This is a genomic window from Nonomuraea sp. NPDC049625, assembly GCF_040675285.1.
GTDB lineage: Bacteria > Actinomycetota > Actinomycetes > Streptosporangiales > Streptosporangiaceae > Nonomuraea > Nonomuraea angiospora_A.
This window is the reverse complement of the sequence record NZ_JBFAOQ010000015.1, coordinates 111,507-224,637: the sequence shown is the minus strand read 5'-3', so window position 1 is coordinate 224,637 and position 113,131 is coordinate 111,507. Positions and strand designations below refer to the sequence as shown.

Here is a 113,131-nt window from a genome sequence, read left to right as displayed (position 1 = left end):
CAACGGCCGCTCCGACGTCTCCGCCCACACCCGCCGGCTCGTCGCCGAGGTGCTGGAGCGGCGCGGATACCCCAGGCAGCGAGTCAGGCCCGCCCGGGGGAGCATGGTGGACGTCATGCTGCAGGCCCTCGACTCGCCGTACGCGCTGGCGATCCTGGGCGGGGTGGAGGACGCGGCCTGGCGGGCGGGCGTGGACCTGGTGGTCTCGGCCGTGTGCGACCGCACCAAGCACGGCCAGCCCCCGCCCGCGTGGCTGGACCGGATCGGCGCCCGCGACAGCGCCGGCGTCCTGCTCGTGCGCACGTCTCCGACCGCCGCGCAGCGGGCCTGGCTGGCCGACCGGGGGATCCCCGCGGTGATCGTCGACCCGCGCCGCAAGCCGCCGTCCGGCCTGCCCGCCGTCGCCTCGGCCAACCTGGACGGCGCGCGGGCGGCCACCGAGCACCTGATCGCCCTCGGTCACTCGCGGATCGCCGTCGTCACGGGCCGCCCCGGGGTCCCGTGCGCGGCCGAACGGCTGGCCGGCCACCGCCAGGCCATGGCCGCCGCCGGGCTCCGGGCCGACCCCCGGTGGGAGGCGTGCGGCTACTTCCAGCAGGGCGACGCCTTACGAGCCACCCGCCGCCTGCTCGCCTCCCTCCCCCATCCGCCGACCGCCGTCTTCGCCTGCTCGGACTCCATGGCCGTCGGGGTGTACCAGGCGCTGGGCGAGCACGGGCTGCGCGTGCCCGACGACGTGAGCGTGATCGGCTTCGACGACTCCTTGGCCGCCGCCCACGTCACGCCGGCCCTCACCACGGTCCGCCAGCCCTGGCCCGAGCTGGGCGCGGCGGCGCTGACGGCACTGCTCACCGACGGCGCTGCGGGCCGGATCGAGCTGCCGACCGAGCTCGTCACCCGATCGAGCACCGCTCCGCCCCGGCCGTCCTGACCACTTTGTTCAAATTCACCTACTCGTACATGAGCCTTGGTGATCGAGTCACTGCCGGAGTCCTCCGCTTCGTGGGTGGATCGGATGGCGGCGGACAGGGACCGGCGCGGTTACAGTTGATGCGTGACTGCCCTGCACGACGCTACCGAGTTGAGCGTCACCGAGGCGACCCAGCGAGGGGTTGCCCGCCTGGTGGCCGAGGCGGAGCAGGGGATCGATCTGGTGGTCACCCGCCGGCACCAGCCGGTGGCGGCCGTGGTGAGCATCCGGCGGCTCAACGAGTTGGAGAAGGCAGCGGCCGATCTGCGGGATCTGGCGCTGGTGCTCGCTCGGTCGGTCACTGACACGGGGGAGCGGGTCTCGCTCGATGAGGCGCTGGCCGCTTTCGGGCACACTCGCGAATCGCTGGCCGCCATCCCGCACGACGAGTAAACGTATCCGACGTCGTCTTCACGGCGCCGGCGGTCGACGGCCCTCGACGCATCGGCCCAGACACGGCGCCCAAGATACTCAAGAAGAACCTGCTGCCGCGCCGCTACCAGAGCTTCGGGACTGGAGGCCCTGAGTTGTGGGCAGGGTCGTCATCGAATCACTGATCTACCGCAGGTGAATGCGAATTCTGGAGCCTGCACTCGGCTTGAAGGTTCTTGGCCAGTTCCTCCAAAGTCGCTCCGCAGCGGACGTTGGCGAGCCCGCTATCACTACGTACCAAGTGGGTGCGGATCGCGACCCAGCCGCCGGCCATGTCTGTGATCTGCCACCCGGGGAACCTGCTGAGCAGGTGCTGCAGGGTCGCGTTCATGGTTGCACCCCTGCGACCAACGGCGAATGCGGATGCGCCCTGCGCAGCTCCGCGTAACGCACAGCGATACGCCGTGCGGCTCTGCCTGGCTCCGGGAGCGGGTGCCAGGCATAGACGGCACGCTTTCGGCCCGGCTCCCAGCCCGTATGCCACCAGAAGGCGTCATGGCGGCACCAGACGAGGAGTCCGACCCAGACGGAGACGAGTGCGATGCCGTAGCCGTCGTGCACGTCGCTGGAGATGTTCAGGTGGATCAACTTCCGCTGCAACTGCTGGGCCGCGTCCAGTGACGTGACGACCTGTGGGCCGAGCAGCGCTTGCTGCAGGTACATCCACCTACCTCCGGTGACTTCGGTGCCAGTACGGCCAATTGAAGCCAGGTGGGCGGGACCTTTGAACTTCGCCGCAGCCCGGTGTCGGGACGTGTTGAGTCACCGAGAAACGTCCCGAGACGGCCTTGCAACGTCCCGGACGTTAACGTCCACTGGAACGCGTGAACGAGCGCCTACGCACAGCGATGCTCCGCCATGGTGTGGCCCTGGAAGACCTGGCCGAGACGTGTGGCGTCGAGCCCAAGACAGTCGAGCGCTGGATCAACACAGGTCGGGTCCCGCACCGGCGGCACAGGTGGGCAGCGGCGAAGCTGCTGACCGCTGACGAGACGTACCTGTGGCCTGACGTGCTGGAGAGCAGTCAAGCGCGCCGAGGCCGGGCGAACAGGTCGGAACTCGTGGAGGTCTTTCCCGACCGAGCCAGCGTGCCTCGTGAGCTGTGGCTACGGTTCCTGACCGACGCTCAGGAGCGGGTGGACGTCTTGGTCTTCTCAGGGACGTTCTACGCCCAGACGCAGCCGAAGATCGCTCGATCACTGGCCGAGGCTGCGCAACGCGGTGTCGCAATCAGGCTGTGCTTCGGAGATCCCACCGCCCAGTCTGTCGAGACCCGCGATCGCGAAGAAGGGTTGGGCGGGACGTTGGCCGCCAAGATCCGCTCTTCCCTGACCTATTAAGGGCGCTGCCCGAGTTGGATGGCTGCGAGGTTCGTCTGCACTCCACCACGCTGTACGCCTCGCTGTTCCGCTATGACGATGACGTCCTGGTCAATCCACACGTATACGGAGAACCGGCCTCGGCCAACCCGACCTTCCACTTCCGCCGCCTCGATGGCGGGACGATGGCCGAGCACTACATGTCGTCGTTCGAGCGCGTCTGGGCCGGAGCCGTTCCGTGGTCCGGCGCGGAGATCTGAGAGGCACCTCATGGGACGAGTTGAGTACTGGAACGACCCGAGCGCACCCAAGGCGAACAGTCTCGTACCGGCCTGTGGGACGGTCACCGTGGACGACGCGGGGCGCATCCTCATGCAGTGCCGTCGCGACACGGGCCAGTGGGCGTTGCCGATGGGCAAGATGGAGATCGGTGAGACGCCCTCGCAGTGCGCCGTGCGGGAAACCGAGGAGGAGACCGGTGTCTTGGTCGAGCCGGTGGGCATCCTTGGGATCTACTCCGACCCCGGTCACATCGTCGCCTACACGGACGGCGAGATCCGACAGGAGTACGAGGTCATGCTGATCGCCCGCCCGGTCGGCGGTCAGCCGGAGGTCAACGACGAGGCGAGCGATGTGCGGTGGGTTGAGCCGGGTGAACTGCACTTGCTGGACATTCACCCCACGCAGTGGCGGCAGCTCAACGACTACCTAGAGCAGAGGCATCCCCACGTTGATTGAACCCAGGCCATCCGTAGCCGCCATGTGTCGTAGAACGCTCTGGCAAAAACGCGAATGAGGGGAAGATCGAGAAGTGGACCGGGCACGGCGGGCGTTGTCTCGCTGCAAAGGCGAGGCGCACTCGGTGGACGAGGAGTGGTGATGACCGAGCGGACCGACTGGGCTGATCTTCGTGACCGACGACTGTCCGAGCCCGGGGCGGCCGAGGCATACGATGCGGCTCGTCTCGCCTTCGAACTCGGTCGGGCAGTACGACAGATGCGGGAATCTCGTGGGTGGAGCCAGAGTGAGCTGGCTCGTGCGGCTGACATGACCCAGTCAGCAGTGGCCCGTTTCGAAGGAGGAGGCACCGTGCCGACGCTGCCGGTCCTCGAGCGACTGGCCAGGGCTCTGGACGCCCAACTGGAGGTGCGAATCAGTCCACGTGCTCCCGCAGCCTGAGCCTGATTATCGCGCGAGACGTGCTACCACGAGCAGCATCAGACGGGTCCACCACCCGGCAGGCCGATCGCCATCTCGTGAATTCTTACGCTGCTCGGGCCAAAGCTGGTCGCCCCATGCTCCCCGGCCCACGAATTCTCCGAAGGCGAGCCGGTCCCGGGCGGGCAGCAGACGGCCCACTATCCAACCGGTCAACGGGCGCGACCGATGGCGCGGGAGGCGCGGGGGGTGCGCCGGAGGCGCCTGAATAGGGGCGTCTGAGCCCCTGCGCGAAGCGCCTCCGGCGAAGCCCTTTGTCCCGGGGCGGGTGTCAGCGGGCCCACCATCCAGACGGGCAACGGGTGGGTGGCCCCTGGCCCACCTGCTACTTGCCGTCGTGGTCGTGGTGGCGCTGCGGGCGGGGGGCCACCACGTCGAAGGAGGCCGTGGCGGTCTTGTTGCCGACCTTGACGGTCACGGTCTTGCTGCCGGGCTTGGTCTTGGACGGCACGGTCAGGGTCTTGGTGGCCTCGCCGTCGGAGAGCGTCACGCGGTAGCTCTTGCCCTCGGGGCTGGTCACGACGGCCGTGCCGGAGCGCAGGCCCTTGGCGGCGATCGTCACGTCGTACGAATCGCCGGCGCGCACCCGGTCGGGGTCGACGGAGACCTTGAGCGCGAACCTGCGAGCGTCGTCGCGGCCCTTGACCCACTGCTCCTGGGTAACAGTGGGCGTGACGGGGTTCGAGTGCGTCGGCTGCGGGGCCTTGACGGTGGCCGCCGGCTGCGGCCTGGCGTCGGCGAACGCGGCGCCCGACAGGGGCAGCGTCAGCAGAGCGGCGCTGGCGAGGGTCACGGCGAAAGGCTTGGAGAAGCGCACTGGATACGAATCCAATCCGGGACGGACCTGGCCGAACATCTGAATTCAGCCCCGAAGGTCTTCCCTCGCCAATCACCCTGCCGAGCCAACCTGAGAAACGCCTGTGCTCACCTTATGTATTGGATAAGCGCAGGTAGTGGCCTCGACCTGGGGTCGGTGATCTGCAACACATAATTTCTCTTATGCGATTCTCAGATTCTTCCCGGGTTCGTTCTCAGGATCGGCGGCCGCCTTGGGGAATCGGCGCGGCGACGCGATCTTCGCGAGATCACGGAACGATCACGGCAAGCTGTGTGCCAGCTAAATTCGGACATAGGAGGACATAAAGGCTGGGCTGAGAGGGATACCTTCCTGCCTCACAGACGCACCGAACGCTCATGGCGTTCCCGCGACGAGCAAGGAGTATCCCCTTGAAGATCAAGCACACCCTCGCCCCCGTCGGCGGCGGGCTGGCCGCCACGGCGCTGCTCGGCGCCTCGCTGGCGGGCGGCGCGCAGGCCGCCCCGCACGTGAAGCCGACCGAGAGCGTCAGCATCACCACCGCCAAGGGCATCGCCGCCTACTGGCTGGAGAACAACGGCGCCGCGCTGAAGGCCGCCACCTACGTCGAGGAGGACACCACCGACGTCGACAAGCTCACCTCCACGGGCACCCCGTCCACCGACACCAAGGCGGGCTCGGTCGCCCCGACCGGCACCACCACGACCACCACCAAGTCGAAGAACGTCAACCTGCCGAAGACCGTCGGCAAGGTCTTCTTCGTCGACTCGGCGGGCAAGAAGCGCTGGTGCTCGGCCTCCTCCATCCAGGGCAAGTACGCCAACGTGGTCGCCACGGCCGGCCACTGCGTGTACGACACCGCCAATGACGAGCAGCTCATGGACAACTGGGTCTTCGTGCCCGGCTACTACCAGGGCAAGGCCCCGTGGGGCGTCTACGTCGGCAAGCAGGCGTTCGTGCACTACGACTACAGCGTGTACGAGGACTACGACCGCGACTACGCGTTCGTCTCGGTCTACAACGGCGTGACCGTCAAGGACTCGACCGTCACCAGGTCCGAGTACGAGGCCGACCGGGCCAAGCCGGGCACCGACACCACGAAGGCCGACCACGGCTACTACGACCGGTCGTCGAACACGTACCACGTGATCGACGCCACGGACGCGGGGCGGCTGGGCGACAACGTCGGCGGCCAGGGCATCTCCTGGAACCAGCCGCTGAAGAAGGCGCACTACGTGTTCGGCTACCCGCAGGCCGCGCAGCCCGACGGCAACAAGCCGTTCACCGGCGTCACGCCCAAGTGGTGCTACGGCACGACCACGGCCAAGACCGTGGGCTCGGCCGCCAAGAAGATCGAGGAGCACGTCGGGCTGAAGTGCTCCATGACCGCCGGCGCCGACGGCGGGCCGTGGCTGCTGAAGTACAGCAGTGCCAAGCGGCTCGGCTATCTCAACGGCGTGACCAGCGCGTTCTACGACCAGGACGAGAACGACCGGGTCGACTACATCAGCTCGCCGTACTTCGACGCCGAGACCTACAGCGTTTACGCCTCCGCGGCCAACGTCTGGTCCGGGAAGCTCTTCTGACCGAATAAGGGGTGACGGCTGCGCGTAGGAAGGGCCCGGCACGCCGCCGGGCCCTTCCGCGCATCGCCCGGGAGCAGCTCACAGGCGATTCACAAGCAGGCATCATCAAACCTTCATAGAGGGAGGTCATCGTCACCAATATGCACACGACCAGCCCGAACTCCCGGTCCGAGCCCGTGCGCCGATCGGACGGCAGCTCGATCAACATCCTCGTCGTGGACGACGAGCCTCCGCTGACCGAGCTCCTTTCCATGGTCATGCGCCAGGAGTCCTGGGACGTCCGCAGTGCGCACAACGGCAGCGAGGCCATCCGCGCGGCGCGCGGGTTCCGCCCGGACGCGATCGTCCTGGACGTCATGCTGCCCGACATGGACGGGATCCAGCTCCTTCCCCGGCTGCGCGCGGTGCTGCCGGGCGTGCCGATCCTGTTCCTGACCGCGCTGGACTCGCTCCAGGACCGGCTCGTCGGCCTGCGGGCCGGCGCCGACGACTACGTCACGAAGCCGTTCAGCCTGGAGGAGGTCGTCATCAGGCTGCGGGGCCTGCTGCGCCGCTCGGGCGCGGCCCAGGCGCGGGCCGACGCCGGGCTCGTGGTCGGCGATCTCACGCTGGACCAGGAGACCCACCAGGTACGGCGGGACGGCAAGGAGATCAGGCTCACGCCGACGGAGTTCGAGCTGCTGCGCTTCCTCATGCACAACCCGGGCCGGGTGCTCAGCAAGTCGCAGATCCTCGACCGGGTGTGGGCCTACGACTTCGGCGGCCAGAGCAACGTCGTCGAGCTGTACATCTCCTACCTCCGGCGCAAGATCGACGCGCAGCGGCAGCCGATGATCCACACCGTGCGCGGGGTGGGTTACACGCTCCGACCCGCCGGATGACGATGTCGCTGGAGACCAAGCTGGTGGTCTCCTCGATCGCGCTGCTGGTCACCGTCTGCGCCGTCATCGCCACCGCGACGACGCTGCTGTTCCACGACTTCCTCACCGACCGGCTCGACAGCCAGGTCACCTCGGCCGCCCGGCGCTCGACCAGCGCGGCGGCGCAGCGGGACGACCCGCCGCCGCAGGCCCGGGAGGTGTCGTTCCTGCTGTCGCCCGGTCAGGCCGAGGGCACGTTCGGCGCGCGGATCCGCCAGGGGGTGGTGCGGCGGGCCGCCGTGCTGACCGGCATCTCCACCGTGCGGGAGCTGCCCGCGCCACCGTCGCTCGCCGCCGTCACCCGCGAGCCCGTGACGGTCGACCTCGGTCCGCTGGGCGCCTACCGGATGGCCTCCGCCCGTACGCCCGACGGCGACGTGCTGGTCACCGGGCTGCCCATGACGGCTGTGGACTCCATGCTGACCAGGCTCGTCGTGGTGGAGGCCGCCGTCACGCTGGCGGGCGTCGCGCTGACGGCGGCCGCCGGCACCCTGCTCGTACGCCGTGCCGTACGCCCGCTCGGGCGGCTCGCGGCCACTGCTTCCAGGGTGTCGGAGCTGCCGCTGGCCACCGGGGACGTCGTGCGCCTGTCCCGCGTGCCCGAGGTGGACACCGACCCGCACACCGAGGTCGGGCAGGTGGGCGGCGCGCTCAACCGCATGCTCGGGCACGTCGAGACCGCCCTCGCGGTGCGGCACGAGAGCGAGACGAGGCTGCGGCGCTTCATCGCCGACGCCAGCCACGAGCTGCGCACGCCGCTGGCCTCCATCGTCGGTTACGCGGAGCTGACCAGGCGAAGCGGCGAGTGGCACGGGCCGCAGACGGAGCACGCGCTCGGCCGCATCCGCTCGGAGGCGGGCCGGATGGCCACGCTGGTGGAGGACCTGCTGCTGCTGGCCAGGCTGGACGCGGGCCGCCCGCTGGAGCGGGTGGAGCTGGACCTGTCGCCGATCGTGGTCAACGCGGTCGGCGACGCCTACGCGGCCGCGCCCCGCCACCGCTGGCTGATCAGCCTGCCCGACCAGCCCGCCCTGGTCCTGGGGGACGCCGACCGCCTGCACCAGGTGGTGACCAACCTCCTCGCGAACGCCCGTACCCACACCCCGCCCGGCACCACGGTCACCGCGACGGTCCGGCTCGGGGAGCGGGTGAGCGTCGAGGTCGCGGACGACGGGCCGGGCATTCCCGGACACGTGCTCCCCCACGTGTTCGGCAGGTTCGCGCGGGGCGACGGGTCGCGCTCCCGGCTGGCCGGCGGCAGCGGGCTGGGCCTGGCCATCGTGTCGGCGGTCACGGCGGCCCACGACGGGCGGGTCGAGGTACGCAGCGAGCCGGGGAACACGGTGTTCACGCTCAGCCTGCCGCCGGGCCGGACCCGGAAGTAGTTTTTGCGCCGAGTTATCGCGACCCTTTGGAGGGCTTTCCGTGATGAGCCGTCCCCCGGTGCTACGTTTCAGTGGATCATGTCGTGAGAAATGGCGGGCAGCGCATTGAGGGCATTCGTACGGATTGTTGCGGGCCTCGCGTTCGGGTGCGGTGTGCTGCTGGCCCCGGCCGCCGCGTCGGCCGCGCCGCCGCCCGACGGAAGCTCCCTGCTCACCGAGCTGGTCGGCGCGGATCTCGGTACGGTACTCAGAGCGCTTCCCGGCGTTTTCTGCGGAAATCGACTGATCGCCTACAACTCGCCGTCGCCCAATTCTCCGACCAAGTGCGTGAACGGCGCGGAGAACAGCGGGAACTCCACCAACAGCGGGAACTACCACAATGAGGGAAATCCCATCAACAGCGGCAACTTCGATAATGCGAACGGCGCCGTGAACAGCAGCAACACCATCAACGGCGGCAACAACGCCAACGGCTCCCAGTCCATTTCCCGGTGATCTTCGATGACGACCTTCAGACGGCGAACCGGGGTGGTCGCGGCGCAGCTCGCGCTGATGTTGCCGCTGGCGCCCGCCTTTCCCGCTCTCGGGCACGGGATCCCCAAGGACAGCGGCAACTCCTGGAAGAGCGGCAACTACCGGAGCGTGGGCCGGCAGGTGAACAGCGGCAACTTCGAGAACGCGAACGGCTCCGTGAACACCGGCAACACCATCAACGGAAGCAGCAACAACAACGCCAACGGGCCCCAATGCATCCTCGTACGCAGAGCCGTCCTCAAGGGCGGCTGCTGACGGAAGGGCCGTGACCGAGCGCCCGCCTCATGGCGTCGTCGGGGTGCTCGCCGCGCCAGGCCACGTGCTGATCGGGGCGGACCAGCGTCAGGGGCACGCCCGGCAGATCCACGGCCCGCAGCGGCACCCCCAGCTCCCGCGCCTGCTCGGCCAGCGCCACGGCCCCCGGCAGGCGCTGGTCCCCGACCACGCTGAAGCCCCGGCCCAGCCGGTCGTACAGGGACACGCCGGGTGCCAGCCACCGGTGCGGCAGCCGCTCCCCGGTGCCCTCGGCGACGACGGGCGAGCCCTCGTACGTGTAGCCGAGCACCAGGTCCAGGCTGTGGAACTCGCTGTCCTTCGTCCTGCGCACCGCCTCCGCCACGGCGGGCCGCACCTTCTCGAACTCGGCCTCCTCCCCCATCAGCGCCGGGTCGGCCAGCTCGGGGGCGAGGGTGGCCATGTTCGCGGCGGCGGCCTCGATGGTGTCGGCGGCCACCGGGCGGCGCTCGGTCTCGTAGGTGGCCAGTAACGTGGCGGGCGCCCATCCGTGCAGTACGGCGGCCAGCTTCCAGCCGAGGTTGACCGCGTCCCCGATCCCGGTGTTGAACCCGTGTCCGCCGTACGGCGGATTCTGGTGCGCCGCGTCGCCCGCCAGGAACACGCGCTCGCTCGCGTACCGGTCGGCCAGCAGCATCCGCGCGGTCCACGGGTCGGTGGCCAGGATCTCCGCCTTGACGTCGGCACCCGCCAGGTTGCGGACCAGCCGCATCGGATCAGCGCCGGCGGCGGGGACGCCCTGGGCGATGCACCACCAGGTGTCCTCCAGGTCGAGGCGGCCGACGATGCCGGGCTGGGCGGGGTTCAGCACCCAGTAGTGCACGGCGGGGCCGTGCGGCATCCGCTCGGCCAGGCCGGGGGCGCGGAAGACGATGTTGAAGTTGGGCCTGGCGTCCTGGCGGCCCTCGTAGCGGGCGCCGATGGCCGCCCTGGTCACGCTGCGCGGGCCGTCGCAGCCGACCACGTACCGGGCGCGTACCTCACGCTCCTCGCCCGTGGCGGACGCGATGCGCACCGACACCCCGTCGGCGTCCTCCCGCAGCCCGGCCACCTGCCATCCGGTCAGCAGCGCGTCGCCGACGGCCTCCCGCAGCACCTCCTCCACCAGCGGCTGCGGCACCTGCTGGCCCGGCTCGGCCGCCAGCTCGGAGCCCACCAGGTCCAGCCCGAAGCACCCGCCGATCCTGGTGACCTCCCGTCCGAGCAGGCTGCTGACGAACACCGCCTGGTCCGACCACGCGACCGCCAGCGGGGCGCGCTCCCGCACCCGCTCCGCCAGGCCCCATCTCCGCAGCAGCTCCATCGACCGCGCCGACGTCGTCTTCGCGCGGGGCCGCAGCCACGACACCTCCTCGCGCGGCTCGACCACCAGGCACCTCACGCCCTGGTACGCCAGCTCCACCGCGACCGCCAGCCCCACGGGCCCGCCTCCGGCGACCAACACGGGCACATCCACAGGGGCATGCTGTCCCTTCCCCCGCACCACCGCAACCCCCGCGCGGGCGCACTGGAGACCGGCTTGGGGGGTTGTTACGGTTTACGCCTCAACCGACGATCATCAAGGGGTTTGCATGACCGAGTCCTCGACGATGCCGCTGCACATGCGGCGGGTGGGGTTCGACCCGGCTCCCGAGCTGGCGGCGCTCAGGGAGGAGGAGGGGATCAGGCGCATCACGACCCCGTTCGGCCTGGACGTCTGGCTCGTCACCAGGTACGCGGAGGTCCGCGAGGTCCTCGGCGACGCCGAACGGTTCAGGATCGCCCAGCAGACGGTGGCGCGCCTCCCCGGAGCGCCCGAGATGACCCCCGAGCAGTTAGCCAAGATCCAGGCGGGCAACCTCCTCGGCGTGGACGCGCCCGAGCACACGCGGCTGCGCAGGATGCTGACCCCCGAGTTCACGAACCGGCGGATGCAGCGGCTGGAGCCCCGGATCAGGCGCATCGTGGACGACCACCTGGACGCCATGGAGGCCGCCGGTTCGCCGGCCGACCTGGTCACGTCGTTCTCGCTGCCGATCCCGTCGCTGGTCATCTGCGAGCTGCTCGGAGTCCCGTACGAGGAGCGGGACGGCTTCCAGCGCCGCACCAGCAGGATGCTCGACCTGTCGGTGCCCGGCGAGGAGCGGCTGGGGCTGCAGTTCGAGGCGCGCGCGTACATGGAGGCCCTGGTCCAGCGGATCCAGCAGGACCCGGGCGAGGAGCTGCTCGGCATGCTGGTACGCGAGCACGGCGACGACCTGACCACGGACGAGCTCGTCGGCATCGGCAGCCTGCTGCTGTTCGCGGGCCACGAGACCACCTCCAACATGCTGGCCCTGGGCACCCTGGCCCTGCTGCGCCACCCCGAGCAGCTCGAACTGCTCAGGAAGGAGCCCGAGCGCATCGACGCCACGGTGGAGGAGCTGCTGCGCTGGCTGAGCATCGTCAACTCGGGCACGACCAAGGTCGCGACGGCGGAGGTCGAGCTGAGCGGCCGTACCATCCAGCCCGGCGAGCTGGTCCTCTGCGCCCTGCCCGCCGCGAACCGCGACCCCGCCCTCATGTCCGACGCGAGCACGTTCGACATCTCCCGCGGCGCCCCCGGCCACGTCGCCTTCGGCCACGGCATCCACCACTGCCTGGGCGCCCCGCTGGCGCGCATGGAGCTGCGGATCGCCTTCCCGGCGCTGCTCCAGCGCTTCCCGGGCCTGCGCGAGGCGGGCGCCGCGGACTTCCGCTCCTCCCACATCGTGTACGGCATGAGCTCCCTGGAGGTGGCCTGGTAGACCTGCGGAAAACCGCAGGTCGATCCGGGCACGCGCATCATTCCGCCGCCATGGCCCGCGTACCTAGCGTTCCTGGCCATGACGGGAAAGTTGTTCGATGTCCCCCGCCGGGCGCTGGCGGGGCTGTGCGCCCTGCTCGCGCTGGCCGGCGTGATCATGCTGACCGCCATGGCGGACAGCACCATGCAGCCCCTGCCCGCCTCGGCGCCGGACGGGGAGTTCAGCGCGGAGCGGGCGCTGCGCCACCTGGAGAGGTTCGCCACCGAGCCGCGCCCGATCGGCAGCCGGGCCGGTGAGCGGGCCAGGGACTACCTCGCCGGGCAACTGCGCGCGGCGGGGCTCGACGTGCGGGTGCAGCGGGCCATCGGCGCGAACACGTCGGCCGGGCTGGCGTCGTTCGGGCAGGTGGACAACATCGTGGCCACGGCGAAGGGCAGCGACCCGACCGGGACGGTGGTGATCGCCGCGCACTACGACTCCGCGGCCATGGGCCCGGGCGCCTCGGACGACGCCGCCGCGGTCGCGGCCATGCTGGAGACGGTACGGGCGCTCAAGGGCACCGCGCTCCGCAACGACCTCGTGCTGCTGATGTCGGACGGCGAGGAGGACGGCGTGCTGGGCGCCGAGGCGTTCGTCAGGGAGCACCCGCTGGGCCGCAAGGGCGGGGTGCTGCTCAACTGGGAGGCCCGGGGCGTGAGCGGGCCGTCGCTGATGTTCCAGACGTCCAGGAACAACGCCGGGCTGGTCGAGACGTTCGCCGACGCCGTGCCGCACCCGCGCGGCGACTCCACGCTGGGCGAGCTGTACCGGCTGCTCCCGAACAACACCGACTTCACCCCGATGGCCGAGAGCGGCTTCACCGGCATGAACTTCGCCTACATCGAGGGCTCCTCCCGCTACCACACCGCCGACGACTCCCTCGCCCACCTCGACCGGGGCAGCCTGCAGCACCACGGCTCGAACATGCTGGCGCTGACCCGCGCGCTCGGCGGCGCCGACCTCGAAACGCTGGACGCCGACCACGACCTCACCTATTTCCGGATCTTCGGGACCATGGTCACGTACCCGAACGCGCTCGTCTGGCCCCTGGCCGGGCTCGCGGCGGCGGCGGTCGCGGGGCTGGCGGTGCTGGCCCGGAGAAGGCGGCTGCTCAGCCTGCCCCGGCTCGCCGTCGCCGCCGTGTCGGGGGTCGTGCCGCTGCTGCTCGCGGCGGCCCTGGCCCAGGGGTTGTGGGAGGTGCTGGTGGCCTGGCGGCCCGCGTACGACGGGATGGGCGGGCTGCTGCACCGACCGCAGGCGTTCCAGGCGGCCGTCGTGGTCCTGGCCGCACTGGCGCTGCTCTGCTGGTACCTGCCGCTGCGCCGCCGCCTCGGCCCCGCGGCGCTGGCCGTCGGCGCGCTGGCCTGGCCGGCCGCGCTCGGCCTGCTGTGCGCCCAGGTCGCGCCGGGCATGTCGTACGTGCTGACGCTGCCCGCGCTGTTCTGCGCGCTCGGCGGGACGGCCGCGATCCTGCTGCGCGGAGCGGCCCGCCAGGTGGCGGTGCTCCAGGTGACGGCGGTGACCCTGGGCGCGGTCGTGGCGGCGGCGCTGCTGCCCGCCCTGGCCAGGACCGCGTTCGACGGGATGGGCCTCGCGCTCGGCGGGGTGCCCGCGCTGGTGCTGGCGGTCTTCGGGCTGACGGTGCTGCCGATCGCCGAGCTGTGCCTGCCGGAGCGCAGGCAGTCCCTGGTCCCGCTCGCCGCCGCCGGGCTCGCGGTGCTGCTGGTGCCGATCGGCCTGGCCCGGGACGGTTTCGACCCGGCCAACCCCTTGCGCACGCACCTCGCGTACGTGATGGACGCCGGCACCAGGACCGCCAACTGGGTCAGCGCCGACGCGGAGCCGCCCGCCTGGACCAGGAGGTACGTGTCCGGCCACGACACCACGCCGCTGCCCCCCGGCTACGCCCGCGGCACCTCCCTCTGGACGGGACGGGCACCGGCGGCGGCCGGCGCCGCCGAACCCCGGGTGACCGTGCTCGGCCGCGACGGCGACACGGTCCGGCTCCGCGTGACCGCCGGCAGGGCGGCGCGCTCGGTCACGCTGCGGGTCGAGCGCCCGATCGCCGCGGCGACGGCCGCCGCCGACGGCCTGACCCCGGTGAGCGTCGACGTCACCGGGGTCCGCTCCAACACGTGGCCGGGCGAGATCCGCTTCCGCGGCCTGCCTGACACGGGAGCGGAGATCTCGCTGCGGGTCCCGGGGGCGGACCGGTTCCGGCTGACCGCCGTCGCGGAGACCGACGGGCTCCAGCGGGTGCCCGGATTCGTCCCGAGGCCGAAGGGCGTGGTGGCGGCGACCCGGGAGGACGGCGACCTCGTGGCGGTCACCCGTACGTACGAGATCAGCGCGAGGTGAGGCCCCGGACCGGCCTCAGCGGGTGATGGTGCCCGCCCGGACCAGCCAGTCGACCGCCTCGGAGATGGCCTCGAGCGGCGCGTAACGGGGCCGGTGCCCCAGCAGCCGCTCGGCCTTCTCCATGCTGCAGTGGGGGCTGTAGGAGATGTGGTCGAGCGTGATCTGCGCGTCCCGCTCCGGCACCGTCTCCCGCCACCGCTCCCACGGCAGGAACGTCAGGCGCGCCTCCTGCCCGAACCAGCCGGCCACCGCCTCGGCGTAACCGCGTAGCGTCAGAGCGCTGGTGGCCACGGAGTGGAAGCTCTCGCCGACGGAGACCGACGGGTTGACCATGGCGTCCACGAACAGCCGCGCCACGTCGTCGGCGTGCACGTGCTGGACGGTCTCCAGGCCGAAGTTCGGCAGCGCCAGCTCGCCGCCGTCGGCCAGCGTCTGGAACACGGCCGGATCGACATTGCCCGCCGGGTTGACCGGCACCCAGCCGGGGCCGGTGATGTGGCCCGGGTGGATGATCGTGGCGGGGAAGCCGTCGCGGTGTGCGCGTTCGAGGAGGTGGGCCTCGATGGCGGCCTTCTGCTTGCCGTACTCGCCGAGCGGCCGCTTGGGCATGTCCTCGGTCGTCGGCACCCGGCTGCTCGGCCCGTGCGTCCAGATCGTCCCGCAGTGCAGGAACTGCCGGACCTTCCCGGTCAGCGCCGCCGCCAGGTCGCGGGCGCTGGTCTCCGTGAAGCAGATGAGGTCGATGACGACGTCGGCCTCCAGCTCCACGATCCGCCGCCCGAACGTGCCGTCGGCGTCCTCCGCGTCGCGGTCGGCGGTGATCTGGGTGACCCGCTGCCAGGCCCCGTGCGGGCTGTAGGGCTCTCGCTTGCCCCGGCTCACGGCCACGACGTCGTGTCCGCCTTCGACCAACCGGGGGATGAGGTACGTGCCGATATGACCGCTGGCGCCAATCACCGCTACTCGCATGCGCCCCAGCGTAGACCCGCCGCTTCGCCGGTCAAGCATCCCGATACGCTGCTCAACGTCCCATTTCGGAGGTTGGTCAGTGTCGGGGGTTGTCGCGGCGTTCGCCGCCCTGGTGTCCGTTGCCGTGATCGGCTATCTGATCGGGATGGGGGGCCTGCTGCGGGCCAGCGACGAGCTGGTGCTGTCGCGTCTGGCCTTCTTCGTGGCCACCCCGGCGCTGATGTTCGCCACCGTGTCCAAGGCGGACCTCCACATCCTCTTCTCGCCGGTGCTGCTGACCGAGGTGGTGGCGGTGGCGTGCGTCCAGCTCGTCTACGTACTGGTGGCGCGGCTGGCCTGGGGCCGCGACCGCCGCGAGGCCACGATCGGCGCGCTGGCCTCGTCGTACGTGAACGCCGGCAATCTGGGCGTGCCCATCGCGATCTACGTGCTGGGCGACGGCGCGCTGGTCGCCCCGATCCTGCTCTTCCAGCTGATCGTCCTCACCCCGGTCTCCTTCCTCATCCTCGACAAGGGGGCCCGCTCGGTGCGCGCGGCCCTGCTCCTCCCGTTCCGCAACCCCCTCACGGTCGCCTCCCTCCTCGGACTCGTGCTGGCGATCACCGGGATCTCCCTGCCCGTCCTGGTCATGCGCCCGGTCGAGCTGCTCGGCGGCGCGGCCGTGCCCGTCGCCCTCGTCGCGTACGGCCTCAGCCTGTACGGCTCCCAGCGCACCCCCGCGGCCCCCGAGGCGAACGGCGTCGGCAAGGACATCTTCCTCGCGGTCACGCTCAAGGCCTTCGTCCAACCGGCCGTCGCCTACCTGACCGCGCGCCTGGTCCTCGGCCTCGACGGCAGCGCGCTCCTGGCCGCCACCCTCTTCGCCGCCCTGCCGACGGCGCAGAACATCTACGTGTACGCGGTGAACTACGACACCGCCCGGCGTCTGGCCCGCAGCGCGGTCCTGCTGACCACGGGCCTGTCCATCCCGATCATGACCGCCATCGGCGCGGTCCTCGGGTGATTACCATGTAGGCGTGTTTCGCTCCTTGTGGAACGAGCCCCGTCCCCCCGATCCTCCGTTACGCGTCTGGCGGGACTGGGCGCTCGTAGGGGTGCTCGTGCCGCTCGCGGTGCTCGAAGGGGTCGTCCGCCCCGACCTGCCGTGGCGGGCCGTCTCCGTGACCGTCACGGTCGGGCTGGTGTTCACGCTGCTCTGGCGGCGCACCAGGCCGCTGCTGATGCTCGCGATCCCTTTCGTCACCACGATGCTGGCCCCGCTGGCGACGGGCGGTCACCGTGCCGAGACGTACACGATGGCGTTCCTGCTGATCATCGTGTACGCGCTCTACCGGTGGGGGTCGGGGCACGAGATCGTGCTCGGCTTCGGGATCATGCTCCTGTCCGTCGGCGTCTCGGCGTCCTTCTACGACCTCGCCCCGTCCGACGCGGTCGGCGCGTTCGCCGTCATCTTCTCGGCCGTCGCGCTGGGGGCGGCGTTCCGGTTCCGGGCCAGGGCGCGGATGCGCGAGCTCGACCAGGTCAAGCTGCTCGAACGCGAGCAGCTGGCCCGCGACCTGCACGACATCGTCGCCCACCACGTCTCCGCCATGGCGATCCGGGCGCAGGCGGGCCTGGCCACGGCGCCCTCGAAGCCGGAGGCCGCCATCGACGCGCTCCGCGTGATCGAGGCGGAGGCGTCGCGTACCCTTGCCGAGATGCGTGCCATGGTCCGCGTCCTGCGCCGCAACGAGCCGGCGGACCTGGCGCCCGGCCGGCGGATCACCGATCTCGAAGAGCTCGCCGGGCGCGTCCGCCTCGGCCCGTCCGTGGAGGTGGAGATGCTGGGCAACCTCGACGACCTGCCTCCGGCGGTCGACGCCGCGATCTACCGCATCGCGCAGGAGTCGGTCACCAATGCCCGGCGGCATGCCCGGCACGCCACCCGCATCCGGATCCACGTCGCCGCCGACGACACGTCGGTGCGCCTGCTCGTCAGCGACGACGGCGAGACGAGCTCCGCGAACCCGATGCCCGGCTACGGGCTCATCGGGATGAGCGAGCGCGCCGGCCTGCTCGGCGGCACCTGCGAGGCCGGCCCCGACCCCGGCCGCGGCTGGACCGTGACCGCCGTGCTCCCCCGCGCCGGGGCGGCGACGTGACCGCCCAGGACCGCGACATCCAGGTGATCGTCGCGGACGACCAGGAGATCGCCCGCACCGGGCTCAGGATGATCCTCGACGCGCAGCCCGGCATCGAGGTCGTCGGCGAGGCCGGCGACGGGCGGCGGGCCGTCGAGCTGGCGCAGCGGCTGCGTCCCGACGTGTGCCTGTTCGACATCCGGATGCCCCGCCTCGACGGCATCGAGGCCACCCGCCGCCTGGCCGGGCCGGGCGTCGCGGATCCGCTCGCCGTCGTCGTCATCACCACCTTCGACCTCGACGAGTACGTCTACGCCGCCCTCAGGGCCGGCGCCCGCGGCTTCCTGCTCAAGGACGCCGGCCCGGACCTGCTCGCCCAGGCCGTCCGCGCGGCGGCCGACGGCGACGCGCTCATCGCCCCCAACATCACGGCCCGGCTGCTGCAGAACTTCGCCTACTCCGGGCGCGCCACGCCGCCGGCGCAGCCCCGCGAGGCGCTGACCACCCGGGAGGAGGAGATCCTGGCCACCGTGGCCCGCGGGCGGACCAACAACGAGATCGCCGACGAGCTGCACATCTCTCTCAGCACGGTCAAGAGCCACATCGCGAGCCTCATGCTCAAGCTCGGCGTCCGCAACCGCGTCGAGATCGCCATGTGGGCGTACGAGACCAAGCGCGTCAGGCTCTGATCGGGCCGATCGGCCAGGGAAGAGGTCGTACTTTCGGCCGTAGAGCGGGCGTGGCGGGTCTGGCGACACTGGTCGCGAGTCCCCCACAAGGAGAAAGCCATGAAAGCGTTCGTCCTTCCCGCGTACGGCTCACCCCTCGTCCTGACCGACATCGACCAGCCCGTTCCCGGCGACGATGAGGTACTGGTCCGGGTGCGCGCCACCTCCGTCCAGCCCTACGACTGGCACTTCCTGCGCGGCGAGCCGTACGTCGCCCGCGTGATGGGCGGCGGCGGCCCGGGGCTGCGCGCCCCGCGGTTCAGCGTCCTGGGCGCCGACGTGGCCGGGGAGGTGGAGGCGGTCGGCAAGGACGTGACCGGGTTCCGGCCCGGCGACGAGGTGTACGCGATGCCCAAGCGGGGCGGCTTCGCCGAGTACGTGTGCGTGCCGGAGAGCGAGCTGGCGCTCAAGCCGAGGAACGTCTCGTTCGAGGAGGCGGCGGCGGTGCCGATGGCGGCCGGCACCGCCCTGCTGGCCCTGCGCGACGACGGCCGCGTCCAGCCCGGGGAGCGCGTCCTCGTCAACGGGGCCTCCGGCGGCGTGGGCACGTTCGCCGTCCAGCTCGCCAAGGTGTTCGGCGCGCACGTCACCGGCGTGTGCAGCTCCAGGAACGTGGGCCTGGTCAGGTCGCTCGGCGCCGACGAGGTCGTCGACTACACCAAGGAGGACTTCACCCGGAGCGGGCGGCGCTACGACCTGCTGCTGGACATCGCGGGCAGCCGCTCCGGCTCCGCCTGCCGGCGGGTGATGACCCGCAAGGCGACCCACGTCCTCGTCGGCGGCCCGGCCGGCCGCTGGTTCCAGCCCGCGAGCCACGTGTTCGCGACGGTCATCGCGGGGCTGTTCGTGTCCCAGCGGGTGGTCGTGACGCAGGTCGTGCCCTGCACGGAGACCAGGCAGAACCTCATGACGCTGGCCGAGCTGATCGAGGGCGGCGAGATCCACCCGGTGATCGACCGGACCTACCCGTTCGCGGAGATCCCGGCGGCCGTCAGCTACCAGGAGGAGGGCCACGCGTCCGGCAAGGTCGTGATCTCCATCTGATCCCACATCCTGGACTGATTTGTCTTAGTAAGAGAGATGTGTCCTAGAGTTCCGAGCATGACACCACTGGAGATGGTCGCGGTGCTGGCGGCCGGGGTGGCGGGCGGGGCCATCAACACCGTCGTCGGCTCCGGGTCGCTGATCACGTTCCCCACGCTGCTGGCCGTCGGCCTGCCGCCGATCACGGCGAACGTCTCCAACAACATCGGCCTGGTCCCCGGCGGCCTCTCCGGCGTCATGGGCTACCGGCCCGAGCTGAAGGGCCAGCGGGAGCGGCTGCTCAGGCTGGCCCCGGCCTCTGTCATCGGCTCGCTGGCCGGCGGGCTGCTGCTGCTCACCCTGCCCGAGAGCAGCTTCAACATGATCGTCAGCGTGCTGATCGCCCTGTCCTGCGCGCTGGTCCTCATCCAGCCCAGGCTGAGCCGCCTGCTGTCCACCCGGCCCGGACGCGCGCACGGCGGGCCCTGGCTGTGGCTGGGCACGCTCGCCGCCGGCGCCTACGGCGGCTACTTCGGCGCCGGCCAGGGCATCCTGCTCATCGGCCTGATGGGCATCATGCTGGACGAGGAGCTGCAGCGCATCAACGCGGCCAAGAACGTGCTCGCCCTGCTGGTCAACTTCACCGCCGCCGTCCTGTACATCCTGGTCGCGGACGTCGACTGGCTGGCCGTGCTGCTGGTGGCGGCGGGCTCGGCGATCGGCGGCTTCCTCGGCGCGCGGCTGGGCCGCAAGCTGCCCGCCCCGATCCTGCGCGGCGTGATCGTCTGCATCGGCGTCGTCGCGATCGTCAAGCTTCTCGCCCAGCCGTAATGCCGATATTCGGACGGAGAGTACGACAGGATCATCCGGTGAGTTATCGGATTATCCCCCCATTCGTCGCTTTGCTCATGGCGTCGGCCTGCGCGCAGCAGACCCCTGCCCCCACCCCCAGTACTCCCCCTTCGACCACCGCCGCCGCGAGCCCGAACGGGACGCCCCAGGACACCCGCCCGGCGCTGGCGGAGACGCGCAGCACCATGACCCCCGACCTCAAGGTCGAGGTCGTCGGGCTGAACCGGGTCAAGGCCAAGCACCTGGTGGCTCAGCTCAGGCTCACCAACACGGGAGCGGACAAGAAGCTGCCGTGGACGGGCGAGATGGGCGACAACACCCGCCCGCTGGGGGAGATCCGCTGGGCTTCGGGCATCGGCGTGCTCGACGCGCCGGCCCGGGCCTGGATCCTGCCGTACAAACCGGCCGACTTCCCCTGCCTGTGCACCGACCAGGACCGCGACGGCCTCGCCTACTTCATCGACCCCGGCGAGTCGATCAACGTGTACGCCGTCATGCCCGCCCCCTCGGGAAACCCCGCCGCCGCCACGGTCGTCACCCCGGTGGGCCCACCGATGCCGGACGTGCCGATCAGCGACGAGCCGCCGGTCACGCCGCCCGGCACGACGATCCCCGATCCGGACGCCGAGCCCGTCACCACCGTCGTCCGCCCGCTCGTGACGCCGTCGGAGTCGCTGGACGGATCGGAGGAGACGGCCGACGACGGCAGGGACCTCCAGGTCAGCCTCTCCGCGGATGTGCTCTTCGCGCTGAACAAGGCGACGCTCACCGCCAAGGCCAGGGCCGTGCTCGCGCGTACCGCCAAGCTGGTCGACGCTTCGTCCGGTTCGTCCGTACGGGTGGAGGGGCACGCGGACTCCTCCGGCGACAACGCCATCAACGACCCGCTCTCGACGCGTCGCGCCGAGGCCGTGCGCAAGGCGCTGTCCGCGCTCGTCACCAGGCAGGGCGTCGGCTTCCAGGCCAAGGGGTACGGCTCCCGTCGCCCGCTCTACGGCAACGACACCGACGAGGGCAGGCGGCGCAACCGGCGGGTCACGGTGACGTTCGCCAGGCCGCAGGTCGCCGCAGCCGAGCAGCCGGCCGCGACCGACGCTCCGGGCGCGACCGGGCTGACCGGCACGGGGAAGGCGAACGGCCAGCCGATCTCCATGAAGGTGACGGGGCTGCGCCGGCTCACCGGCGGCCTCGGGCTGCTGACCTACCGGATCAAGAACGATGGGTCCGCCGAGGCCTGGTTCAACGAGTTGCACCAGGCGCAGGACTGGATGTCGTTCAAATATCGCGCGGCCTTCAACGTGCGGCTCACCGACGTGGCCGCCAGGAGGCGGTACCTGCCCGGCCGCCTCCAGGTGCCGGCGGAGAGCGGCGGCGTGGACGCGTACTGCGCCTGCACGGATGTGTCCGGAGTGCGGCTCAGCACCACGAAGTTCGGGCCGGGCGCGGAGAAGGAGTTCTGGGGGCTGTTCGAGCTGCCCGACAGCGCCACGACAATGAGCGTCAAGATCGGGAGTTTCCGCGACCTCCAGGTTCCTGTCCAGTAGCCGCGCTCAGCCGGACAGCCCGAAGAAGAACGCGGCCGGGATCAGCGCCACGACCAGGGCGGCGGCCCACCACCTGGGAGCGGGGCCGGCGCGCAGCACGGCGACGCCCAGCGGCACGAACGCGACCGCCAGCCCGGCCAGCGCGACCAGCGAGATCGGGTCGCTGCTGCCCTTGAGCACGCCGAGCGGCAGCCCTGCCGCCAGCGCCAGGCAGACGCACCGGATCACGCCGAGCGCCCTGGCGCGGTAGGCGCCGACGGCGAGCACGATCCAGCCGGCCATGATGCAGACGTTGACCGCCTTGAACACGTGAAAGGCGCCGTAAGTCGCGCTGACCGCCTTTTGGGCCGACGCCAGGCCGAGGGCGTCCACCAGGTGGAAGGCCAGGTGGCTCACCCCGGCGTGGAAGACCCGTCCGAAAAGGCCGAGGACCACCAGCGTGGCGCCCCATTGCGCCCAGCCGGGGTGCGAGGTCCTGATCAGGCGGGCCAGCGAGGTCACCGCGGGCCACAGGAGCACGACCCCGGCGGCGTACAGGCTGTAGGACAGGACCATCCGCTCCGGGTGGGCGGCGTAGGCGGCGAGCTGGTCGGGGAAGAAGTCGCCCTCGCCCGCCCGGATGAGCACCCCGGCGAGCAGCAGCGACGGGCCGAGCACCAGCCCGGCGCCCTCGACCCAGCGCCCGGGAAGCGTGTGCGTGATCGTCATGCCACCGATCCAAGCGGCGGGCGCGCCCGCGCACACGGGCGCTGAGGCGAGAACCGGCGGTAGAGCCAGGACTACTCTCGCCCGGCTCGCGAGAGGGTAATCTGCGTAGTTTTAGTACGACCGAATCCTGCGACAGAAGGGACCAGGCACGTGCCCGACGATGCCGGCCTCCAGGCACTACGCGAGGCGGCCCGCCTGTCTCCGGACAACCTCCCGCTCCGCCGGCATCTCGCCGAGCAGCTGCTGACCAAGGGGTACCTGGCCGACGCCGAGGCCGAGTTCCGCGCCGCGCTCCTGCTCGCGCCCAAGGACCCGGACATCTCGGCGGGGCTGGCGGAGGCGTTCGTCCGGCAGAGCGCCCACGGCGCGGCGCTCTCGGCGCTGGAGCCGTTCCTGGCCTCGCCCGGCTACCCGCCGCGGATGGGCGTGCTCGCGGCCAGGGCCCTGCTCGGCGAGGGCGACTTCGGCCGGGCGGCCTACCGCTACCACGAGGCGGTCTCCCGTGACGCGTCCGTCGCCGACCCCGAGCTGGCCGCCCGCCTGACCACCCCGGTCGCCCCGTCCGTGCCCGCGGCGCCCGCCCCGTACGCGACGACCCCGGCGGACGCGCCCTCCGGCGCGGAGGTGGAGAAGTCGAAGGTCACCTTCGCCGACGTGGCCGGGATGGACGAGGTCAAGGAGGCGCTGCGGGTGAAGCTGCTGCTGCCGCTCCAGCAGCCCGAGCTGTTCGCCGCGTACGGCAAGCGCGCCGGCGGCGGCGTCCTGATGTACGGCCCGCCCGGAGCGGGCAAGACCCACCTGGCCAGGGCCGCGGCCGGCGAGCTCGGCGCGTCGTTCGTCAACGTCGGCCTGTCCGACATCCTCGACATGTACGTGGGGTCGAGCGAGCGCAACCTGCGCGCCACGTTCGAACTGGCCCGCCGCAACCGCCCGTGCGTGCTGTTCTTCGACGAGGTGGACGCGCTGGCCGCGCGCCGCTCCGACATGCGCCAGGCCCACACCCGGCAGCTGGTCAACCAGTTCCTGGCCGAGCTCGACGGCGTGGACCAGGACGCCAACGAGGGCGTCCTGGTGCTGGCCGCCACGAACGCTCCCTGGTACATCGACGTGGCGTTCCGCCGCCCTGGCCGCTTCGACCAGCTCGTGTTCGTGCCGCCGCCCGACCCGTCGGCTCGCGCGGCCATCCTGCGCCTCCTCTGCCGCGACAAGCCGCTGGCCGAGATGGACTTCGACGCGGTGGCGCGGGTGACCGACCACTTCGTCGGCGCGGACCTGAAGGGCGTGGTGGACCGCGCGGTGGAGGTCAAGCTCCAGCAGTCGATCAGCGCCGGCCGGCCCATCCCGATGAACACCCACGACCTGCTGGCCGTCGCCCAGGTCACCAGGCCCACCGCTGTGCGCGAGTGGCTGGCCACCGCGCGCAACTACGTGCTGCACGCCAACGAGTCCGGCGCGTGGGACGAGCTGATGCCCTGGATCAAGGGCAAGCGGTGAACCCACGCGAGTCGATCCAGCGGGCGGGCACGCTGCTGCAGATGCGCCGCCCGGCCGACGCGGAGCGGGAGCTGCGCGGCGTGCTCGCTGTCATGCCCGAGCACTTCACCGCGTTCTCGCTGCTCGGCCTGGCCCTCGTCCAGCAGGGTAGGACCGCCGAGGCCGTGTCCGCGGCCCAGGAGGCGGTACGGCTGGCGCCCGACCAGTCGTACCCGCACTACATGGCCGGGCAGGTCTACCTCCGCATCCAGCGGCCGGACCTGGCCGTCACCGCCGCCGAGACGTCGCTGGCGCACAACCCCGAGTCGGCGTCGACCTGGGAGCTGCTGGCCCGCGCCCACCTGCGGCTGGGCCAGTACCGCCAGGTGGTCGAGGCGGCCCGCCGGGGGCTGGCCATCGATCCGCAGGAGTCGGACCTGGTGAGCCTCCTGGCCATGGCGCACGTCCAGCTCGGGGAGGCGGAGCAGGCCAGGGCCGCCGCCGCGGACGCCGTACGGCTCGATCCGGAGAGCGAGACCGCGCACCTGGCGTACGGGCACGCGGCGCTGGCCGCCGGCGACGCGAAGACGGCCGCCGCGGCCTTCCGCGAGGTGCTCCGGCTCGACCCCGGCTTCGACCCGGCCAGGGACCTCCTCGTCACGGCGCTGAAGCAGCGCAACCCGCTCTACCGGATCCTGTCGAACCTGCGCGGCCGGTTCCTGGGCGGCTGGCGGATGGTCCTCCTGCTGCCCGCGGTGCCGCCGCTCATCGCCGTGTTCGTCCTCATCGCGGTGCTGCACTGGGCGGCGTGGGTGGCCGAGGCGGTGACCGTGCTGCGGCTGGCCCGCGCGAAGGCGACCAAGCTGCTGTTCGAGGGCGTCGAGGCCCGCGTGGCCATCGCGAGCTGCGCGCTGCTGGCCGCCGGGGTGGGCGTGCTCGCGCTGGGCATCGCGCTCGGCCAGGACGCGCTCGGCATGGCGGGGGCGGCGCTCATGGCGCTGGTCACTCCGGTGCAGGAGGCCACGCACACGGGCTCGGCCCGCGGGCGCCGCGTGCTGTACGGCTGGACGGGGCTGCTCGTGGTCGCGATCGTCGCGTCCGTGGTCCTCGGCTCGCCGAGCGCCGCGCTGCTGGCCCTGTACGCCGGGATCGGCACGATCTGGGTGGCCGCCGGCGTACGCCGGTTGTTCCCCGCTCCCGAGCGCCAGCCTGCCCGGTGAAACTTTCAAGCATTCTGCCTGGTCACAGCCGTAGAACCCACGGTGCGTTGACGAGCGTGAAGACGGCGGCCGAGCATGACGCCGCGTTCTCCCTCTCCGAAAGGCACCCCCATGCACTTGTCCAAGGCGATGACGGCCGCCCTGGCCACGCTGGTGGCCGGAGCGGCAGTCGCTGTCGCGGTGACCACCGCCGCCCCGGCAGGCGCGGCCGCCGGCACGGGCACCGGCTACCTGCACACCAGCGGCAACAAGATCGTTGACAGCACGGGCGCGACCGTGCGCCTGACCGGCCTGAACTGGTTCGGCATGGAGACCGACAACCGGACCTTCCACGGCCTGTGGTCGAGCACTCCCTGGAAGGGCCACATCGACAAGATGGCCGCGCTGGGCTACAACACCATCCGCGTGCCGTACTCCAACGACGCGCTCAAGTCCGGCGCCACGGCCACCGGTATCAACGACTACGTCAACCCCGACCTGATCGGCCTGTCGCCGCTGCAGATCCTGGACAAGATCATCGCGTACGCGGGCGGCAAGGGCATGCGGATCATCCTCGACCGCCACCGCCCGACCGCCGCGGGCCAGTCCGCGCTCTGGTACGTCGCCGCCACGCCGGAGAGCACCTGGATCAACGACTGGAAGGCGCTGGCCCAGCACTACGCGAACAACCCCACCGTCATCGGCGCCGACCTGCACAACGAGCCGCACGCCGAGGGCACCAACCCCAACGCGACCGGCTCCTGCTGGGGCTGCGGCGACCAGGCCCGCGACTGGCGGCTGGCCGCCGAGCGGGCCGGCAACGCGGTCCTTTCGGTCAACCCCAACTGGCTGATCTTCGTGGAGGGCGTGAGCTGTCCGAGCGGCGGCCTGTCCAACGTGTGGGACGGCGATCCCACCAACGACGAGGACTGCGGCTGGTGGGGCGGCAACCTGTCGAAGGCGGGCCAGTACCCGGTACGGCTCAACGTGGCCAACCGCCTGGTCTACTCGCCCCACGACTACGCGACCTCGGTCTACCACCAGACCTGGTTCGACGCCCCCGACTACCCCGCCAACCTGCCGGCCATCTGGGACAAGTACTGGGGTTACCTCTACAAGCAGAACATCGCGCCGATCATGATCGGCGAGTTCGGCACCACCCTGGCCGCGAACGTGGACAAGATCTGGCTGCAGGAGCTCCTGAAGTACACGGGGACCGGGGTGAACGGGATGTCGTTCACCTACTGGTCGTGGAACCCGAACTCCGGTGACACCGGGGGCATCCTCAACGACGACTGGACCACCGTCAACCAGGCCAAGCAGGCCATCCTCCAGCCGTACCTGATCCCGCCGACCGGCGGCACCGGGCAGCCCTCCGACACGCCCACGCCCAACCCTCCCGGGCAGTGCACGGTGACGTACAAGCAGACGGGCTCCTGGCAGGGCGGCTTCCAGGGCGAGCTGACGGTGAAGAACACCGGCACCGGCACGATCAACAACTGGGCCGTCACCTGGACGTTCCCGTCGGGGGTGACGCTGGTCAACGGCTGGAACGCGGTCGTGACCCAGTCGGGCACCACGTGGACCGCCAAGGGCCCCGACTACGCCAAGAACCTCGCCCCCGGCGCGTCGGTCGCCGTCGGCTTCACCGCCAACGGCGCGGCCGCCCAGCCCGCCGGCGCCACCTGCTCCTGACCCTTCCCACCGTCACGGGCTCCCGCCGTCGCGAGCTCCTGACCCTCCGCCGTCGCGGGCGGACGCGCTCCCGCCCGCGGCCCCCGAACGAGCGCCCGCCCCGCGATCCACGACCGAGCACCGCGGGGCGGGCGCTCGCCTGCTCTCCCCAACGGCCCTCCGCCAAGGACAGCGCCCTCCCCGAAGGCACGGCGACCCCCACGGCTGTCCCTCCCCCAAGAGACGGCAACCTTCACGACTGTCCCTCCTCCAAGGGACGGCAACCCCCTCGGCTCTCCCTCTCCCCAAAGGGACGGCAACCCTCTACGGCGGGAAGGAGGGTTGACCAAGGGTCCCACGTAGTGGATAACGGATTCCGACAAAGGGAGTAAACCTGCACTGTTACGGAGACCCCGATGGCAAGCGCGGCTTCTCCCGCATTGGTCGGGCGCGACACCCAGTTGCGGCTGCTCACCGGCGCCATCGCGGAGCCCCCCTCCGTCATCCAGGTGCAGGGCGAGGCGGGCATCGGCAAGACCAGGCTCGTCAGAGCGGCCATCGACCCCATGCGTCAAAGCGGGCGAACCGTGCTGCTCGGCCACTGCCACCAGATCCGCGAGCCGCTCCCGTACGGCCCGGTGCTCGACGCGCTCCGGGACGTCGCCCCGGCGCTCCCGCCCCAGGACCGGCTCAGCCCGCTCACCGGCGTCCTGCGCGGCCACCTGCCCGAGCTGGCCGGCCACCTCCCGCCCGCCCCCTCGCCGCCGGCGTTCGACGACCCGCGGGCCGAGCGGCACCGGCTGTTCCGGGCCGTCCACGCGCTGCTGGCCGCGGCCGGTCCCGTCGTCCTGGTCGTGGAGGACCTGCACTGGGCCGACGACGGCACCCGTGATCTGCTGCGCTTCCTCACCGACCAGCCGCCCGACGGGCTGGCGCTGGTGGTGACGTTCCGGCGGGAGGAGCTGCCGGTGCCGGGGCTGCCGTTCGGGCACGCGTACCGGCGGACTCCCGGGGTGCGCGGCGAGGTGATCTCGCTGACCCCGCTCGACGTCGAGGGCGTGCGCAGCCTCACCGGCGCGCTGCTCGGCCGGTCGGCGCCGACCCCCGAGTTCGCCGCCCGGCTGCACGAACGCACCGCGGGCGTGCCGTTCGTGATCGAGGAGGTGGTGCGCTCGCTGCTCGACGACGAGGGCCGCTTACCCGAGCCGGACGCGCTCGACCGCATGGCCGTGCCGCTGCTGCTGCGCGAGGCGATGGCCGAACGGCTCGCCGGGCTGTCACCGGCCGCGCTGCGCGTCGTGCGCGCCGCCGCCGTCCTGGGGCTGCCCGCCGACGAGACCCTGATCGCCGCCGTCTCCGCGCCCACCCCGTCCGAACCCGGGCTGGGCCAGGCGCTGGAGGCCGGCGTGCTGCTCGAGCACAAGGACGGCCAGTACGGCTTCCGCCACACCCTCGCCCAGCAGGCCGTCTACGACACGATCCCCGGCCCCGAGCGCCGCCAGATCCACCACCGGGCCATGACCGCGCTGTCCGGGCTCGACCTGCCGCCCCTCGTCCAGCTCGCCCACCACGCCCGCCGCGCCGGCGACTACGCGGCCTGGCAGCGCCACGGCGCCGCCGCCGCCGACCACGCCGCCGCGCTCGGCGACATCCCGCTCGCCGTCGAGGTGCTCGAAGGGCTGCTCGCCGACCCCAAGCTCCCCCACGACGCCCGCGGCCCGCTGGCGCTCAGGCTCAGCAGGGTCGCCGCCATCGGCCTGTCCCACCGCCGCGTCGTACGCATCCTGCGCCACCTGCTGTCGGACGACTTCCTGTCCCCGCAGGTACGCGGCCAGGCCCGGCTCAACCTGGGCGTGCTCCTGTCCAACCAGGCGGGCGCGGTCGCCGCCGGCCGCCAGGAGATCCTGGCCGCGCTCCCCGACCTGCACGACAGCCCCAGCCTGGCCGCGCGCGGGCTGGCCCTGCTGGCGATGCCCGCGTGGGGCGGCGAGCCGCTCTCCATGCACCAGGAGTGGATGGTCCAGGCGGAGAAGCTCCTCGACGACCGCGACCCCGAGCTGACCGCCGCCGTGCTGGTCAACAAGGTCACCTTCGCCATGCTGATCGGCGCGCCCGACGCCTTCGAGCTGGTCGGGGAGCTGCCGGTCAACGACCCGGCCCCGGCCGTGCGCCGCCAGGTGGCACGCGGCTACTCCAACCTGTACGACGCCGCGGTGGCGCTCGGACACTACGCGGCGGCCGAGCGGTTCGCGGACCAGAGCAGGCGCATCGCCGAGGAGACCGGCGCGCTCTACCCGGAGTTCCTGCTGGAGATGTCGTCGATCCGGCTCGACCTGCTGACCGGCCGCTGGAAGGGGCTGCGCGAGCGGGCCGTCGCCGCCGTCGAGATGTCCTTCGAGGCGCCGCTGCTGGCGGTGGACGCCCGGCTGACGCTCGGCATGCTGGCCCTGGCCAGGGGCGAGTGGGACGAGGCCGGCGAGCACCTGGAGGCGGCCGGCGTACGCGACCTGGACTCGGGCTTCCTGCCCGTCGCCGCGGCGGCCTCCGGCGGGCTGGTGGAGCTGCACCTGACCCGCGACTCCCCGGAGTCGGCGCTGCGCGAGGCCGATCTGGCGGTCGGCAGGCTCCGGCGCAAGGGCGTGTGGGTGTGGGGCGACCAGCTCGTGCCGGCCGCCGTCCTCGCACTGCTCAAGGCGGGCAGGCGGGGCGCGGCGGCGGATCTGGTGGCGGAGTTCGCGGCGGGGATCGAGGGCAGGAACGCGCCGTCCGCGGAGGCCGGGCTGGACGCCGCCAGAGGGGCACTGGCCCAGGACGCGGAGGAGGCGGCCCGCCACCACGCCAGGGCCCGGAGCGCGTATGAGGCGATGCCGCGGCCGTACGGCGCGGCGCGGGCGGCCGAGGCCGAAGCGGTCGCGCGGTTCGCGTTCGGCGACCGGGCGCGGGCCGCCGACCTCGTCGCCGACGCGGGCGAGCGGTACGCGGCGCTCGGCGCCACCCACGACGCGGCCCGCTGCCGCCACCTGCTGCGCGAGATCGATCCGACCGGGGCGCGGCGCAGGGGCCGGCGGGGCCGCAGCGGGGTGCTGTCACCCCGGGAGAGCGAGGTGGCCAGGCTGGTCGCGCTCGGCCGGACGAACCGGGAGATCGCGGAGGTGCTGTTCCTTTCGCGCCGCACGGTGGACACCCACGTGGCCAGGGTGCTGCAGAAGCTCGGCGTGCGGACGAGGGCGGACGTGCGGGAGCCCCGGCCGGACGACCGGCCGGGGCTCGTGGAGAGCTAGACGGTGATGCTCCAGGAGTCGATGAAGCCGGTGTCACCGGCGTAGACGTCCTCGATGTCGAGCACCCAGGTGCCCGCCGCCTGCTGGCTCACCGGGACGGAGAACGTCCTGGTGCCGTACTGCGTGCAGGTCGTGCCGCCGTACCTGTCGACCGCGTACCACGTGCCGCTCGGCCCGCGTACCCAGATGTCGAGGTCCTCCGCGCACGTGTGGCTGATCGTGATCGAGATCCGGACCGGTGAGGTCGCGGTGCCCGTCGCGGTGGAGGTGATCGAGCTCTGGGTGTTGTTGAAGTCGGTGATCGGATAGTTGGTGTCGTTGGTGAACGTCCGGCCGCCGGAGGTGGTCTGGACGGTCAGCGCGTACGTCGCCGTGTGCGTGCCCGTCACGCCGGTGCCCGTCACCGTGACGGTGTAGCTGCCGGCCGGAGTGGTGGGCGCGGTCGAGATCGTCAGCGTGGACGAGCCGCCCGAGGTCACCGAGGCCGGGTTGAACGCGGCCGTGGCGCCGGTCGGCAGGCCGCTGGCCGACAGGTTCACCGTCTGCGCGGTGCCCGCCGTGGTGGCCGTGCTGACCGTGGACGTGGCCGCCGAGCCCGCCTGCACCGTGCCGGACGTCGGGCTGAGCGAGATCGAGAAGTCACGCGTCGGCGGGTTCGAGCTGACGGTGAGCGCGTACGTCGCCGTGTGCGACGTCGAGCCGGTTCCCGTGACGGTGATGTTGTACGTGCCCGCCGCCGTCGACGAGCCGACCGAGAGCGTCAGCGTCGAGGAGTTGCCCGAGGTCACCGACGACGGGCTGAAGCTCGCCGTGGTGCCGCTGGGCAGCCCGGACGCGCTCAGGGTCACGGTCTGAGCGCTGCCGGAGGTGGTCTGCGTGCCGACCGTGGCCGTCGCCGAGCCGCCGGGAGCCGCGCTGCCGGAGGTCGGGCTGAGCGAGATCGAGAAGTCGCTGGTCGAGGTGCCGCACGCGGGCTCGCCCGAGGCCGCCGCCACGCTGACCGCGCTCCACGCCGCCTTGGTGGTGTTGCACTGGGCGCTGTTGGCGCCGAACAGCTCGATCGCGGCCGCGACCGAGGCGGCGCGGATGTTCGTGTAGCGCCAGGACGAGGTCTTGCGGGCCAGCGCGCCCATGTAGATCTTGCCGGCGTTCTGGATGCCGACACCGGTGACCGACGAGGGGCCGCCGGAGCAGATCGGGCTGGACGGCTTGCCGCCGCCGGGGTTGTTGCCCTCGGCCAGCAGGTAGAACCAGTGGTTCAGCGGGCCCGCCGCCGCGTGCACCTCGGTGCTCGGGATCGAGGAGGAGTAGCAGTTCGGGTCGCCGAGCGCGCTCGGGTTGTACATGTTCCGGATCGGCCCGTCGCCGACCAGGTCGACCTCCTCGCCGACCAGGTAGTCGGCCGGGTCGTTCGGGTTGGCGGCGTACGCCTCGGTGAGCGCGCCGAAGATGTCACCGGTGCCCTCGTTGATGCCGCCGTTCTCGTTGCCCGATCCGGCGCCGCCCGGGGTGGTCTGGAAGATCGCGTGCCCGAACTCGTGCGCCACGACGTCGATGGGGGTCGCCTGCCGGGCGTTGTCCTGGCTGTGGCCGAAGTTGGTGTAGCTGCCGTTCCAGTAGGCGTTCACGTCGGCGAGCCCGACCCGCGCGGGGAAGCCGCGACCGCTGCCGTTGATGCCGCTGCGGCCCAGCCAGTCGCGCAGCATGTCCCACTCGCGCTGCACGCTGTAGAGCGCGTCCACGCAGGCGGTCTCCAGGTTGGTGCCGGAGGCGTTGCCCCACGCGTCGTCGGTGCCGGTGTAGGCGCTGCCGTTCTGGCCGCCGCACTGGATGCCGGGCCTGGACGTGTCGGTCATCGAGTACGAGCTGCCGGAGCCGCTCGTCCCGATGGTGACCTGGCCGTAGTAGTAGCCGTTGCCGGTGCCGGCGCGTACGAGGTCGTACGAGTCGGCGATCTCACCGGTACGCGCGTCCACGAACACGTGCTGGATGCTCGGCTTGCCGTCGGAGATGCCGCTGACCATGGCGTCCCAGGCCAGCCTCGGCTTCTCGCCCCAGGCCAGGACGACCAGGCGGGGCGCCGCGGTGTCGTCCACGCGCGAGAGCTTGGTCCTGGCGACCTCGGTGGCCTTGGCGGCGCTGACCGTGGCCCTGGTCGGCACGTCGCCCGGGGTCGGGCCCGTCGCCGCGACCGTGTCCCGGACGTTCCCCGCCGCGTCGGTGACCACGACGGCGTCGCCGCCGACCATCGGCAGGCCCTTGTAGGTGCGCTCGTACGACACGTAGAACATGTCGGCCGCGCCCGGGGTGACCGCCACGCGGCTGTAGGCCTCGTCGGGGCCCCGGGTGAGCTCGTCGAGCTGGCTGGAGACGGCCTTGTCGGCCACCTGTGCGGCGAGCGAGGCGGGGTCACTCACGCGCGCCGTCTGCTGCTGCTGCGGTGCGGCTCCCGGAGGGGCGGCGTTCGCGGGCGGCGTCTGTAACGCCAGGGTCGTGGCCGTGGCCACGCCGACGACCGCCGCGAGTAAGGCTTTGCGTTTCACGGCTGTGCTGCTCCTTTCGAAGATCTCCCTCGGGGTCGGCGCGCTTCGTGAGCGCACGACGGCCCGCGCGCCGCACGGGGATCGCCTCGGCGGCGGGATTGCAGGGAGATTGGGGGGTGGAAGCTAGCAGTGCTGTTGCGCCTTGATGCCGCGACGCTAAACGGTCACTCCCGACTGGGAAATACGTATACGCATCGGTAGGTATACCGATAATTCCGTTTCAACTGCTCAGTTGGGGGACAATCGGGGCGTGCAATTCGGCATCCTGGGCCCGCTCCAGGTGCGCTCCCCCGGTGGCGAGCCCCTGGCGATCGGCGGTCCGCGCCCGCGTGCCCTGCTCGCGTTGCTGCTGCTCGACGCCGGCCGGATGGTGAGCGTCGAACGGCTCATCGACGGCCAGTACGGCGACCGGCCGCCCACGGAGGCCGCCAACGCCATCCAGGCGCAGATCTCCCGGCTCAGGCGGAGCCTGCCGGCCGGCCTGATCGAGTTCCACGGGGCGGGATACCGGCTGGCGGTCTCGCCGGACGACGTGGACGCGCACCGGTTCGAGCGGCTGTCCCGCGAGGGGCGCAGGCTGCTGGCGGCCGGTCGATTCCCGGGAGCCGCCTCCTCGCTGAGGGAGGCCCTGGAGCTGTGGCGGGGGCCGGCGCTCGCGGACGTGGCGGACGCGCCGTTCGCGGGGCCGCAGGCGCTCCGGCTGGAGGAGCTGCGGGTGTCGGCCATGGAGGACCTGATGGAGGCCGAGCTGGGCCTGCCCGAGGGCAGCCCGGTGGCCGCGCTGCAGGACCTGGTGGCCGCGCATCCGCTGCGCGAGCGGCCACGCGGGCTGCTGATGCGCGCGCTGGAGGCGGCGGGGCGGCCGTCCGAGGCGCTGACGGTCTTCGACGAGACACGCCGCCTGCTCGCCGACGAGCTCGGCACCGACCCCTCACCCGAGCTGGCGGCCCTGCACCTGGACATCCTGCGCGCCGAGCGGCACCAGGTCCGGCGGGTCGCACCGCCGGCCCAGCTGAACCGGCTCGTCGGGCGGGAGGAGGAGCTCGCGCGGCTGGCCGCCCTGAGCGGCGTCCGCCTGGTGACGCTCGTCGGCCCCGGCGGCATCGGCAAGACCCGCCTGGCCATCGAAGCCACCACCCGCCTCCAACCCCCGGGCACGACCGCCGCTGACAGGGGTGCGGTGCGGCGTGCCCGGGAGGCGTGCTTCGTGGACCTGTCGCTGGTGGACGGGACCGGGCAGGTGGCGGGGGCGGTGCTGGCGGCGCTCGGGTTGCGCGAGTCGGCGCTGCACGGGCTCCCCGACCCCACCGAACGCCTGGTGGCGGCGCTGGCCGAACAGGACCTCCTCCTCGTCCTGGACAACTGCGAACACGTGCTCGCCGAGGTCGCCACGCTGGCCCGCCGCCTCCTCGCCGCCGCCCCCGACCTGATGATCATGGCGACGAGCAGGGAGCCGCTGGGCATCACCGGCGAGCACCTGGTCCCTCTGGCCCCCCTGCCCACCGACCCGGCCGTCACGCTGTTCGCCGAACGGGCGGCGGCGGTGCGGCAGGAGTTCGCGGTCGGGCCCGGCAACCTGGACGCCGTCCTGCGGATCTGCGCGGCGCTGGACTGCCTGCCGCTGGCCATCGAGCTGGCGGCGGCCCGGATGCGCACGTTCGGCGTGGAGGAGATCGCCACCCGGCTGGCCGAGCACGACAGGTTCAGGCTGCTGTCGCGCGGCGACCGTACCGCCCCCATGCGCCACCAGACGCTGCACGCCATCGTGGAGTGGAGCTGGAGCCTGCTCGACGCCGAGGAGCAGGCGCTGGCCAGGCAGTTCTCCGTGTTCGCCGGGGGTGCGAGCCTGGAGGCGGTGGAACGGGTGTGCGGCGCGGACAGCGCCGACCTGCTGGCCGATCTGGTGGACAAGTCGCTGGTCGAGACCGACGGCGAGCGCTATCACATGCTCGACACCATCCGCCTGTTCTGCGCGGAGCGGCTGGCGGAGGCGGGCGAGGAGGACCGGCTGAGAGCGGCCCATGCCGCCTGGTTCCTGGAGTTCGCGCGCCGCGCCGACGGGCACCTCTACAGCGCCGAGCAGCTCCGGTGGCTGGCCCTGCTCTCGGCCGACAACGCGAACCTGCAGGCGGCGCTGCGGTGGGGCGTCGAGCACGACCCGCCGGGGGCGGCGCGGCTGGTGTCGGCGCTGGCCATGTACTGGTGGCTCAGCGGGCGGCGGGGGGAGGCGACCCCGCATGTCGTGCGCCTCCTCGACGCGACAGGGCCCGAACTGGCCGAGGAGTACGTGCTGGTGGTGCTGCACGCCGTACCCCGCGCCGACTCCCCGCACTGGAAGCAGGCCCGGACGGTCATCGGCTCGCTGGACCGGCCGATGCGGTCCCGGTTCGGCCCGGCCCTGTGGGGGATGCTCGCGGGGCCGCCCCCGCCCGGGGAGGCGGCCGCCGTCCACGTGATCGGGTCCGATCCCTGGAGCAAGGCGCTCGGACGGTTCAGCGGCGCACTGCTGGAGCTGCTGAGCGGCGGCGGCGTCGCCGGCGCGGAGCGGGGCCTGGAGTCGATGGTCGCGGAGTTCGGCGCCTTGGGTGAGCGCTGGGGCAAGACACAGGGGCTCGACTGGCTCGGGCTGATCGCGAGCTGGCGCGGCGAGTGGGGACGCGCCATGGGGCTGTGGCAGGAAGCGGTCGGCCTGCTCGAAGAGCTCGGGGCGATGGAGGAGCTGGTGGACGTGCTGCACCGGCGCGCCGAGGCGCACTGGCGGGCCGGTGACGCCCCGGCCGCCCGCGCCGACTGCGAGCGGGCCGGGGAGCTGGCGCGCCGGCTCGGGCGGCCGGAACAGACGGCATGGGTGGGTCTGCGGCTGGGCGAGATGGCCCGCCTGGAGGGTGACCTGGCGGGGGCGTCCCGCCACCTGGAGGCCGCGTTCGCCGCCTCCGAGATCGGCCTGTTCCAGGCCCACGGGGCCAGGTCGCACGTGCTGACGGCGCTCGGCCGCCTGGCCGAGGCGACCGGCGACGCCCCCGAGGCCGCGCGCCGGCACGCGGAGGCGCTGGCCATGACGTTGAATTCGCCGCTGACCACCGACCTCGCCGACGCCGTGGAAGGCCTGGCGGGCCAGTGCCTGCTGGACGCCACGGAAGACCCGGCGGGCCGGCAGCTGGACGGCGCGGCGGCGGGCAGCGGACCGGCGGAGCGGGCGGCGGTGCTGCTGGGTGTGGGGGTGGCGCTGCGCGGCATGGCCGTGGCCGGGGATCGGGACGTCGCCAGGATCGCCGCCGCCGCCACGGAGGTCCTCGGGCCCGCGGGATTCGCGGCGGCGTACTCCAAGGGAGCATCGATGAGCAGGGACGACGCGCTCGCCACCCTGATCGAGACCCCGGGCCCGGACCGCCGACCCAGCCGCCGACCCAGCCGCCGACCCAGCCGCCGACCCAGCCGCTGACCCAGCCGCTGACGGGGCCCGCCCCGGCTGTCAGCCGGTAGTCGCCCCGCTGTCAGCGGCGCTCGCGAAGCTGACGGACATGAAGAACACCAACGTCCTCATCTCCGGCGCCAGCATCGGCGGCCCCGCCCTCGCCCTCCTGCTCTCCCGCTACGGCTTCAACGTCACCGTCGTCGAGAAGGCCCCGTCGCTGCGCCCCGGCGGCCAGGCCGTCGACTTCAAGGGCCACACCCACCGCACCGTCCTGACCCGCATGGGGGTGCTCAAGGACATCGAGGCACTCCAGACCGGCGGCAGCGACCAGGTGATCGTCGACGCGGACGGCCACAAGCTGACGGTCATTCCCGGCGAGTTCACCGGCGGCGAGATCGAGATCAAGCGCGGCGACCTGTCCGGGGTCTTCTACGAGCGCACCGCCGCGAGCTGCGAGTACGTCTTCGGCGACTCGATCACCTCGCTCACCGAGACCCCCGGTGGCGTGCACGTCACCTTCGAACGCTCCGCCCCCCGCACGTTCGACCTGGTGGTGGGGGCGGACGGCATCCACTCCAACGTCCGCCGCCTCGCCTTCGGCCCCGAGGCCGACTACGTGAAGCACCTCGGCTACTACTACGCCCTGGTCGACGTCGAGGGGGAGTTCGGCACGGTCGCGAAGATGTACAACGAGCCCGGCAGGATGGCCGCCGTCGGCGGGCCGAAGGCGCCCGCGTTCTTCGTCTTCGCCTCCGAGCGCCTCGACTACGACCGGTACGACATGCGGCAGCAGAAGGACCTGCTGACCCGCGCCTACGCGGGCATGGGCTGGCAGGGCCCGGCGCTCATGGAGGCGGTGCGCCGCTCCCCGGACGTCTACCTCGACTCCCTCAGCCAGGTCACCATCGACCGCTACAGCCAGGGCCGCGTGGTGCTGCTCGGCGACGCCGCGTACGGCAACACCCTGGCCGGCTTCGGCACGGGCCTGGCCGCGGTCGGCGCGTACGTGCTCGCGGGCGAGCTCAAGCGGGCCGGCGGCGATCACCGCGTGGCCTTCGCGCAGTACGAGGAGCAGATGCGCGGATACGCCAAGGTCGCCAAGAACGGCAACGCGGGCCCCTTCCTCGCCCCCCGCACCAGGAAGGGGATCCGGATGCGGAACTGGATGTTCAAGTACGGCTTCCTGCTCGGTTGGATGATGAAGCTGACCGACAAGTTCGCGAACGACATCACGCTGAAGGAGTACTGAACCTTTCGCGCATCGACCGCATCCAACCCACACATGAACAAGATTCAGCAGCTTGCCGCCCTGTCCGTGCTGCCCGTCGCCGCGGTCTTGATCGCCCTGCCCGCCCAGGCCGCGGAGCGCCCCGCCTGCCCCGTCCCGACGAAGGCGGAGGTGAAGCGGTCGGGCGACGACAAGGTCGACCAGCCGGCCAGGGGCGCCACCGCCATCAAGGGGGTCCGCGTCAACTACATCCCGAAGGGCTTCACGTACGGCGGGGTCGTCATCAGCAAGCACGACGGCATCAGCGAGTACGGCTACCAGTGGGGGGACGAACGCCCCAACGCGGACATCAAGCAGCGCTCACTCTGGGTCAGGGTCGTGTGCTGGCCGAAGGCGAGCAAGCCGGCGCAGCTCAAGAACGGGCCGTTCGACATGGGGACGTTCTCCGGCGACACCGAGACCGTGAAGATCGGCGGCCGTCAGGTGCTCACCCAGGAGGGCGACGGCGCGCTCGGCGACGGCCGGTACGCGGGATGGGTCGAGCGCAAGGGGGTCGTCGTCACCGTGATGGCCAGCACGCCCCTCGTCCCCGAGCTCTCGAAGATCATCAAGGGGATCAAGCTCTGAGCAGGCCGACCCCGCCGTCGATGCGCAGCTGCGGGGGGCCGTCCAGAAGGGGGATGTGGGGCTCGTCGTCGCCGATGTGCCAGTCCTGGACGGGCACCAGGCCCGGCTCCATCAGCTCGAACCCGTCGAACAACTCCAGCACCTCGTCCCGCGTCCGGAACCGCGCCTGGGCGGGGGTGCCGGCCGTCGCCATCGTGAGCTGGGCGATCGCCTCGGGGGCGCTTTCCGCCATCCCGTGGGTGGCCACCAGACAGCTGCCCGGCACCATGCGCTTCCTGAAGGCGGCCACGATGCCGCCGGGGTCCTCCTCGTCCATGACGTAGTGGAGCACCCCGACCATCAGCACGCACACCGGCTGCTCGAAGTCGATCAGGCCGGTGACGCTGGGGTCGGAGAGCACGTCTTCGGGGCGGCGCAGATCGGCCTGGATGCTGGCGACACCCGGCGAGTCGGCGAGCAGCACCTGCGCGTGCAGCCGCACCACCGGGTCGTAGTCCACATAGACCACCCGGCAGGCCGGGTTCACCGAGCGGACGGTCTCGTGGATGCTGGGCGAGGTCGGGATGCCGGTGCCCAGGTCGATGAACTGCCGCAGGCCCTGCTTCGCCAGATGGCGGACGGCCTCGACCTGGAACCTGCGGTTGGCCCTGGCGACCAGACGGGTGTCCGGGGCGACCGCGAGGAGTTTCTCCGCCACTGCCCGGTCGACCGCGACGTGGTCCTTGCCGCCGAGCAGATAGTCGTACACCCGGGCGGAGCTGGGAACCGTCGGGTCCACTCCGGGCGGAACGCGTTCTAGCTCGGTCACTGGGGCCCGTCTCCTTCCACGCGTGCGACTCCGAACGCCATACTACTCGGCAGTCCCGCACGTAATAGGGCAGATTACGCAGGCAACCTCAAGCCGGACGGGCAGCCCGAACAGAACAGGTTCTGCCCTGCCCCGCCGATCAGGAGAAGCGGGCCAGGAGCTCCTCGGCGGCGGCGAAGCCGGCGACCACGTCGGCCACCGTGCGCCGCTCGCGCACCATGCCCACGGCCTGCCCCGCGTAGATGCAGGCCGTGTCGAAGTCGCCTTCGGCCCGCGCCGCCGCCTGCCGGGCCGGGGCGTCGTCGTCCGCGGCCAGCTCGTCCTCCCGCCCGGCCCACCGGTCGAAGAACGCGTTGCGCAGCGCCCGCCCGCCGAACTCGGGCGGCCAGTCCAGGCGCTGGGCGATGTCGAAGACCCGCCCGTACGCGGTGCCCGTCTCCTCGGCCGCCAGCAGGCGCTCGGTGGCCGTCTCCGACAGGGCCGTCTCCGCGCATCCCATGAAGGCCGTCCCCACCCAGGCCCCGGCGGCGCCGGCGGCCAGCACGGCGGCGAGCCCGCGCGCGGTCGAGATGCCGCCCGCCGCGAGCACCGGGACGCTCACCGCGTCGAGCACGCTCTGCAGCAGCGGCAGCGTGCCCACCGCGTCGCGCCCGTGACCGCCCGCCTCGGCCCCGCGCGCCACGACCGCGTCCACCCCGGCCTGCTCGGCGGCGCGGGCCTCGTCGGTCGTGCCCGCCTGGGTGACGACCGTGATGCCCGCCTGCCGGAGCTCCTCCACATAACGCGCGTACGGCCCGAAGCTCACGGAGACGATCGTGGGCCGGAGCTCGAGCACGGCGTCGAACTGGGCCGGGTTGCCGGCCAGCGCCCAGGCCATGAGCCCGATCCCGTACGGACCGCCGCCCGCGACGGCGGCCTCCTTGGTGATCCACTCACCCGTGGCCGCGGCGGCGACCCCGATCATGCCGAGCGCGCCCGCCTCGGAGACGGCGGCGGCCAACCGGCCCGCGCCCACCCCCGCCATCGGCGCCCCCACCACGGGCACCGCCAGGCCGAACCGTTCGGTAAGCCATGTGCGCAAGGTCATCTCCCCATAGAAAACCCCTGTTGAGACCAGTCTTCCACGGCCTTCCCGACCCCCGGACCGGAAAATACAGCCGGATGACCGATGCGCTCGCGGCACACACCTGTGCATCCTGGTGGGGAACGGCTTTCGTTCCGCAGCGGAGAGGAGTCACGAGGGCATGGACAACGCGGCAGGCCGCCCGACCGTGATCTTGGACAATGGCGTGGTCGGCAGGGTCATGCTGGCACATCCCTCCAGGCGCGACCTCGTGCTCGTGCTCGGCATGGACGGCACCCTGCTCAGCTGCCAACTCGACGACATCGCCTGTGTGGTCGGGGGCAAGCCCCTCTGCCGCGACGGCTGACCGGCGGGCCGGAGGTTCTAGGCACCGGTCACAATGCCGCCGATCAGGCTCGCGGCCGCGAAGTCGTTGGTGAGCCGGTTCTTGGTGAGCGCGAACGCGGTGCCGGTCGCCGTGTCGGCCCAGGCCGCGCTGCCGCCCGCCCCGGGCACCCCGAACACCGTCGGGCTCGCCTCGGCGGTCGAGCCGGGGCCTCCGATGCCGTACCCGAGCCCCCAGGTCGTCGGCATGCCGAACACCTCGTCGAGCCCGCTGGAGGCCACCGCCGTCGCCTCGCGCAGCCGACCGGACGGGATCAGCCGCGTCCCGTCCACCTCGCCGAGCAGCGCGGCGTACATCCGCGCGATGGCCCGGGCCGAGGTCTTGCCGCCCGCGGGGATGTCGGAGGACAGGTAGTCGCCGCGGTTGCCCAGCTCGGCGGTCGGCATCAGCGTCATCGGCCCCGCCTTGAACATCGGCAGGTCCGCCGGCATCTCGCCCCACGCCGCCGGGTCCACCGGCGCGTCCTCCAGCCTGGCCAGCCGGTGGTGCTCGGTCTCCGGCATCCCGAAGTAGAGCTCCTCGGCCACGCCCAGCGGGCCCGCCACGTCCTCCAGCAGCACCTGCGAGATGGGCTTGCCGGTGACCCGCCGGACGATCTCGCCGACCAGGAACCCGAACGTGTACGCGTGGTAGCCCACCTTCGTGCCCGGCTCCCACCACAGCTCGGCGTCCTCCAGCGCGGCGACCATCTTGTCCCAGTCGCAGACGTCCTCCGGTGTGGTGTCGAGCGGCACCCCCGGCACGCCCGCCGTGTGCGACAGCACGTGGCGCACGGTCACGCCCTGCTTGCCGTGCCGCCCGAACTCCGGCCACAGCTCCGCCACCGGGGTGTCATAACCGAACAGCCCTCGCTCGGCCAGCACATGAGCCACGGTCGCGGTGGCGCCCTTGCCGATCGAGAAGTTGTAGAAAGGCGTGTCAGCCGTGACAGGCCGCCCGGTCCCGGGGTCGGCCACGCCCGCCACCACATCCACGACCTGGACGCCGTCACGATAGACGGCCACCTGGAGCCCGCGCTCCGCGCCTGACTCGACGAGCCCGTCGGCGGCTTCCTGCACCTGCTGCTGAAGATCACTCATGTCCTGCTCTGTCCTTTTCATCGGTGGAACTAGACGGTACCGTACCCACATAAGTACGGAACTGTCTAGTACTGTGTCCTCGTCAAAGGGCGAAGGGATGGGCATGGCACCGGAAGAGGACGGCCGCACGGCACGCAAGCGCAGGCAGATCATGGATGCGGCCCGGCCGGTGTTCCTGCGCAACGGCTACGTGGGCGCGAGCATGGACGAGGTGGCGGCGCTGGCGTCGGTCTCGAAGCAGACCGTCTACAAGCACTTCACCGACAAGGAGCAGCTGTTCACGAGCATCATCCTCGACACGACGACCCAGGTCGAAGGGCTGGCCAAGCTCATCACCGCGGCGCTCGACGACAGCGAGGACCTGGCGAAGGACCTGGGCGAGCTGGCCCGCCAGTTCCTCGGCGCGCTCATGCGGCCCGACGTGCTCCGCCTGCGCCGGCTGGTGATCGCCGAGGCCGACCGGTTCCCCGACCTCGGCCGCACCTGGTACCAGCAGGGCTTCGAGCGCTCGCTGGAGACCCTGGCCGCCGCCTTCGACCGCCTCGCCGCCCGTGGCATGCTCCGCCCGGACGACCCCGAGCTGATCGCCCAGCACTTCGTGGGCCTGCTGCTGTGGGTCCCGGTGAACAAGGTCATGTTCTGGGGCGGCGGCGACCACTACACGGAGGCCGACCTCGAACGGCTCTCCGAGTCCGCCGTCGCCGCGTTCCTGCGCGCGTACGGGGCCTCCCCGACCGGCAGGGCTAGGTCAGATATTTCCTGAGCCCGGCGGCCAGGGCCACGGCCATGCGCTCGCGGAAGCCGGGGTCGGACATCTTGGCCGCGTCGCCGCGGTTGCGCATGTTGCCGCACTCGATGAACACCGCGGGGCGCACGGAGAGGTTGAGCCCGCCCAGGTCGGTGCGGGTCTGCAGCCCGTCCACGCCGGTGTAGGTGGCGTACGGCAGGCCCGTGCCGTCCCGGTAGGCGTTCCTGATGTCCACCCCGAGGCGCCGGGACGGCTTGATGATCTGGTCGTTGTGCCCGGAGACCAGCCCCGGCATGATCACGTGGAAGCCGTGCCCGCTCGGCGCGGCGCCGTCGCCGTGGATCGACAGGACCGCGTCCGCCCTGGCCTCGTTGCCGATGGCGGCCCGCTCGGTGACGCACGGGCCGACGCCCTTGTCGTCGGGCCTGGTCAGCACGACCTTGGCGCCCATCTTCTCCAGGATCGGCCTGAGCCGGCCGGCGACGTCCCAGGTGAAGGCGTGTTCGGGGTATCCGGCGTTGGTCTGCGTGCCGGTCGTGTTGCAGGGCTTCCTGCCGGTGATGATGTCGACCGGGCGGTTGATCTCCGCGGGGTGCGCGGCGTTGCCGCCGTTGTGGCCGGGGTCGATCACCACGATCTTGCCCGCGAGCGCGCCTGCGGCCGGCGTCCGGCTCGCGGACGGCGCCGCGGGCAGCGCCGCCTCCTGCGAAACGGGCACGGCGGTGCCGCACGCCGTGGTCAGCGCGGCCAGCGTGACGACCGCCACGAATCCGGTCCGGTACGCGCACATGATCCCGACCGTACCGGCTGCCGCAGGGCAAACCCAAGACCCGCCTGACCTGCGCGTTCGTGTCGCAGCACGGCTTTCCGGCACTCGAGAATTCCTCATTTTTTATCTGGCACTTTACCCAAAATCACCATTTTTCCGGACTTAGGGATAAATGGGCCTACCCGGGCGATCACGTTCTTGGTAGACATTTCCGCTGGCGGCCGAACGCCGCCGGCCGAAAGCGGGTTGTCCTTTTAAGGCGATAGTGAGCGGACCGATTCAAGGTGCTTGCCGATGATTTCTTCCTCGTCTCATGGGACACGACCGGCACGGGCAAACCCCGCCTCCACGTGCAGGGCATCGCGCTCGGCCTGGCGGGGGCCCTGATCGGCGAACTCGTGCTGCACCAGAGAATCGCCGTGCGCGGCGTGCGGCTCGACGTGATCGACTCCGAGGACGTCATGGACAAAGTGACCAATCGGGTGCTGGCCGATATCGGGGATTCGCCGCACCACACCGACGTGCGCACGTGGCTGGCGTATCTGGCGCAGCGCTCGGTCGATGACGTGGGCGCGCGGTTGTGACCTACCGCACCTGAACACCCCCACCCCCGGAGGAATCCGATGCTTCCCGTGAAGTCCGGGCCCGACCTCGTCGCCGGCGCGCTCGCCGCCGACCGGCTGGGCGCGCCCTCGGTCGTCTACTTCGTGCTCTCCGCCGCGGCGCCGCTCACCGTCGTCGCGGGCGTGGTCACCACCGCGTACGCGGTCACCGGGATCACCGGGCTGCCCGTCGCGTTCCTGGTGGTCGGGGTGGTGCTGGCGGTCTTCGCGGTCGGGTACGTGGCGATGGCCCGCCACATGGCCAACGCGGGCGCGTTCTACACCTACATCAGCCGCGGCCTGGGCCGGCCCGCGGGTATCGCGGCCGCCTGGGTGGCGCTCATCGCGTACAACGCGCTGCAGGTGGGCCTGTACGGCGCGTTCGGGACGGCGGCCACGCCGCTGCTGGAGCGCTGGCTGGGCCTCACGCCGCCCTGGTGGCTGGTCGCGCTGGTCGCGTGGGCGCTGGTCGCGGTCCTGGGCCTGATGCGGGTGGACGTGAACGGCCGCCTGCTGGCCGTGCTGCTGACCGCCGAGGTGGCGGTCATCCTGCTGTTCGACTTCGCGGACCTGGCCCACCCGGCGGCCTCCGGGTTCTCGATGGAGACGCTGTCGCCGGGCGCCCCGCCGCGCTCGCGCTGGCCGTGATGGTCTGGCTGGCGGTGACGAACTTCGCCGCACTGCTCAACGTACCCGAGAGTGATCCGTTGACCTGGATTCTGCCCAGTGTTTACGGGGTAGCTGCGGTAATTGGGGTGATTTGGGCGTTCATCCTGCGTGCCGGACAACCCGCCGTTTACTCACTGGTCGGGATGGGCGCCAAGGCGGCGACCGCCCAGGACGGCATCTGACAGAACGAGAGGAGCCTGGGCGATGAAACAGCAGACGTGGGCGATGCGGCCGGTCATCCGTCACGCGACGGCGGACGACGCGGGACGGGTGGCGGAGCTCATCGCGACCGCGTTCTCCGGGCTGAGGGTGGTGCACTACCTCGTGCCGGAGCGCAGGGAGCGGCACCGGGTCATGACCGCCAACTTCCGGATCCTCGTCGACCACGCCGTCGAGCACGGGGAGATCCACCTCATCGACGACGGGCCCGCGGTGGCGGTCTGGTTCCCGCGCACCGCGCCGCTGCCCGAGCCGCTCGACTACGACCGCCGCCTGGCCGAGACGACGGGCGAATGGGTCGAGCGCTTCCGCGTGCTCGACGAGTTGTTCGAGGCGAACCATCCGGCGGAGCCGTACCACCATCTGGCCTTCCTGGCGGTCCACCCGGACCGCCAGAACGAGGGGCTCGGCTCGGCGCTGCTGCGCTACCAGCACGCCCGGCTGGGCGGCGTGCCCGCGTACCTGGAGGCCAGCGACCCGCGCAACCGCGACCTGTACGTGCGCCACGGCTACCGGCAGAGCGAGCCGTTCGCGCTGCCGGACGGGACGCTGTTCTGGCCGATGCGCCGTCCCGCCTGAAAGTTTCAGAGTTTCCGCAGGCCGTTGACGGGACGGCGACGGGAAAGGAGGATCGGAGGGCTCCGATTGGGAGCGCTCCCAACCCCTGAGGACCTCCATGACCCGAAGCCGGGCCGCCTTACTGGCCCTCCTCACCATGGTCGCCCTGTCCCCCGCCACGACGGCACTGGCCGACGAGGGACCCGAGCAGATCGTGAACGGCACCTTCGACTCCGGAACCGCCCCCTGGTGGAGCACCGGCAACACCGCCCTCGCCATAGACGCGGGCCGGCTCTGCGCCGACATCCCCGGCGGCACCGCCAACCCGTGGGACGTGATCATCGGCCAGAACGACATCCCGCTGGTGGCGGGCGACACGTACGCGTACCGGTTCAGCGCCTCGGCGACCCCCGCCAAGGTCGGCAAGGCGCTGATCCAGCTCCCGGTGGACCCGTGGACGCAGTACCTGTCGGCGAACCCGGAGCTGAGCGTCTCGGGCAACGACCACTCCTACACGTTCACCGCCCCCGTGTCGCTGCCGAACTCCCAGGTCGTCTTCCAACTGGGCGGCAGCGCCGAGCCATGGAGGTTCTGCATGGACAACGTGTCGCTCAAAGGCGGCGCCGAACCCGAGGTGTACGAGCCCGACACGGGCCCGCGCGTCCGCGTGAACATGGTCGGCTACCTCCCCCAGGGCCCCAAGAACGCCACCGTGGTCACCTCCGCGACCACGGCCCTGGACTGGGAGCTCAAGAACGCCGACAAGCAGACGGTCGCCAAGGGCCGGACCACCCCCAGAGGCGTGGACGCCAGCTCCGGCCAGAACGTGCACACGCTCGACTTCGGCTCCTACCGCAAGCCCGGCAAGGACTACACGCTGACGGCCGACGGCGAGACGAGCCGGCCGTTCGACATCGCCGCGGACATCTACGACCAGCTCCCCACGGACGCGCTGAAGTTCTACTACACCCAGCGCAGCGGCATCGAGATCCTCGACAGCCTCAGGCCCGGCTACGCCCGGCCCGCCGGGCACGCCGGCGTCGCGCCGAACCAGGGCGACGTGAGCGTCCCCTGCCAGCCCGGCGTCTGCGACTACTCCCTCGACGTCAAGGGCGGCTGGTACGACGCCGGCGACCACGGCAAGTACGTCGTCAACGGCGGCATCTCGGTCTACCAGCTCATGGCCGCGTACGAGCGGGACAGGGCGGCCTTCAAGGACGGCCAGCTCGCCATCCCGGAGAGCGGCAACGGCAGGCCGGACATCCTGGACGAGGCCCGCTGGGAGCAGGAGTTCCTGCTGAGCATGCAGGTGCCGGAGGGCAAGCCGTTCGCGGGCATGGCCCACCACAAGATCCACGACCGGAGCTGGACGGGCCTGCCGCTGCTGCCGCACCTGGACCCGCAGCCGCGCGAGCTGCACCCCACCTCCACGGCCGCCACGCTCAACCTCGCGGCCACGGCGGCCCAGGCGGCCAGGCTGTTCGCCCCGTACGACCCGGCGTTCGCGGCCAGGAACCTCAAGGCCGCCCGCAGGGCGTGGGCCGCGGCCAAGACCAACCCGGCCAGGTACGCCGACCCGAACGACGGCACCGGCGGCGGCGCCTACAACGACGCCGACGTGAGCGACGAGTTCTACTGGGCGGCGGCGGAGCTGTTCATCACGACGGGCGAGAAGGAGTTCAAGGACTTCGTGCTGGCCTCGCCGCACCACACGGGCGACATCTGGCGTGACCGGGGCTTCGACTGGGGCAACACCGCCCAGCTCGGCCGCCTCGACCTGGCCACGGTGCCCAACGCGCTCCCCGGCCGGGCGCGGGTGCGGCAGTCCGTGGTCGAGGGGGCCGAGAAGTATCTGGCGGTCCAGCGGGCGCACCCGTACGGGCTGCCGTACAACCCGCCGGACTTCGACTGGGGCTCGAACAACCTGGTGCTGAACAACCTGGTCGTCCTGGCCACGGCGTACGACCTGACCGGCCACGAGAAGTACCGGGCGGCCGTGCGCGAGGGCATGGACTACATTCTCGGTCGTAACGCGCTCAACCACTCGTACGTGACCGGCTACGGCGAGGTGGCCTCGCACAACCAGCACAGCCGCTGGTACTCCCACCAGCTCGACCCGGCGCTGCCCAACCCGCCGCGCGGCACGCTGGCCGGTGGCCCGAACTCCGGCATCCAGGACCCGCTCGCGCAGCGGCTGCTGAAGGGCTGCAAGCCGCAGTTCTGCTACATCGACGACATCGAGTCGTGGGCGACGAACGAGCTGACCATCAACTGGAACTCCCCGCTGGCCTGGGTCTCCGCGTTCCTGGCCGACAAGAGCGGGCGGTCCGACTGCCGGGTGCGCTACACGGCGCACGGCTCGGGCCAGTTCACCGGCCAGATCGTGATCGAGAACACCGGCAGGCAGACCGTGGACGGCTGGGCCCTGCGCTGGTCCTTCCCCGGCGGCCAGCGCGTCCGGCAGGACTGGGGCGCGGCGCTGTCGCAGTCCGGCTCGGTGGTGACGGCCACGAGCTCCGGCAAGATCAAGCCGGGCAGGTCCGTGACGTTCGGCTTCGTGGCCACGAACCCCTCGGGCCCCAACCCGTCCCCCGAGGTCTTCCACCTGAACGGCGAGCGCTGCGGATGACCCCGCCAGCCCGGCGGCCTCTCCGCGAGAGGCCGCCGGGCGTTGCGGACGCTCCGTTGAACGGAATAATCTGGGCCATGCCCAGGGGAACCTCAGAAGTCAGCGAGCCGATGTTCTTCGTGCTCGCCGCCCTACGCGCCGGCCCGCTGCACGGCCACGCGATCAGCAAGTCGATCAAAGAACTGTCGGGCGGGCGGGTCCAGCCGTCGGTCGGCACCCTCTACGGCATCCTGGAGCGCCTGAACGAGCGCGGCGTGATCACCGTGGACCGGGAGGAGACGGTCAACGGCCGGAACAGGCGCTACTTCCGGATCACCGACGAGGGACGGACCCTGGTCGAGGCCGAGGCCAGGCGCATGCAGGAGGCCGCCTCCCTCGTGCTGCGCCCCATCACATGACCGCCACCGTGCCTCAGCCCATGACGTCCCTCGAACGGCGTTACCGCCGGTTACTGCGGGCATACCCGAGGCAGTATCGCGCGGCGCACGGAGACGAGCTGGTCGACGTCCTGCTGGAGTCGGCCGGCCCCGGCAGGAACGTCCCGGTGCCCAAGGAGGCGTGGGGCCTGCTGGTGGGCGGCGTGCGCAGCCGCATCGTCCACCTGGCGACGGGCAGCGCGTGGGAGGACGGCCTGCACCTGGGCATCACGGCCGTGGCTGCCGCGAACCTGGCGGCGCTGCTCCCCTACGCGGGCGCGGTGCCGCTGTGGACGCTGCTGTCGGCGCTCGCGCTGCTGGCCGTCCTGCGCGGACGGCTGCCGGTGGCGTTCCCGCTCACGCTCGTCGCGGGCGTGAAGGCGGTCGCGGTCGCGGGTGGCTGGCAGATGTTCGAGCCGACGCTGATGCCGGTGTACCCGTCGGTCCTCACCGGGCGTGCCCTGTTCCAGGACAGCAGCCCCTTCGCCGTGGCCTTCGGGTACGCGGTGGTGCTGCTCGGGCTGCTGGTGCTCATGGCGAGAAGGCGGGAGACGCCGCGGATCCGGTCATGGTGGTGGCCGGCGGCCGTGGTGGCCGTCGCGTGGGCGGGCCCCCAATGGATGGAGGAGGGCACCTGGTACCCGCTCAGCCTGAGCCGGCTGGCGACGGAGGCGGCGGTGTTCGGGCTGGCCGTAGCGGGCTGCTACCTGGCGCGCGACCACCGGTGGGCGCTCGCGTCGGGCATCTACCTGCTGGTGAGATCGGTCGAGCTGTCCATGAACGCCGATTCCCTGACCAGGCAGCACCTGGCCTACTGGGGCGTGCTGGCCGTGCTGGCCCTCGGGGCCGCCTCCGTGCCGTTCCGGAGGCGGCGGCACTGTCTGGATTGACCATGCTACGTTAAACGGAGTATGGTCTCCCGCCATGACGAGGAAGACGCTGCCTACCGCGCTGCTCGCCCTGGCCGTCCTCTGCGGCTGCGGGGGCGCCGCAGAGACCGCCGCCCCGCCCTCCCCCAGCGCGGCGGCGGCAGCCAAGGACAAGAAGCACCAGCTCGAAGCGGCCAAGGCCGACTGCATGAAGCAGAAGGGCTTCAAGTACGTCGCGTGGGTGAAGCCGGAGCAGCCCCAGAGCGACGAGGACCGCCGCCGGGACGCGGGCGACTACCAGGCCATGAAGAAATATCGCGAAAAATACGGCTTCGGGGTCTTCGCCGAGTTCATCTACCCCAAGGAGATGAACGCCCCGGCTGCCCAGAGGGAAAGCCCCCATCAAGACCCGAACATGAAGATCCAAGAGGCGCTCTCCGAGGCTCAACTGGGCGCCTACCACAAGGCCAAGGACGCCTGCATGGTCACGGCGGGCAAGCAGGTCCTCGGCGTGACCCTGAAGTCGAGCCTCGACTACTACAACCAGATAGCCCTGACGAGGAAGCGCGCGACCGCCGCCACGCTCGACAGCGACCCCAAGCTGGTGGAGCTGGCCGGCACCATGGCCACCTGCCTGAAGGGCAAGGGCTACGCCGTCACCGACACCGGGCCGACGGCCATGGCCAAGCGCGGCCAGGACGCGTTCTTCAAGGAGCAGGACAAGGTGGGCCGGGAGCAGGACGACAGCGTGCCCGATGTCGCGCCTCCGGCGAAGAAGGGCGAGAGCCAGCCGATCAACATGCCGTCGCTCACCGCCGAGCAGGCCCGGCCCTACCTGGCCAAGGAGATCAAGGCCGCGCTCGACGACCTGGAGTGCGGCAAGGACTTCTACCCGGTCTTCACACCGCGCAAGTCGGCGATCGACACGCAGGTCAGGGCCCAGTTCGCCTACTGACACCCAGGATCGGAGGACGGACTTCGCCATGCTCACCAGACTCACCGTGACCGCCACCGCCCTGCTGGCCCTGGCCGCGCTCTCCAGCTGCGGGGGCGCCGCCGAGAGCGCCGCGCCCACGCCCACGCCCGGCTCGACCGCCGAGGGCAAGGAGGTTCAGCTCGAGGCGGCCAAGGCGGACTGCATGAAGCAGAAAGGCTTCAAGTACGTCGCGTACGTGACGCCGCACAAGCCGGGCACCGAGGACGACAAGAGCCGCGCTTCTGGCAACTACCAGGCGATGCGGAAATATCGCGAAAAATACGGCTTCGGGGTCTTCGCCGAGTACATCTACCCCGACACCTTCAACATCCAGGCCGGCAGCCCCGAGAGCAACCCGAACGGGAAGATCCAGTCGGCGCTCTCCAAGGCGCAGCTGCAGGCGTACCGGAAGGCGATGGACGCCTGCCAGGTCTCGGCGGCCAACAAGGTCCTCGGCCTGAAGCTGAAGTCGACGGAAGACTTCTACGACGCGCAGTTCAAGGCCTCCGTCCGGGCCCGCAAGGGCAAGCTCAACACCGACCCCGACCTGGTCGAGCTGGCCACCGCCATGGCCACCTGCCTGAAGGGCAAGGGCTACGCCGTCGGCGACACCGCGCCGGTCTCCATGTCCGATCAAGGACAGAAGACGTGGCAGCTCAAGCAGGACAAGCTGGGCCGCGAGCAGATGGACGACGTGCCCGACGTCGCTCCCCCTGCCGAGGACGACAAGCCGCCGATGTACTACGTGCCGACGCTCACCCCCGAGCAGGCCAGGCCATACCTGGCCAAGGAGATCAAGGCGGCACTCGACGACCTGGAGTGCGGCAAGGACTTCTACCCTGCCTTCCTGCCGAAAGAATGGGCGGTCCAACGGCAGGTCAGCGCCCAGTTCGGCATGTGACCACCTCATGAAGTCACCGCGCAAGCTCCTCGCCGGCATCGTCGCCGGAGTAGTGATCATCGCGGGCGCCGGCTGGGCCGTGGGCTCCCGGCTGCGCTCCCCCGCCGACGAGGCGGCCCGCCGCGCCGCGCCGCGGGCCTCGCTCGTCACCGCCGCCGTCGAGCGCCGCAAGCTCGTCAGCACCGTCGTGGTCAGCGGCACGCTGGAATACGGCTCGCCCCTGCCGGTCAGCCTGGCCGGGGCCGTCGGAGGCACGGCCGAGCAGCAGCGGGCCACCCGGGCGCCGCGCCAGGGCCGGCTCACGGAGGGCTCGGTCTTCCTGGAGGTCAACGGGCGCCCGGTGTTCGCGCTGCGCGGGTCCGTGCCGATGCACCGCACGATCGCCCCCGGCAGCAAGGGGGACGACGTCAAGCAGCTCCAGCGGGCGCTGCGCAGGCTGGGGTACGGCGGTCCCGTCTCCGGCGTGTTCGACCGGGCCACGATCGCCGCCGTCACCCGCATGTACGCGAGGAAGGGGTACGAGGCGCAGCAGCCGACGCTGACCGACCGGCAGGCGTACGACACGCTGCGTAAGGCCGTACAGACCGCCCAGGAGACCCTCGCCGCCGAGAAGAAGGCGCTGGACCAGGGGCGCGACGTGCTGCCGCTCAAGATGAGGCTGGCCAACGCCAAGGCGGACCTGAAGACGGCGGAGCGCGCCCTCCAGGAGGCGGAGGCCCGGGAGGTGACGCCGGAGGACGAGACCAGGATGGCGGCGGCGGAGGCGGCCGTGCGCGCGGCGCAGGAGAAGCTGGCCGAGGCCGAGCAGGCGCTGGCCGAAGCCAGGAAACAGCCCACGCCGGCGGCCACCGCCACCCCCCAGCCCACGGCCTCCACCGACACGAGCCTGCTGGAGCTGCGGGTCCAGAACGCCCAGGCCGACCTGGCGGCGGCCCTGGAGGCGCGCGAGCGGGTCGCGGAGGAGGCGCGGCAGGCCAGGGAGAAGAGCCTGGTGGAGCTGCGCAAGGCCGTACGGACCGCGAAGGAGGCCAAGGCCACCGCCGAGCAGGCGCTGCGCCAGGCCAGGCAGCTCTCCCCGACCAGGCTCAAGGTGACCAACGCCGGTAAGGACGTGGCGGCGGCCAAGGGGATGCTGGCGGAGTTCGCGCGTACGTACGGGACCTCCATCCCGCCCGGCGAGGTGGTGTTCCTGCCGAAGCTGCCCGCCCGGGTGCGCAAGGTCTCGGTCAAGCAGGGGCAGCAGGTCGAGAAGGAGGTCGCCACGGTGACCAGCTCGGCGTTCACGGTGACGGGGGCGGTGGAGGCGACGGAGGCCGAGCTGCTGCGCACGGGCATGGAGGCGGCCATCGAGCTCGACACGGGCAAGACGTACAAGGCGCGCCTCACCGCGGTCGGCGACCAGGCCAAGGTGCCCGGCTCCGAGGAGGCCAAGGACGGGTCGGAGCCCGTCCTGATCACGCCCGCCTCGATGAAGGGGCTCAAGCCGGGGACCGCCGTCACGGCGCGGGTGACCGTGGGGGCGACCAAGGAGCCGGTGCTGGTCGTGCCGGTGGCGGCCGTGATCACGGGGGCCGACGGGAGGGCCCGGGTGCGGGTCGAGTACGCCACGGATCAGACCAGGGACGTCGAGGTGCGTACGGGCCTGACCGCCGACGGGAACGTCCAGGTCGCCGGCGCGATCGAGGAGGGCGACCGGGTGGTGGTCAGCGGTGCCTGAGCCGGTGATCTCGCTGGCGGAGGTCAGCAGGGAGTTCGCCGCCGAACCGCCGGTCCGGGCGCTCGACCGCGTCACGCTCCGGGTGGACAGGGGCGACTACCTGGCCATCGTCGGCCCGTCGGGCTCGGGCAAGTCGACCCTCCTGAACGTGCTCGGCCTGCTCGACCGCCCCAGCTCGGGCAGCTACCGCCTCGACGGCACGGAGACCACCACCCTGCGCGACGGGGCCAGGACCAGGTTGCGCGGCGACCGGATCGGCTTCGTCTTCCAGTCCTTCCACCTGCTCTCCCACCGCAGCGTGGTCGAGAACGTGATGCTCGCCGAGGTCTATCGGAGCAGAGGAGCTCGGAGGGAGAGAGCGAAGCCAACGAGCTCCGAAGCGGCTGCGACCATGAGCGCAGTCAAGCAGGCGCGTAGGGGCAGGCGGGAGCGGGCCCTGGCGGCGTTGGAACGAGTCGGCCTCGGCCACCGGACCGGGTTCGCGCCCGACCGGCTGTCCGGGGGCGAGCGCCAGCGTACGGCCATCGCCAGGGCCCTCATGGGCGAGCCGTCCCTGCTGCTGTGCGACGAGCCCACGGGCAACCTCGACAGCCGCAACACCGAATCGGTGCTCGGCCTGTTCGACGAGCTGCGGGGGCAGGGGATGACGATCGTGGTCATCACCCACGAGCAGGAGGTCAGCAAGCGGGCCGGACGCCGGGTGCGGATCACCGACGGCGTGCTGGTGGAGGAGGAGTGATGCACGTACGCGACCTGTTCGGGGAGGCCGTGGCCGGCATGCTCGCCCGGCCGGTGCGCTCGGCGCTCACCACGCTCGGGACCGTGCTCGGCATCACCACGCTGGTCATCACGCTCGGCGTGGCCGCCACCGCGGGCAACCAGATCGTCGGCCGCTTCGACGCGCTGGTGGCCACGGCCATCACGGTGGAGGTGCCGGAGTCGCCGAACACGCCGCTCGTGGAGTGGGGCTCGATCGACCGGCTGACCAGGCTGCGCGGTGTCGAGTCCGCCGCCGCGCTGGCCGAGTCTGAGGACAGCGCGAACCTGTCCGTGCGCTCCAACGACATCGTGGACCCCACCAGGGTCACCGCCCAGTCGTTGACCGTGCTGGCCGCGACGACCGGGCTGCCCGAGGCGGCGCGCGGCAGGATGGTGCAGGGCAGGTTCTACGACCGAGGGCACATCGAGCGGCGCGACCGGGTGGCGGTGATCGGCGACCAGGCGGCCAAGCTGCTCGGCGTCGGCCGCCTCGACCGGGCGCCGGCCATCTTCATCGGCAAGCACGCGTACACGGTCATCGGCATCCTGGGCGACCTGCGCCGCGAGCGGAACCTGAGCACCGCCGTGTTCGTGCCGCCCACGGTGGGCAGGCAGTTCGGGCTGCGGGACGTCACCAGGGTGCTGGTCAACACGAGCCTGGGCGCGGCGGACCTGGTGGCCCGGCAGGCGCCCACCGCGCTCAGCCCGGGGAACGGCGACATGCTGCAGGTGATGGCCCCGCCCAGCCCCACCCGGGCGCGTGACCAGGCGCAGGACGACGTCAACGCGCTCTTCCTGATCCTCGGCCTGGTCTCGCTCGTGGTCGGCGCGGTCGGCATCGCGAACGTCACGCTCGTCACCGTGATGGAACGCGTGCCGGAGATCGGCCTGCGCCGCTCGCTCGGGGCGGCCAGGCGGCACATCGCCGCGCAGTTCCTGCTGGAGTCGACGCTGATCGGCCTCGCGGGCGGCGTGATCGGCGCCAGCCTGGGCGTCGTCACGGTCGTCGCGGTGTCGGCCGCCAAGCAGTGGACGCCGCTGCTGGACGTGCGCCTCGCGGTCGCGGCACCGGTGGCGGGAGCCCTGGTGGGCCTGCTGGCCGGGCTGTATCCGGCGCTGCGGGCGGCCAGGATGGAGCCGGTGGACGCGCTCAGATAGCGTAAACGGCCGACAGGAACCGTACGAGCACCGCCTCCCGGGCGGCCGCGGGCAGCGCGTCCAGGATCGCGTTGACCGTCGCCATCTCCGGCTGCCCCGCCTCCGGCCGGAGGTCCACCCCCACGGAGGAGGCCAGCTCGGCGAAGTCCGCCTCGTCGAGCGTTTCCAGGTCCGTGGCCGCCACCAGCTCGACCAGCCCGTCGGGCAGCACGACCGGCCCCCGCTCCCGGGCGGCCTCGGCCGACTCGGCGATCACCTTCAGCATGTCCTCGACCCCCGCCAGCGTCACCCCGGTGACCGTGATGTGCAGGTTGGCCGGGATCCCGGCGTACGAGAGCTGCGGCTGCAGGAACCAGCCCCGCTCCCGCGCCTCGTCCGCCAGCACGAACACGTCGATCCCGTCCCCGGCGAACGCCACCAGCGACGACTCCGGCTCGCCGAGCACCCGCAGCCCGGGGATCCGCGCGAGCCCTTCGCGCAGCTTGGCCGTCGCCTCCAGGGTCGCCCGGCCCAGCTCCAGGTAGCCCTCCGTGCCCAGCGCCCGCAACGTGGCCCAGGCGCCGCCGAGCGGTCCGGCGGACCTTGAGCTCTGGACGGTCGCGTTGACGATCGTGTAGCCGGGCCACGCGGCCGAGGCGAAGTACGCCTTGCGCCGCATCGCGGGATCGGCGAAGAGCACGACCGAGGCGCCCTTGGGGGCGTACCCGAACTTGTGCAGGTCGCACGAGAGCGACGTGACGCCCGGCACGGACAGGTCGAACGGCGGCACCGCCGCACCCGCCGCGCGCAGCCACGGCAGCAGCCACCCGCCGACGCAGGCGTCCACGTGGCACGGCACGCCCGCCGCCGCGGCCACGGCGGCGACCTCCTCGACCGGGTCGACCACCCCTTGGGGGTAGGAGGGCGCGGAGGCGACGACCATGATCGTGTTCTCGTCGATCGCGTCCGCCACGTCCCGCGCCCGCACCTTGTACGTCTCCAGGTCCACCGGCACGGCCACGACCTCGACGCCGAGGTAGTGCGCCGCCTTGTGGAAGGCGGGGTGGGCGCTGACGGCGAGCACCAGGTTCGGGCGGGCCTTGCGCGCGGCGTCGCGGGCGGCCTTGACCGCCAGCATGATCGACTCGGTGCCGCCGCTGGTGAAGATGCCGTGGCCGCCGCCGAGCAGGTCCGCGACCGCGCCGACGACCTGCCGCTCCATCTCGACCACGCTGGGGAACGCGGTCGGGTCGAGGCAGTTCACCTCCAGCATCTCGAAGTACGCCCGCGCCGCCGCCTCGTGGACCTCGGCCCGGCCGGTGTCGTAGACGTACGCCGTCACCTGGCCGCCGCGCACGGGCAAGTCGTGCGACCTCAGCCTGGCCACCTCGGCCAGCAGCTCCTCGGTGGTCCTCGCTGCGGGGTTCACGTAGGCTCCTTCGTGCTGGGGTCGCCGGGCAGGCCGAGCGTGCGGTGGACGCTCAGGTGCAGGTGGGAGCGGAAGCGGCGCAGGGCGGCCCGGTCGCCGGCGGCCCTGCGGCGGCCCTCCGCGTCCAGCACGCCTCCCTTGGCGAACCCGTGCACGGACCAGATGACCATCCACATCGCGTACTCGAGATCGACCTTCTCGTCGATCAGCCCGCCCTCGACCGCGGGCCGGACGGCGGCGGTCACCGAGGCCACCAGCGGCTGCACGTACTCGCGCTCCAGCTCGGTGATGTCACTGGCGTCGGAGAGCCAGCGGTGCATCCACAGGGCGGGCACCTCGGGGTTGTCCACGCAGAAGTCGAGGTAGTCGTCCAGCAGCCGGTGGACGGCCGCGACGAGGTCGTCACCGGGCAGCCGGGCGAACGCCAGGTCCAGGGCCGCCTTCTCCGCCCGGTGCGCGCGCTCCATGACGGCCAGGTACAGCTCGCGCTTGCCACCGACGTGGTAGTTGACGGTGGCGATGTTCATCCCCGCGGCCTCGGCGATCTGGCGCGTGGAGGTGCCGTCGAAGCCTCGCGCGGCGAACAGCTGTGTCGCGACCTTCAGGATCAGGTTGACCTGTCCGCTGTCCATGCGGCCGAAGGTAGTGCCACCCTCACCTTTCGGTCAATCGCTTGATGGAGACCCGGCTCAGTCCGGCGCCCAGTACTTCACCATGATCTTGTCGAGCTGCTGCACCACCGGCTGCCAGCTCGGCGTCAGCGTGTAGCGGCTCACGCGGTGCTTCTTATAAACAAGCGTGTACTTGAGGAAGTCCGCCCCCTGCGGGGTGGCCTCGGACCGCCCGAGCTTCAGTCCCTTGAGGGACGTGCGCAGCCTGCGCTCCTCCTTGCCGGTGAGGCACTTGTCGACGGTCGGCCCCGTACGGTGGCTGAGCCGCACGCAGCCGTTCGTGTAGACGATCACATGGTCGCTCAGCCCCGCGAACCCGCCTTGCTTCCGGTAGTCGATCAGCACCTTCTTCGCCGCGACGGCCGCCTGCGCGGGAGCCGGGACAGCGGACAGGGTCAGGGCCGGCAGGAGCACCGGCACGAGCACGATTCGCCACATCTTCTTCACACCTACTTGGACGGATGGGAGCGCCGAACGGCTCAGCCTCAGCCGAACTGGTCCGCGTTCTCCTTGGTCGCCGGTTTCACGGGCACGGCCACCGCCTTGGGGATGCTCTCCCCCTTGGCGGCTCTCACCGCGGCGTCCACCGCCTGCTGCCCCAGCAGCCTGGGCTGCTGGGCGACGGTGGCGGAGAGCGTGCCGGCCCGGACCGCCTTGATCGCGTCGGGCGTGCCGTCGAACCCGACCACCTTGACCCGCTGCCCGGCCCGGGCCCCCAGGGCCTTGATCGCGCCCAGGGCCATCTCGTCGTTCTCGGCGAACACGCCGGCGAGGTCGGGGTGCGACTGGATCAGGTTCGTCATGACGTCCAGGGCCTTGGCCCGGTCGAAGTACGCCGGCTGCCGGGCCACGACCTTGATGTTCGGGTACGCGGCGATGCCCTCGGCGAACCCCCTGCCGCGGTCGCGGGAGGCGGAGGTGCCCGGCACGCCCTGGAGCACGGCCACGTTCCCCTTCTCGCCGAGCAGCCTGGCCAGCTCCTGGGCGGCGAGCCGCCCGCCGGCCACGTTGTCGGAGGCGACGGTCTGGGCCACCTCGGCGCCGTTGACTCCGCGGTCGGCGGCGATCACCGGGACGGCGGCCCGGTCGGCCGCCTTGACCGCGGGGGCGGCCGCGTCGGAGTCGACCGGGTTGATGATGATCGCCTTCATGTTCTGGCTGGTGAAGTTCTGGACCTGGTTCACCTGCTGCGACGGATCGTTCTGGGCGTCGGTGACGGTCAGCCTGGCGCCCAGCTTCTTCGCCTCGGCCTGCGCGCCGTCCCGGAACTGCACGAAGTACGGGTTGTTCAGCGTCGACACCGACAGGCCGATCTTGACGTCGCCCGTGGCTCCCCCGCCGCCGCACGCGGCCAGGCCGGCCAGTGCGGCACCCGCTATGAGCATCCGCATGATCTCTCCCCCTAAGTGGTTCCCCTGCGCCGCAGGGTGTCGACGAGCACAGCCAGGGCGATGACCACACCGATCACGACCTGCTGCCAGAACGCCGAGACCGACAGCAGGTTCAGGCCGTTGCGCAGGACGGCCAGGATGAGCGCGCCGACGAACGTGCCGAGCGCCCTGCCCTTCCCCCCGGACAGGCTGGCGCCGCCGATCACGACGGCCGCGATGGCGTCGAGCTCGTACCCGGCCGCCGCCTGCGGCTGCGCCGAGGCCAGGCGGCTGGCCAGCACGATCCCGGCCACCGCCGCGAAGCCGCCGGACAGCGCGTACGTGATCAGCTTCTGGCGGCCGACCTTGATGCCCGACAGGCGGGCGGCCTCCTCGTTGCCGCCGATGGCGTACATGGCGCGGCCCGCGTACGTGCGGTTGAGAATCACGGCGGCGATCACCCCCATGACCACCATCACGATCACGGGGACCGGCAGGACTCCGCCGGCCGTGTCGCCCAGGTGCGAGACGGCGTCCGGCATCGGGATCGGGCTGCCCGCCGAGATGACCAGGGCCAGGCCGCGGGCGACCCCGAGCATGGCCAGCGTGGCGATGAACGGCGGCAGCCTCCCGTACGCGATCAGGACCGCGTTGACCAGCCCGCACACCACCCCGACCAGGAGGGACACCAGGGTGGCCAGTGGCCACGGGAGGCCGGCGACGCCGGCGGTCCAGGCCAGGACGATCGCGGAGAGCGCCGCGACCGAGCCCACGGACAGGTCGATGCCGCTCGTCACGATCACGAACGTCTGCCCGAACGCCAGGATCGCGGTGACGGCGGCCTGGACGCCGACGTTGAGCAGGTTCGTCACGCTGAGGAAGTCGGGCGACAGCAGCGACAGCGCCACGACCAGCACCACGAGCGCCGCCAGCGCGCCGTTCTCGGCGAACCAGGCGGCCGCCGGTGACCGGCGGCCCAGGAGCGCGTCACTCGGCACGGGAACCCTCCACCTCCGCGACGGCCAGGGCCATCACGTCGTCCTGCGTGGCCCCCGCCGCCCGCAGCTCGCCGACGAGCCGCCCCCGCGCCATGACCAGGATCCGATCGCTCATCCCGAGGACCTCCGGCAGGTCGCTGGAGACCATCAGCACGGCGTCCCCCTCGGCCGTGAGCTCGTTGACGAGCTCGTAGATCTCGACCTTGGCGCCGACGTCGATGCCGCGCGTCGGCTCGTCGAGGATGAGCACGCGGGCGTCCGCCATCAGCCACTTGCCGATGACGACCTTCTGCTGGTTGCCGCCGGAGAGCGTGCGCACCTCCTGGTCCAGCCCGGCCATCCGGATGCCGAGCCGTTCGGCCGCCTTCGCGGCGGCCGAGCGCATCCAGGAACGGTCCACGAATCCGGCCGTGGTGGCGGCGCGCATGGTGACCAGGCCCAGGTTCTCGGCGACGCCCGCCTGCGGCACCAGGCCCTGGCCCTTGCGGTCCTCGGGGACGAGGCCGAGCCCGGCCTCCATGGCGGCGTGCACGTCGCCGGGTGGCAGCCGCGTCCCCCGTACGGTGACCTCGCCCGCGTCGTAGCGGTCGGCCCCGAACACCGCCCGCACCACCTCCGTGCGGCCCGCGCCCACGAGCCCGGCCATCCCGACCACCTCACCGGCCCGCACCTCGAACGACACGTCGCCGAACGCGCCCCTGCGGGTCAGCCCGGACACCTCGAGCAGCGGTTTGCCCCGCCTGGCCGGTCGCCGCGGGTACTGCTGGTCGACGGGCCGCCCGACCATGAGGGCGACCAGCTCGTCCCTGCGGGTGTCCGCCGGGACCCTGGCCACGGACCTGCCGTCGCGCAGCACGGTCACCCGGTCGCCGATCTCGGCGATCTCCTCCAGGTGATGGGTGATGAACACGACCGCCACGCCCTCCTCGCGCAGCTGCCGCACGATCGCGAACAGCCGGGCGACCTCGCCGGTGGTGAGCACGGCGGTGGGCTCGTCCATGATCAGCACCCGGGCGTCCAGGGCCAGCGCCTTGGCGATCTCGACCATCTGCATGCGCGCGATGCCCAGCCCGGCGACCGGCGTACGCGGGTGCACGTCCACGCCGACCCGGTCCAGCAGCCCCTTGGCCTGCTGCTCCATGCGCCCGGTGGCCACGAAACCGAACCTGCGCGGCGGGCGGCCGAGCGCGAGGTTCTCCGCGACCGTGAGCTGAGGGACGAGGTTGAACTCCTGGTAGATGGTGGAGATCCCCAGCCGCTGCGCGTCCCCCGCGGTGCGGAGGTGCACCGGGTGGCCGTCCACCAGGATGCGGCCCTCGTCGGGGTGGTAGGCGCCGGAGAGGATCTTGATCAGCGTGCTCTTGCCCGCGCCGTTCTCGCCCAGCAGGACGTGCACCTCGCCGGTGCGCAGGCTCAGGTCCACGCCGTCGAGGGCGACCACGCCGGGGAAGGTCTTGCGCAGCCCCTCGGCCTTGAGAATCTCCTCGCTCACGTGGTGGTCTCTATCCGCTCACGAGGCTGGCGAACCACCGAATGCCCAGGTCAGGGTTATTGCCTTGCTGAGTGGGGAGTGAAAATGGGATGACGTCCTCGCGGCTCCGCATCGGGGTGCCCGTATCCCTGTCCGGGAAGCACGCCCATTTCGGCGGGCAGATCCGGCTCGGCCTCGAAGTCTGGCAGTCCCTCGACCCGGGCGTGGAGCTGATCGTCGAGGACGACCACAGCGAGCCCCGCTCCCTGGACGTCGTGCTCCCCCGGCTGGCGGGCCAGTGCGACCTCCTGCTGGGGCCGTACTCCACTCAGCTCATGCGCCGGGCGGGGCGCATCGGCGCGGCGCTCGACATGCTGATCTGGAACCACGGCGGTTCGGGCGACGACGTGCAGGCGGCCAACCCCGGGCATGTCGTCTCCGTCCAGACGCCGGCCGGCCGGTACGCCGAGCCGTTCGTCCGCCGGCTCGCGGAGAGCGGCGACCACAGCCCGCTGCGGATCGTGAGCGGCAAGGGGCGCTTCGCCCTGCAGGTCGCGGAGGGCGCCGCGCGGGCCGCGCACGCGGTGGGCATCCCGGTGGTCTTCGGGGGCCCGGTGGACGACGCCTGGAATCTCTTCTGCGCCGGGGCCTTCGACGAGGACGTGGAGGTGGTCAGGCGGGCCGGGCGCGCGCGCACCATCTGCGCCGTGGCCGCCGGGGTGCGGGAGTTCGGCGCGGCCGTGGGCGATCCGCGCGGGATCTACGGCGTCGGCCAGTGGTTCCCCGGCGGCGCGGGCGAGGCGGCCTTGGGGGTCTCCGAGCGGGAGTTCGTCGCGGCCTACGAGAAGCGGTCCGGGGTGCCGCCGAACTACATCGCGGTCCAGGGGGTCGCCGCCGCGATCATCGCGACGTACTGCGCCGCCCGGGCGGGTGGGACCGGGCGGGCGGAGCTGTGGTCGGCCGCCGCCGGCCTGGAGACGGCGACCCTGTTCGGGGACTTCGCGATCGACCCGGGCACCGGGCTGCAGACCGGGCACCGGGCGGTGCTCACCCGGTGGGAGAGCGAGGGGCCCGTCGCCGCCTGAGGTCAGGCGGCTCGGGGGATCGGGCAGCTCGGGGGGTCAGGCGGCTCCGGGGGTCAGGTGGCTCGGGGGTCAGGCGGCTCCGGGGGTCACGATCGCGATGCCCAGGCACATCTCGTCGCTGGTCCCGTCGCCCCACACCACGTACCGGGGCGGCAGCTTCTGCAGCTGGGGCAGCTGCGCGCGCAGGCCCGCGTCGTGCGTGCACGTCACCCGTACGACGTCGCCCTTGTTCACCGTGACCGGCTTGGGCAGGACCCGCAGCGACTGGTCGTCGAAGTTGTACTCGGGCACGTCCAGGAGCGTCCGCGCCTTCGGCGTGCCGGGGTTGAGCTCGACCTTGATGGCCCGGCCGAGCAGGTGCATGTGGCCCGCCATGGCGTGGACCGTGGCGGTGCCCTCGACGGGCATGTCACAGTGCTGGGTCGGCCCCGGCTTGCTCGGCCCGCAGTACTTGGTGAGGATCGCCACCTGCGCCGTCAGCTCCTCGCCGAACCTGGCGCCGACGTCCTTGACCGCGGCGGCCCGGTCGCAGAGCGGTCCCGACTCCTTCGGCGTGCAGGGGAGCTCCACCGGGGCCTGGAACAGGGCGGTCTCCAGGGGCCGCAGGGTCTGGTCGGTCACGCGGAGGCGGATGCCCGAGCGGTCGGTGCCCGGCTTGCCCTCCACGCCCAGCAGGTTGTAGTGGACCTGCATGACGAGCCGGCTGCCCGGCGGCAGCTCGTAGCCGTACTTGGGGTCGAGCAGCGTCTCGCTGGTGCCGGGGGCCCAGTGCGCCACCCACGAGGAGTCGCCGACGCCGTCGTCGCCGAAGCACGTCCAGCCCTGGCCGGGGGTGCGCCGGTCGATCTCGCGCGCCTTGGCGGCGTGCTCGGGGTCGATCCTGAAGAAGATCGCGTGGTGGACGAGGTCGAGGTTCTGGGGCTGGAACTGGGCGCCGGTCAGGAACACCTTGCTCGCCAGCTTGGGGTCGATGAGGAAGCAACGGTAGTCGTCCGTGCCGCCGTTGGGCGGGTTCGGCGTGTACGGCTCCGCCATCGTCAGGTTGACGAACCGTTCACCGGCCCGCAGCGGGGCCGCCGCAACCGTGGCCTTGGCGGCATGTCCGGTGTGACCGGTGTGACCGGCCGGCGTGGTGGAGCTCCGGGCGCCGCACGAGGCGAGCAGAACGACCGCGAAGAGCAACACGGCCGTCCGGGCGAGTCGATTCATACGTCAACACTCGCCCGGGAAGCGGCTCCGGACATCCTTCCACGGGACGTTCTCGTTCGTTCCCTGGTAGGACTCCGGCATCAGACCCGGGTCGCCCCTGGGTCGAGACCGGGTCAGTCCGACCCGCTCAGCCATCTCTCGGCGAAAGCCCGGATCTCCTCGTCCTCCGCGTTGACCGCGTGCTCCAGGAGGCCCGTGTCCTCGTCGGACAGGCGCCCGGCGGCCGCCGCGGCGAACAGCCGGGCCGTCGGGTCGGGCCCTTCGAGCCGGGCGAGGACCTCGCGCGGGTCGGGCGCCTCGGCGTCCAGGCGGACCAGCCATTCGGCCAGGTCCTTGACCGGACCGGGCTCCAGGTTCGCCGCCCCGGCCGCCAGCTGGTCCGTCGTGGCCGAAGCCAGGAAGCCGAGGACCTGCCAGCGGACACCGGTGTCGTAGTCCGTGCTCAGGCTCATGACGCGCGCGATGGTGGATCCGTGCAGGGCGTCGCCGTTGACCAGGACGACTTCGACCGCGTAGAACCGCACCTGGGCGAACGGGTGAGCGAGCAGAGCGGGGACCTCGTCCATCATCGGGGCGGCGAGCTCTCCCAGCTCCGACAGCAGCCAGGTCGCCGTCCGCACGGCCACGTCGTCGCCGCTGTGCAGGAGTTCGGCGAGGTTCCCGACGGGATATCCGTCGTACAACTCGCTCAGCAGGTCGTTGGCCGCCGGGCCGACGACGTCGCCGTCGTGCGAATGCGCGCGGATGCGATGGATCAGGTCGTCGCCTGCTTGCGTCTGCATCGGGGGTTAACCTCCCCCCAGGAAGCGCTTGAGCATGTTGATAGCTCCCTTTTCCTCATCAACCCTGTGCACGTGCCCACGATCGTTGTCGTTGTACCACTTCAGCTGCAGCTCCCGTTCTTGGACGCTCTTCTCCAGCTGCGCCTTGAGCGCCTCCGCTTCCTCTTTCGTCATGTTTTCTGTGCTTTTGGGGACTTTTCCATGGAATTTTATTCCTTGGTCTCTCCAACCGCCGCGGCCGCCGCCCCCGCCCCTGCCGCCCTTCTTCCCGGCCATCTGGGCCATGCCGTCCTTGAGGGAACGGGGGCCCGACGGCCCCGGCCGTAGCGGGACGGTCCGGCCGCCCGCGCCCGCCAGGGCCGGGCTTCCGCCGCGGCCGCCCGGGCGGCGCAGGTCGTCGAGGATGCGGCGCATGGGACCGGTGATACGGCGGCGCACGATGGGGGCGATGACCTTGCCGGTGCCCTCGCTACCCTCGCGCAGGACCTTCCCGACGATCTTGCGGCGCATGAGCACGCGGGCGGTGGCGGCCGTCGCTCCCACCGCCCCGCCGAACGCCAGCAGCCTGGCCAGCTCGACCGAGGTGTAGACCGCCTGAGTGCCCGCCGCCACCTTCACCGCCGACACCACCGACGCGGCGCCTTCGAGCACCGCGGGAGCCAGCTTCAGAGCGGCGTTGGCCTGGGCGACGTGGCCGTTCTGCGTGCCCGTGCGCTCCCAGTGGGCCTGCATGGCGTCGGCGGACTCGCCTCGGTAGACCTGCTGCGTGGCGCGTACCGACGAGTCGGCCCCCGCCGCGGCGGGGACCGTGTTCGCGTGCGCCAGGCGCACCGCGCCGCCTTCCCGCCTGGCGTCGTCCTCGTCGAAGGTCGGGTAGGGCCCGAGCATCTGCATGACCCCGGCGGCCTCCGGGGGAAGTGTCACACCCACGTGCGGCCCAGGTTCTGCACGGCCTCGACGTTGGCGGCCTCGGTCTCGCTCGTGTTCTTCACCACGGCCTGCAGGCCCTCGCCGGTCGCGCCCATCTCCTGGGAGAGCCCGGAGAGCGCGGCCATGGACACGGCGCGGGATTCGGCGTACGTGCTGGTGAACACGGCGAAGAGGCCGTCGTCCCCCCAGGACGACACGCCATCCCCGCGTCCGTGCATCGGCGCGAGAGCGGCGCCGTAGTCCTCCCCGTGGGTCCTGATCCGGGAGGCATCCTGCCCCACCGCTCCCAGAGCTATCTCAAGTCCCGTCATGCCAAATGACCATATAGGGGCATATCGCCGCGCGCGTAACGCTTCCTGTTAATGAGATCTACATCGCTCAGTAATGATCTTGTCGGTGTATGTCTAGACTTGGCCGCCTGGTTTGCTCTCCTGACCACCCGGAGGTCGCCATGTCCTTCCCCTCACCCGACCACGACGCCGAATACCTGGAGGAGTACGCCGCCCAGGGGCGGCGGGTCATCCGTGACCTGCGCGCGGCGCAGGCCGCGATCCGGCAGGTGGAAGGCCTGGCCAGGAGCAAGGACGGGCTGCTGGAGGCGGCCGCCGACGGCCAGGGCGGGCTGACCCGCCTGCGCATCGATCCGCGCGCTCTGCGGCTCGATGAGGCGACGCTCGGACACGAGGTGACCGCCGTGCTCCAGGCGGCCCAGGAGGACGCGGCCCGCAAGGCGCAGGAGATCGCGGACGAGGCCATGGGCGCCGCGCACCTGCCCGAACCTCTCGACGAGACATTCGTACGCCAGCGGGTCGAGCAGGCGGCCCGCGATCTTCTTTAGGCTCGGAGGCAAGCGTGTACCGCCATCCCTACGACCCGGCCAACATCAGGGAACAGGACCTGGACGAGGCCGGCCGCCAGAGTGAGCAGATGCTGGCCTGGCTCGAGACGGCCCAGGAGGACCTCGAAAAGATCGTCGGCACCGGCGAGGCGGCCTCCGGCCAGGTCAAGGCGACCGTCGACGTCAACGGGTGCGTCCTGGACGTCCGGTACGGCCCGCGCGCGACCCGTCTGAGCAGCCACGAGCTGGCCGAGCAGACGCTCGCCGCGGTGGGCGAGGCGTGCGCGGACGCCCAGCGCCAGACCCATGACTTCATGCGCGAGGCGCTGCCCGGCTACGACCCCGTGGAGGCGAACGCCCATTTCGAGCGCCTGCTGACCGACTGGGACTGATCTCCCGTTCACGGGGGCGGCGTGGGGAACGTCGCCTCGACCCGGAAGCCGCCCTCCCGGTCCTCCCCGGTCTCCAGGGTGCCGCCCACCAGCTCCACCTGCCGCCGCAGGTCCAGCAGCCCCATCCCGGGCCCGGCGCCGCCGACCCAGGCGTCCGGCTGGCCGGGGGTGTTGCGCACGGCGATCCGCACCGATCCCGGGCGATAGCGCACCCGCACCCGCGCCTCCGCCCCGGGCGCGTGCTTGCGGACGTTGGTGAGGGCCTCCTCGACCATCAGGTACGCGGTGCGCCCCACCACGCCCGACACGGGCACCGGCGTGCCGTCCACCACCAGCTCCGCGGGGACGCCCGCGCAGGCCGACTCGGTGACCAACGGCCGCAGGTCGGGCAGCGGGAGCCCCAGGTCGAAGCCCTCCCCGGTGCCGCGCCGCAGCAGCGCCACCATGTGACGCAACTCGTCCAGCGCCTCGAACCCGGTCGCCCGGATCTCCTCCGCCGCCGCCCTCCCGCGCTCGTCGCGCGCCGCCATGGCCAGCACCCCGGCCTGCAGCACCATCCGGCTGACCCGGTGGGTCACGACGTCGTGCATCTCGCCCGCCAGCCGTTCGCGCTCGACCCGCTGGGCCCGCTCCGCCAGCTCGCGGCGCAGGCGCTCCCTGACGGCCACGTACATGCCGTACAGGGTGGCCAGGGCGAGCGCCGCCTCGGTGCGCAGGATCAGCGGGAGGCGGTCGGGCAGCGACAGGACGGCCAGGCCCAGGATGATCACCGGCAGCCAGCGCTGGATGCCGCGATACCGCTCCGCCGCGAACGCCATCGCGCCGTACGCGGCGAAGGCGCACGTGGGCGGCCAGAGCGGCGCCGCGTCCGGCAGCGGCACGTGCCAGACCACCGACAGCACGGGCAGGGCGATCGCCGTCCCCGCGCTGACCCAGGCGACGGTGAGCGGCGCCCTGCGCATCCAGAGCACCGGCACCGCCGCCGCGAGCAGGACCACGAGGACCGGGCCGGTGTAGCCGGTCGCCAGCGTCAAGCCTCCCGCGGCCAGGACCGCGACCGCGTCGATCGGCCGCGGACGGACACCGTCCACCGGCTCATCGTACGATCACGCACCGGCCCTGCCCAGCCTCCAACCGGGCGACCTCAGGTCTTGGTGATGCGGACGGCGTCGGCGATGACGTAGCCCGTCGCCGAGGTCCACCGGCTCACCCCGACCACGTTGTACGTGCCCGCCGCCAGCGTGTACGTGCCCAGCACCCGCCACTGCCCGCCGCCGCTGCGCTGGTCCACGGTGACCGTCTGGTTCCCGCCGGAGGTGGCGACGATGTACGGCGTCGCGCTGTTGTAGCCGGAGTCGGCCGGGTACCACACCTCCACCCGGTAGGTCCCGGCGCTGGGGATGGTCGTCTGGTACCAGGCGGGATCGCTGGCCGAGACCGGGTTGGCGAAACGGTAGTCGGCGCCGTGCAGCTGCCCGGAGAAGGCGGACGTGCCCCAGTTCGAGCTGGCGGTGAAGCCCGCGTCCGAGTTGTCGATCACGACGCTGAACCCGTCGCCGGACTGCCCCACGGGCTTGCCCGTGCTCGGCGCGCTCTCCTGGTGGGTGCGGTTGAGGGCGGTCACGTAGTACGTGAACGCCCCGGAGGCGGCGGACGAGTCCGTGAAGGACGTCTTCCGGGTCGTCGTGAGCAGGTTGCGGGCGTCGGCGAAGGAGCACGGGTCCGCGGTGGACTGCAACCCGTTCACCCGGTACACCGCGTAGTACGTGCCCGAGCCCGTCCACGCGAGCTGGACGCCGGTCGAGCCCTGGGTGGCCGAGGTGATCGCGGGCGCGGGCGGCGCCGCCGCCGAGCCGCGGGCGGGCAGCAGCGCGGGCTTGGAGTAGTGGGCGTTCACCACCCGGGTGATCGACCCGATCCGGTCCGCCTTGACGTCCTTCGCGCTGAAGAAGATGTCCCCGGACACCTCGGGATGCCGGCGGTTGTCGGTCAGGTGGTCGCTCAGCTCCGCCGGGTCCTGCCAGGCGGCGTCCTGCCCGGAGGCCCCGGCGCGGTAGGCGGCCTGGCCGACGACGAGCTGCACGCCGGTGCCCCGCACCTGGTCGGACCACCAGGCCGTGAGCACCTCGTAGGCGGCGGCGGAGAAGCCGATGTGCCAGTAGATCTGGGGCGAGATGTAGTCCACCCAGCCCTGCTTGACCCATTTCCGGCTGTCGGCGTAGATCGCGTCGTACGACTGCAGCCCGGACGTGCGCGAGCCCAGGGGGTCGGTCGAGGAGTTGCGCCAGATGCCGAACGGGCTGATCCCGAACGACACGTGCGGCTTCGCGGTGTGGATGCGCTGGCCCAGCTCCTGCACGAGCAGGTTGACGTTGTTGCGCCGCCAGTCGGCGATGTTGCCGATCCCGCCGCCGTACTGCGCGAACGTGCCCGCGTCGGGGATGGTCTGGCCGTCCACCGGATAGGGGTAGAAGTAGTCGTCGAGGTGCACGCCGTCCACGTCGTACTTGGAGACGGCGTCCATGATCGCGTCCTCGATGAAGGCGCGCACCGCCGGGATGCCCGGGTTGTAGTAGAGCTTCCCGCCGTACGCGAAGCGCCACTCGGGGTGCTGCCGTGCCGGGTGCGTGGACACGAGCTTGTTCGGATCGGCGTGGTTGGCGATCCGGTACGGGTTGAACCAGGCGTGGAACTCCAGGTTGCGCGCGTGCGCCTCGTTGACCATGAAGGCCAGCGGGTCGTACCCGGGGTTCCCGCCCTGGGTGCCGCTCAGCCACTCCGACCACGGCTCGAACGGTGACGGCCAGAACGCGTCGGCCGTGGGCCTGATCTGCACGACCACGGCGTTCATCCGCTTCTGCACGGCCATGTCCAGCCACGCGCGGAACTCGGCCTGCTGCTTCGCCGCGCTCAGCCCCTGGTCGCTGGGCCAGTCGATGTTCGCGACCGTGGAGATCCACATGGCCCTGAGCTGGCGTTTCGGGGTGGCGGGGTCAGGCGTGCAGGCGGCTGCGGCGGCGGAGAAAGTGGAGGTCACAAGGTGGACGAGTACGGCGAAGGCCGCCAGAGCGGTGCGCAACGCGATCACGAAGAGAAGTTTCAGCGCGTTCAGAAGAAAGTGCAATAGTCTTCACCGCTTCGGTGGGGCCCAATCTCGGGGCGCAGAACACGCACCACGTCAGGCGCGCCCGCTCTCTTTGAAGCGGCACTCGAACCTCTTCCCCCGGGCGGCCTCGACACCGGACGACCGCCGTCAAAGGGGCGAAAAGTTTCACCTAACACGTGAGTAATGTCAATTATCGACATATGTCAAGACGTGCCATACGGTGGGCGCGTCTAGCGGTCCACCCGGAGGTAGCAGGTTCCGCGCGCCCACGGTGCGCCGCTTATCACCAACGAGGAGCACCCCCATGACTCTCGTCCGCACGCGATTAGCAGCCCTCGCCACCTCGACTCTCGCCGTCCTCCTCATCGCCGCAGGCCAGCCCGCCCTGGCGGTGGCCAAGGACAGCCCGCTCCAAGCGGCGTTCGCCAAGGCGGCCGCCGCGCAGGACGTCCCCCGCGACCTGCTCGTCGCGCTCGCCTACGCCGAGACCCACCTCGACGGCCACAAGGGCGAGCCCAGCGCCAGCGGCGGATACGGCGTGATGCACCTGGTCAGCAATCCGACCAACCACTCGCTCGAGAAGGCCGCCGAGCTGACCAAGCTCCCGGCCGACAAGCTGAAGGCCGACGACGAGGCGAACATCCTCGGCGGCGCGACCGTGCTGCGTTCCCTCGCCGACGGTCTGGGCCTCGACGAGACGGCCAGGAAGGACGCCGGGCGCTGGTACCAGGCCGTGGCCAAGTACGGCAACGCCTCCTCGCCCGAGCTGGCCCGCCTCTACGCCGACGCCGTGTACGAGCAGCTCGGCCTCGGCATCGACATCCGCGGCGTCCAGGTCAAGCCGCAGGAGGTCACCGCCGACCGGGGCGAGCTCGCCAAGGCCCGCCAGCTGAACGCGCAGGCCGAAGTGGCCAGCCCCGACTACCCGCCGGCCGCGTGGGTGGCCGCCAGCTCCAGCAACTACACCGCCTCCAGCCGCCCGTCGGCCTACGCCATCGACCGGGTGGTCATCCACGTCACCCAGGGCTCGTACGCCGGCACCATCTCCTGGTTCCAGAACTCCGCCGCCCAGGTCTCCGCCCACTACGTGGTCAAGTCCTCCAACGGCGCCATCACCCAGATGGTGCGCGACAAGGACATCGCCTGGCACGCCGGCAACTGGACCTACAACACCAGGTCCATCGGCATCGAGCACGAGGGCTACGTCGCCGACGCCTCGTGGTTCACCGACGCGATGTACCGGGCTTCCGCGGCCCTGACCAAGGCCATCTGCGACAAGTACGGCATCCCGAAGGACCGCAGCCACATCATCGGGCACAACGAGGTCCCGGGCGCGACCCACACCGACCCGGGCTCGTACTGGAACTGGACCACGTACATGAACTACGTGACCGGTGGCGGCACCCCGTCGTGGTCCACGACCATCGACAACACCACCTCCGGCCAGTTCACCGCCAGCGCGAACTGGGGCACCTCCACCTACTCCAGCCAGCGCTACGGCGCCGACTACCGCTACGCCGACCCGGTCGCCGCCAGCGACCCGGCGTGGTACTCGGCGACCATCCCGAGCGCGGGCACGTACCGGGTCGAGGTCTGGTATCCGGACGATCCCGGATACAACAGCTCGGCGCCGTTCATCGTGGCGGCGTCGGGCGGCAACCAGACCGTCTACGTCGACCAACGCTCCGGCGGAGGGGCCTGGAAGAGCCTGGGCACCTTCTCGCTCAACGCCGGCACGTACAACGCCGTCGGCGTGAGCCGCTGGACCTCGGGCACGGGCTACGTCATCGCCGACGCCGTCCGCATCAGCCGGGTCTGAGAATCACCTCGTACGGCCCGCGTCCTCTCCGCAGCGAGGGCGCGGGCCGCACCTTCACGTCTCAGGGCGACATGCCGTGCGGGTGGGGTGGTGTCCGAGAGTCAGCCAGTCTGATCACCGGATCGGACCGATCGGCGTTCCCAGGCCAGGGCCGTGACCACACCGATGGCATAGGCGACCAGGTCCCATGGGTCGGGGAACGCACCGACCAGGACACCGCCGATCCCCGGCGGGGTCATGCCGACTATTTGGTAGAACTCGACGGCGGCGGCGATCGCGGCCGTGGCCAGGGCGCGGCGTGCGGCGGTGGTGCGCCACAGCAGCCCCAAGAACGCGTAGACCAGCATGGTGGCGGCGACGTCGCTCACGTAACCGCGGATGAACGGTTGTCCCGGGCCCCGGTAGAAGAGGACGAACGCGCCGACGGCGAGGGCGGCGCCACCCAGAAGGACCATGGTGCGGCGCATGAGATTGACATCTTCTCCGAATCTCAACGATCAGGACGACCTGATCATAGAGTTCGTCCGGCCGGGAACGGCCGACGTCTGACATTCCGTAGGCGTCGGCCAGGATCCGGCAGCGGCGCGGCACGTCCATCTCCCGCAACAGCGGATCGGCGTCGACGCCGTCGCGCCCTGTGCCAAGCGGCGGGCTGCATGTCAGCGCGCGTCGCTTCCGCCAACTTGTCAGAAGTCGAATTCGCCGATTTTCGCGCCGCCCACGAAGGCGCGGAAGACCCCTCCGCGCACGATCATCGGCGGGACGTCGGGCTGCTCGGAATCCCGGATCGCGTACCGGTCGCCGCTCAGCTTGGCCGCGTAGAGGCAGTCACCTCCGCTGGAGCCGGAGAGCGTGGATTTCGTCCACTGCGCGGCCTCCAGCTCGACACGCAGCTCATCACTGATCTTCATACTTTGCCGCCACCTCACGTACTAGTCGCTGGCTCATGTGTAGGGGATGCGCCCATTTGTGAATTGCGTCATATCTGACACTAACGCGCCGCACGGTGTCCTCGTGGGCGGACACAGAGCCCAGGGCGGCGTCTTCGAGGGAGATGTGGTCCGGTATGTCGTGACTCTGGGCAAGGGCGAATCCTCCGAGTAGACCTGCTGTGGCCCCTACCTCCAGCGGCACAACCTGGAACGAGATATTGGGCCGCCCAGACATCTCCAGCAGGTGCTCTAGTTGCTCACGCATCACTTCCTTCCCGCCGACCGGCCGGAGGAGAGCGCATTCATCGAGCAAGGCCCAGTACATGGGTGGGCTCTCGCGCTCGAATACAGACTGCCGCCGGAGGCGCGTCTCGACGGCCGCTTCGATCCACTGCTCGGTGACCCCCGGCTCGGCAGAGAGGATGGCCCGTGCGTAGCGAGCCGTCTGGAGGAGCCCTGGGACCACGAGCGGTTGCCACGTTCGGATGGTGTGCGCCTTCTCCTCCACCTTCGGCCACTCGCTGAACCACTTCGGAGTGGACATGACGGTGGTGTTGGGCAGGAGCCCGAAGAGCTCCCCCTTCAGCCCCAGCACCGCCTCGGCCGCCAGGGTGAACTTCTTGCTCGGCCTCCGCTTACCGCGCTCGATCAGGCCGACCAGGCTCTCGCTGCACGAGAGCAGGTCTCCCAGGGCCGTTTGAGAAAGACCTGCCGAGTTACGCGCCTTTTTCAGTACCTCGCCGTAAACCTCTGTCGTCATGTCATCGCCCTTTCGCAGGACCCGGACAAGTGCCAGCACGTCTGTCTGAAAACGGACTGTGACGAGCCGATTACAAAATAGCCCGGCGGCGGCACCCTGGGAAGTGCTTCCAGACACCTGGTCAGCGTGTTGTCCGAGCCAAATATCGGCGTAACAGAACAAAGGCGGTGATTTTGTGCGGGCAGGAACCTCATCAGCAGAGCTCGCCGATGTCGTCCTATGGCGCGATACGACGCTGCGCCGAAACGACAGGACGTCGTGGCAGGCGCGGCAGGCGACCGGGCTCTGGCTCACCGGCAGCCATCCGACGGTCCGCTCCGACGCGCTCCAGATCGTCTCCGAACTGGTGGCCAACGTCATCCAGCACGTCCCGGGCGGCAGGCGGCGCGACTGGGTCAAGATCCGGCTGGGCTTCGGCGACGGCTTCGTCCGCCTTGAGGTGATCGACCCGGGCGCTCCGGAACCGGAGCCGCGCTTCGTCCCTCGCCAGTTGGGCCCCCTGGAGGAGTCGGGTCGCGGCCTCGGCATCGTGGCCCGGCTGAGCACCAGCTGCGGCACGCACCTCACCGAGGACGGCCACCGCGTCGTGTGGGCCGACGTTGCAGCGGGCGTGCCGTGACGGCGACCAGGGGATTTCCCGGCTGGGAGATCATCGAAGGCGCCGGAGGCGGCTACATCGCCATCCGCACCGTTCTGGTGTCCGAGCACAGCCCGCTGTCCAACGTACGGTGCGGCGCGACCCTGCCGGAGTTGTTCGAGCATCTGGAGGAGGAAACGCGCGGCAGGGCCAACTCGAACGGACGGCCGGGCAGAGCCCGTGATCGAGCAGGATGACCAGTCAGGCGGTGGCGCCGCCGTCGATCACGTGGTCCTGGCCCACGACGAAGCTCGACTCCGGCGACGACAGCCACAGCGCCGCCGCCGCGACCTCCTCCGGCGTGGCGACCCGGCCGATCGGCAGCGCTCCCCTCATGCGCTCGTCCCGCTCCTCCCGGGTCTCGCCGGGCCGCGTCGCCATGGGCGAGTCGATCGGGCCGGGGCTGACGGCGTTGATCCGTACGCCGTCGGCGATGTGGTCGCGGGCGGCGGTGCGGGTCAGGAAGCTCACCCCCGCCTTCGAGGCGGCGTACGCGGCGGCCCCGGGCAGCCGCCAGTGCGCGCCCAGGTTGGAGGCCACGTTGACGATGACCCCGCCGCCGTGGGCGCGCATGTGGGCGATCTCGTGCTTCATCGACAGGAACACGCCCTTGAGGTTCACCGCGAGCGCGGTGTCCCAGACGTCCTCGTCGTAGTCGGCCAGCGGCGCGAGCATGCCGAAGACGCCGGCGGCGTTGAGCGCGACGTCGAGGCCCCCGTACCGGGAGACCGCGGCCTCGACCATGGCGGCGACGTCGGCCGACCGCGTGATGTCCACGGCGAACGCGCTCGCCCGCCCGCCCCGCTCCTCGATCAGCTTCACGACCTCGGCCAGCCTGGCCGTGTCGCGCCCCGCGACCAGCACGGAAGCGCCCTCACCCGCGTACGCCAGCGCCGCGGCCCGTCCCAGGACGCCGCTCGCGCCGGTGACCAGGGCGACCTTGCCTTCAAAGCGATTCATCTATTCCATACCAATCGTTCTCAAATTTGGACGGCGACCATGGCCTGGTCGACCGCGTCGCGCAGGCGGCGCGGATCGGGGTCGGCCCTGCCGAGCACCCTGATGCCCTGCAGCAGCACGAGCAGGAACCTGGCCAGCGCGTACGGGTCCTTCCCCGCCGGGATCTCGCCCTGGGCCCGCGCCCGGACCAGGGTGGCGGCGAGCACGGTCTCCAGCCCCGCCCAGCTCTCCGTCACCTTGCGGGACACGGCGGCGTCGCGCGTGGCGAACTCCACCGCCGTGTTCACCACCATGCAGCCCCGCCGCAGCTCGTCGGCCAGGCACTCCGCGACGTACGAGTCGAGGAAGGCCCGGACGGCGGGCAGCGCGGGCCCCGGCTGGGACAGCCGCTCGACCACGTTGTGCTGCTCCAGGTAGCGCTCCAGCGCCTTTAGGTAGAGCTCGCGCTTGCCGCCGAAGGTGCCGTAGATGCTCGCCCGTGCGATCCCGAGGTGCTCCACGAGGTCCGCCATCGACGTCGCCTCGTATCCGCGTTCCCAGAACAGCTCCAGGGCCTTCTGCAACGCGACCTCGGGATCGAACTCCTTGCTCCTCGCCACGGCCCAAAGCTAGCACATTCGAGAACGATCGATCCAGTTACCTAGGAGTGAGCACCCATCGCCAGGAGCCGTCCTTGTCGGAGTCGCGGTTCGCGCTGAGCTGCGTCGTCCGCTGACCGTCCACGCTCACCAGGATCAGCCCGTTGTTGAACTCGCTCTCGCACGACCCGGCACACCCCAGGGCGAGGACGTTGTCGTCGTCGGCCCAGGCGTGCAGCTGCAGCACCTTCTGCCCCCCGACGGGATCGGCCGGCACGCCGCGGCCCAGGACCAGGCGGCCGTTCGGCGAGGTCGCCGAGATGCCCGTGTAGTCCACATACCGGTCCCCTTCAGGCGCTTCGCGCCGCTGACCATCGAGACTGTAGAAGACGCGATCCGGCATGGTGCTGGTGGGCGCCCAGAGCATCGTGCCGTCGAGGCTCCAGCCGAGATCCTGCCGGCCGTTCCCGTTGAAGATCTTGTCGTCGGTGACCATCGCGTCGGCCATCGGCGGCAGCTCGTGGTAGGCGGCCGTGCCTGCCTCGACGTCGACGATGTAGTAGCCGGTACGGGGGCTGTTCCCGGTGTGGCCCAGCTCGTCGCCCTTCCCCCGAAGGATGTCCGGGTAGCCGGAGTACGCCGTGGCCAGGACCTTGGTGCCGTCCGGGGACCACACGACCGACCCGACCGGGTGTTCCAGGTCGATCCACTTGAGGATCTGCCGGGTGTTCAGGTCGAGGATCCCCAGCCGCTTGCTGATCAGCTCCCCCTCCAGCACGGCGGCCACCTGCAGCCCGGGGGCCACGTCCACCCAGGCCCACGAGGTCTTCTCGTAGCCGTCGGTGCGCGGGTCGTACAGCGACCACGTGTACACCACCCGCTGCTGGTCGTCCGAGACCCGCTCCAGGCGGGTGGTGTAGTAGGCGGACACGGCCATGCGTCCCGCGGCGATCAGCTTGACCGGCGGGCTGTGCTCCGTGTCGGTCCGCACGTCGGTCGGCGCGGGCGACGGGCGTGGGGGCAGCGTGACGCCGGTGGCCGCGTGCATGGTGGCCTGCGGGTCGCGCACGTCCGGCCCGGCGCCGCGCAGGCCCACGGCGGACACCGCGATCGCCGCCACCAGCCCCACGGCCAGCACCACCATGCCGACGGGCTTCCAGGCGCGCCTCCGCAGCGCCCGGTCCGCCAGATCGTGCGGCACCCTCGTCTCGTCGGCCCACTCCTGCAGCGTGTCCCTGAGCAGTCGCGTCATTTGGCCGCCTCCAGTTCCCTGGCCAGTTCGGGGGCGATCTCGCGCAGGCGGGCCAGCGACCTGTGCGCCGTGCTCCTGACCGTTCCGACGGAACAGCCCAGCGCCCGCGCCACGTCCTGCTCGGGCAGGTCCTCGAAATACCGCAGCACCAGCACGGTGCGCTGCCGTGCCGTGAGCCGCGCCAGCGCCGACCGCAACACCATGCGCAGCTCGCTCTGGTGGTTGAGGTCCCGGACCGCCAGCTCGGGCGGCTCCGCCTGCACCACCTCGCCGCGCCGCCTGCTCGCCCGCCACCAGCTGATCTGCTGGCGGTACATGATCTGCTTGGCGTACGCCTCAGGCGCGTCCACCCGCCGCCACCGGCTCGCCAGCTTCGCCAGCGCGGTCTGCACCAGGTCCTCGGCCGCGTGCTGGTCACCACCGGTGAGCAGGAACCCGAGTCGCATGAGTGCGGGGGAGCGCGCAGAGACGAACTCGCGGAAACGTTGCTCGTCCGCGACGTCCACGATCACCTCCAGGGGATAGTCGTCACCCCCTCAGACGCCCCCCGGTCACCCCGCTATGCGTCACGGGGCCAGGGGGTTGGGTACGGGGACGGCCCGCATGTCGCCGCCCCCGGCGTTCAGCCAGCGCAGCAGCAGGTTGGCCTTGGCGGGGATGTGCGTGGCGCCCAGCAGATCGCGCAGCTCGTCCGGATCCCCGTGATCCTTGCCGCACCCCGTGAACACCGTCCTGGCCCGTGCCCACAGCTCCCCCCGCAACCCCGGATGGCGCTCGGCCAGGGCTCCCGCGATCTCGCAGAGGTTGTTGGTCACCAGGCAGTACACCAGCCGCTCCCACGCCCGCGCGCCCCCGACGCCCTTCAGCGACGGGTGCCGCTCCGCGACGAGCTTGACCCCCTCGTGGTCGCGGAAGACGGCCTGCGCGGGAAGCCCGCGCTCGTCCACCGCTATCAGCACGTTCTGCAGATGGCACTCCAGCACGACCCCATGACGGAAATAGGCGTGCAGGAGCGGGGGAACCACGTGATCCAGGTACCGCTCCCACCACACGAGCGCCAGTTCCTCGCCCAGCCCGTCGAGCGGGTTGCCGGGGAAGCCCTCGCTGATCCCCGCCGCGAGCAGCACCGTCAGCCCCGGGGGCACGTGTTCGCGCAGGCCGTCGCGGACGATCACCGCCAGCGCCTCCCCGCCGTCCCGGTCCAGCTCGGCGCTGCGGTAGCCGCGGTCGCGCAGCACGGCGGGCCGGGCCACGTGGTCGGGCAGGTCGTCGAACGCCTGCCCGACGACCTCGGCCACCACGGCCAGCCTGCTCAGGTCGCGCAGCCACAGCCGCCGGATGTCGTTCGTGATCCGCACGTCCAGGCTGAACTTGCAGAACAGGTCCAGCTCGGGCAGGTACACCGTACGGATCGACGAGGTCGGTGAGGCGAGGACCCCGGTGACGCCCACGTGGCGCAGCGGCGGGCCGCCCAGCAGCTCCACCTGCCAGGGATGCGCGGGCAGCAGGGCCAGGCCGTCGCCGGGAGGCGGCCCCAGCCGGTCGAGCGCGCCCGCCTCCCCCACCTCCACCAGCCGCTCGGCCGGCACGCCGAACAGCGGCAGCGCGAAGCTCGCGTACGCCTCCGGCGCGTACGGGAGCCAGGCCCCCGGACCGGACCCGCCGCGGGCCTTGGGCGCGGGGTGGTAGCGATGGCCCGCGACGAGGGCCTGTTCGGAACGCAGGTAGAGGTCCGCGGGCGGCGTCGCGGCCCGCCTGGCGGCCAGCAGCGCGGCCATGACGTCCCGGCTGTGCGTGATCTCGGCGGGCAGCGTGTCGTTGTCGACCCCGGTCCCCGCATGCAGTTCGGCGGCCGTCAGCGCGACCAGGTCGTCCAGGGAGAGGGGGCGCCAGCCGCCGGGCGTCCGCTGCTCGGCCCGGTCCGGGAACCGCCCGCCGCCGACGCGCAGGAGCCGGCCGGTCACGGGCAGCAGGAAAGCGCCGGCGCGCGCGGGCCGGGCCACTTCGCGGATCAGGCAGTTGAGCAGTGCCGTCGTCGCGAGGTTCGCGGCGTCTGTCTGTGCCTCTCGCGGGAGAGGAAGAAGGCCGTCGGTAGGTGCCATGGCGACCTTATCCCTACCCTTTGTCCCTATTGGTGCCAACAGGGTAGCTACTGGGCGGGTTTCCTGGAAATGGTGGGAATTATGAGGCGTTGGGAGGCGGAATTCGCGGCCGACCTTTCCCTGGTGCGCCCGGAGCTCTCGGCGGCGTACTTCGCGGCTCTCCCGGACGCGCGGGCCGCCGTACTCGGCCGTCTCTGGCGCAGCCTCCTCCATGAACCGCTCCCCGGGCTCCTGGGCACGCGGGGACAGGCCCGCGTCGAGCTGGCGGACGGCCGCGTGCTCACCGGGCCGGCGCGGGAGCCGTACGACCTCGGGGGCGAGCCCGCGCTCTGGCTGGACGGCCACCCCCACACGCACCCCGCCGAACTGCTCGCCGCCCTGGGCCTGCCCGGCACCGCCGGGCTGGTCGAGGACCTGGACAACAGCGTGGCCTCGCTGGCGCTGTCCCGTGCGGAGCCCGCCCGCGTCCCGGTCACGCCCGAGGAGTACGAGCAGAGCGTGGTGGACGGCCATCCGTACCATCCGGGCTGCCGCAGCCGCCCCGGCGTCTCCGTGGCGGAGCAGCTCGCCTACATGCCGGAGCACCGCGCCGTCGTCCGCCTGGACCTGCTCGCGCTGCCCGCCGCGGACTGCCTGGTCTCGGGCCCGTGGCCGGCCGCGCTCATGGACGGCGACCGGCTCCTGCTCCCCGTGCACCCCTGGCAGAGCGCCCACGTCCTGCCCGCGCTGGGCCTACGGCCGCACGTCACGGGCGCCGTCCCGGCCCGCCCGCTGATGTCCGTACGGACCCTCGCGCCCCTCGACGGCGGCCCGCACGTCAAGACGGCGTTCAGCACCCGGATGACCTCCGGCGTCAGGGACATCTCCCCCGGCTCGGTACGCGACTGCGTCCACCTGTCGGACCTGCTCTCCACCCTGTCCGGCCGGCTGGGCGGGCGGCTCGGCATCGCCCGCTACCTGGCCGGCGCCGCCGGGAAGGTGAACGGCGAGCACAGCCCCGACGTGTCGGCCATGCTCCGCGAGCCGACCGGGAACGCGATCCCCGTCGGCGCCATCACCCGCGCGACCGTGCGGGACCCGGCGGCCTGGCTGGCCGCGTTCGCCAGCCTGGTCTGGAGGGACGCGCTGGGCCTGCTGGCGCTCGGCGTGGCGCTCGAGGCGCACGGCCAGAACCTGCTCGTCGAGCTCGACCCGGACGGCCTCCCGCGCCGGCTGGTCTACCGCGACCTGGCCGACGTCAGGATCAGCCCCGCCAGGCTCGCCCGCAACGGGATCGAGGTGCCGCCGGTCAGTGCCAGGCTGCTCACCGACGACCCCGGGACGCTGCACGCCAAGCTCTTCGGCGGGCTCGTCGGCACCACCTTCGGCAGCCTGATCGCGCTGTTCTGCCAGGGCGACCGGGCCGCCGAGTCCCGGCTGTGGGACGTCGTGGCCGCGGCCGCTCGCTCCGCGGAGTTCCTGTGCGCCGAGGACCGCGGGGCCCTGTTCGGCCCGCACCTCACGGTCAAGGCCCACCTGCTCGCCCGCCTGGAGGGCGCGCCGCCCGGCGACAGCTGGACCAGGCTGCCCAACCCGCTCGGCGCATGAAGGGTCAGGGGGCGAGTTCGGCGACGGGGAGGCGGCGGAAGGCGATGCTCTCGTACGCGCCGAAGTCGCCGGTCTCGAACAGCAGGCCCACCGTGTCCCCGTCCACCCGGACCAGGTCGGAGTAGGCCGCCGGCAGCCCCGACACCGTGTGCGCGACCCGCCAGGTCACCCCCAGGTCGTCGCTGGCGCGTACGGTCATCAGCGCCCGCGCGTCCGGCGCGGCCGGTCCCGAGAACAGGAGCACGTCCGGCGACGAGCACCACAGCGTGCTGCCCTCCACCACCGGCCCCACCAGCCCCGCCTGGGGCCGGAAGGGCAGCAGGAGGGTCTGGCCGCCGTCGGCCGAGTAGGCGTCGGCCCTGGTGCCGGGGGCGGTGGACTCGGTGCGCGTGTTGAGGTAGAGCCGCCCGTCCGGCAGCTCGGTGGCCGTGGTCTCGTTGACGTTGACGTATCCGTCCGGGTTGTCATCGACGTACCCGATGCGCCAGGTCTGGCCGCCGTCGTCGCTCAGCAGCCCGTGGCCGCCGTTGTACTTGCCCTCGGTCCCGTTGTCGGACCCGCCGGGCGGCAGCGAGTGGTTGGCGGGGACTACGATCCGCCCGCTGCGCAGCGCGACGGCGTGGCCGGGAGCGGTCGCGTACCAGCGCCACTCGGAGCGCTTCACGCTGCCGGTGATCTCGCGAGGCGCCGACCACGTGACCCCGTCGTCCGAGCTGACCTGCACGAACACCCGCCGCCCGTCGGCCGCCGCCACCTGGCCGCGCCGGATCTTGTCCTCGGTGGCCTGCGGCCCCTGCCTGACGAAGACCAGCACGATCCGGCCGTCGGCCAGCGCCACGGGCGCGGGGTTGCCCGCGGTGCCCCGGCGCGGCTCCGTGGCGACCACCTGCAGCGCGCCCCACGTCCTGCCGCCGTCCGTGGAGCGCCTGAGCACGATGTCGATGTGGCCGGAGTCCCCGGCGGAGGCGTGCCGCCCCTCCGCGAACGCCAGCACGGTGCCCGCCTTCGTCACCACCGCCGCGGGGATCCGGTACGTGTTGTAGCCGTCCGTCCGCTGCCGGTACGGCACTGACGTCGGGTAACGATCCGCCATGCGGGCACGCTACGGCCGCCGGGTGAACGCGACGTGAAGACGAGTGTGACGGGCGGTGGAGGAGGGATGTAAGGGACAGAGGGGGCGTCCAACCGGCCGGTCCCCGGCATGGCCGGGCCGGCGGCATGAAAGAGTTCACCTCATAAGCGAGTGCTCCTGGAGGCGTGGTGGCTGACGAGTTCGACGTCATCGTGATCGGTGCCGGTCCCGCCGGTGAGAACGTCGCGGACCGGGCCGTCCGCGGCGGCCTGACCGCGGCGATCGTGGAGGAGCGGCTGGCCGGCGGCGAGTGCGCCTACTGGGCCTGCGTCCCGAGCAAGGCGCTGCTGCGGCCGGTCGACCTGATGGGCGAGGTGGCGCGGGTCCCCGGGCTGTCGCTGGGGCCCGTCGACGTGGAGGCCGTGCTGGCCCGGCGCGACGAGACCGTCTCGAACTACAACGACTCCGGGCAGGTCGGGTGGATCGAGAGCGTGCCGGCCGAGTTCGTACGCGGGCACGGGCGGCTCGACGGCCCCAAGCGCGTACGCGTCACCACCGAGGACGGCGGCGAGCGGGTGCTGACGGCCCGGCAGGCCGTCGTCCTGGCCATGGGCAGCACGGCGGCCCTCCCCCGGGTCCCCGGGCTGGTCGAGGCGGAGCCCTGGACCAGCCATGAGGTGACCGCGGCCCGCGCCGTCCCCGAGCGGCTGGTCGTGCTCGGCGGCGGCGTGGTCGCCTGCGAGATGGCCCAGGCCATGCACGGGCTCGGCGCGCGGCAGACGACCGTGCTGGTGCGCGGCGGCGGGCTGCTGGCCAGGATGGAGCCGTTCGCGGGAGAGCTGGTGGCCGAGTCGTTCGCGGAGGCGGGCATCGAGGTGCGCACCCGCACCGACGCCGTCAGGATCGAGCGCCCCGAGCCCGGCGGGAAGGTGACGGTCCACCTGCCCGAGGGGCCCCCGGTGGAGGCCGACGAGCTGCTGGTCGCGACCGGCCGCCGGCCCGCGACCGGCGACATCGGGCTGGGCACGATCGGTCTGGCCGACGGGAAGTACGTCGAGGTGGACGACAGCATGCGGGCGACCGGCGTCCCCGACGGCTGGCTGTACGCGGTCGGCGACGTCAACGGGCGCGCGCTGCTCACCCACATGGGCAAGTACCAGGCCAGGATCTGCGGTGACGTGATCGCCGCGCGGGCGCGTGGCGACGAGCTGCCCGCGATGCGGGATCTGGCCGACGGGTTCGGCGCGCCGCAGGTCGTCTTCACCGACCCGCAGGTCTGCGCGGTCGGCAGGACCGAGGCGGTGGCCCGGGAGGACGGGTTCCGGGTGCGCGTGGTGGACTACGAGCTGGGCTCGGTCACCGGGGCGTACCTGATGGGTGACGGCTACCGCGGCCGGGCCAGGGCCGTGGTGGACGAGGACAGGAAGGTGCTGCTCGGCGTCACGTTCGTCGGGCCGGGCACGGCCGAGCTGCTGCACAGCGCCACGATCGCGGTGACGGCCGAGGTGCCGCTGGAGCGCCTCTGGCACGCCGTCCCGTCCTTCCCGACGGTCAGCGAGGTGTGGCTGCGCCTGCTGGAGGCTTACGGCCTCTGACGCCCGGAGGAGTCAGGGGCGGGGGTCGAGAGGCGCGGGTCCTGGGACGACGGCGAGCCGCGGGCCGAGCCGTCCAGCATCAGCTCGGCCACCGTCTCCTCGACGCTCTCCCGCAGCTCCACCCGCGACAGCAGGTCCGTGAGCCGCAGCACTGACAGCAGGTGGTCCGACGGCCGGACCAGGATGATCCGGCCGCTCTCCTGCTCCTCCATCCGCTGCATCGCCATCGCCAGCACCCCAATGACGGACGAGTCGTAAAAATCCAGATCAGCAAGATCGAATACGAGCACGGGCCCCACACTCCAGCCCCACACCGCGTCGATGCAGGCGCTGAAGCGGACCCGGCCCGCGTGGTCAAGCTCGCCGCCGGCGCGCAGGACCGTGCAATGGAGGTGCCGGATCGTCTCGATGTACAAGCCGTTCCTCACCTAAAACGACTTCCCCCTGAGCGGGGATATCACGGATTTTCGCGATTTTTTGGGAGCTCCGGGTTGCCGAGCGGCCCGTCCAGCAGCTTGCGCAGGATCGCGGCGAGCGTCTCGGTGTCCTCGGAAGTGAGCGGGGAGGCCAGGCGGGCCAGGTTGGCGGCGTGCTCGGTGAGCGTCTCGTCGATGATCCGCAGGCCCTCGCCGGTCAGCCGGACGTGGAAGCTGCGCCGGTCGGCGGGGTCGAGGCTGCGCTCGACCAGCCCCGCCGCCTCCAGCCGGTCGAGCCGGTTGGTCATCCCGGCCCGCGACATCATCAGCACCGCCGACAGCTCCGAAGGGATCAGCGTGTACGGCGGGCCGGCCCGGCGCAGCGCGGCCAGCACGTCGAACTCCCCCTGCCGCAGCCCGCGCCGGGTGAGCACCCGGTCGACCCGCGGCTCCAGGACCCGCATCACCTGGGCGAGCCGCCCGAAGACGCCCATGGCCGTCAGATCGAGATCAGGCCGCTCGCGCCGCCACTCCCCGAGGATCCTTTCGACCGCGTCGTCCATGACCCAGGATTTTATTCGAGCAGGGATAGTTCACGCCCGTACTAGTGCGTGGCGCCCGACTCCAGCGTCGGTACGGCGCCCAGGCACTGACCCATGATCACCAGGTACGGCGAGTTCGTGGGGCTGGGCAGCGTGAGCTCGGTGACGTTGCCGTCCGTGCGCAGCTCGGGCAGCCCCAGGTCCCCGTCCCTGATGCTGATGACCCGCTCCACCGGCGGCGCCGCGATGCCCAGCAGTTTCCTGGTGGCGTGCCGCATCCAGCGCCACTCGCTGTTGACCCGCCGCCACGTCGCGGGGATGAGGCTGGCCGGCTCCGCCTTCGTGCCCAGCCTGAGCGTGAGGCGGCCACTCGACCCGAACGTGTCCTTCAGCACCGGGTTGACCACGAACATGCCCGCGCGCAGCACGCGCGTGCCCTGCCGGTTGCGGTTGGCCAGGCCGCCCGCGCTGATCAGCGAGGACACCTCGCAGCGCAACCCGTCGAGCGTGTCGGGGTCGAAGTCCACCGCCGGCGGCTCCTCGAACACCACCTTGTCCAGCCGTAGCCCGGCCACGCCGTCGGCCACCACGTGCCCCGACACGGCCTGGCGGACCTCCTCGCTGACCCCCTCGCCCTCCGCGATGTCGAGCACCTCGACGCAGATCAGCCCGTCGTCGGGGATCTCCTCCGCCGTCAGGTCGAAGGCCACCTGGGCGTGCGCCCGCCGGCCCCTGAGCAGCACGCACTGGCGCAGCCGCCCCTGGGAACGCACCTGCACCAGGCGCGGCTGCAGGCCGACCAGGTCGGTCTTGCCGGCGTCCCAGCCGCTCACGGACCGATCGTCGGTCGACAACGACACCAGCACCCGCAGCGCGCGCCCCTGCGCCGAGACCTTGAACCCGGCCAGCCCCGAGGTCTCGAACCTGCCCACGATCGAACTGCCGCGCTGCAGCCTGTCGGTCACCTGCAGCGCGGCGATCTGGCCGCTGCGCACGTGGACGGGCGGGATCGCGGGGAGGATCAGCTGGTCCAGCTCGGTGGCGGATCCTGGGGTGCTCATGGGGTGCTCCTCGTGAATGACGACTCTTCCGGCTCGTGGAAGCTGCTCATGGGGTCTTCGTCGGTGCGGACGACATCGCCGAACCGCGGGAACCGGTCAAAGGCGTTCCTGATGAACGGCCCCGCCGGGTCGTGGAAGTCGAACCGCGTGAGCATGGGTTCGCGCCTGGTCCACATGCGGGCGACCGCGCTGTAGAGAGGGTCGCCGTCGCGCTCCACGTGCCACAGGTTCACGGCCAGCGCCCGCGCGTAGTCGACGCCGTACTCCCAGTGCGGCAGGAGCTGGGTGGGCACGTCCGCGCCGCAGCGGCGCAGCCAGAGCCACAGGCGGGCGCGGTCGCGCTGCTCGGGCTCCAGGATGGACTCGCCCTTCTCGTGCTTGGCGATGGCCTCGTCCAGCCACAGGCGGATGTCCGACGGGTCGCGCGCCACGTGCGTGCCGCCGCAGGCGCTCCCCACCGACCAGCCCGCCTGGACGACCGGGATGCCGAACGCGGGCAGGTCGCTGTCGCCGAACGTGACGCACACGTCCGCCATGCTCCACAGGAGGTTCGTGGACAGGGCTCCCGTCACGCACCTCACCCGGGAGTGCGGGTAGCCGACGGGGTCGAGGAACAGCCAGTTCGCCGACGGGTCCGACGAGGCGAAGTCCACCGTCGACTGGAACAGCTCGGTGTCCTCGCCCGGCGTGTGGCCGAAGACCGCGATGGTCGGCCGCCGCGGGTCCAGGCCCAGCCGGGCGCAGCCGTAGTCGCGCAGCTGGTTTCGCTCGGTCTCCGTGCGGATCTGGTAGCCGCTCTTGGCCCGCCAGGCCGTCCGCTCCGCGCCCGGCCTGATCGTGTCCCGGTACGGCCAGACGTGCCGCTCGAAGAACGCGCCGACCCTGGCGGGCAGCTCCTCGCGGAACGAGCAGGGCCCCTGGTCGGGGAAGATCGCGTACGCCTTCAGCGACCCTGTCCCGTGGACGTGCACGACCGGGATGTCCCTGATCACGTACGGATCCGCCCGGCTGGTGACCAGCGCGGCCGGCGGCACCCGCGGCCGGCCGTCCCCCTCGGCCCCGAACATCTCCGCCAGCCTCCGCCACTCGGGCTCGACCAGCGCGAACAGCCGCGCGGAGAGCAGCTCGCAGACCGCCTTCGCGACCATGAGCGTCCGTACCACGACTCTGATGTCCTGGTCGAACGCCTCGGCCACGACGCAGCTCTCACCACTGGGGCTCTCGCCCCAATATGTCCTCGCAGCGGCGAGCAACCGATCGAAATGCTCGCCATCTCCGGCACGACGCATAAGTCCCCCCACCATGACCGGCAGGAAACAGACATTGCCAGACGGGCGGACGATCACCCGCGCGTCAACACGCTTCTTTGCCCGCACCTGGCAGAAACTGAAGATCGTCACAGGCGCCACAGGCGCCCCACCCGGCACGATCCGGCGTAACGACGCCAGAGCCGGAAAAATCCCGCTTCCCGCGCGAACAAAACTGCCCCATGCGGCGTCCAAGCTTTTACCGAGAGCACGTCATGGCGGGGTTTAGGATGCACCCTAATGCCACGAGGGGGAGGTTTTACAACCATGGGTTCCCGTTTGTCGAGTATCGCGCGCCTGACCGGGGCGGCGGCAGCGGCTGGTGTGGTTGCCGCGGCCATCGCACTGCCCGCGGTCGGAGGCACCGGAGCGATGTTCGTCTCGGCATCCGAGGACCTAGGCCTCAAGGCGCGGGACCTCAAGGAGCCGCCCCTCGCGGAGAAGACGACGGTGCTCGACTCCACGGGCAAGCCGATCGCGACGTTCTACGAGGAGTACCGCGAGAACGTCAAGCTCGACGACATCGCCGAGATCATGAAGACGGCCATCATCTCGATCGAGGACTACCGCTTCTACGAGCACGGCCCGATCGACATCGAGGGCACCGTCCGCGCCCTGGCCAAGAACCTCACCTCGGGCGGCATCGCCCAGGGCGGCTCGTCCATCACCCAGCAGTACGTCAAGCAGGTGCTGCTCAACTCGGCGAGCACCACCAAGGAGAAGAACGCGGCCCTCGAGGCCAGCTACGCCCGTAAGCTCAACGAGCTGCGCTACGCGATGGCGATCGAGGAGAAGTACACCAAGAACGAGATCCTCGAGAAATACCTGAACATCGCGTACTTCGGCGCCCGGGCCTACGGCATCGAGGCGGCCGCCAAGCGCTTCTTCGGAGTCAAGGCCGCCGACCTGACCCTGCCCCAGGCCGCCACCCTGGCCGGCGCCGTGCAGGACCCGCTCCAGACCGACCCCAGCCGGGGCAAGGAGTTCAAGGAGCGGCTGCTTTTCCGGCGCAACGTCGTGCTCGACCGGATGGCCGAGCTGAAGAAGATCACGCCGGAGCAGGCCGCCGAGGCCAAGAAGACCAAGCTCGGCTACAAGGGCACCCCGCTGCCCGGTGGCTGCGAGGCCAGCGACTACCCGTACTTCTGCATGTACGTCCGCAACGAGATCCTCAGCAACAAGGACTTCGGCAAGACGAAGAAGGCCAGGACCCAGTTCCTCAACCGGGGCGGCCTGACCATCCAGACCACGCTCGACCCGAAGATGCAGAAGGCCGCCGAGCAGGCGATCAAGAAGCACGTGTTCGCCTCCGACAACCCGGTCGCCTCCGAGGCGCTCGTCCAGCCGGGCACGGGCGCGATCAAGGCCATGGCCGCCAGCCGCAAGTACGGCACCAACAAGCGCAAGAACGAGATGTCCTACAACCTCGTCGCCGACGCGGTGCACGGCGGCGGCACCGGCTTCCAGGCGGGCTCGACGTTCAAGACGTTCACCCTGCTCACCGCCCTCAAGCAGGGAATGAAGATCAACGACGGGATCTCGGTGGGCAGCGGCTACCGCGCTCCCGCCTTCTGGTCGTTCAAGAACTGCAAGGGCCAGAACATGGGCGAGCCCAGCTTCACCGTCACCAACGCCGAGGGCGGCGGCGGTGGCTTCAAGTCGCTGGCCACCGGCACCTGGGGCTCGGTCAACACCTTCTTCATGGCGCTGGAGCAGAAGGTGGGCCTGTGCAACGTGGTCAAGACGGCCAAGTCGCTGGGCATCGAGCGCTCCGACGGGCAGGACCTGCAGGAGTTCGAGACGTTCACGCTCGGCATCAACGAGATGGACCCGGTGACCGTGGCCAACGCGTACGCCGCTATCGGCGCGCGCGGCAAGTACTGCGAGCCGATGGCCATCTCCTCGATCAAGGACCGCGACGGCAAGGTCACGAACTACAAGCCCAAGTGCAAGCAGGCGCTCGACGCGGAGGTCGCGGACGCCGCCTCGAGCATCCTCTCCGGCGTGTTCACCAAGGGCACCATGAAGGGCGTCGGCGGCATCGGCCGGCCGGCCGCCGGCAAGACCGGCACCACGGACGAGCAGTCCACCGCCTGGTTCGCCGGGTTCACCCCCGACCTCGCGGGCGCGGTCAGCATCGGTGACCCGCGCGGCGCGGTGACGCACAAGCTGAACCGCATCACCATCGGCGGCCGGTACTACCCCTCGGTCTTCGGGGCCTCCATCCCCGGCCCGATCTGGAAGGACACCATGCTGTCCGCGCTCAAGGGCATCCCGGCGACGGACTTCACCCCGGTGAACACCGCGCGCTTCGGCGGCTGCGGTTCGAGCTGCCGGCCCCAGCAGCCGGTGCGCCCCCAGCCGGACGACACGGACGGGGGCCTCGACGAGGCAGAGATCGGCACCAACGTGACTCAATGACCGGATAGGGCGAAATCAGACACGCAAATATTGCGCGATCAACGTTCGGCACAAAAACAACTGTTGGTTATCAGGGCCTCTAGCTGAGCAAATTCGGAGTGCGTCCGCACAGTGGGACGCACTCCCAGCAAAGGCCCTATTAACAGCGCCGAAACATTGGTAACGTGGGAGCGCTCCCAGGATCTTTTCCGCGAGGTGCTCCATGACCGAGCAGCCCACACTGGCACAGGTGGCGGCCGCTGCAGGGGTTTCCCCCGCGACCGCATCTCGAGTCCTCACGGGCTCGGTGCGGGTCAGTACCTCGACCCGCCGGCAAGTCTACGACGCCGTGTCCCGCATGGGATACGTCCGCCAACGAGCCCCCCGGGGAACGGCCGCCAAGACCATGGCCGACGGCGTCACGGCGGTGATCTGCGACCACCTCCCACGCCTGTTCTCCGAACCCTACTACGCACGGCTCCTGTCCGCCGCAGGGGCCGTGATCGCCGAACACGGCACCCATCTCATGGTGACCACCGTCACGCCCACGTCGTCCGTACTGCCGGTGCTGTCCGGCGCGGTGCTGATCGTGGGCGCGCGCGAGCGGCACCCCCTGGCGATCAAGTTGTCCACCTCGGGCGTCCCCGTGCGCAACATCGGCCGCCCGCCACACGATCTCAAACTCCCGTACGCCGACGTGGACAACCTCGACGGCGGCCGCCAGGCGGCGGAGCACTTCCTGTTATCCGGCCGCCGCAACGTCGCCGCCATCGGCGGACCACCGTCCTTACCCGGCGCGCGCGACCGATTAGAAGGCCTGGTACGCACCCTGCAGGCGGCGGGCGCACCCGACGTTCCCGTGGCCTACGGGGACTTCACCGCGGCCTCCGGCACCCACGCCATGCAGTGGCTGTTACGCCACGCCCCAGGTCTGGACGCCGTCTTCGTCGCCTCGGACCTGATGGCGGCAGGCGCGATCCAGGCACTGCGCAGGGCCGGGCGCAAGGTGCCGGCGGACGTGGCGGTGATCGGGTTCGATGACGCCCCGGTCGCCAGGCACACCGTCCCGGCCCTGACCACCATCCGCCAGCCCGTCGAGGAGCTCGCCACCGTCGCCACCCGGCTGCTCCTGACGGGGGCCGCGGGGATCGACCCCATACTCCCTACGGAACTGGTCGTCCGTGAGTCGGCTTGAGCCGGGGGACATACTGGCCCGCAGGTATCTGTTGCTGGATCCGCTGGCCCGCGGGGGCATGTCGGTCATCTGGCGTGCCTTCGACCAGTCGCTGCACCGGATGATCGCCGTCAAGGTGCTCACCGCCTCACTTCATGCCGGCGGCGGCGAGCGCATGAGCGCCCGCAGCGAGGCGCGCGCCGCCGCCCGGTTCATCCACCCCGACTCCATCGACATCTACGACTACGGCGAGACCGTCACCACGAACGGCGGCGTCGCCGCCTACGTGGTGATGCCGCTGCTCGACGGCATGCCGCTGGCCGAGCGCATCGAGCAGGGGCCGCTGCCGTGGACCGAGGCGGCGGCCATCGCGCTGCGGCTGGCCCGGGTCCTGATGGCCGGGCACGCCCGCGGCCTGGTCCACCGGGACGTCACGGCCGAGAACGTGCTGCTCACCGCCGACGGGCCCAAGCTGCTCGACTTCGGCATCGCGGCCTGGGCCGGAGACCCCGACGACGACCGCGGCACCCCTCCCTACGTCGCCCCCGAGCGGCTGCTCGGCGCGCCGACCCATCCCGCGGTCGACGTGTACGCCCTCGGCGTGCTGCTGCACACCATGCTCACCGGGCGGACGCCGTACCCGGAGACGACGTGGGAGGAGATCGAGGCCGCGCGCAGGACGTATCCCCCGCCCCGCGTCGCCGGTGTGCCGTACTCGGTGGCCACGCTCTGCCAGCGCTGCCTGGCGGACCGGCCGGACCGGCGGCCGACCGCGGCCGAGATCGTCTCGGCGCTGACCTCCGCGCTGAGTGCGGCGACCCTCGGGCGGCACGTCAGACGTGGCCTCACGGTCGCCGGTTCGGCGGCCGTCGCGCTCTCGGCCCTGCTGTGGTTCCAGCAGACGGGGCTCCAGCAGCAGCAGCAGCAACCGCCGCAGAAGCCGCAGCAGGAGGTGACGGTCAAGGCGCCCCCGACCGCCAGGCTGATCGAGAGCACGCCGGCCACGGCCGCCACCGTCGAGCAGGCCGTGGACGGCTTCAACACGGTGCTGGAGGCCAGGACGCCGTGCGGCGCGACCGACGCGGACGTGGTGCTGGACCTCAAACAGGTGCTGCACGCCGCGGTGGGACCGCACGGCCCGTCGGTGTCGAGGACGGACAACCTGCGCCAGAAGCTGTCCGACCGCTTCGGCGAGGGGCGGCTCGCGCCCGCCTGCCTGAGCGAGCTGCAGGCCAGGCTCGACGACATCGACGCCGCGCTGGATCGTGATTGAGGAGGGGTACGGCAGCACCCGCCGTACCCCTCAATACGCGGTCCGTACCCCTCGCAAAGCACGCCGCGTGCCACATCCCCTGATGGGAGCGCTCCCAGAGTAGCGCCTGCAACCGGCTATGACCAAGATCGAATGAAACTTTCACAGCGCGTTGTCGACGTCGTGCGGGGCGTGATTCAATGCGCTGGCCGGGCGGGCTGCTCGTGGGCAGGTTTCCTCATTCGTCAGCGCAAGGGAATCCCCATGAGGTTATTCAAGTCGGCGGCGATCACCGCCGTCATGGTTCTGATCACGACTGTCCTGATGGTGCCCACGCAGGCACTGGCGCACGGGGTGTCGATGTTCCCCGCGGCGAGGACGTTCCTGTGCTGGCAGGACGGCCTGCGGGAGAACGGCCAGATCACCCCCTACAACCCCGCGTGCGCGGCGGCCGTCGCGCAGAGCGGCACGACCCCGCTGTACAACTGGTTCGCGGTGCTGCGTTCCGACGGCGGGGGCCGGACCACCGGGTTCATCCCCGACGGGCAGCTCTGCAGCGGCGGCACCGGCGGTCCCTACGACTTCTCGGCCTACAACGCGGTGCGCAGCGACTGGCCGCTCACCCACCTGACCTCGGGCGCCACCATCCAGATGCGGCACAGCAACTGGGCCAAGCACCCCGGCGTCTTCAACTACTACGTCACCAAGAACGGCTGGAACCCCAACGGGCCGCTGAAGTGGTCCGACCTGGAGCCGTTCGGCAGCGCCACCAACCCGCCGGACACCGGACCCGCCGGCGCGCTCAACTACTACTACTGGAACGCCCAGCTCCCGTCCGGCAAGACCGGTCGGCACATCATCTACACGATGTGGGTGCGCTCCGACAGCAACGAGAACTTCTACAGCTGCTCCGACGTCGTCTTCGACGGCGGCAAGGGCGAGGTCACCGGCGTCGGCCCCGGCCAGGGCACCCCCACCGCCACCCCGACGGTGACGCCGACGGTCACGCCGACGGCCAACCCGGGCGCCTGCACCGCCACGTGGAAGGCCACGGACACCGGCTGGGCCGGCCACTTCCAGGGCGAGGTGACCGTGAAGAACACGAGCACCTCGTCGATCAACGGCTGGTCGGTCAAGTGGACCTACTCCGGCGGCCAGGGCTTCGACGGCTCGCCATGGAACGGCGTGCTGTCCGGGCAACCGCCCAACGTGGTGGTCAAGAACGCCACCTACAACGGGCAGCTCGCGCCGAACGCGACCACCTCGTTCGGCTTCAACGCCACCGGTTCGATCCCCAACCCGGCCCCGGCCCTGACCTGCACCAGCCCGTGATCAAATCACGTCGCGGGCTTGCCGCGGCACTCGTCACCCTGGCCAGCCTGACCCTGGCCGGGGTGATGTTTTTCGCCGCCCGCCAGCCGTCATCCCAGCTGAACCAGGAGCTCGCCGCCCAGGTGACGCTCATCCTCGAACAGTCCTCGCCCGACGAGCACCACGCGCACGGCCACGACTTCGACTCGCGCGTCGTGTGCGCCGTGGAGCCCTTCGGGTTCGATCCGCCCGACGCGACCTCCCTCGTCGAGGTGAAGTGGGTCTACGCCCGCCACATGTGCGCGATCACCGGCGCGGGCACCGACTGGGCCACCTCCGTACGGGCCGCGGGCCCGATCGCGGTGCGCGTCGGCATCCCTCCCCTGGTCCGGGTGCCGGAGCCGGGCGTGGGCTATCCGGACCGCGTCAAGCGGCTCATCCCGGCCCGCTACCACGAGGCGGCCTTCGCCGAGTTCCAGGACGAGTCGGCGATCGACGCCGCCCGCGAGCGCTTCGCCGAGGCCGTCAAGACCCAAGCCAAGTAATACAACGGACGCGGCCGGCTGGAGGTACCGGCCGCGTCCGTCCCATCCGGGCGGGATGGTGTCGTGGGGCAGGGATGTTCTTTCGCCTCACCTCCTCATACGCAGCGATACGACGGGCGGTTCAGTTGGCACACGCGTAGCCGGACGGCACGGACGTGTTGCCGCTGGGCCGGCTCGCCTGCACCCCGAAGCTCGTGCTGCCGTTGGGCGCGAGCGTGCCGTTGTAGCTCAGGTTCTTGGCCGTCACGGTCTGGCCGCTGACCGTCACCGCGGCGTTCCAGGAGCCGGTGAGCGTGTGGCCGGCCGGCAGCGTGAAGGTCACCGTCCAGCTCGACTTGGTCGAGGTGCTGGTGTTGGTCACGGTCACGGGCTGCACGACGTACCCGGTGCCCCACTGGCTCTGGACGGTGCCGGTGGCGGTGCAGCCGCCGCCGGTGCCGCCGCCGCTGAGCGTGGTGAACGACGCCGTCGGCGAAGCGGCGGACTGGTTGCCTGCCGCGTCCCTGGCCTTGACGTACACCTGGTACGTGGTCGCCGGCGACAGCCCGGTCAGCGTGATCGAGTTCGTCGCGGTCGAGCCGAGCGAGGTCCCGGTCGAGGTGTAGACGTCGTAGCCGGTCACGCCGACGTTGTCCGTGGAGGCCGTCCAGGACAGGTTCGCCCCCGACGAGGTGATGCCGGACGCCGACGGGGTGCCGGGCGTGCTCGGCGGGGTCGGGTCGGTGGTGCCGCCGCCGTAGATCGAGGCCTGCTTGGAGGTGGCGGCGATGCCGTTGGCGCCGTTGAACAGCCGCCGGCCCCAATCCGTGAGCTGGGTGACGTCGAAGTTGGTGACCTGGTCGAGGTATTCGACGCCGCCGCCGTTGCCGCTCCACGACCAGCCCAGGTAGCCGAGGCCGCGGCTCACGGACTGGGCCATGATCGTGTCCTCGTCCGGGTTGCCGTCGGAGTGGTTGAAGCCGAACTCGCCGACGACCAGCGGCAGCCCCGCGGTCTTGAACGCGTCCATGTACGCGTTGATCTCCGCGGCCGTGTCGAAGACGCCGTACATGTGGATGGAGAAGATCGTGTTCTTGTTCGGGTCGCTGTCGAAGACCGCCCGCGCGTTGTCGCGCATGCCGAACTGCCAGTCCTGACCCCAGTTGGGCGCGTCCACCATCAGCGCGTGCTGGAAGCCGTTGCTGCGCAGCTTCTGGATCGCGGCCGTGGTGGCGGCGGCCCAGCCCGGGGTGACGGCGTTGTTGCCGATCGGCTCGTTGCCGATGTTGACGATGACGTAGTCCTCCTGGCCGACCAGGGCGGACTTGACGCTGATCCAGTAGTTGGCGGCCTGGTCGAGGGTGTAGGCGCCGCTCTGCTCGCCGTACCCGGTGGTGTCGTGGTTCTCCAGCACGCAGATGAGCTTGTTCTGCTTGCAGAGGGAGACGACGTTGGCCACGTCGGAGACGCTGTTGGGGGTCCAGCGGCCGCCGCTCAGCACGACCCGCACGGTGTTGGCCTTCAGCGACTTGATGTCCGCGAACGCCTTGGTCTGCGTCGCGTACCACGTGTGCGCGTGGCTGGTGCCGCGCATGACGAACTCCTGGCCGTTGGCCTCGACGATCTTCGTACCGCTCACGTGAATGCCGACGGCGGCGTTCGCGGGGGCGACGGGGGCGACGAAGAAGGCGAGAAGGCAGGCCAGCGCGGTGATCACTGATCTCATGTGCTGCCTTTCACTGAGCTGTGGAACCGCCCCCGCCGCTACTGCGACGGGGGCGGGGTCTTCACTCAGGCGGGAGTGCAGGTGATGGGGTCGGGGACGGTGGGTGTGCCGTTGGCGATGAAGCCGAACGTGGTGGTGGCGCCCGGCGCGAGCGCCCCGTTGTACGCCTCGTTCTTGACGGTGACGCCGGACCCCGCCTGGGTGTGCTTGCCGCCCCAGAGCTGGGTGATCTGGTTCGCCGACGTCCAGGCGACCGTCCATCCGGTGGTCGCCGAGGTGCCGTTGTTCTTCACCGTCACCTCGGCCTGGAAGGCGCCGCCCCACGAGCTCGTCACCTTGTACGTCGCCGCGCACCCGCCGGTCGGCGGCGGCGTCGTGTTCGTCGTGGTGAACGAGGTGCCGTCGGACGACGCCGAGGCGTTGCCCGCCGCGTCCCGCGCCACCACGGAGGCGGTGTAGGAGGTGCTAGGGGTGAGCCCGCTCAGGTTGAAGGACGCGCTCGTGGCCGTGCCTACCTTTTGGGACCCCAGGTAGACGTCATAGCCGCTCACGCCCACGTTGTCCGTGGAGGCGGTCCAGCTCAGCTTGGCCGTCGAGCCCGTGATCTCGGAGACCGCGGGCTTGCCCGGCTTGCTGGGCGCTGTCGTGTCCTGCTCCTCCGGACCCGGGGGCTCACCCCAGATCTTGGTCGCGCCGCTGTAGAGAGTGATGTTCCCGGTGCGCACCGGCGTCGCGCCGGGCGTGGTGGGGATGTTCCGGTACGACCAGTCGTTCGCCGGGTCCCACGTGCCCGCGCTGGTGATCCTGAACTGCACCTCTCTGCGGTGCTGCGACTGCCCGGCCGGGGCGATGGCCTGCCCGGAGCAGTCGATGTTCACGTAGTACGTGGTGCCGCTCGCCTGATGCAGCGTGGGCGCCCTGCACTGCGTGTAGGCCGACGACACGGTGATCTGCGAGGCCGTCGTCGTGCCGTCGAGCGTGAAGTAGTAGCGGAACGAGCCGTCGGACAGGACCCTGGCGGGCCAGGCCGACTGGTTGCGGACGATGGCCTTGATCTCCGTGAAGCCGGTGCCCGAGGCGTTCACGCCCGCCTCGACGAAGAGCTCGGGGCCGTCCGGGGTCTCCGCCACCGGGAAGTTCGCCGCGGGAGCGCCGCCGTACTCCTTGTAGAGCCGGGCCAGCGCGCTGGTGAAGCCGGCGTTGTAGTCGGTGGCGACCTCGTTCATGACGTAGTCGTCGCGCTTGTCGGTGTAGGCGTCGTTCGGGTCGGGCGGTCCGCCGACGAGCGCGCCGTACAGGGTGTGGCGGGTCTGCTCGGGGTTGGTGATCTGGTCGGTCCACGAGCCGTGCGCCGTGCGGTGATGCGGGTTCTTGGGCGGGTTGGCGCCGAACCCGATCAGGTACGAGGAGTTGCGCGGGTTGTCACCGAGCGCGTAGTTGATCTGCCGCACCGCGAAGTCGTGGTAGCGGGCCTTGCGCGTGGCGTCGGTGATGGTGTCGCTGTGCACGAGCGCCGCGAACGAGGTGTTGGCCGCGTACCGCAGCGAGCCCCACCGGTCGAGCACGGCCTGGCCACCCGGCGAGTACGCCACCTTCGCGCCGTTCACGCCGACCGTCCACCAGTCGAGCCAGCGGTTGGCGTCGTCCAGGTAACGCTGCTTGCCGGTCAGCTTGTACAGCAGCACGTACGCGCCGTACGACTTGTCGTCCCACGCGATCGTCCACTTGTACGACTTGGTGGTGGTCTGCGGCTCGTTGCCGAGGTTGTCGTACCCGGTCTCGGCCTTGGCCAGGTAGGAGGCCTCGTTCGTGGCCCGGTAGAGCCAGATCGCGCCCCACACCAGCTCGTCGTTGTAGCCGCTCCACGAGTTGTAGTAGCCCTGCGCGTCGGTGATGCAGTCGGTGTACTTCTTCCTGACGGTGTCGGCGAAGGAGTACAGCTGCTTGGCGTGCGTCAGGAGCGTGTCAGCATAAGTCGGATTTGTCGGGCGGAAGACGATCGAGGAGGCGGCCATCGCCGCCGCCGTCTCGCCCGCCAGGTCCGACCCGCCGCACGACGCGTCGATCTTGTACGCGGGCCGCGTCATCTGCATGGCCTCGGCCGGGCCCCACCAGGCGTGGTCCGTGCCGCCGTTGCCGACCTGCCCGTAGAGCACGTTCGCCGACGGGTGGGCCTTGATGAAGTAGTCGTTGACGAACTTGAGGTTGTCGAGCAGGTGCGTGAGCTGCCCGGAGTTCGCGTACGCGTCGCGGTACTCGACCGCGCCCCAGGCCAGCATGGTCGTGGAGAACGCCATCGGGAAGCCGAACTTGACGTGGTCGCCCGCGTCGTACCAGCCGCCCGTGAGGTCCACGCCCACGTCCTTGCCGTCGTTCATGCCGGAGTCGCCGCGCCAGCCGACGCGGTTCCAGCTCGGCAGGTCGCCCGACTGCTGGGCCTCGTAGAACCACAGCGCCTTCTGCAGCGCCTCACCGTACGCGAACGCCGGTGCGGCGGCGTGGGCCGCCGGCCCCGCCCCCATCGAAATGAGGGGCAGGACCAGCGACGCCACGGCGATCAGTGCTTTTCTCACGGGAAGAGCCGTCCGTACTCGCCCAGGGCGACGGCGACGTCCACCTGTGCCCAGAACCGGTGGTAGTTGAAGACCGGCGCGGGGCCCGTGCCCTTCAGGAAGGCGTCGACCTTCGGCCAGTCCGGGTCGTTCTTGTAGAAGGACCTGATCGAGATGAACGTCGAGCTGGAGTTGATGGTGTCGCCGTTGGGCATCTTGCCGCTCCAGCCGGACGGCACGTAGACCGGGTCGTCCACGCGGTTGTAGTCGGTCTTGGTCTCGGGGACCGACACGCCCTTGGCGTCGCGGTTCTTCCACACGCCGTCGAGCAGCGCCTTGGCCATGTTCTTGGCCGCCGTGTTGTTCGCCTTGGCCGCGTAGTACATGAGCGCCTTGGCGTACGCGCCGGCCACGCCCACGTCGTTCGTGTAGTCGGCGATCGTCACGTGCAGGCCGGGGTTGGCCGGAGGCATCCCGGAGGTGGCGGTGAAGTCACCCACGGGCTGGCCGGTCCACCGCAGCGTGGACGGGATCTGGTACGAGCCGTCCGCGTTGATCGTGGTGTTGTTCATGGCCCAGGTGACCCACTTGTCGAGCAGCGCCTTGGCGTCGGCGTTCCCCGAGGCGTAGTACAGCTCGGCCACCCGCTCCATCGTCCACGCCTGGAAGCCGAACCACTGGTTCGACGGCGGGTCGTGGTAGACGGGCTGCCAGTCGTAGGTCAGGCCGTGGAACTTCGGCAGGCCGGCCGGCGGCGTCGCGTAGTGGCCCTCCCAGCTGTTGGTCGCGCCACCGGCGATGGCGCCCTCGGCCGACTGCAGCCAGCCGTAGAACTGCAGCTGCCGGGTGAGGCTGGTGCTCCAGTCGGCCACGCCGGTGCTGCTCTTGGGCTTCAGCTCGGTCACGTTCGCCAGCGCCCAGGCCGCGAGCGGGTTCTGGTAGCCGGAGTGGTTGTGGCTGGAGCCGATGCGCCATGCCCAGCCGGCGCTGGAGTCGGTCGCGCCGCCCCAGGCGTAGTACCAGCTCAGCAGGTAGTTGGAGGAGTCCTTGCCGGTGCCGGCCGCGCACTGCGGGCTCGTGCAGCCGGGCTTCTTGAAGTACTTGTCGTACATCGCGTAGCGCAGGTAGTCGCCCATCTTCGCGGCCTTGGCGACCGACCCGGAGATCTGCGACTCCTTGCCCTGCGCCTTGGCCCACGTCTGCGCCCAGTACGCGGCCTGCACGGCGCGCGCGTCGGCGTCGGGGGCGTTGGTGTACCTCCACTGCTTGGCGTAGGAGCTGTCCTTGATGAACAGGTCCAGGTAGCCGTTGGTGCCGCCGTGCTTGAAGGTGTCGCAGGACGGCTGCGGGATCGTCTCGAAGACCGACTCCTCCGGGCCGCGCTGGTAGGTGTTGATGTAGGCGGGCTTGGTGGTGCCGTCGCCGCAGCGGCCGAAGCCGTAGGTGTTGTCGACGTCGAGCAGCCAGTGCATGCCGTAGATGTCGCGGGTGCCGTACGCGCTCTGCAGCTCGCCCGCGATCGGGTCGGTGCCCGGAGTCACGCCGGTGTCGAGCGGGCTCGGGTAGTTGCTGATCTGGTTCGACTCCGGCGCGTACGTGGCCGGCTTGTTCGGCGTGTAGAAGGAGTTCGTCGGCTGGTCGGCCGTGGCCGGGATGATGTACTTCTCCATCGAGGCCCACGCGTTGTTGAACTTCGCCCAGTCGCCGGTGACCTGCCCGTAGACCGCCTCCAGCCACAGGTAGTAGCTGTAGGCCTCGGACGTGGTCTCGTGCCCGTGGTCCGGCGCCTCGACCATGAACGTCTCGATCGAGTGGTACGGCACGCCCTCGGGCGAGAAGTAGCCGTTCGCCGGGTCGTGGAGCTCGTTGTACATCTCGACGAAGCGCTGGACGTAGGTGTTGTTGCCGCCGACGTCGTCGTCCGCCTCGGTGGCGGTGACGTCGACCGCGGTGTAGCCGGTGGCGCTCACCCGGAACACGCCGGAGCCGGCGGTGGTGTCGCTGTCGTTGGCCGCCGCGAGCGTGACGTTCTGCGCGGTGTTCCAGTTGGACGGCGTGAAGGTCAGGCTGGCGCCGCCGGAGACGGTCAGGTCGGTGTCACCGCTGGCGCGTGCCGTGGTGACGGTCACGTTGGCCGAGGGCGCCTGCGACAGCTTCACGCCGAAGCTCGCGGTCCCCGCCTCCGGCACGGACAGGCTCGTCGGGCTCACGACGAGCGCGGGACCCGTGTTCTGCGAGACCGTGATCCCGACCGGCGCCGAGGTGGTGGTCGCGCCGCCGTTGTCGGTGGCCCGTGCGGTGATCGAGTAGCTGCCGGCCGCCACGTTCGTCCAGCTGTAGCTGTACGGCGCCGAGGTGTCGGTGCCCAGCAGCGTGGAGCCCTGGTAGAAGTCGACCTTCGAGACCGTGCCGTCGGAGTCGGACGCGTTCGCCGCGATCGGCACGGTGGCCGGGGCGGTGAACGTCTGCCCCGCGGTCGGCGAGGTCAGCGACACCGTGGGCGCGGCGTTGGCGCCGCCGCAGGTGACCCCGTTCACGCTGAACGTCGTCGGGTTCGGGTTGCTGCCGGTCCAGGTGCCGTTGAAGCCGATGGACACGGACGCGCCGGTGCTCAGGCTGCCGTTGTACGGCATGTTGGTGGCCGTGACCCGCGTGCCTGACTGGCTCCAGTTGGCGCTCCAGCCGGTCGGGGTGTACTTCTGACCTGTGGTCGGGAAGTCGAAGCCCAGGTTCCACGAGGTGATGGGGTCACCGGTGTTCTTCAACGTGATGCTCGCGGTGAAACCGCCCTGACCGGGGCTGCTGGTCCATTGATTGGCCGTGTACGTCACGTCGCACGCCACGGCCGCCTGCGCGGGTCCGGCCGACACGGCCGAGGTCACACCCGCCACAAGGACAAGCGTCGCGGCCACGGCCAGTCGCCGCGACAAGCGGGAGAGAAGGGGAGGAGGTCTGTACTTCACGGGGTCTCCATGGGAGTAGAGGAGTGGGAGCGCTCCCAAACGGGATTGTGGGTGCCCCAACGCGTATGTCAACGGAATGGCGGTTCGGTAACCCCCGTGTTTCCTCTCACCAGGGTGCCCGGGATGAAAGTTTCATCCGCGTTCCGGGGCATTCAACGAGCATGCGGCCCGGCGGACACCTCCGCGAGCATCGCCCTCTGTACACGGATGGAACCACGACAGACCATGGGAGCGCTCCCAGCCCTCTAACACTGGAGATGATCGCTCGTGAGACTCCAACGCGGCCTCCGCAAATGGGCCGTGACCGTGACCGCCGCGAGTGTCGCGGCCTTAGGGCTCGTCGTCGGCCAGAGCACGGCAGCCAACGCCGCCGTCGCCTGCGACGTGACCTACTCTGCCAACTCGTGGACCAGCAGCCCCGGCCAGGGCGGTTTCACCGCGAGCATCACGTTGAAGAACACCGGTGACCCCATCACCTCGTGGAACCTGGGCTTCGACTTCCCGACCACGGGGCAGAAGTACACCCCGACGGGCTGGGGGGCCAACTGGAGCCAGTCGGGCACGCGGGTGACCGGGACGAACATGCCGTACAACGGCAGCCTGAGCACCGGCGGCTCGGTCTCCATCGGCTTCAACGGCACCTGGACCGGCAGCAACCCGAACCCGACCGCGTTCACCGTGAACGGGGTCACCTGCGGCGGCGGCGGGAACCCCACCACCCCGTCGGTGGTCACCTCGGCCAGCGCGGTCGCAGTGAACGAGGGCGGCACGGCGACGTTCACGGCCCGCCTCTCCTCGGCCCCGTCCGCCAACGTGACCGTCACCACCACCCGGGCCAGCGGTGACACCGACCTGTCCGTCAGCTCGGGCGGCTCGCTGACCTTCACCCCGTCCAACTGGAACACCGCCCAGACCGTCACCCTGGCCGCGGCCCAGGACTCCGACACGACCGCGGGCACCGCCTCCTTCACCGTCGGCGGCACCGGCGTCACCCCGGCCACGGTCTCGGCCACCGAGGTGGACGACGACGCCGTGGTGGAGCAGTCGATCATCGTGACGCCGACCGCGGTGACCGTGCCCGAGGGCGCCACCGCCACGTACACCGTGCGCCTGGCCGCCGCGCCGACCTCGAACGTGACCGTCACCTCGACGGCGGGCACCGGCGACACCAACATCACCGTCTCCAGCGGCGGCAGCCTCACGTTCACGTCGTCCAACTGGAACACCCCGCAGACGGTCACCCTGGCCGCCTCCGAGGACTCCGACACGGCCAACGGCAGCCGCACCATCACCGTCGCCTCGACCGGTCTAACCTCCAGGACGGTCACCGCCACCGAGGCCGACAACGACGGCGGCACCACCCCCGGCGGCCACGTCGAGAACCCGTACGCCGGCGCCACCGGCTACGTCAACCCCGACTGGAAGGCCAAGGCCCAGGCCGAGCCCGGCGGCTCCGCGGTGGCCAACACCTCCACCGCCGTCTGGCTGGACCGCATCGCGGCCATCGCCGGCTCCTCCTCCGCCATGGGCCTGCGCGCCCACCTGGACGAGGCCGTCAGGCAGGACGCCGCCAACGGCTCCGCGCCGCTGACCGTCCAGTTCGTCATCTACGACCTGCCCAACCGCGACTGCTCGGCGCTGGCCTCCAACGGCGAGCTGCTCGTCGCCGAGAACGGGCTCAACCGCTACAAGACCGAGTACATCGACCCGATCTCGGCGATCATGAGCGACTCCGCGTACGCGAACCTGCGCATCGTCACGATCATCGAGCCCGACTCGCTGCCCAACCTGGTCACCAACCTCAGCTTCGCCAAGTGCGCCGAGGCCAACTCGTCCGGTGCCTACGTCGACGGCGTCCGCTACGCGCTCAACAAGCTGCACGCCATCACCAACGTCTACACCTACATCGACGCCGCCCACCACGCCTGGCTCGGCTGGGACTCGAACTTCAACCCGACGGTCAACCTCTTCTACAACACCGTGGCCGGCGCCACCGCCGGTGTGGACAGCGTGGACGGCTTCATCGTCAACACCGCCAACTACGGCGCGACCACCGAGCCGTACTTCACGATCAACTCGTCCGTGAACGGCACGTCGGTCCGGCAGTCCAAGTGGGTCGACTGGAACTGGTACGTCGACGAGCAGTCGTTCGCCGCCGCCCTGCGCAGCGCCCTCATCGCCAAGGGCTTCAAGAGCGGGCTCGGCATGCTGATCGACACCTCGCGCAACGGCTGGGGCGGCTCCGCCCGCCCGAGCGGGCCGAGCACCTCGACCAACGTGGACGACTTCGTCAACCAGTCGCGCACCGACCGCCGCATCCACGCCGGCAACTGGTGCAACCAGAGCGGTGCCGGTCTGGGCGCGCGGCCGACCGCCAGCCCGGCGGCCGGGTTCGACGCCTACGTCTGGATCAAGCCTCCGGGCGAGTCGGACGGCGCCAGCTCGGACATCCCGAACGACGAGGGCAAGAAGTTCGACCGGATGTGCGACCCGACCTACCACGGCAACAGCCTCAACGGCAACAACCTGAGCGGCGCGCTGCCCAACTCGCCGCTGTCGGGACGCTGGTTCTCGGCGCAGTTCCAGGAGCTGCTGAGGAACGCCTACCCGCCCGTCAACTGAAGACCGTCAGGACCGGGGGCCATCGCCCCCGGCATGAGCCCGAGAGACCCGCCTGACCCGGGTCTCTCGGAGGGACCCGCCTGACCCGGGTCTCTCGATTCACCCGAAGGGGCCCCGTCCGCGGGGCCCCTTCACCTCTGCGCTCTGCGCCACTCCGAGACGATCTCGTCAACGTTGAAAGGCATCAGGTTGAGCGGCGGGCCCGACAGCCCCGTCCTGATCGCGTCGCGGATCTTCTGGTTGATCTCGTCGAGGATCCGCCGCACCTCGGTCTCCGACCGGGCCCCGCGCGCGTCGGCCAGCGCCTCCTCCGCCTGCTTGCGCAGCGCCAGCGTGGGCGGCAGGGGCATCGACAGCCCTTCGCTCTCGATCTTCTGCTTGATCCACCACATGTCGTCGTGCGGCCGGTCCGGCAGCGGCTTGCCGGCCCCGGGCAGGTCGTCGAACTCGCCGCGCTCCTGCGCCTCGCGGATCTGCCGGTCGATCCAGCTCTCGAACGGCATGCCCAGGGGTTTCCGCTCGGTCAAGACGGCCTCCTCAGGCCAGGTTGTGACTCGGGGTCAGCGGGCCACGCCAGCCGAGCATGGCCTCGGTCATGCGTACGGACGCGACCGTGCCGGCCACGTCGTGCACCCGCAGGATGCGGGCGCCCTTGACGATCGAGAAGACGTTGGCGGCGATCGTGCCCTCCCTCCGCTCCCCCTGCGGCCGGTCGAGCGTCTCGCCGATGAAGTCCTTGTTGGACAGGGCCACCAGCGTCGGGTAGCCGATCGCGGTGATCTCCTCCAGCCGCCGGGTGATCTCCAGGGAGTGGAAGGTGTTCTTGTTCAGGTCGTGGCCGGGGTCGATGATGATCCGGTCCGGGGCGATCCCGGCCTCCAGCGCGTACGCGACCCGCTCGCGCAGGTAGCCGGCCACCTCGGCGACGACGTCCTGGTAGCTCGGCCGGAAGACGCGCCTGCCCGGGCCGCCGAGGCTGTGCGTCACGATCACGCTGACCCCCGACTTGGCCGCGAACTCCGCCATGCCGGGCTCGCGCAGGCCGTTGGTGTCGTTGATCACGTCCGCGCCCGCCTCGACGGCCGCCCGCGCCACGTCGGGCCGGTGGGTGTCGACGGAGATGACGGCGTCGGTGGCCTTCCTGACCTCGGCGATGACCGGGGCCACCCGGTCGATCTCCTCGTCCGCGCCGATCTGCGCCTGGGCCGCGCTGAAGGCGAACCCGCCGATGTCCACCCAGTCGGCCCCGTCGTCCACGGCCCGGCACGCGGCCGCCACGGCGTTGTCGAGCTCGAACGTGCTGCCCTGGTCGTGGAAGGAGTTGGGCGTCCTGTTGACGATGGCCATGACGGCGACCTGGCGCGCGAAATCGAACTCCCGCCGCCCGATGCGCCGGACGGGCGAGATGATCCCCGGGGAAAGCGCTTCGCCGCTCACGTAGCGAGCCTACCTGGCACCCGACCACCCGGCGCGGAGCGGGGGTCAGGCCATGAAACGGCCGAAGGGGCGGCAGCCGGCCATCACGCGGATGCGTTTCATGACCTCGTGCGCCGCGCGCTCGGGCCCGCCCGGCAGCCGCATCGTGAGCAGGACCGTCGTCCCCCCGGGACCGGTGTCGAAGTCGGCCGTGTCGCACAGCCGGCGGATGAGGTAGATCCCCCTGCCGCCCTGCGCGAGTTCGAGCGGGGTGATGCTGCCGTTGACGTACCCGTCGGGGATGCCCCTCCCCTCGTCGGACGTCTCCGAGCGGATGACTCCGTCCACCGTCCACAGCTTGAAGTACCCATGCCCACCCCCGTGCTCCACGGCGTTGACGACGCTCTCGTGCACGGCCAGGACGAAGTCGTCCAGCCGAGGGCTGCTCAGCCCGCAGCTCCTGGCGCACTCGGCCACGGCGCGGCGCAGCCTGGTGACGTCGTCGAGGGCGAAGGGCTGGGCCATCAGGGTCCGCATGCGCTCCCTCCGTGTCGTCCGACAGGGCGGCTACAGGGCGGCTCTCGCGCTTCAGGACCTCGCGTCGTGTGTCACGTTCCCCGGAGGAGACGACTTACACCCCGGACGCCCCACCGACACCGGCGGCGAGCTCCTTGACGCGGCCGACGGGTCCGCCGTCGGGGGCCAGCGGCGCGGTGTCCATGCCGGCCCCGTCGTGCAGCCCCTCGAACAGCTCCCGCACGGCCTCCCACGACGGGTGCCGCGGCGTCCACCCCAGCACGTCCCTGGCGCGGTCGGTCTTCATGATCGGGGCCCGCAGGACCAGGTCCAGCAGGCCGGGCGCGGCCGGCAGGAGCCGCAGGTGCCAGGCCGCCGACATGACCGTCCTGGCCACGGCGGGCGAGACCGGGACCGTACGGGTGCCGAGCAGCTTGGCCAGGTCGGGCGGGTCGAGCACGGGCGCGGCGGCGAGGTTGAACGCCCCCCGCACCTCTTTGGTGACGGCCAGCCGGTACGCCTCCGCCGCGTCCTCCGCGTGCAGCGCCTGGAGCCGCAGGCCCGGGATGTCCGGCACGAACGGGATCCGCCCCTCCTTGATCAGCCACCCCGGCACGAACGGCCCGCCGAACAGCCTGCGCTGCTCGGTGGCGGCCACCCGCTGGAAGACGAACCCCGGCCGCATCCGCACCACCCGGATGCTCGGGTGATCGTTCTCGAAGACGTCGAGCACCCGCTCGACGTACGCCTTCTCCCGCCCGTACGCGGCCCCCGGCCAGCCGTGCGTGGGCCAGCTCTCGTCCACCGCCCGGTCCTCGGGCCCCGGCGAGTACGCGCCCACGGACGAGGCGTGGACGAGCGCGGGCACCCCCGCCTCGGCGACGGCGCGGAAGACGCGCATGCTGCCCAGCACGTTCGCCCGCCAGGTCGTCGCCGGGTCCCTGGTGGGCTGGAACAGCCACGCGAGATGGACGACGGCGTCCGCCCCGTCGAAGATCCGCGTCAGATCCGCGGTCGCGACGTCCGCCTGCCGCCAGTCGGTGCGGTCGATCCGCCATCCGGGCAGCCGACGGGCGACCCCGACGATCGAGGTCACGCCGTCGTCGGCGGCCAGCGCACGCACCAGGCTGGTGCCGACGTTGCCGGTCGCACCCACCACAACGACTCTCATGGGTGCTTCGCTGCCCGCCGACCGGGCAGCGAAACCCCTCTGACCTGCCAGATTATGGCTGGAGCAGGATCTTGACGGCTCCGTCGGACTTCTTCTGGAACATCTCGTACGCGAGGGGCGCCTGCTCCAGGGGCATCCGATGGGTGGCGAGGTCCATCACGCCGAGCGGATCCGACTCGTCGGTCACCAGCGGCATCAGCGCGTTGGTCCACCGCCGGACGTGGGCCTGCCCCATGCGCATCGTGATGCCCTTGTCGAACATGCGCAGCATGGGCATGGGGTCCGTCATGCCCCCGTAGACGCCGATGACGGAGATGACGCCGCCGCGCCGTACGGAGCCGATGGCGTGGTTGAGGGCGGCGAGGCGGTCCACGCCCGTGTGCGACATGAGCGGCGCGGCCACCGCGCCCGGCAGCATCGTGGTGAGCGTCTGGGCGAGCTTGGCGGCCGGGGAGCCGTGGGCCTCCATGCCGACCGCGTCGATGACCGAGTCCGTGCCGCGTCCGGAGGTCCGATGGCGGACCTCCTCGGGGACGTCGGCGACCTCGCTCGCGTCGATGACCTCGATGCCGTGGCGGCGGGCCATCTCCAGGCGCTGCGTGACGCCGTCCACGCCGATCACCCGGTAGCCGCGGTGGCGGGCGATGCGGCAGCACATCTGGCCGATGGGGCCGAGGCCGAAGACGGTGACGCTGCCGCCCTCGGGGACGTCCGCGTACTCGACGGCCTGCCAGGCGGTCGGCAGCACGTCGGACAGGTAGACGAAGCGCTCGTCCGGCGGCCCGTCGGGCACCTTGAGCGGGCCGAACTGCGCCTCGGGGACCCGCAGGTACTGGGCCTGCCCGCCGGGCACCTGCCCGTAGAGCTTGGTGTAGCCGAACAGGGCCGCTCCCATGCCCTGCTCGCGGACCTGCGTGGTCTCGCACTGCGCGTAGAGCTGCATGCCGCACGTGTGGCAGTGGCCGCAGGAGATGTTGAACGGGATGACCACGCGGTCACCCGGCTTGATGTTCTCGATCGCGGAGCCGACCTCCTCGACGATGCCCATGGGCTCGTGCCCGAGGATGTCGCCCTCGGCCATGAACGGCCCGAGCACCTCGTACAGGTGCAGGTCGGAGCCGCAGATCCCGGTCGTGGTGATCCTGATGACCGCGTCGTTGGGCTCCTTGATGGCGGGATCGGGAACCTCCTCGACCCGGACGTCGCGCTTGCCGTGCCAGGTGACTGCCTTCATGGTGCCTCCTTACGGAATAGCCACAAATGCCGCATACCCGTACATATGCCATCAAATCGGCAGTGGCTCCAGGTGGCCTCCCGACACGCCTGGATCTTGGCAAAGGGCGAACGCTCCGCGCCAAAACGCTTTACACGCTCTGTATTGGGTGAGTAACTATTGGTAGCTGACGCCCTGACAGAAGGAGCCGCGCGCATGCCGGTGAGCTTCACTCAGCACAACGTTGGATCACGCATCGACCGTCGCCTGGCCGGTTTCCTCGAGACCTGGCGAGCTCCCGTCGACGACCCCGACGTCGAGGCGGCGTACCAGTTGCTCACCGACTTCGTCCTCAACGGCGGCAAGCGCGTCAGGCCGCAGCTCTGCTACTGGGGCTGGCGGGGCGCCGGCGGGGGCGACGGCGACGAGATAATCACCGCCGCCGCGTCCCTGGAGCTCTGCCACGCCGGCCTGCTCATCCACGACGACATCATGGACGGCAGCGAGCTGCGGCGCGGCCGGGCCACCGTGCACAGGAGCCTGGCCGGGCTGCACCGCGGCCCGGGCTCGGACGCGTTCGGGCAGGCGGGCGGCATCCTGCTCGGCACGCTGAGCCTGGCCTGGTCCGACACCATGCTGTCGTCGTGCGGCGTGGAGCCGCACCGGCTGCGGGCCGCGCACCACGTGTTCGACACCATGCGCACCGAGGTCATCAGCGGCCAGTATCTCGACGTCCTGGCCCAGATCCGCTCGGGTGCGAGCGTGGACGAGGCGCTCACGGTGATCCGGTTCAAGACCGCCAAGTACACCGTCGAGCGGCCGCTGCAGATCGGCGGCGCGCTGGCCGGGGCCTCGCTGGAGCTGCTGGAGTCCTACTCTCGCTTCGGCCTGCCGCTGGGCGAGGCGTTCCAGCTCCGCGACGACGTGCTCGGCACGTTCGGCCTGGAGTCGGAGACCGGCAAGTCAGCGCTGGACGACCTGCGCGAGGGCAAGCACACCGTGCTCGTCGCGCACGCCGTGCTGCGGGCCACCCCCGCCCAGCTCGCCCATCTCAAGAGCTGGCACGGCAACCCGGAGCTGACCGAGGAGCGCGCCGAGGAGCTGCGGCAGATCCTGCGCGACACGGGAGCGCTGGCCGAGGTCGAGGAAATGATCGAAGACCGTGTGCGCGAGGCCGTGACGGCGCTGGCCGCGGCGCGGATGGAGCCGGACGCGGCGAGAGCGCTGGCCGTGCTGGCCGACCAGCTCGCGCACCGCACCAAGTAGAGAGGTTCCCCAGATGGGACAGGTTCTTCTCGCGGCCCCGCGCGGCTTCTGCGCGGGTGTCGAGCGTGCGATCAGCACCGTCGAAGAGGCGTTGAGACGCTTCGGTCCACCGGTCTACGTGCGCAAACAGATCGTGCACAACACGTACGTGGTCGACGACCTCACCCGGCGCGGCGCGATCTTCGTCGAGGAGCTCGACGAGGTCCCCGACGGCTCGCTGGTCGTCTTCTCCGCCCACGGCGTCGCGCCGGCGGTGAAGGACGAGGCGGGACTGCGCGGCCTGCGGACGATCGACGCCACCTGCCCGCTGGTCACGAAGGTCCACAAAGAGGCCGTGCGCATGGCCGAGGCGGGCTACGAGATCGTGCTCATCGGCCACGCCGAGCACGAGGAGGTCGAGGGCACGTTCGGCGAGGCCCCCGAGCGCATCCACGTCGTGGACCCGGCCAGGCCCGACGAGCTGACGGCGGGCGGCTCGCGCCCGATGAGCTGGCTGTCGCAGACCACGCTGGCCGTGGACGAGACCATGCAGGCCGTCGCCGAGCTGCGCAAACGCTTCCCCCAGCTGGTCGACCCGCCCAGCGACGACATCTGCTACGCCAGCCAGAACCGCCAGGAGGCGATCACCAGGATCGCCCCGCGGTGCGAGCTGGTCATCGTCGTCGGCTCCGCCAACTCGTCGAACTCGCGGCGGCTAGTCGAAGTGGCCCTCAACGCGGGCGCGGGAGCGGCGTACCTGATCGACCAGGCCGCCGACGCCGACGAGCGCTGGCTCGACGGCGTGCGGACCGTCGGGGTCAGCTCCGGCGCCTCCGTCCCCGAGCGGCTGGTCGGGGAGTTACTCGGCTGGCTCGCCGCCCACGGATACGACGACGTGGAGCCGGTGACCGTGACCGAGGAGACCCTCACGTTCTCCCTGCCGCTCGAAATCCGATCCACCCGCAACCCCGGCTAGGTCCCAAACCCAGATTGGTGGTGCAGCACGATGACCGAAACGACCAACTCGCCCACACCTGAGGCCGCCAACGGCAACAGCCAGCTCAGCCTCAGCACCGAGGCCGCCAGACAGCTCGCGACCACGACCAAGACGGCGCCGCAGATGCAGGAGATCACCTCCCGCTGGCTGCTGCGGCTGTTGCCGTGGGTGCAGTGTTCGGGCGGTGTGTTCCGGGTCAACCGGCGGCTGACGTACGAGCTGGGTGACGGCCGCATCACGTTCAGCACGACCGGTTCGGACGTGCGGGTCATCCCTGCGGAGCTCACCGAGCTGCCCATGCTGCGCGGCTTCGACGATACGGAGGTGCTGGGGGCGCTGGCCGATCGTTTCGCCCAGCGTGAGGTGGAGGCGGGCGAGGAGATCGTCTCCGAGGGCCGCCCCGTTGACCGGCTCGTGCTGATCGCCCACGGCCGGGTGGCCAAGGTGAGCCGCGGCGCGTACGGCGACGAGCAGAACCTCGGCGTCCTGGCCGACGGCGACTATCTCGGTGAGGCGACGCTGACGAGTGGCGGCAGTTTCGACTTCACCGCGCGGGCCAAGACCAAGACCACCGTGCTCACGCTGTCCCGGCAGGACTTCGAGCAGCTCGCCGACCAGTCTCCCGGCCTGCGCGAGCACCTGGACCAGTGGCTCTCGGCGAGCGGGGAGCACGCCCACAACGACTACGGCGAGGCGGCGATCGACCTGTCGGCCGGCCACAGCGGCGAGCCCGTGCTGCCCGGCACGTTCGTGGACTACGAGCTGAGCCCGCGCGAGTACGAGCTGAGCGTGGCGCAGACGGTCCTGCGGGTGCACACCCGGGTCTCCGACCTGTACAACCAGCCGATGAGCCAGCTCGACCAGCAGCTCCGCCTCACCATCGAGGCCCTGCGCGAGCGGCAGGAACACGAGATGATCAACAACAAGGAATTCGGCCTGCTCAACAACGCCGACTTCAGCCAGCGCATCCGCACCCGCTCCGGCCGTCCCACCCCCGACGACCTCGACGACCTGCTGGCCACCGTGTGGAAGGACCCGGCGTTCTTCCTCGCGCACCCGCAGGCCATCGCGGCCTTCGGCCGGGAGTGCAGCAAGCGCGGCGTCTACCCGCAGTCCATCGAGGCCTTCGGGCACAAGGTGCCGGCCTGGCGGGGCGTCCCGATCTTCCCGTGCAACAAGATCCCGGTCTCCTCCACGTACACGACGTCGTTCCTGCTCATGCGTACCGGCCAGGAGAACCAGGGTGTCGTCGGCCTGCACCAGACCGGCATCCCCGACGAGTACCAGCCGAGCCTGTCGGTCCGGTTCATGAACATCAACGAGAAGGCGGTCATGTCCTACCTGGTGAGTGCGTACTACTCGCTGGCGGTGCTCGTGCCTGACGCGCTCGGCGTGCTGGAGGACGTCGAGGTCGGCAGGAACGGCTGAGCGAGGAACCGGACGGCCGGCACCGCCTGCGCGCGGTGCCGGCCGATCACTTACGTGGAGGAGCTGCCATGAGCCAGCCGTTCGAACTGCCGGACTTCTACATGCCGTACCCGGCGCGGCTGAACCCGCATCTCGAAGAGGCTCGCGCGCACTCCAGACAGTGGGCGCGCGACCTGGGCATGTCCGAAGGCTCTGGCATCTGGGAGGAGGCCGACCTGGACGCCCACGACTACGCGCTGCTGTGCTCGTACACGCATCCCGACTGCGACGCCGTCGAGCTCTGCCTGATCACCGACTGGTACGTGTGGGTCTTCTTCTTCGACGACCACTTCCTGGAGGTCTTCAAGCGCACCGGCGACCTGGCCGGCAGCAAGGCGTACCTCGACCGGATCGCGCAGTTCATGCCGATGGGCGATGACCTGACCATGCCCGAGCCCACCAACCCCGTCGAGGCGGGCCTGGCCGACCTGTGGGTGCGTACGGTGCCCAGCAGGTCGGCGGACTGGCGGGCGCGCTTCGCCGAGAGCACCAGAAACCTGCTGAACGAGTCCCTCTGGGAGCTGGCCAACATCAACCGGGGGCGGGTGGCCAACCCGGTCGAGTACATCGAGATGCGCCGCAAGGTCGGCGGGGCTCCCTGGTCGGCGGGGCTCGTCGAGCACGCGGTGGGCGCCGAGGTGCCCGCCCGGCTGGCCGGGACCCGGCCGCTGCGGGTGCTGAAGGACGCCTTCGCGGACGCGGTCCACCTGCGTAACGACCTGTTCTCGTACGAGCGGGAGGTCGGGGACGAGGGTGAGCTGAGCAACGGTGTGCTGGTGCTGGAGAGGTTCCTGGGATGCGGCACGCAGGAGGCCGCGGACGCGGTCAACGACCTGCTGACCTCGCGGATGCAGCAGTTCGAGCACACGGCGCTGGGCGAGCTGGGCCCGCTGTTCGTGGAGTACGGCGTCGACCCGCTCACCGCGGCCGGCGTGCTGGCCTACGTCAAGGGGCTGCAGGACTGGCAGTCGGGCGGGCACGAGTGGCACCTGCGCTCCAGCCGGTACATGAACAAGCGGGTCGCCGCCCGCAAGCCGCTGGGCATGCCGTCGATCGTCAACATGCTGGGGGCCAAGCGGCTGCGTAACTTCACGTACGTGCCGTACCAGCGGGTGGGGCCCTCGCGGATCCCCGACCTGCCCATGCCCTTCCAGGTCAGGCTGTCGCCCCATCTCGACGCCGCCCGGCGCAACACCGTGGCCTGGTGCGGGGAGATGGGGATGCTCGACTCGACCCTGTGGGACGAGCAACGGCTCGTCGACCTCGACCTGCCTCTGTGCACCGCGGGCCTGCATCCGGACGGCAGTCCCGAGGAGCTGGACCTGGCGTCGTACTGGATGGCGTGGGGCACGTACGCGGACGACTACTTCCCGGCCGTCTTCGGCCGGTCCCGCAACCTCGCGGCGGCCAGGATCGCGGTGGAGCGGTTCTCGGCGTTCATGCCGCTGGACGGCTCGCCCGCGCCGGCGCCCGCGAGCGTGCTGGAGCGGGGCCTGGCCGACGTCTGGGCGCGTACGGTGGGGCCGATGCCGCCGGAGGGGCGCCGCGAGCTGCGCGAGGCGGTCGAGAGCACGTGTCTCGCCTGGCTGTGGGAGCTGGGCAACCAGTTCGCCAACCGCATCCCCGACCCCGTGGACTTCGTCGAGATGCGCCGGCAGGCCGCCGGCAGCGAGCTGACCATGAGCTTCAGCCGGATGCGGCACGGCCGGCGGCTCCCCCGTGAGCTGCGCGAGAGCGGGCCGATCCGGTCGCTGGAGAACACCGCCGCCGACTGCGGGACGCTGATCAACGATGTCTTCTCCTACCAGAAGGAGATCGAGTTCGAGGGGGACCTGCACAACGGCATCCTGGTGGTGCAGCACTTCTTCGACTGCGACTACCCGACGGCGCTCGGCATCGTGACCGACCTGCTGGACTCGCGGGTGGGCCAGTTCCAGCACATCGTCGAGCACGAGCTGCCGGTCGTCGCCGACGACCTCGGCCTCGACGCGGACGCCCGGCAGGACCTCGACGCGTTCGTGGACGGGCTGCGTAACTGGGTGGCCGGGGTGTTCCACTGGCACCACCACTGCTCCCGGTTCGACGAGGCCTCGCTGCTCCGCCACAACCGGGTGCCCGAGCGGCGGCTGGGCGGGCCGACGGGCCTCGGCACCTCAGCGGCCTACGCGGGCAGGTGATGGGTGCGGGGCTCGTAGAACCAGCCCATCATGCGGAGCAGTCGCCGCTGGTACGGCGTGACATTGTGCAGGCGGATCCACCGCTCCGCGGGCGGCAGCGTGGGCATGACGAGCACCCGCAGGCCGGAGACGTCGATGAAGGTCAGCTCGCCCGTGTCGACGACGATGTACGCGCCCTGGCGGCACCCCGCCAGGGTGTCGGCCACCGCGGGGCTGTTGGAGGCGTCGATCTCGCCGACCAGCGCGACGGCCGGCGGTCCGGGCGCAGCGCGCACCGTGATCGTCAGCTGCCCATCCTGGTAGAGCAACCGCTCTTGGACGCTCACGCTCTTCGCCCCCCAACACGCACGCTCTGGGGGTGTAATCCGGTCTCTGGCAAATAACCAGAACCCAGGTTACACGAAGTATGTTTGGCTATGTAATTTTCGCCGGAAAATGACCGAATTTCGGGGAAATTATGAAGGGCACGGCATGGCCGTGCCCTTGACTGCTGCGAAAGATCCGACTCGGACGGTGCCGCCCCGGCCCGGGGAGCGCTCCGGCAAGGTGCCGCCACTGGTGCCGCCACAGGGGCCGTGGCTACCGGAGCGCCCTCACGTCAGGCGTACGCGCTCAGTTGTTGTCGCCCACGTGGGACTGGTTGTTGAGCAGGTTGATGTCGAGGTCCTGCAGGTGACCGATGGTCGCGGCGTCGATGTACTTCACGGAGTCGTTGAGGACGTCGTTGGCCAGCGTGAGGTCGTCGAGCAGGCTCAGCTGACTGAGGATCTGCTGCTTCTTGTTGAACGCGTTGGGACCGACGTCGGCGGAGGCGCTCGTGGCCGAGAACCCGAGCAGGCAACCCGCGATCGCTGCACCAGCGAGAATGCGACGCATCATTTCTTGTTTCTCCTTCGTCGGAATTTGCGCGGGATGCGCGTCATCGTGAATCACTCGCACCGGGCTGCGGGATTCCAGGAATACCATTTCGCGGTGCCTCGACGGGCCGCAACCCGACTGTGCTAAGCCGGAGTCAAATGCGCGCACCAATTCCTTGATTGTTGATCATGGATCGTCCGGATATATACGACAAGCACGCATTTGCCCTGGGGTGGCGTGGGGGCAGTTTTTCAGCTTATGGCCATACGGACCTCCCGTATGGTCAAAGTCCGTTTTATC

103 protein-coding genes and 2 pseudogenes (1 of these 105 running past the window's edge) are annotated in these 113,131 nt (G+C 71.0%); 59 read left to right on the top strand and 46 right to left on the bottom strand.

Annotated elements, in window-relative coordinates; genetic code table 11:
• On the top strand, positions 1–931 hold the 3' portion of the coding sequence (locus AB0J87_RS47145; RefSeq protein WP_363978097.1) for a LacI family DNA-binding transcriptional regulator. Its footprint begins 92 nt before the window's first position; only the last 931 of its 1,023 coding nucleotides appear in the window; its start codon lies off the left edge, out of view; it ends in the stop codon at positions 929–931.
• A 123-nt stretch (positions 932–1,054) separates the two neighbouring features.
• Positions 1,055–1,363 (top strand): type II toxin-antitoxin system prevent-host-death family antitoxin, encoded by a 309-nt coding sequence (locus tag AB0J87_RS47140; RefSeq protein WP_363978094.1) that lies wholly within the window; start codon positions 1,055–1,057, stop codon positions 1,361–1,363.
• Between the two features lie 157 nt (positions 1,364–1,520).
• Here AB0J87_RS47140 and AB0J87_RS47135 read toward each other — a convergent pair whose 3' ends face one another.
• Together AB0J87_RS47135 and AB0J87_RS47130 are read right to left on the bottom strand one after the other, a co-directional pair.
• Positions 1,521–1,733, bottom strand: a complete 213-nt coding sequence (locus AB0J87_RS47135; protein WP_363978091.1) for a hypothetical protein — start codon at positions 1,731–1,733, stop codon at positions 1,521–1,523.
• On the bottom strand, positions 1,730–2,065 hold the full coding sequence (locus AB0J87_RS47130; protein WP_363978088.1) for a hypothetical protein: 336 nt from the start codon (positions 2,063–2,065) through the stop codon (positions 1,730–1,732). Before AB0J87_RS47130 ends, AB0J87_RS47135 begins: the two co-directional genes overlap by 4 nt.
• Positions 2,066–2,226: 161 nt before the next feature.
• On the opposite strand from AB0J87_RS47130, the gene AB0J87_RS47125 reads away from it, so the two are divergent.
• The 4 genes from AB0J87_RS47125 to AB0J87_RS47110 are packed head-to-tail and all read left to right on the top strand — an operon-like array spanning position 2,227 to position 3,900.
• Entirely contained in the window at positions 2,227–2,742 is a 516-nt protein-coding gene (locus AB0J87_RS47125) for a hypothetical protein (protein ID WP_363978085.1), read from the top strand.
• A 14-nt stretch (positions 2,743–2,756) separates the two neighbouring features.
• On the top strand, positions 2,757–2,981 hold the full coding sequence (locus tag AB0J87_RS47120) for a hypothetical protein (protein ID WP_363978082.1): 225 nt from the start codon (positions 2,757–2,759) through the stop codon (positions 2,979–2,981).
• Positions 2,982–2,991: 10 nt separating this feature from the next.
• Positions 2,992–3,459 carry an NUDIX domain-containing protein gene (locus AB0J87_RS47115; RefSeq protein ID WP_355193822.1) on the top strand — a complete coding sequence of 156 codons (468 nt, stop codon included), beginning with the start codon at positions 2,992–2,994 and terminating at the stop codon, positions 3,457–3,459.
• A 54-nt stretch (positions 3,460–3,513) separates the two neighbouring features.
• Positions 3,514–3,900, top strand: coding sequence for a helix-turn-helix transcriptional regulator (locus AB0J87_RS47110; RefSeq protein WP_363978078.1), 387 nt, complete (start codon positions 3,514–3,516; stop codon positions 3,898–3,900).
• Positions 3,901–4,264: 364 nt separating this feature from the next.
• Here the strand turns inward: AB0J87_RS47110 and AB0J87_RS47105 are convergent, their stop codons facing one another.
• Positions 4,265–4,732, bottom strand: coding sequence for a hypothetical protein (locus AB0J87_RS47105; RefSeq protein ID WP_363978075.1), 468 nt, complete (start codon positions 4,730–4,732; stop codon positions 4,265–4,267).
• A gap of 434 nt (positions 4,733–5,166) precedes the next feature.
• Here AB0J87_RS47105 and AB0J87_RS47100 point away from each other — a divergent pair, with 434 nt between their 5' ends.
• From AB0J87_RS47100 to AB0J87_RS47080, 5 genes are all read left to right on the top strand, one after another.
• A complete protein-coding gene (locus AB0J87_RS47100) occupies positions 5,167–6,342 on the top strand; it encodes a hypothetical protein (protein ID WP_363978072.1) in 1,176 nt (391 codons plus the stop codon).
• Positions 6,343–6,482: 140 nt separating this feature from the next.
• Positions 6,483–7,223, top strand: coding sequence for a response regulator transcription factor (locus AB0J87_RS47095; protein ID WP_350723497.1), 741 nt, complete (start codon positions 6,483–6,485; stop codon positions 7,221–7,223).
• The gene (locus AB0J87_RS47090; RefSeq protein WP_363978068.1) at positions 7,220–8,647 is read left to right on the top strand and encodes a HAMP domain-containing sensor histidine kinase; all 1,428 of its coding nucleotides are present in this window, start codon (positions 7,220–7,222) and stop codon (positions 8,645–8,647) included. Before AB0J87_RS47095 ends, AB0J87_RS47090 begins: the two co-directional genes overlap by 4 nt.
• Positions 8,648–8,737: 90 nt before the next feature.
• A complete protein-coding gene (locus AB0J87_RS47085; RefSeq protein WP_363978065.1) occupies positions 8,738–9,142 on the top strand; it encodes a hypothetical protein in 405 nt (134 codons plus the stop codon).
• A gap of 6 nt (positions 9,143–9,148) precedes the next feature.
• Positions 9,149–9,436, top strand: a complete 288-nt coding sequence (locus AB0J87_RS47080; protein WP_363978063.1) for a hypothetical protein — start codon at positions 9,149–9,151, stop codon at positions 9,434–9,436.
• Here the strand turns inward: AB0J87_RS47080 and AB0J87_RS47075 are convergent.
• On the bottom strand, positions 9,420–10,931 hold the full coding sequence (locus AB0J87_RS47075) for an FAD-dependent monooxygenase (RefSeq protein ID WP_363978060.1): 1,512 nt from the start codon (positions 10,929–10,931) through the stop codon (positions 9,420–9,422). The genes AB0J87_RS47080 and AB0J87_RS47075 overlap by 17 nt on opposite strands.
• A 115-nt stretch (positions 10,932–11,046) precedes the next feature.
• Between AB0J87_RS47075 and AB0J87_RS47070 the strand changes: the two genes are divergently transcribed.
• Entirely contained in the window at positions 11,047–12,240 is a 1,194-nt protein-coding gene (locus AB0J87_RS47070; RefSeq protein ID WP_363978057.1) for a cytochrome P450, read from the top strand.
• Positions 12,241–12,318: 78 nt separating this feature from the next.
• Entirely contained in the window at positions 12,319–14,637 is a 2,319-nt protein-coding gene (locus AB0J87_RS47065; protein WP_363978054.1) for a M28 family peptidase, read from the top strand.
• Positions 14,638–14,652: 15 nt separating this feature from the next.
• Here AB0J87_RS47065 and AB0J87_RS47060 read toward each other — a convergent pair whose 3' ends face one another.
• Entirely contained in the window at positions 14,653–15,606 is a 954-nt protein-coding gene (locus AB0J87_RS47060) for an NAD(P)-dependent oxidoreductase (RefSeq protein ID WP_363978051.1), read from the bottom strand.
• Positions 15,607–15,685: 79 nt separating this feature from the next.
• Between AB0J87_RS47060 and AB0J87_RS47055 the strand changes: the two genes are divergently transcribed.
• From AB0J87_RS47055 to AB0J87_RS47030, 6 genes are all read left to right on the top strand, one after another.
• A complete protein-coding gene (locus AB0J87_RS47055; protein WP_355193799.1) occupies positions 15,686–16,609 on the top strand; it encodes an AEC family transporter in 924 nt (307 codons plus the stop codon).
• Positions 16,610–16,622: 13 nt separating this feature from the next.
• Complete coding sequence (locus AB0J87_RS47050; protein WP_363978047.1) at positions 16,623–17,747, top strand: histidine kinase; 1,125 nt, start codon at positions 16,623–16,625, stop codon at positions 17,745–17,747.
• Positions 17,744–18,415: a response regulator transcription factor gene (locus AB0J87_RS47045; protein WP_363978044.1), complete on the top strand. Its 672-nt coding sequence runs from the start codon at positions 17,744–17,746 to the stop codon at positions 18,413–18,415. Before AB0J87_RS47050 ends, AB0J87_RS47045 begins: the two co-directional genes overlap by 4 nt.
• Positions 18,416–18,514: 99 nt before the next feature.
• On the top strand, positions 18,515–19,498 hold the full coding sequence (locus AB0J87_RS47040; protein ID WP_363978041.1) for an NAD(P)-dependent alcohol dehydrogenase: 984 nt from the start codon (positions 18,515–18,517) through the stop codon (positions 19,496–19,498).
• 57 nt (positions 19,499–19,555) lie between these two features.
• Complete coding sequence (locus AB0J87_RS47035) at positions 19,556–20,308, top strand: sulfite exporter TauE/SafE family protein (RefSeq protein WP_363978038.1); 753 nt, start codon at positions 19,556–19,558, stop codon at positions 20,306–20,308.
• Between the two features lie 38 nt (positions 20,309–20,346).
• Positions 20,347–21,873 carry an OmpA family protein gene (locus AB0J87_RS47030; RefSeq protein ID WP_363978035.1) on the top strand — a complete coding sequence of 509 codons (1,527 nt, stop codon included), beginning with the start codon at positions 20,347–20,349 and terminating at the stop codon, positions 21,871–21,873.
• Between the two features lie 6 nt (positions 21,874–21,879).
• Here AB0J87_RS47030 and AB0J87_RS47025 read toward each other — a convergent pair whose 3' ends face one another.
• Entirely contained in the window at positions 21,880–22,581 is a 702-nt protein-coding gene (locus AB0J87_RS47025) for a hypothetical protein (protein WP_363978033.1), read from the bottom strand.
• A gap of 150 nt (positions 22,582–22,731) precedes the next feature.
• On the opposite strand from AB0J87_RS47025, the gene AB0J87_RS47020 reads away from it, so the two are divergent.
• The 4 genes from AB0J87_RS47020 to AB0J87_RS47005 all read left to right on the top strand — a co-directional run bounded on the left by AB0J87_RS47020 (position 22,732) and on the right by AB0J87_RS47005 (position 30,208).
• On the top strand, positions 22,732–24,075 hold the full coding sequence (locus AB0J87_RS47020; RefSeq protein ID WP_363978030.1) for an AAA family ATPase: 1,344 nt from the start codon (positions 22,732–22,734) through the stop codon (positions 24,073–24,075).
• On the top strand, positions 24,072–25,274 hold the full coding sequence (locus AB0J87_RS47015; protein ID WP_363978027.1) for a tetratricopeptide repeat protein: 1,203 nt from the start codon (positions 24,072–24,074) through the stop codon (positions 25,272–25,274). Before AB0J87_RS47020 ends, AB0J87_RS47015 begins: the two co-directional genes overlap by 4 nt.
• 111 nt (positions 25,275–25,385) lie before the next feature.
• On the top strand, positions 25,386–26,948 hold the full coding sequence (locus AB0J87_RS47010) for a cellulase family glycosylhydrolase (RefSeq protein ID WP_363978024.1): 1,563 nt from the start codon (positions 25,386–25,388) through the stop codon (positions 26,946–26,948).
• A gap of 395 nt (positions 26,949–27,343) precedes the next feature.
• Complete coding sequence (locus tag AB0J87_RS47005; protein WP_363978021.1) at positions 27,344–30,208, top strand: AAA family ATPase; 2,865 nt, start codon at positions 27,344–27,346, stop codon at positions 30,206–30,208.
• Here the strand turns inward: AB0J87_RS47005 and AB0J87_RS47000 are convergent.
• The gene (locus AB0J87_RS47000; RefSeq protein WP_363978018.1) at positions 30,205–32,751 is read right to left on the bottom strand and encodes a M4 family metallopeptidase; all 2,547 of its coding nucleotides are present in this window, start codon (positions 32,749–32,751) and stop codon (positions 30,205–30,207) included. The two genes, AB0J87_RS47005 and AB0J87_RS47000, sit on opposite strands and share 4 nt — an antisense overlap.
• Before the next feature lie 250 nt (positions 32,752–33,001).
• Between AB0J87_RS47000 and AB0J87_RS46995 the strand changes: the two genes are divergently transcribed.
• From AB0J87_RS46995 to AB0J87_RS46985, 3 genes are all read left to right on the top strand, one after another.
• Positions 33,002–36,193, top strand: coding sequence for a BTAD domain-containing putative transcriptional regulator (locus tag AB0J87_RS46995; RefSeq protein ID WP_363978015.1), 3,192 nt, complete (start codon positions 33,002–33,004; stop codon positions 36,191–36,193).
• A 79-nt stretch (positions 36,194–36,272) separates the two neighbouring features.
• A complete protein-coding gene (locus AB0J87_RS46990) occupies positions 36,273–37,415 on the top strand; it encodes an FAD-dependent monooxygenase (protein WP_363978012.1) in 1,143 nt (380 codons plus the stop codon).
• 33 nt (positions 37,416–37,448) lie between these two features.
• Complete coding sequence (locus AB0J87_RS46985) at positions 37,449–38,021, top strand: hypothetical protein (protein ID WP_363978010.1); 573 nt, start codon at positions 37,449–37,451, stop codon at positions 38,019–38,021.
• On the opposite strand, the gene AB0J87_RS46980 is transcribed toward AB0J87_RS46985, so the two are convergent.
• Complete coding sequence (locus AB0J87_RS46980; RefSeq protein WP_363978007.1) at positions 38,011–38,829, bottom strand: SAM-dependent methyltransferase; 819 nt, start codon at positions 38,827–38,829, stop codon at positions 38,011–38,013. The genes AB0J87_RS46985 and AB0J87_RS46980 overlap by 11 nt on opposite strands.
• Positions 38,830–38,968: 139 nt before the next feature.
• Entirely contained in the window at positions 38,969–39,910 is a 942-nt protein-coding gene (locus AB0J87_RS46975) for a nitronate monooxygenase (protein WP_350723542.1), read from the bottom strand.
• Between the two features lie 163 nt (positions 39,911–40,073).
• Between AB0J87_RS46975 and AB0J87_RS46970 the strand changes: the two genes are divergently transcribed.
• Positions 40,074–40,259 carry a hypothetical protein gene (locus AB0J87_RS46970; protein ID WP_345000866.1) on the top strand — a complete coding sequence of 62 codons (186 nt, stop codon included), beginning with the start codon at positions 40,074–40,076 and terminating at the stop codon, positions 40,257–40,259.
• A gap of 17 nt (positions 40,260–40,276) precedes the next feature.
• Here AB0J87_RS46970 and AB0J87_RS46965 read toward each other — a convergent pair whose 3' ends face one another.
• The gene (locus AB0J87_RS46965) at positions 40,277–41,377 is read right to left on the bottom strand and encodes a serine hydrolase domain-containing protein (RefSeq protein WP_363978003.1); all 1,101 of its coding nucleotides are present in this window, start codon (positions 41,375–41,377) and stop codon (positions 40,277–40,279) included.
• A gap of 103 nt (positions 41,378–41,480) precedes the next feature.
• Between AB0J87_RS46965 and AB0J87_RS46960 the strand changes: the two genes are divergently transcribed.
• A complete protein-coding gene (locus tag AB0J87_RS46960; RefSeq protein ID WP_363978001.1) occupies positions 41,481–42,140 on the top strand; it encodes a TetR/AcrR family transcriptional regulator in 660 nt (219 codons plus the stop codon).
• Here the strand turns inward: AB0J87_RS46960 and AB0J87_RS46955 are convergent.
• Positions 42,121–42,915, bottom strand: coding sequence for an N-acetylmuramoyl-L-alanine amidase (locus AB0J87_RS46955; RefSeq protein WP_363977998.1), 795 nt, complete (start codon positions 42,913–42,915; stop codon positions 42,121–42,123). The two genes, AB0J87_RS46960 and AB0J87_RS46955, sit on opposite strands and share 20 nt — an antisense overlap.
• Before the next feature lie 263 nt (positions 42,916–43,178).
• Between AB0J87_RS46955 and AB0J87_RS46950 the strand changes: the two genes are divergently transcribed.
• From AB0J87_RS46950 to AB0J87_RS46895, 12 genes are all read left to right on the top strand, one after another.
• Positions 43,179–43,478, top strand: coding sequence for a GPP34 family phosphoprotein (locus tag AB0J87_RS46950; RefSeq protein WP_363977995.1), 300 nt, complete (start codon positions 43,179–43,181; stop codon positions 43,476–43,478).
• Positions 43,479–43,517: 39 nt separating this feature from the next.
• Complete coding sequence (locus tag AB0J87_RS46945) at positions 43,518–44,144, top strand: amino acid permease (protein WP_363977992.1); 627 nt, start codon at positions 43,518–43,520, stop codon at positions 44,142–44,144.
• Positions 44,144–44,347 carry a hypothetical protein gene (locus AB0J87_RS46940; RefSeq protein WP_363977989.1) on the top strand — a complete coding sequence of 68 codons (204 nt, stop codon included), beginning with the start codon at positions 44,144–44,146 and terminating at the stop codon, positions 44,345–44,347. Before AB0J87_RS46945 ends, AB0J87_RS46940 begins: the two co-directional genes overlap by 1 nt.
• Before the next feature lie 22 nt (positions 44,348–44,369).
• A complete protein-coding gene (locus tag AB0J87_RS46935) occupies positions 44,370–44,963 on the top strand; it encodes a GNAT family N-acetyltransferase (RefSeq protein WP_363977986.1) in 594 nt (197 codons plus the stop codon).
• A gap of 97 nt (positions 44,964–45,060) precedes the next feature.
• Positions 45,061–47,571: a glycoside hydrolase family 9 protein gene (locus tag AB0J87_RS46930; RefSeq protein ID WP_363977983.1), complete on the top strand. Its 2,511-nt coding sequence runs from the start codon at positions 45,061–45,063 to the stop codon at positions 47,569–47,571.
• A gap of 77 nt (positions 47,572–47,648) precedes the next feature.
• The gene (locus tag AB0J87_RS46925) at positions 47,649–47,969 is read left to right on the top strand and encodes a PadR family transcriptional regulator (protein ID WP_355193748.1); all 321 of its coding nucleotides are present in this window, start codon (positions 47,649–47,651) and stop codon (positions 47,967–47,969) included.
• Positions 47,970–47,989: 20 nt separating this feature from the next.
• Positions 47,990–48,877: a hypothetical protein gene (locus AB0J87_RS46920; RefSeq protein ID WP_363977980.1), complete on the top strand. Its 888-nt coding sequence runs from the start codon at positions 47,990–47,992 to the stop codon at positions 48,875–48,877.
• A gap of 34 nt (positions 48,878–48,911) precedes the next feature.
• Positions 48,912–49,811 (top strand): hypothetical protein, encoded by a 900-nt coding sequence (locus AB0J87_RS46915; protein ID WP_363977977.1) that lies wholly within the window; start codon positions 48,912–48,914, stop codon positions 49,809–49,811.
• 28 nt (positions 49,812–49,839) lie between these two features.
• On the top strand, positions 49,840–50,733 hold the full coding sequence (locus tag AB0J87_RS46910; protein WP_363977974.1) for a hypothetical protein: 894 nt from the start codon (positions 49,840–49,842) through the stop codon (positions 50,731–50,733).
• A gap of 7 nt (positions 50,734–50,740) precedes the next feature.
• The gene (locus AB0J87_RS46905; protein ID WP_363977971.1) at positions 50,741–52,450 is read left to right on the top strand and encodes a peptidoglycan-binding protein; all 1,710 of its coding nucleotides are present in this window, start codon (positions 50,741–50,743) and stop codon (positions 52,448–52,450) included.
• Entirely contained in the window at positions 52,443–53,189 is a 747-nt protein-coding gene (locus AB0J87_RS46900) for an ABC transporter ATP-binding protein (protein ID WP_363977968.1), read from the top strand. The genes AB0J87_RS46905 and AB0J87_RS46900 overlap by 8 nt, the downstream gene beginning before the upstream one ends.
• Positions 53,189–54,367, top strand: coding sequence for an ABC transporter permease (locus tag AB0J87_RS46895; RefSeq protein ID WP_363977965.1), 1,179 nt, complete (start codon positions 53,189–53,191; stop codon positions 54,365–54,367). The genes AB0J87_RS46900 and AB0J87_RS46895 overlap by 1 nt, the downstream gene beginning before the upstream one ends.
• On the opposite strand, the gene AB0J87_RS46890 is transcribed toward AB0J87_RS46895, so the two are convergent.
• Genes AB0J87_RS46890 through AB0J87_RS46865 form a run of 6 tightly spaced genes read right to left on the bottom strand, consistent with a single transcriptional unit; the run spans position 54,360 to position 60,306 of the window.
• On the bottom strand, positions 54,360–55,775 hold the full coding sequence (locus AB0J87_RS46890) for an aspartate aminotransferase family protein (protein WP_363977962.1): 1,416 nt from the start codon (positions 55,773–55,775) through the stop codon (positions 54,360–54,362). The genes AB0J87_RS46895 and AB0J87_RS46890 overlap by 8 nt on opposite strands.
• The gene (locus AB0J87_RS46885) at positions 55,772–56,407 is read right to left on the bottom strand and encodes a TetR/AcrR family transcriptional regulator (RefSeq protein WP_363977959.1); all 636 of its coding nucleotides are present in this window, start codon (positions 56,405–56,407) and stop codon (positions 55,772–55,774) included. Before AB0J87_RS46885 ends, AB0J87_RS46890 begins: the two co-directional genes overlap by 4 nt.
• A gap of 57 nt (positions 56,408–56,464) precedes the next feature.
• A complete protein-coding gene (locus AB0J87_RS46880) occupies positions 56,465–56,884 on the bottom strand; it encodes a hypothetical protein (RefSeq protein WP_363977956.1) in 420 nt (139 codons plus the stop codon).
• Between the two features lie 47 nt (positions 56,885–56,931).
• Positions 56,932–57,837 (bottom strand): D-ribose ABC transporter substrate-binding protein, encoded by a 906-nt coding sequence (locus AB0J87_RS46875; RefSeq protein WP_363977953.1) that lies wholly within the window; start codon positions 57,835–57,837, stop codon positions 56,932–56,934.
• A gap of 11 nt (positions 57,838–57,848) precedes the next feature.
• Positions 57,849–58,814 carry an ABC transporter permease gene (locus tag AB0J87_RS46870; protein ID WP_363977950.1) on the bottom strand — a complete coding sequence of 322 codons (966 nt, stop codon included), beginning with the start codon at positions 58,812–58,814 and terminating at the stop codon, positions 57,849–57,851.
• Positions 58,804–60,306 carry a sugar ABC transporter ATP-binding protein gene (locus tag AB0J87_RS46865; RefSeq protein ID WP_363977947.1) on the bottom strand — a complete coding sequence of 501 codons (1,503 nt, stop codon included), beginning with the start codon at positions 60,304–60,306 and terminating at the stop codon, positions 58,804–58,806. The genes AB0J87_RS46870 and AB0J87_RS46865 overlap by 11 nt, the downstream gene beginning before the upstream one ends.
• An 89-nt stretch (positions 60,307–60,395) precedes the next feature.
• On the opposite strand from AB0J87_RS46865, the gene AB0J87_RS46860 reads away from it, so the two are divergent.
• On the top strand, positions 60,396–61,370 hold the full coding sequence (locus tag AB0J87_RS46860) for an ABC transporter substrate-binding protein (RefSeq protein ID WP_363977944.1): 975 nt from the start codon (positions 60,396–60,398) through the stop codon (positions 61,368–61,370).
• A gap of 69 nt (positions 61,371–61,439) precedes the next feature.
• Here the strand turns inward: AB0J87_RS46860 and AB0J87_RS46855 are convergent, their stop codons facing one another.
• From AB0J87_RS46855 to AB0J87_RS46840, 4 genes are all read right to left on the bottom strand, one after another.
• Complete coding sequence (locus tag AB0J87_RS46855; protein ID WP_363977941.1) at positions 61,440–62,579, bottom strand: monooxygenase; 1,140 nt, start codon at positions 62,577–62,579, stop codon at positions 61,440–61,442.
• 113 nt (positions 62,580–62,692) lie between these two features.
• Positions 62,693–63,361: a hypothetical protein gene (locus AB0J87_RS46850; protein WP_350723582.1), complete on the bottom strand. Its 669-nt coding sequence runs from the start codon at positions 63,359–63,361 to the stop codon at positions 62,693–62,695.
• A gap of 6 nt (positions 63,362–63,367) precedes the next feature.
• Positions 63,368–64,255, bottom strand: coding sequence for a hypothetical protein (locus AB0J87_RS46845; RefSeq protein WP_363977938.1), 888 nt, complete (start codon positions 64,253–64,255; stop codon positions 63,368–63,370).
• A 26-nt stretch (positions 64,256–64,281) separates the two neighbouring features.
• Positions 64,282–64,602, bottom strand: coding sequence for a hypothetical protein (locus tag AB0J87_RS46840; protein ID WP_363977935.1), 321 nt, complete (start codon positions 64,600–64,602; stop codon positions 64,282–64,284).
• A gap of 140 nt (positions 64,603–64,742) precedes the next feature.
• Here AB0J87_RS46840 and AB0J87_RS46835 point away from each other — a divergent pair, with 140 nt between their 5' ends.
• Both AB0J87_RS46835 and AB0J87_RS46830 read left to right on the top strand, forming a co-directional pair.
• Positions 64,743–65,129, top strand: coding sequence for a YbaB/EbfC family nucleoid-associated protein (locus AB0J87_RS46835; protein ID WP_363977932.1), 387 nt, complete (start codon positions 64,743–64,745; stop codon positions 65,127–65,129).
• A gap of 14 nt (positions 65,130–65,143) precedes the next feature.
• The gene (locus AB0J87_RS46830) at positions 65,144–65,521 is read left to right on the top strand and encodes a YbaB/EbfC family nucleoid-associated protein (protein WP_363977929.1); all 378 of its coding nucleotides are present in this window, start codon (positions 65,144–65,146) and stop codon (positions 65,519–65,521) included.
• An 8-nt stretch (positions 65,522–65,529) separates the two neighbouring features.
• On the opposite strand, the gene AB0J87_RS46825 is transcribed toward AB0J87_RS46830, so the two are convergent.
• Together AB0J87_RS46825 and AB0J87_RS46820 are read right to left on the bottom strand one after the other, a co-directional pair.
• Positions 65,530–66,612 (bottom strand): histidine kinase, encoded by a 1,083-nt coding sequence (locus tag AB0J87_RS46825; protein WP_363977926.1) that lies wholly within the window; start codon positions 66,610–66,612, stop codon positions 65,530–65,532.
• Positions 66,613–66,665: 53 nt separating this feature from the next.
• The gene (locus AB0J87_RS46820; protein ID WP_363977924.1) at positions 66,666–68,609 is read right to left on the bottom strand and encodes a family 10 glycosylhydrolase; all 1,944 of its coding nucleotides are present in this window, start codon (positions 68,607–68,609) and stop codon (positions 66,666–66,668) included.
• 322 nt (positions 68,610–68,931) lie between these two features.
• On the opposite strand from AB0J87_RS46820, the gene AB0J87_RS46815 reads away from it, so the two are divergent.
• Positions 68,932–70,446 (top strand): N-acetylmuramoyl-L-alanine amidase, encoded by a 1,515-nt coding sequence (locus tag AB0J87_RS46815; protein WP_355193707.1) that lies wholly within the window; start codon positions 68,932–68,934, stop codon positions 70,444–70,446.
• Positions 70,447–70,547: 101 nt separating this feature from the next.
• On the opposite strand, the gene AB0J87_RS46810 is transcribed toward AB0J87_RS46815, so the two are convergent.
• The 3 genes from AB0J87_RS46810 to AB0J87_RS46800 form a co-directional block, all read right to left on the bottom strand.
• Positions 70,548–70,913, bottom strand: coding sequence for a DUF2809 domain-containing protein (locus tag AB0J87_RS46810; protein WP_363977920.1), 366 nt, complete (start codon positions 70,911–70,913; stop codon positions 70,548–70,550).
• A 219-nt stretch (positions 70,914–71,132) separates the two neighbouring features.
• Positions 71,133–71,357: a DUF397 domain-containing protein gene (locus AB0J87_RS46805; protein WP_363977917.1), complete on the bottom strand. Its 225-nt coding sequence runs from the start codon at positions 71,355–71,357 to the stop codon at positions 71,133–71,135.
• Positions 71,344–72,138: a helix-turn-helix transcriptional regulator gene (locus AB0J87_RS46800; protein WP_363977915.1), complete on the bottom strand. Its 795-nt coding sequence runs from the start codon at positions 72,136–72,138 to the stop codon at positions 71,344–71,346. The genes AB0J87_RS46805 and AB0J87_RS46800 overlap by 14 nt, the downstream gene beginning before the upstream one ends.
• 175 nt (positions 72,139–72,313) lie before the next feature.
• Between AB0J87_RS46800 and AB0J87_RS46795 the strand changes: the two genes are divergently transcribed.
• On the top strand, positions 72,314–72,757 hold the full coding sequence (locus AB0J87_RS46795; protein WP_363977912.1) for an ATP-binding protein: 444 nt from the start codon (positions 72,314–72,316) through the stop codon (positions 72,755–72,757).
• A complete protein-coding gene (locus tag AB0J87_RS46790; protein WP_363977909.1) occupies positions 72,754–72,972 on the top strand; it encodes a hypothetical protein in 219 nt (72 codons plus the stop codon). Before AB0J87_RS46795 ends, AB0J87_RS46790 begins: the two co-directional genes overlap by 4 nt.
• Positions 72,973–72,976: 4 nt before the next feature.
• Here the strand turns inward: AB0J87_RS46790 and AB0J87_RS46785 are convergent, their stop codons facing one another.
• Genes AB0J87_RS46785 through AB0J87_RS46765 form a run of 5 tightly spaced genes read right to left on the bottom strand, consistent with a single transcriptional unit; the run spans position 72,977 to position 77,667 of the window.
• Positions 72,977–73,735, bottom strand: coding sequence for an SDR family oxidoreductase (locus tag AB0J87_RS46785; protein WP_363977906.1), 759 nt, complete (start codon positions 73,733–73,735; stop codon positions 72,977–72,979).
• A gap of 20 nt (positions 73,736–73,755) precedes the next feature.
• Positions 73,756–74,334 carry a TetR/AcrR family transcriptional regulator gene (locus tag AB0J87_RS46780; RefSeq protein WP_350723612.1) on the bottom strand — a complete coding sequence of 193 codons (579 nt, stop codon included), beginning with the start codon at positions 74,332–74,334 and terminating at the stop codon, positions 73,756–73,758.
• Between the two features lie 37 nt (positions 74,335–74,371).
• On the bottom strand, positions 74,372–75,565 hold the full coding sequence (locus tag AB0J87_RS46775; protein ID WP_363977903.1) for a hypothetical protein: 1,194 nt from the start codon (positions 75,563–75,565) through the stop codon (positions 74,372–74,374).
• Positions 75,562–76,077: a SigE family RNA polymerase sigma factor gene (locus AB0J87_RS46770; RefSeq protein ID WP_363977900.1), complete on the bottom strand. Its 516-nt coding sequence runs from the start codon at positions 76,075–76,077 to the stop codon at positions 75,562–75,564. Before AB0J87_RS46770 ends, AB0J87_RS46775 begins: the two co-directional genes overlap by 4 nt.
• Positions 76,078–76,131: 54 nt before the next feature.
• On the bottom strand, positions 76,132–77,667 hold the full coding sequence (locus tag AB0J87_RS46765) for an IucA/IucC family C-terminal-domain containing protein (protein WP_363977897.1): 1,536 nt from the start codon (positions 77,665–77,667) through the stop codon (positions 76,132–76,134).
• Positions 77,668–77,748: 81 nt separating this feature from the next.
• Between AB0J87_RS46765 and AB0J87_RS46760 the strand changes: the two genes are divergently transcribed.
• On the top strand, positions 77,749–79,254 hold the full coding sequence (locus AB0J87_RS46760) for an IucA/IucC family protein (RefSeq protein ID WP_363977894.1): 1,506 nt from the start codon (positions 77,749–77,751) through the stop codon (positions 79,252–79,254).
• A 4-nt stretch (positions 79,255–79,258) separates the two neighbouring features.
• Here the strand turns inward: AB0J87_RS46760 and AB0J87_RS46755 are convergent, their stop codons facing one another.
• On the bottom strand, positions 79,259–80,347 hold the full coding sequence (locus AB0J87_RS46755) for a sialidase family protein (RefSeq protein ID WP_363977891.1): 1,089 nt from the start codon (positions 80,345–80,347) through the stop codon (positions 79,259–79,261).
• 167 nt (positions 80,348–80,514) lie between these two features.
• On the opposite strand from AB0J87_RS46755, the gene AB0J87_RS46750 reads away from it, so the two are divergent.
• On the top strand, positions 80,515–81,921 hold the full coding sequence (locus AB0J87_RS46750) for an NAD(P)/FAD-dependent oxidoreductase (RefSeq protein ID WP_363977888.1): 1,407 nt from the start codon (positions 80,515–80,517) through the stop codon (positions 81,919–81,921).
• Here the strand turns inward: AB0J87_RS46750 and AB0J87_RS46745 are convergent.
• The 4 genes from AB0J87_RS46745 to AB0J87_RS46730 are packed head-to-tail and all read right to left on the bottom strand — an operon-like array spanning position 81,909 to position 85,136.
• Complete coding sequence (locus tag AB0J87_RS46745; protein WP_363977885.1) at positions 81,909–82,349, bottom strand: STAS domain-containing protein; 441 nt, start codon at positions 82,347–82,349, stop codon at positions 81,909–81,911. The genes AB0J87_RS46750 and AB0J87_RS46745 overlap by 13 nt on opposite strands.
• Positions 82,350–82,378: 29 nt before the next feature.
• Positions 82,379–82,900: a MarR family transcriptional regulator gene (locus AB0J87_RS46740; RefSeq protein WP_363977882.1), complete on the bottom strand. Its 522-nt coding sequence runs from the start codon at positions 82,898–82,900 to the stop codon at positions 82,379–82,381.
• A gap of 41 nt (positions 82,901–82,941) precedes the next feature.
• Positions 82,942–83,940 (bottom strand): hypothetical protein, encoded by a 999-nt coding sequence (locus AB0J87_RS46735; RefSeq protein WP_363977879.1) that lies wholly within the window; start codon positions 83,938–83,940, stop codon positions 82,942–82,944.
• Positions 83,937–85,136, bottom strand: coding sequence for a hypothetical protein (locus tag AB0J87_RS46730; RefSeq protein ID WP_363977876.1), 1,200 nt, complete (start codon positions 85,134–85,136; stop codon positions 83,937–83,939). Before AB0J87_RS46730 ends, AB0J87_RS46735 begins: the two co-directional genes overlap by 4 nt.
• A 483-nt stretch (positions 85,137–85,619) precedes the next feature.
• On the opposite strand from AB0J87_RS46730, the gene AB0J87_RS46725 reads away from it, so the two are divergent.
• The 5 genes from AB0J87_RS46725 to AB0J87_RS46705 all read left to right on the top strand — a co-directional run bounded on the left by AB0J87_RS46725 (position 85,620) and on the right by AB0J87_RS46705 (position 91,929).
• Positions 85,620–87,668 carry a transglycosylase domain-containing protein gene (locus AB0J87_RS46725; protein WP_363977873.1) on the top strand — a complete coding sequence of 683 codons (2,049 nt, stop codon included), beginning with the start codon at positions 85,620–85,622 and terminating at the stop codon, positions 87,666–87,668.
• A gap of 202 nt (positions 87,669–87,870) precedes the next feature.
• Positions 87,871–88,842 (top strand): LacI family DNA-binding transcriptional regulator, encoded by a 972-nt coding sequence (locus AB0J87_RS46720; protein WP_363977870.1) that lies wholly within the window; start codon positions 87,871–87,873, stop codon positions 88,840–88,842.
• Positions 88,829–90,094 (top strand): serine/threonine-protein kinase, encoded by a 1,266-nt coding sequence (locus tag AB0J87_RS46715; protein WP_363977867.1) that lies wholly within the window; start codon positions 88,829–88,831, stop codon positions 90,092–90,094. The genes AB0J87_RS46720 and AB0J87_RS46715 overlap by 14 nt, the downstream gene beginning before the upstream one ends.
• Positions 90,095–90,337: 243 nt before the next feature.
• The gene (locus AB0J87_RS46710; protein ID WP_363977864.1) at positions 90,338–91,405 is read left to right on the top strand and encodes a lytic polysaccharide monooxygenase; all 1,068 of its coding nucleotides are present in this window, start codon (positions 90,338–90,340) and stop codon (positions 91,403–91,405) included.
• On the top strand, positions 91,402–91,929 hold the full coding sequence (locus tag AB0J87_RS46705) for a hypothetical protein (protein ID WP_363977861.1): 528 nt from the start codon (positions 91,402–91,404) through the stop codon (positions 91,927–91,929). The genes AB0J87_RS46710 and AB0J87_RS46705 overlap by 4 nt, the downstream gene beginning before the upstream one ends.
• A 121-nt stretch (positions 91,930–92,050) precedes the next feature.
• Here AB0J87_RS46705 and AB0J87_RS46700 read toward each other — a convergent pair whose 3' ends face one another.
• The 3 genes from AB0J87_RS46700 to AB0J87_RS46690 all read right to left on the bottom strand — a co-directional run bounded on the left by AB0J87_RS46700 (position 92,051) and on the right by AB0J87_RS46690 (position 99,077).
• A complete protein-coding gene (locus AB0J87_RS46700) occupies positions 92,051–93,634 on the bottom strand; it encodes a cellulase family glycosylhydrolase (RefSeq protein ID WP_363977858.1) in 1,584 nt (527 codons plus the stop codon).
• 65 nt (positions 93,635–93,699) lie between these two features.
• Complete coding sequence (locus AB0J87_RS46695; RefSeq protein ID WP_363978456.1) at positions 93,700–96,186, bottom strand: glycoside hydrolase family 9 protein; 2,487 nt, start codon at positions 96,184–96,186, stop codon at positions 93,700–93,702.
• A gap of 17 nt (positions 96,187–96,203) precedes the next feature.
• Positions 96,204–99,077 (bottom strand): glycoside hydrolase family 48 protein, encoded by a 2,874-nt coding sequence (locus AB0J87_RS46690; RefSeq protein WP_363977855.1) that lies wholly within the window; start codon positions 99,075–99,077, stop codon positions 96,204–96,206.
• 339 nt (positions 99,078–99,416) lie between these two features.
• On the opposite strand from AB0J87_RS46690, the pseudogene AB0J87_RS46685 reads away from it, so the two are divergent.
• Positions 99,417–99,785, top strand: a pseudogene (locus AB0J87_RS46685) (cellulose binding domain-containing protein); the annotation flags it as partial.
• 822 nt (positions 99,786–100,607) lie between these two features.
• The gene (locus AB0J87_RS46680; RefSeq protein ID WP_363978454.1) at positions 100,608–101,771 is read left to right on the top strand and encodes a glycoside hydrolase family 6 protein; all 1,164 of its coding nucleotides are present in this window, start codon (positions 100,608–100,610) and stop codon (positions 101,769–101,771) included.
• 131 nt (positions 101,772–101,902) lie between these two features.
• Here the strand turns inward: AB0J87_RS46680 and AB0J87_RS46675 are convergent, their stop codons facing one another.
• From AB0J87_RS46675 to AB0J87_RS46655, 5 genes are all read right to left on the bottom strand, one after another.
• Positions 101,903–102,298 (bottom strand): DUF1992 domain-containing protein, encoded by a 396-nt coding sequence (locus tag AB0J87_RS46675; RefSeq protein WP_363977852.1) that lies wholly within the window; start codon positions 102,296–102,298, stop codon positions 101,903–101,905.
• A 10-nt stretch (positions 102,299–102,308) separates the two neighbouring features.
• On the bottom strand, positions 102,309–103,208 hold the full coding sequence (folP, locus tag AB0J87_RS46670; protein ID WP_363977849.1) for a dihydropteroate synthase: 900 nt from the start codon (positions 103,206–103,208) through the stop codon (positions 102,309–102,311).
• 45 nt (positions 103,209–103,253) lie between these two features.
• Positions 103,254–103,724 carry an ATP-binding protein gene (locus tag AB0J87_RS46665; RefSeq protein WP_355193655.1) on the bottom strand — a complete coding sequence of 157 codons (471 nt, stop codon included), beginning with the start codon at positions 103,722–103,724 and terminating at the stop codon, positions 103,254–103,256.
• A 94-nt stretch (positions 103,725–103,818) separates the two neighbouring features.
• The gene (locus AB0J87_RS46660) at positions 103,819–104,874 is read right to left on the bottom strand and encodes an NAD-dependent epimerase/dehydratase family protein (protein WP_355193653.1); all 1,056 of its coding nucleotides are present in this window, start codon (positions 104,872–104,874) and stop codon (positions 103,819–103,821) included.
• Between the two features lie 52 nt (positions 104,875–104,926).
• Positions 104,927–106,108 carry a zinc-dependent alcohol dehydrogenase gene (locus tag AB0J87_RS46655; protein ID WP_363977845.1) on the bottom strand — a complete coding sequence of 394 codons (1,182 nt, stop codon included), beginning with the start codon at positions 106,106–106,108 and terminating at the stop codon, positions 104,927–104,929.
• Between the two features lie 195 nt (positions 106,109–106,303).
• Here AB0J87_RS46655 and AB0J87_RS46650 point away from each other — a divergent pair, with 195 nt between their 5' ends.
• The 4 genes and pseudogenes from AB0J87_RS46650 to AB0J87_RS46635 all read left to right on the top strand — a co-directional run bounded on the left by AB0J87_RS46650 (position 106,304) and on the right by AB0J87_RS46635 (position 111,973).
• Positions 106,304–107,353, top strand: coding sequence for a polyprenyl synthetase family protein (locus AB0J87_RS46650; protein ID WP_363977842.1), 1,050 nt, complete (start codon positions 106,304–106,306; stop codon positions 107,351–107,353).
• 10 nt (positions 107,354–107,363) lie between these two features.
• Positions 107,364–108,308 (top strand): annotated as a pseudogene (locus AB0J87_RS46645) (4-hydroxy-3-methylbut-2-enyl diphosphate reductase); the annotation flags it as partial.
• Positions 108,309–108,338: 30 nt separating this feature from the next.
• On the top strand, positions 108,339–109,757 hold the full coding sequence (locus AB0J87_RS46640) for a family 2B encapsulin nanocompartment shell protein (RefSeq protein ID WP_350723659.1): 1,419 nt from the start codon (positions 108,339–108,341) through the stop codon (positions 109,755–109,757).
• Between the two features lie 68 nt (positions 109,758–109,825).
• Positions 109,826–111,973 (top strand): terpene synthase family protein, encoded by a 2,148-nt coding sequence (locus AB0J87_RS46635; protein WP_363977839.1) that lies wholly within the window; start codon positions 109,826–109,828, stop codon positions 111,971–111,973.
• On the opposite strand, the gene AB0J87_RS46630 is transcribed toward AB0J87_RS46635, so the two are convergent.
• A complete protein-coding gene (locus AB0J87_RS46630; protein WP_350723662.1) occupies positions 111,958–112,299 on the bottom strand; it encodes an STAS domain-containing protein in 342 nt (113 codons plus the stop codon). The two genes, AB0J87_RS46635 and AB0J87_RS46630, sit on opposite strands and share 16 nt — an antisense overlap.
• Positions 112,300–112,585: 286 nt before the next feature.
• Positions 112,586–112,852, bottom strand: coding sequence for a hypothetical protein (locus AB0J87_RS46625; protein WP_363977835.1), 267 nt, complete (start codon positions 112,850–112,852; stop codon positions 112,586–112,588).
• Between the last annotated feature and the right edge of the window lie 279 nt (positions 112,853–113,131).

Coding starts and splice junctions, on each gene's coding strand:
- AB0J87_RS46735 (WP_363977879.1), bottom strand. CDS start 83,940: ATGAGCACCCCAGGATCCGCCACCGAGCTGGACCAGCTGATCCTCCCC.
- AB0J87_RS47025 (WP_363978033.1), bottom strand. CDS start 22,581: ATGACGATCACGCACACGCTTCCCGGGCGCTGGGTCGAGGGCGCCGGG.
- AB0J87_RS46725 (WP_363977873.1), top strand. CDS start 85,620: ATGTTCGTCTCGGCATCCGAGGACCTAGGCCTCAAGGCGCGGGACCTC.
- AB0J87_RS46855 (WP_363977941.1), bottom strand. CDS start 62,579: ATGAATCGACTCGCCCGGACGGCCGTGTTGCTCTTCGCGGTCGTTCTG.
- AB0J87_RS46655 (WP_363977845.1), bottom strand. CDS start 106,108: ATGAAGGCAGTCACCTGGCACGGCAAGCGCGACGTCCGGGTCGAGGAG.
- AB0J87_RS46625 (WP_363977835.1), bottom strand. CDS start 112,852: ATGATGCGTCGCATTCTCGCTGGTGCAGCGATCGCGGGTTGCCTGCTC.
- AB0J87_RS46955 (WP_363977998.1), bottom strand. CDS start 42,915: ATGTGCGCGTACCGGACCGGATTCGTGGCGGTCGTCACGCTGGCCGCG.
- AB0J87_RS47010 (WP_363978024.1), top strand. CDS start 25,386: ATGCACTTGTCCAAGGCGATGACGGCCGCCCTGGCCACGCTGGTGGCC.
- AB0J87_RS46640 (WP_350723659.1), top strand. CDS start 108,339: ATGACCGAAACGACCAACTCGCCCACACCTGAGGCCGCCAACGGCAAC.
- AB0J87_RS47035 (WP_363978038.1), top strand. CDS start 19,556: ATGACACCACTGGAGATGGTCGCGGTGCTGGCGGCCGGGGTGGCGGGC.
- AB0J87_RS47065 (WP_363978054.1), top strand. CDS start 12,319: ATGACGGGAAAGTTGTTCGATGTCCCCCGCCGGGCGCTGGCGGGGCTG.
- AB0J87_RS46710 (WP_363977864.1), top strand. CDS start 90,338: ATGAGGTTATTCAAGTCGGCGGCGATCACCGCCGTCATGGTTCTGATC.
- AB0J87_RS46930 (WP_363977983.1), top strand. CDS start 45,061: ATGACCCGAAGCCGGGCCGCCTTACTGGCCCTCCTCACCATGGTCGCC.
- AB0J87_RS46990 (WP_363978012.1), top strand. CDS start 36,273: ATGAAGAACACCAACGTCCTCATCTCCGGCGCCAGCATCGGCGGCCCC.
- AB0J87_RS46935 (WP_363977986.1), top strand. CDS start 44,370: ATGAAACAGCAGACGTGGGCGATGCGGCCGGTCATCCGTCACGCGACG.
- AB0J87_RS46785 (WP_363977906.1), bottom strand. CDS start 73,735: ATGAATCGCTTTGAAGGCAAGGTCGCCCTGGTCACCGGCGCGAGCGGC.
- AB0J87_RS46665 (WP_355193655.1), bottom strand. CDS start 103,724: ATGCGGACCCTGATGGCCCAGCCCTTCGCCCTCGACGACGTCACCAGG.
- AB0J87_RS46760 (WP_363977894.1), top strand. CDS start 77,749: ATGAGGCGTTGGGAGGCGGAATTCGCGGCCGACCTTTCCCTGGTGCGC.
- AB0J87_RS46700 (WP_363977858.1), bottom strand. CDS start 93,634: ATGAGATCAGTGATCACCGCGCTGGCCTGCCTTCTCGCCTTCTTCGTC.
- AB0J87_RS47110 (WP_363978078.1), top strand. CDS start 3,514: ATGAGGGGAAGATCGAGAAGTGGACCGGGCACGGCGGGCGTTGTCTCG.
- AB0J87_RS46925 (WP_355193748.1), top strand. CDS start 47,649: ATGCCCAGGGGAACCTCAGAAGTCAGCGAGCCGATGTTCTTCGTGCTC.
- AB0J87_RS46860 (WP_363977944.1), top strand. CDS start 60,396: ATGACGTCCTCGCGGCTCCGCATCGGGGTGCCCGTATCCCTGTCCGGG.
- AB0J87_RS46915 (WP_363977977.1), top strand. CDS start 48,912: ATGACGAGGAAGACGCTGCCTACCGCGCTGCTCGCCCTGGCCGTCCTC.
- AB0J87_RS46765 (WP_363977897.1), bottom strand. CDS start 77,667: ATGGCACCTACCGACGGCCTTCTTCCTCTCCCGCGAGAGGCACAGACA.
- AB0J87_RS46985 (WP_363978010.1), top strand. CDS start 37,449: ATGAACAAGATTCAGCAGCTTGCCGCCCTGTCCGTGCTGCCCGTCGCC.
- AB0J87_RS46850 (WP_350723582.1), bottom strand. CDS start 63,361: ATGCAGACGCAAGCAGGCGACGACCTGATCCATCGCATCCGCGCGCAT.
- AB0J87_RS47135 (WP_363978091.1), bottom strand. CDS start 1,733: ATGAACGCGACCCTGCAGCACCTGCTCAGCAGGTTCCCCGGGTGGCAG.
- AB0J87_RS46775 (WP_363977903.1), bottom strand. CDS start 75,565: ATGACGCGACTGCTCAGGGACACGCTGCAGGAGTGGGCCGACGAGACG.
- AB0J87_RS47070 (WP_363978057.1), top strand. CDS start 11,047: ATGACCGAGTCCTCGACGATGCCGCTGCACATGCGGCGGGTGGGGTTC.
- AB0J87_RS46805 (WP_363977917.1), bottom strand. CDS start 71,357: ATGAAGATCAGTGATGAGCTGCGTGTCGAGCTGGAGGCCGCGCAGTGG.
- AB0J87_RS47085 (WP_363978065.1), top strand. CDS start 8,738: ATGGCGGGCAGCGCATTGAGGGCATTCGTACGGATTGTTGCGGGCCTC.
- AB0J87_RS47005 (WP_363978021.1), top strand. CDS start 27,344: ATGGCAAGCGCGGCTTCTCCCGCATTGGTCGGGCGCGACACCCAGTTG.
- AB0J87_RS46920 (WP_363977980.1), top strand. CDS start 47,990: ATGACGTCCCTCGAACGGCGTTACCGCCGGTTACTGCGGGCATACCCG.
- AB0J87_RS47130 (WP_363978088.1), bottom strand. CDS start 2,065: ATGTACCTGCAGCAAGCGCTGCTCGGCCCACAGGTCGTCACGTCACTG.
- AB0J87_RS46835 (WP_363977932.1), top strand. CDS start 64,743: ATGTCCTTCCCCTCACCCGACCACGACGCCGAATACCTGGAGGAGTAC.
- AB0J87_RS46660 (WP_355193653.1), bottom strand. CDS start 104,874: ATGAGAGTCGTTGTGGTGGGTGCGACCGGCAACGTCGGCACCAGCCTG.
- AB0J87_RS46840 (WP_363977935.1), bottom strand. CDS start 64,602: ATGACGGGACTTGAGATAGCTCTGGGAGCGGTGGGGCAGGATGCCTCC.
- AB0J87_RS46720 (WP_363977870.1), top strand. CDS start 87,871: ATGACCGAGCAGCCCACACTGGCACAGGTGGCGGCCGCTGCAGGGGTT.
- AB0J87_RS47095 (WP_350723497.1), top strand. CDS start 6,483: ATGCACACGACCAGCCCGAACTCCCGGTCCGAGCCCGTGCGCCGATCG.
- AB0J87_RS46755 (WP_363977891.1), bottom strand. CDS start 80,347: ATGGCGGATCGTTACCCGACGTCAGTGCCGTACCGGCAGCGGACGGAC.
- AB0J87_RS46905 (WP_363977971.1), top strand. CDS start 50,741: ATGAAGTCACCGCGCAAGCTCCTCGCCGGCATCGTCGCCGGAGTAGTG.
- AB0J87_RS46885 (WP_363977959.1), bottom strand. CDS start 56,407: ATGGACAGCGGACAGGTCAACCTGATCCTGAAGGTCGCGACACAGCTG.
- AB0J87_RS46845 (WP_363977938.1), bottom strand. CDS start 64,255: ATGCAGATGCTCGGGCCCTACCCGACCTTCGACGAGGACGACGCCAGG.
- AB0J87_RS46815 (WP_355193707.1), top strand. CDS start 68,932: ATGACTCTCGTCCGCACGCGATTAGCAGCCCTCGCCACCTCGACTCTC.
- AB0J87_RS46940 (WP_363977989.1), top strand. CDS start 44,144: ATGGTCTGGCTGGCGGTGACGAACTTCGCCGCACTGCTCAACGTACCC.
- AB0J87_RS46895 (WP_363977965.1), top strand. CDS start 53,189: ATGCACGTACGCGACCTGTTCGGGGAGGCCGTGGCCGGCATGCTCGCC.
- AB0J87_RS46960 (WP_363978001.1), top strand. CDS start 41,481: ATGGCACCGGAAGAGGACGGCCGCACGGCACGCAAGCGCAGGCAGATC.
- AB0J87_RS47090 (WP_363978068.1), top strand. CDS start 7,220: ATGACGATGTCGCTGGAGACCAAGCTGGTGGTCTCCTCGATCGCGCTG.
- AB0J87_RS47040 (WP_363978041.1), top strand. CDS start 18,515: ATGAAAGCGTTCGTCCTTCCCGCGTACGGCTCACCCCTCGTCCTGACC.
- AB0J87_RS47080 (WP_363978063.1), top strand. CDS start 9,149: ATGACGACCTTCAGACGGCGAACCGGGGTGGTCGCGGCGCAGCTCGCG.
- AB0J87_RS46965 (WP_363978003.1), bottom strand. CDS start 41,377: ATGAGTGATCTTCAGCAGCAGGTGCAGGAAGCCGCCGACGGGCTCGTC.
- AB0J87_RS46880 (WP_363977956.1), bottom strand. CDS start 56,884: ATGTGGCGAATCGTGCTCGTGCCGGTGCTCCTGCCGGCCCTGACCCTG.
- AB0J87_RS47115 (WP_355193822.1), top strand. CDS start 2,992: ATGGGACGAGTTGAGTACTGGAACGACCCGAGCGCACCCAAGGCGAAC.
- AB0J87_RS46945 (WP_363977992.1), top strand. CDS start 43,518: ATGCTTCCCGTGAAGTCCGGGCCCGACCTCGTCGCCGGCGCGCTCGCC.
- AB0J87_RS46875 (WP_363977953.1), bottom strand. CDS start 57,837: ATGCGGATGCTCATAGCGGGTGCCGCACTGGCCGGCCTGGCCGCGTGC.
- AB0J87_RS47060 (WP_363978051.1), bottom strand. CDS start 15,606: ATGCGAGTAGCGGTGATTGGCGCCAGCGGTCATATCGGCACGTACCTC.
- AB0J87_RS46910 (WP_363977974.1), top strand. CDS start 49,840: ATGCTCACCAGACTCACCGTGACCGCCACCGCCCTGCTGGCCCTGGCC.
- AB0J87_RS46650 (WP_363977842.1), top strand. CDS start 106,304: ATGCCGGTGAGCTTCACTCAGCACAACGTTGGATCACGCATCGACCGT.
- AB0J87_RS46810 (WP_363977920.1), bottom strand. CDS start 70,913: ATGCGCCGCACCATGGTCCTTCTGGGTGGCGCCGCCCTCGCCGTCGGC.
- AB0J87_RS46800 (WP_363977915.1), bottom strand. CDS start 72,138: ATGACGACAGAGGTTTACGGCGAGGTACTGAAAAAGGCGCGTAACTCG.
- AB0J87_RS46740 (WP_363977882.1), bottom strand. CDS start 82,900: ATGGACGACGCGGTCGAAAGGATCCTCGGGGAGTGGCGGCGCGAGCGG.
- AB0J87_RS46635 (WP_363977839.1), top strand. CDS start 109,826: ATGAGCCAGCCGTTCGAACTGCCGGACTTCTACATGCCGTACCCGGCG.
- AB0J87_RS46970 (WP_345000866.1), top strand. CDS start 40,074: ATGGACAACGCGGCAGGCCGCCCGACCGTGATCTTGGACAATGGCGTG.